This is a genomic window from Streptomyces sp. NBC_01314 (assembly GCF_041435215.1).
Lineage (GTDB): Bacteria > Actinomycetota > Actinomycetes > Streptomycetales > Streptomycetaceae > Streptomyces.
Genome location: NZ_CP108394.1, coordinates 7,815,008 through 7,930,350, shown reverse-complemented (window position 1 = coordinate 7,930,350; position 115,343 = coordinate 7,815,008). Strand labels below are relative to the sequence as shown.

98 protein-coding genes (1 of these 98 cut by a window edge) are annotated in these 115,343 nt (G+C 70.9%); 64 read left to right on the top strand and 34 right to left on the bottom strand.

The features are described 5' to 3' along the window. On the top strand, nt 1-237 hold the 3' end of the coding sequence (locus OG622_RS34915; protein WP_371580618.1) for a serine/threonine-protein kinase. It extends 1,623 nt beyond the left edge of the window; the window shows 237 of its 1,860 coding nt (coding positions 1,624-1,860); its start codon lies off the left edge, out of view; the stop codon is at nt 235-237. A 7-nt stretch (nt 238-244) separates the two neighbouring features. Here OG622_RS34915 and OG622_RS34910 read toward each other — a convergent pair whose 3' ends face one another. Next, nucleotides 245-907, bottom strand: a complete 663-nt coding sequence (locus OG622_RS34910) for a pirin family protein (RefSeq protein ID WP_371580617.1) — start codon at nt 905-907, stop codon at nt 245-247. Between the two features lie 136 nt (nt 908-1,043). Between OG622_RS34910 and fasR the strand changes: the two genes are divergently transcribed. From fasR to fabF, 5 genes are all read left to right on the top strand, one after another. Beyond that, nucleotides 1,044-2,246, top strand: a complete 1,203-nt coding sequence (fasR, locus tag OG622_RS34905; protein WP_371580616.1) for a fatty acid biosynthesis transcriptional regulator FasR — start codon at nt 1,044-1,046, stop codon at nt 2,244-2,246. Nucleotides 2,247-2,335: 89 nt separating this feature from the next. Beyond that, complete coding sequence (locus OG622_RS34900; RefSeq protein WP_371580615.1) at nt 2,336-3,250, top strand: ACP S-malonyltransferase; 915 nt, start codon at nt 2,336-2,338, stop codon at nt 3,248-3,250. A 13-nt stretch (nt 3,251-3,263) separates the two neighbouring features. After that, nucleotides 3,264-4,295: a ketoacyl-ACP synthase III gene (locus OG622_RS34895; protein WP_371580614.1), complete on the top strand. Its 1,032-nt coding sequence runs from the start codon at nt 3,264-3,266 to the stop codon at nt 4,293-4,295. A 112-nt stretch (nt 4,296-4,407) separates the two neighbouring features. After that, complete coding sequence (locus OG622_RS34890) at nt 4,408-4,656, top strand: acyl carrier protein (RefSeq protein ID WP_371580613.1); 249 nt, start codon at nt 4,408-4,410, stop codon at nt 4,654-4,656. A gap of 96 nt (nt 4,657-4,752) precedes the next feature. Further along, entirely contained in the window at nt 4,753-6,024 is a 1,272-nt protein-coding gene (gene fabF / locus OG622_RS34885) for a beta-ketoacyl-ACP synthase II (protein WP_371580612.1), read from the top strand. 96 nt (nt 6,025-6,120) lie between these two features. On the opposite strand, the gene OG622_RS34880 is transcribed toward fabF, so the two are convergent. Then, nucleotides 6,121-6,615, bottom strand: a complete 495-nt coding sequence (locus tag OG622_RS34880; protein WP_371580611.1) for a DUF3145 domain-containing protein — start codon at nt 6,613-6,615, stop codon at nt 6,121-6,123. A 404-nt stretch (nt 6,616-7,019) separates the two neighbouring features. Here OG622_RS34880 and OG622_RS34875 point away from each other — a divergent pair, with 404 nt between their 5' ends. Beyond that, nucleotides 7,020-7,919 carry an SGNH/GDSL hydrolase family protein gene (locus OG622_RS34875; protein ID WP_371580610.1) on the top strand — a complete coding sequence of 300 codons (900 nt, stop codon included), beginning with the start codon at nt 7,020-7,022 and terminating at the stop codon, nt 7,917-7,919. A gap of 33 nt (nt 7,920-7,952) precedes the next feature. After that, complete coding sequence (locus OG622_RS34870) at nt 7,953-8,942, top strand: aldose epimerase family protein (protein WP_371580609.1); 990 nt, start codon at nt 7,953-7,955, stop codon at nt 8,940-8,942. A 140-nt stretch (nt 8,943-9,082) separates the two neighbouring features. On the opposite strand, the gene OG622_RS34865 is transcribed toward OG622_RS34870, so the two are convergent. Continuing rightward, a complete protein-coding gene (locus OG622_RS34865) occupies nt 9,083-11,545 on the bottom strand; it encodes a glycoside hydrolase family 3 protein (protein ID WP_371580608.1) in 2,463 nt (820 codons plus the stop codon). Nucleotides 11,546-11,676: 131 nt separating this feature from the next. Here OG622_RS34865 and OG622_RS34860 point away from each other — a divergent pair, with 131 nt between their 5' ends. Both OG622_RS34860 and OG622_RS34855 read left to right on the top strand, forming a co-directional pair. Then, the gene (locus OG622_RS34860; RefSeq protein ID WP_371580607.1) at nt 11,677-12,264 is read left to right on the top strand and encodes a TetR/AcrR family transcriptional regulator; all 588 of its coding nucleotides are present in this window, start codon (nt 11,677-11,679) and stop codon (nt 12,262-12,264) included. A 257-nt stretch (nt 12,265-12,521) separates the two neighbouring features. Beyond that, entirely contained in the window at nt 12,522-13,781 is a 1,260-nt protein-coding gene (locus tag OG622_RS34855) for a pyroglutamyl peptidase (protein WP_371584312.1), read from the top strand. A gap of 127 nt (nt 13,782-13,908) precedes the next feature. Here OG622_RS34855 and OG622_RS34850 read toward each other — a convergent pair whose 3' ends face one another. Continuing rightward, a complete protein-coding gene (locus OG622_RS34850) occupies nt 13,909-14,733 on the bottom strand; it encodes an EI24 domain-containing protein (RefSeq protein WP_371580606.1) in 825 nt (274 codons plus the stop codon). Between the two features lie 232 nt (nt 14,734-14,965). Between OG622_RS34850 and OG622_RS34845 the strand changes: the two genes are divergently transcribed. Then, entirely contained in the window at nt 14,966-16,597 is a 1,632-nt protein-coding gene (locus tag OG622_RS34845) for an IS200/IS605 family accessory protein TnpB-related protein (RefSeq protein WP_371580605.1), read from the top strand. 92 nt (nt 16,598-16,689) lie between these two features. Here the strand turns inward: OG622_RS34845 and OG622_RS34840 are convergent, their stop codons facing one another. Together OG622_RS34840 and OG622_RS34835 are read right to left on the bottom strand one after the other, a co-directional pair. Then, nucleotides 16,690-17,910 carry a GDSL-type esterase/lipase family protein gene (locus OG622_RS34840; RefSeq protein WP_371580604.1) on the bottom strand — a complete coding sequence of 407 codons (1,221 nt, stop codon included), beginning with the start codon at nt 17,908-17,910 and terminating at the stop codon, nt 16,690-16,692. 62 nt (nt 17,911-17,972) lie between these two features. Then, a complete protein-coding gene (locus OG622_RS34835) occupies nt 17,973-18,551 on the bottom strand; it encodes a TetR/AcrR family transcriptional regulator (protein ID WP_371580603.1) in 579 nt (192 codons plus the stop codon). Nucleotides 18,552-18,909: 358 nt separating this feature from the next. Here OG622_RS34835 and OG622_RS34830 point away from each other — a divergent pair, with 358 nt between their 5' ends. Both OG622_RS34830 and OG622_RS34825 read left to right on the top strand, forming a co-directional pair. Then, the gene (locus OG622_RS34830; protein WP_371580602.1) at nt 18,910-21,462 is read left to right on the top strand and encodes a M14 family zinc carboxypeptidase; all 2,553 of its coding nucleotides are present in this window, start codon (nt 18,910-18,912) and stop codon (nt 21,460-21,462) included. Nucleotides 21,463-21,507: 45 nt separating this feature from the next. Then, the gene (locus OG622_RS34825; RefSeq protein WP_371580601.1) at nt 21,508-22,701 is read left to right on the top strand and encodes a serine hydrolase domain-containing protein; all 1,194 of its coding nucleotides are present in this window, start codon (nt 21,508-21,510) and stop codon (nt 22,699-22,701) included. A 110-nt stretch (nt 22,702-22,811) separates the two neighbouring features. On the opposite strand, the gene OG622_RS34820 is transcribed toward OG622_RS34825, so the two are convergent. Beyond that, nucleotides 22,812-23,834, bottom strand: coding sequence for an NADP-dependent oxidoreductase (locus OG622_RS34820; RefSeq protein ID WP_371580600.1), 1,023 nt, complete (start codon nt 23,832-23,834; stop codon nt 22,812-22,814). A gap of 162 nt (nt 23,835-23,996) precedes the next feature. On the opposite strand from OG622_RS34820, the gene OG622_RS34815 reads away from it, so the two are divergent. Then, on the top strand, nt 23,997-24,434 hold the full coding sequence (locus OG622_RS34815; protein ID WP_371580599.1) for a MarR family winged helix-turn-helix transcriptional regulator: 438 nt from the start codon (nt 23,997-23,999) through the stop codon (nt 24,432-24,434). A gap of 12 nt (nt 24,435-24,446) precedes the next feature. On the opposite strand, the gene OG622_RS34810 is transcribed toward OG622_RS34815, so the two are convergent. The 4 genes from OG622_RS34810 to OG622_RS34795 are packed head-to-tail and all read right to left on the bottom strand — an operon-like array spanning nt 24,447 to nt 31,300. After that, on the bottom strand, nt 24,447-27,341 hold the full coding sequence (locus tag OG622_RS34810) for a TIR-like protein FxsC (protein ID WP_371580598.1): 2,895 nt from the start codon (nt 27,339-27,341) through the stop codon (nt 24,447-24,449). After that, nucleotides 27,334-28,269 carry an AAA family ATPase gene (locus OG622_RS34805; protein ID WP_371580597.1) on the bottom strand — a complete coding sequence of 312 codons (936 nt, stop codon included), beginning with the start codon at nt 28,267-28,269 and terminating at the stop codon, nt 27,334-27,336. The genes OG622_RS34810 and OG622_RS34805 overlap by 8 nt, the downstream gene beginning before the upstream one ends. Next, nucleotides 28,266-30,344: a hypothetical protein gene (locus tag OG622_RS34800; protein ID WP_371580596.1), complete on the bottom strand. Its 2,079-nt coding sequence runs from the start codon at nt 30,342-30,344 to the stop codon at nt 28,266-28,268. The genes OG622_RS34805 and OG622_RS34800 overlap by 4 nt, the downstream gene beginning before the upstream one ends. Then, entirely contained in the window at nt 30,341-31,300 is a 960-nt protein-coding gene (locus OG622_RS34795; protein ID WP_371580595.1) for an alpha/beta hydrolase, read from the bottom strand. Before OG622_RS34795 ends, OG622_RS34800 begins: the two co-directional genes overlap by 4 nt. Before the next feature lie 146 nt (nt 31,301-31,446). Here OG622_RS34795 and OG622_RS34790 point away from each other — a divergent pair, with 146 nt between their 5' ends. After that, nucleotides 31,447-32,298, top strand: a complete 852-nt coding sequence (locus OG622_RS34790; protein WP_371580594.1) for an alpha/beta fold hydrolase — start codon at nt 31,447-31,449, stop codon at nt 32,296-32,298. A gap of 73 nt (nt 32,299-32,371) precedes the next feature. Here OG622_RS34790 and yjfF read toward each other — a convergent pair whose 3' ends face one another. The 6 genes from yjfF to OG622_RS34760 form a co-directional block, all read right to left on the bottom strand. After that, on the bottom strand, nt 32,372-33,406 hold the full coding sequence (gene yjfF / locus OG622_RS34785) for a galactofuranose ABC transporter, permease protein YjfF (RefSeq protein WP_371580593.1): 1,035 nt from the start codon (nt 33,404-33,406) through the stop codon (nt 32,372-32,374). Next, on the bottom strand, nt 33,406-34,533 hold the full coding sequence (locus OG622_RS34780) for an ABC transporter permease (protein WP_371584311.1): 1,128 nt from the start codon (nt 34,531-34,533) through the stop codon (nt 33,406-33,408). Before OG622_RS34780 ends, yjfF begins: the two co-directional genes overlap by 1 nt. Nucleotides 34,534-34,544: 11 nt before the next feature. Beyond that, a complete protein-coding gene (locus tag OG622_RS34775; RefSeq protein WP_371580592.1) occupies nt 34,545-36,077 on the bottom strand; it encodes a sugar ABC transporter ATP-binding protein in 1,533 nt (510 codons plus the stop codon). A 246-nt stretch (nt 36,078-36,323) separates the two neighbouring features. Beyond that, nucleotides 36,324-37,334: an ABC transporter substrate-binding protein gene (locus tag OG622_RS34770; RefSeq protein ID WP_371580591.1), complete on the bottom strand. Its 1,011-nt coding sequence runs from the start codon at nt 37,332-37,334 to the stop codon at nt 36,324-36,326. A gap of 144 nt (nt 37,335-37,478) precedes the next feature. Continuing rightward, on the bottom strand, nt 37,479-38,525 hold the full coding sequence (locus tag OG622_RS34765; protein WP_371580590.1) for a LacI family DNA-binding transcriptional regulator: 1,047 nt from the start codon (nt 38,523-38,525) through the stop codon (nt 37,479-37,481). A 407-nt stretch (nt 38,526-38,932) separates the two neighbouring features. Then, on the bottom strand, nt 38,933-39,802 hold the full coding sequence (locus OG622_RS34760) for a hypothetical protein (protein ID WP_371580589.1): 870 nt from the start codon (nt 39,800-39,802) through the stop codon (nt 38,933-38,935). 257 nt (nt 39,803-40,059) lie between these two features. Between OG622_RS34760 and OG622_RS34755 the strand changes: the two genes are divergently transcribed. The 8 genes from OG622_RS34755 (at nt 40,060) to OG622_RS34720 (ending at nt 50,381) form a co-directional block, all read left to right on the top strand. Then, nucleotides 40,060-41,217 carry a mandelate racemase/muconate lactonizing enzyme family protein gene (locus OG622_RS34755; RefSeq protein ID WP_371580588.1) on the top strand — a complete coding sequence of 386 codons (1,158 nt, stop codon included), beginning with the start codon at nt 40,060-40,062 and terminating at the stop codon, nt 41,215-41,217. Then, nucleotides 41,214-42,245, top strand: a complete 1,032-nt coding sequence (locus OG622_RS34750; RefSeq protein ID WP_371580587.1) for a zinc-binding dehydrogenase — start codon at nt 41,214-41,216, stop codon at nt 42,243-42,245. The genes OG622_RS34755 and OG622_RS34750 overlap by 4 nt, the downstream gene beginning before the upstream one ends. A gap of 124 nt (nt 42,246-42,369) precedes the next feature. Continuing rightward, nucleotides 42,370-43,338: a hypothetical protein gene (locus tag OG622_RS34745; protein WP_371580586.1), complete on the top strand. Its 969-nt coding sequence runs from the start codon at nt 42,370-42,372 to the stop codon at nt 43,336-43,338. A gap of 108 nt (nt 43,339-43,446) precedes the next feature. Beyond that, nucleotides 43,447-44,559, top strand: a complete 1,113-nt coding sequence (chvE, locus tag OG622_RS34740; RefSeq protein WP_371580585.1) for a multiple monosaccharide ABC transporter substrate-binding protein — start codon at nt 43,447-43,449, stop codon at nt 44,557-44,559. Nucleotides 44,560-44,591: 32 nt separating this feature from the next. After that, complete coding sequence (gene mmsA, locus OG622_RS34735; RefSeq protein ID WP_371580584.1) at nt 44,592-46,142, top strand: multiple monosaccharide ABC transporter ATP-binding protein; 1,551 nt, start codon at nt 44,592-44,594, stop codon at nt 46,140-46,142. Beyond that, entirely contained in the window at nt 46,139-47,383 is a 1,245-nt protein-coding gene (gene mmsB / locus OG622_RS34730) for a multiple monosaccharide ABC transporter permease (RefSeq protein ID WP_371580583.1), read from the top strand. The genes mmsA and mmsB overlap by 4 nt, the downstream gene beginning before the upstream one ends. 43 nt (nt 47,384-47,426) lie before the next feature. Continuing rightward, complete coding sequence (locus OG622_RS34725) at nt 47,427-48,497, top strand: aldose epimerase family protein (protein ID WP_371580582.1); 1,071 nt, start codon at nt 47,427-47,429, stop codon at nt 48,495-48,497. Between the two features lie 198 nt (nt 48,498-48,695). Next, nucleotides 48,696-50,381: a histidinol-phosphate transaminase gene (locus OG622_RS34720; RefSeq protein ID WP_371580581.1), complete on the top strand. Its 1,686-nt coding sequence runs from the start codon at nt 48,696-48,698 to the stop codon at nt 50,379-50,381. Between the two features lie 158 nt (nt 50,382-50,539). On the opposite strand, the gene OG622_RS34715 is transcribed toward OG622_RS34720, so the two are convergent. From OG622_RS34715 to OG622_RS34705, 3 genes are all read right to left on the bottom strand, one after another. Then, complete coding sequence (locus OG622_RS34715; protein ID WP_371580580.1) at nt 50,540-50,911, bottom strand: STAS domain-containing protein; 372 nt, start codon at nt 50,909-50,911, stop codon at nt 50,540-50,542. Between the two features lie 249 nt (nt 50,912-51,160). Next, nucleotides 51,161-51,430 carry a hypothetical protein gene (locus OG622_RS34710; RefSeq protein ID WP_371580579.1) on the bottom strand — a complete coding sequence of 90 codons (270 nt, stop codon included), beginning with the start codon at nt 51,428-51,430 and terminating at the stop codon, nt 51,161-51,163. Between the two features lie 5 nt (nt 51,431-51,435). Continuing rightward, nucleotides 51,436-52,059: a DUF5994 family protein gene (locus tag OG622_RS34705; protein ID WP_371580578.1), complete on the bottom strand. Its 624-nt coding sequence runs from the start codon at nt 52,057-52,059 to the stop codon at nt 51,436-51,438. A 438-nt stretch (nt 52,060-52,497) separates the two neighbouring features. Here OG622_RS34705 and OG622_RS34700 point away from each other — a divergent pair, with 438 nt between their 5' ends. The 10 genes from OG622_RS34700 (at nt 52,498) to OG622_RS34655 (ending at nt 60,152) form a co-directional block, all read left to right on the top strand. Then, complete coding sequence (locus OG622_RS34700; protein WP_371580577.1) at nt 52,498-53,154, top strand: DUF5994 family protein; 657 nt, start codon at nt 52,498-52,500, stop codon at nt 53,152-53,154. Between the two features lie 47 nt (nt 53,155-53,201). After that, entirely contained in the window at nt 53,202-53,477 is a 276-nt protein-coding gene (locus tag OG622_RS34695; protein WP_371580576.1) for a hypothetical protein, read from the top strand. 86 nt (nt 53,478-53,563) lie between these two features. Beyond that, nucleotides 53,564-53,920 carry a PRC-barrel domain-containing protein gene (locus tag OG622_RS34690; RefSeq protein ID WP_371580575.1) on the top strand — a complete coding sequence of 119 codons (357 nt, stop codon included), beginning with the start codon at nt 53,564-53,566 and terminating at the stop codon, nt 53,918-53,920. 37 nt (nt 53,921-53,957) lie between these two features. Next, nucleotides 53,958-54,128 (top strand): hypothetical protein, encoded by a 171-nt coding sequence (locus tag OG622_RS34685; RefSeq protein ID WP_371580574.1) that lies wholly within the window; start codon nt 53,958-53,960, stop codon nt 54,126-54,128. A 229-nt stretch (nt 54,129-54,357) separates the two neighbouring features. Beyond that, the gene (locus OG622_RS34680) at nt 54,358-56,091 is read left to right on the top strand and encodes a SpoIIE family protein phosphatase (RefSeq protein ID WP_371580573.1); all 1,734 of its coding nucleotides are present in this window, start codon (nt 54,358-54,360) and stop codon (nt 56,089-56,091) included. 485 nt (nt 56,092-56,576) lie between these two features. Then, the gene (locus OG622_RS34675) at nt 56,577-57,812 is read left to right on the top strand and encodes an extracellular solute-binding protein (RefSeq protein WP_371584310.1); all 1,236 of its coding nucleotides are present in this window, start codon (nt 56,577-56,579) and stop codon (nt 57,810-57,812) included. Between the two features lie 105 nt (nt 57,813-57,917). Beyond that, the gene (locus OG622_RS34670) at nt 57,918-58,739 is read left to right on the top strand and encodes an intradiol ring-cleavage dioxygenase (RefSeq protein WP_371580572.1); all 822 of its coding nucleotides are present in this window, start codon (nt 57,918-57,920) and stop codon (nt 58,737-58,739) included. Nucleotides 58,740-59,079: 340 nt separating this feature from the next. Then, nucleotides 59,080-59,544 (top strand): ATP-binding protein, encoded by a 465-nt coding sequence (locus OG622_RS34665; RefSeq protein WP_371584309.1) that lies wholly within the window; start codon nt 59,080-59,082, stop codon nt 59,542-59,544. A gap of 41 nt (nt 59,545-59,585) precedes the next feature. Then, entirely contained in the window at nt 59,586-59,867 is a 282-nt protein-coding gene (locus OG622_RS34660) for a type II toxin-antitoxin system Phd/YefM family antitoxin (RefSeq protein WP_371580571.1), read from the top strand. Between the two features lie 3 nt (nt 59,868-59,870). Then, nucleotides 59,871-60,152, top strand: coding sequence for a type II toxin-antitoxin system RelE/ParE family toxin (locus OG622_RS34655; RefSeq protein ID WP_371580570.1), 282 nt, complete (start codon nt 59,871-59,873; stop codon nt 60,150-60,152). A gap of 130 nt (nt 60,153-60,282) precedes the next feature. On the opposite strand, the gene OG622_RS34650 is transcribed toward OG622_RS34655, so the two are convergent. Together OG622_RS34650 and OG622_RS34645 are read right to left on the bottom strand one after the other, a co-directional pair. Continuing rightward, on the bottom strand, nt 60,283-60,543 hold the full coding sequence (locus OG622_RS34650) for a hypothetical protein (protein ID WP_371580569.1): 261 nt from the start codon (nt 60,541-60,543) through the stop codon (nt 60,283-60,285). Then, the gene (locus OG622_RS34645) at nt 60,540-60,740 is read right to left on the bottom strand and encodes a hypothetical protein (RefSeq protein ID WP_371580568.1); all 201 of its coding nucleotides are present in this window, start codon (nt 60,738-60,740) and stop codon (nt 60,540-60,542) included. Before OG622_RS34645 ends, OG622_RS34650 begins: the two co-directional genes overlap by 4 nt. Nucleotides 60,741-61,398: 658 nt before the next feature. On the opposite strand from OG622_RS34645, the gene OG622_RS34640 reads away from it, so the two are divergent. From OG622_RS34640 to OG622_RS34630, 3 genes are all read left to right on the top strand, one after another. Further along, nucleotides 61,399-62,739: a hypothetical protein gene (locus OG622_RS34640; protein WP_371580567.1), complete on the top strand. Its 1,341-nt coding sequence runs from the start codon at nt 61,399-61,401 to the stop codon at nt 62,737-62,739. A gap of 22 nt (nt 62,740-62,761) precedes the next feature. Next, the gene (locus OG622_RS34635; protein ID WP_371580566.1) at nt 62,762-63,322 is read left to right on the top strand and encodes a GNAT family N-acetyltransferase; all 561 of its coding nucleotides are present in this window, start codon (nt 62,762-62,764) and stop codon (nt 63,320-63,322) included. Nucleotides 63,323-64,047: 725 nt separating this feature from the next. Continuing rightward, nucleotides 64,048-64,890 carry a phosphotransferase gene (locus OG622_RS34630; protein ID WP_371580565.1) on the top strand — a complete coding sequence of 281 codons (843 nt, stop codon included), beginning with the start codon at nt 64,048-64,050 and terminating at the stop codon, nt 64,888-64,890. Nucleotides 64,891-64,894: 4 nt separating this feature from the next. Here the strand turns inward: OG622_RS34630 and OG622_RS34625 are convergent, their stop codons facing one another. Together OG622_RS34625 and OG622_RS34620 are read right to left on the bottom strand one after the other, a co-directional pair. Further along, a complete protein-coding gene (locus OG622_RS34625; protein WP_371580564.1) occupies nt 64,895-65,353 on the bottom strand; it encodes an Rrf2 family transcriptional regulator in 459 nt (152 codons plus the stop codon). A gap of 87 nt (nt 65,354-65,440) precedes the next feature. Beyond that, the gene (locus tag OG622_RS34620; RefSeq protein ID WP_371580563.1) at nt 65,441-66,955 is read right to left on the bottom strand and encodes an alpha-N-arabinofuranosidase; all 1,515 of its coding nucleotides are present in this window, start codon (nt 66,953-66,955) and stop codon (nt 65,441-65,443) included. 155 nt (nt 66,956-67,110) lie between these two features. Here OG622_RS34620 and OG622_RS34615 point away from each other — a divergent pair, with 155 nt between their 5' ends. The 5 genes from OG622_RS34615 (at nt 67,111) to OG622_RS34595 (ending at nt 72,844) form a co-directional block, all read left to right on the top strand. Further along, nucleotides 67,111-68,319, top strand: a complete 1,209-nt coding sequence (locus tag OG622_RS34615) for an RNA-guided endonuclease InsQ/TnpB family protein (protein ID WP_371580562.1) — start codon at nt 67,111-67,113, stop codon at nt 68,317-68,319. A 308-nt stretch (nt 68,320-68,627) separates the two neighbouring features. Next, complete coding sequence (locus OG622_RS34610) at nt 68,628-69,245, top strand: transcriptional regulator (RefSeq protein WP_371580561.1); 618 nt, start codon at nt 68,628-68,630, stop codon at nt 69,243-69,245. Then, a complete protein-coding gene (locus tag OG622_RS34605; protein ID WP_371580560.1) occupies nt 69,242-69,973 on the top strand; it encodes a toxin-antitoxin system, toxin component in 732 nt (243 codons plus the stop codon). Before OG622_RS34610 ends, OG622_RS34605 begins: the two co-directional genes overlap by 4 nt. Continuing rightward, entirely contained in the window at nt 69,970-71,451 is a 1,482-nt protein-coding gene (locus tag OG622_RS34600; RefSeq protein ID WP_371580559.1) for an MAB_1171c family putative transporter, read from the top strand. Before OG622_RS34605 ends, OG622_RS34600 begins: the two co-directional genes overlap by 4 nt. Continuing rightward, nucleotides 71,444-72,844, top strand: a complete 1,401-nt coding sequence (locus tag OG622_RS34595) for an FAD-dependent oxidoreductase (protein ID WP_371580558.1) — start codon at nt 71,444-71,446, stop codon at nt 72,842-72,844. Before OG622_RS34600 ends, OG622_RS34595 begins: the two co-directional genes overlap by 8 nt. A 144-nt stretch (nt 72,845-72,988) precedes the next feature. Here the strand turns inward: OG622_RS34595 and OG622_RS34590 are convergent, their stop codons facing one another. Together OG622_RS34590 and OG622_RS34585 are read right to left on the bottom strand one after the other, a co-directional pair. Then, nucleotides 72,989-73,855 (bottom strand): SMP-30/gluconolactonase/LRE family protein, encoded by an 867-nt coding sequence (locus OG622_RS34590; RefSeq protein WP_371580557.1) that lies wholly within the window; start codon nt 73,853-73,855, stop codon nt 72,989-72,991. Beyond that, the gene (locus tag OG622_RS34585) at nt 73,852-74,625 is read right to left on the bottom strand and encodes an IclR family transcriptional regulator (protein WP_371580556.1); all 774 of its coding nucleotides are present in this window, start codon (nt 74,623-74,625) and stop codon (nt 73,852-73,854) included. Before OG622_RS34585 ends, OG622_RS34590 begins: the two co-directional genes overlap by 4 nt. A 182-nt stretch (nt 74,626-74,807) precedes the next feature. Between OG622_RS34585 and OG622_RS34580 the strand changes: the two genes are divergently transcribed. Further along, nucleotides 74,808-75,470 carry a hypothetical protein gene (locus tag OG622_RS34580; protein WP_371580555.1) on the top strand — a complete coding sequence of 221 codons (663 nt, stop codon included), beginning with the start codon at nt 74,808-74,810 and terminating at the stop codon, nt 75,468-75,470. 73 nt (nt 75,471-75,543) lie between these two features. Here the strand turns inward: OG622_RS34580 and OG622_RS34575 are convergent, their stop codons facing one another. Both OG622_RS34575 and OG622_RS34570 read right to left on the bottom strand, forming a co-directional pair. Then, entirely contained in the window at nt 75,544-76,785 is a 1,242-nt protein-coding gene (locus OG622_RS34575; RefSeq protein WP_371580554.1) for a helix-turn-helix domain-containing protein, read from the bottom strand. A gap of 3 nt (nt 76,786-76,788) precedes the next feature. After that, nucleotides 76,789-76,941 (bottom strand): hypothetical protein, encoded by a 153-nt coding sequence (locus tag OG622_RS34570; RefSeq protein WP_371580553.1) that lies wholly within the window; start codon nt 76,939-76,941, stop codon nt 76,789-76,791. A 211-nt stretch (nt 76,942-77,152) separates the two neighbouring features. On the opposite strand from OG622_RS34570, the gene OG622_RS34565 reads away from it, so the two are divergent. The 11 genes from OG622_RS34565 (at nt 77,153) to OG622_RS34515 (ending at nt 90,842) form a co-directional block, all read left to right on the top strand. Next, complete coding sequence (locus OG622_RS34565) at nt 77,153-78,130, top strand: DUF3068 domain-containing protein (protein WP_371580552.1); 978 nt, start codon at nt 77,153-77,155, stop codon at nt 78,128-78,130. Between the two features lie 258 nt (nt 78,131-78,388). Then, on the top strand, nt 78,389-79,540 hold the full coding sequence (locus OG622_RS34560; protein ID WP_371580551.1) for a glycosyltransferase family 4 protein: 1,152 nt from the start codon (nt 78,389-78,391) through the stop codon (nt 79,538-79,540). 167 nt (nt 79,541-79,707) lie between these two features. Then, nucleotides 79,708-80,388: a class I SAM-dependent methyltransferase gene (locus OG622_RS34555; protein ID WP_371580550.1), complete on the top strand. Its 681-nt coding sequence runs from the start codon at nt 79,708-79,710 to the stop codon at nt 80,386-80,388. Continuing rightward, on the top strand, nt 80,385-84,845 hold the full coding sequence (locus tag OG622_RS34550) for an alpha-(1->3)-arabinofuranosyltransferase (protein WP_371584308.1): 4,461 nt from the start codon (nt 80,385-80,387) through the stop codon (nt 84,843-84,845). Before OG622_RS34555 ends, OG622_RS34550 begins: the two co-directional genes overlap by 4 nt. Beyond that, nucleotides 84,842-86,359 carry a condensation protein gene (locus OG622_RS34545; RefSeq protein WP_371580548.1) on the top strand — a complete coding sequence of 506 codons (1,518 nt, stop codon included), beginning with the start codon at nt 84,842-84,844 and terminating at the stop codon, nt 86,357-86,359. Before OG622_RS34550 ends, OG622_RS34545 begins: the two co-directional genes overlap by 4 nt. Nucleotides 86,360-86,370: 11 nt before the next feature. Beyond that, entirely contained in the window at nt 86,371-87,126 is a 756-nt protein-coding gene (locus OG622_RS34540) for a methyltransferase domain-containing protein (RefSeq protein WP_371580547.1), read from the top strand. A gap of 3 nt (nt 87,127-87,129) precedes the next feature. Continuing rightward, the gene (locus tag OG622_RS34535) at nt 87,130-88,152 is read left to right on the top strand and encodes a hypothetical protein (protein ID WP_371580546.1); all 1,023 of its coding nucleotides are present in this window, start codon (nt 87,130-87,132) and stop codon (nt 88,150-88,152) included. Further along, a complete protein-coding gene (locus OG622_RS34530; RefSeq protein WP_371580545.1) occupies nt 88,058-88,321 on the top strand; it encodes a Trm112 family protein in 264 nt (87 codons plus the stop codon). Before OG622_RS34535 ends, OG622_RS34530 begins: the two co-directional genes overlap by 95 nt. Further along, nucleotides 88,318-89,166 carry an FkbM family methyltransferase gene (locus OG622_RS34525; protein WP_371580544.1) on the top strand — a complete coding sequence of 283 codons (849 nt, stop codon included), beginning with the start codon at nt 88,318-88,320 and terminating at the stop codon, nt 89,164-89,166. The genes OG622_RS34530 and OG622_RS34525 overlap by 4 nt, the downstream gene beginning before the upstream one ends. Beyond that, nucleotides 89,126-89,746: a hypothetical protein gene (locus tag OG622_RS34520; protein WP_371580543.1), complete on the top strand. Its 621-nt coding sequence runs from the start codon at nt 89,126-89,128 to the stop codon at nt 89,744-89,746. The genes OG622_RS34525 and OG622_RS34520 overlap by 41 nt, the downstream gene beginning before the upstream one ends. A 175-nt stretch (nt 89,747-89,921) precedes the next feature. Further along, nucleotides 89,922-90,842, top strand: a complete 921-nt coding sequence (locus OG622_RS34515) for an MEDS domain-containing protein (RefSeq protein ID WP_371580542.1) — start codon at nt 89,922-89,924, stop codon at nt 90,840-90,842. A 165-nt stretch (nt 90,843-91,007) separates the two neighbouring features. Here OG622_RS34515 and OG622_RS34510 read toward each other — a convergent pair whose 3' ends face one another. The 3 genes from OG622_RS34510 to OG622_RS34500 all read right to left on the bottom strand — a co-directional run bounded on the left by OG622_RS34510 (nt 91,008) and on the right by OG622_RS34500 (nt 95,373). Next, nucleotides 91,008-93,383 (bottom strand): LuxR C-terminal-related transcriptional regulator, encoded by a 2,376-nt coding sequence (locus tag OG622_RS34510; RefSeq protein WP_371580541.1) that lies wholly within the window; start codon nt 93,381-93,383, stop codon nt 91,008-91,010. A gap of 135 nt (nt 93,384-93,518) precedes the next feature. Next, on the bottom strand, nt 93,519-94,409 hold the full coding sequence (locus OG622_RS34505) for a RimK family alpha-L-glutamate ligase (RefSeq protein WP_371580540.1): 891 nt from the start codon (nt 94,407-94,409) through the stop codon (nt 93,519-93,521). A gap of 124 nt (nt 94,410-94,533) precedes the next feature. After that, entirely contained in the window at nt 94,534-95,373 is an 840-nt protein-coding gene (locus tag OG622_RS34500; RefSeq protein ID WP_371580539.1) for a DUF3152 domain-containing protein, read from the bottom strand. Between the two features lie 374 nt (nt 95,374-95,747). Between OG622_RS34500 and OG622_RS34495 the strand changes: the two genes are divergently transcribed. Continuing rightward, a complete protein-coding gene (locus tag OG622_RS34495; protein ID WP_371580538.1) occupies nt 95,748-96,812 on the top strand; it encodes a MerR family transcriptional regulator in 1,065 nt (354 codons plus the stop codon). Between the two features lie 57 nt (nt 96,813-96,869). Here the strand turns inward: OG622_RS34495 and OG622_RS34490 are convergent, their stop codons facing one another. Then, a complete protein-coding gene (locus OG622_RS34490; protein WP_371580537.1) occupies nt 96,870-97,580 on the bottom strand; it encodes a FadR/GntR family transcriptional regulator in 711 nt (236 codons plus the stop codon). A 254-nt stretch (nt 97,581-97,834) separates the two neighbouring features. On the opposite strand from OG622_RS34490, the gene OG622_RS34485 reads away from it, so the two are divergent. From OG622_RS34485 to OG622_RS34465, 5 genes are all read left to right on the top strand, one after another. Further along, complete coding sequence (locus OG622_RS34485; RefSeq protein ID WP_371580535.1) at nt 97,835-99,181, top strand: SLC13 family permease; 1,347 nt, start codon at nt 97,835-97,837, stop codon at nt 99,179-99,181. 52 nt (nt 99,182-99,233) lie between these two features. Next, a complete protein-coding gene (locus tag OG622_RS34480) occupies nt 99,234-100,697 on the top strand; it encodes an acyl-CoA synthetase (protein ID WP_371580534.1) in 1,464 nt (487 codons plus the stop codon). Then, entirely contained in the window at nt 100,690-102,384 is a 1,695-nt protein-coding gene (locus OG622_RS34475) for a carboxyl transferase domain-containing protein (protein WP_371580533.1), read from the top strand. Before OG622_RS34480 ends, OG622_RS34475 begins: the two co-directional genes overlap by 8 nt. Before the next feature lie 226 nt (nt 102,385-102,610). Further along, entirely contained in the window at nt 102,611-103,648 is a 1,038-nt protein-coding gene (locus OG622_RS34470; RefSeq protein ID WP_371584307.1) for a rod shape-determining protein, read from the top strand. Nucleotides 103,649-104,004: 356 nt separating this feature from the next. Then, entirely contained in the window at nt 104,005-104,496 is a 492-nt protein-coding gene (locus tag OG622_RS34465) for a hypothetical protein (RefSeq protein ID WP_371580532.1), read from the top strand. Between the two features lie 36 nt (nt 104,497-104,532). Here OG622_RS34465 and OG622_RS34460 read toward each other — a convergent pair whose 3' ends face one another. After that, a complete protein-coding gene (locus OG622_RS34460; RefSeq protein WP_371580531.1) occupies nt 104,533-105,447 on the bottom strand; it encodes a DUF4231 domain-containing protein in 915 nt (304 codons plus the stop codon). Between the two features lie 193 nt (nt 105,448-105,640). Between OG622_RS34460 and OG622_RS34455 the strand changes: the two genes are divergently transcribed. From OG622_RS34455 to fxsT, 5 genes are all read left to right on the top strand, one after another. Further along, entirely contained in the window at nt 105,641-105,856 is a 216-nt protein-coding gene (locus tag OG622_RS34455; protein WP_371580530.1) for a hypothetical protein, read from the top strand. A 97-nt stretch (nt 105,857-105,953) separates the two neighbouring features. Further along, nucleotides 105,954-108,107, top strand: a complete 2,154-nt coding sequence (fxsB, locus tag OG622_RS34450) for a radical SAM/SPASM protein FxsB, inactivated metallohydrolase extension form (protein WP_371580529.1) — start codon at nt 105,954-105,956, stop codon at nt 108,105-108,107. Beyond that, nucleotides 108,100-108,873: an AAC(3) family N-acetyltransferase gene (locus OG622_RS34445; RefSeq protein ID WP_371580528.1), complete on the top strand. Its 774-nt coding sequence runs from the start codon at nt 108,100-108,102 to the stop codon at nt 108,871-108,873. The genes fxsB and OG622_RS34445 overlap by 8 nt, the downstream gene beginning before the upstream one ends. Nucleotides 108,874-108,969: 96 nt before the next feature. Continuing rightward, nucleotides 108,970-110,301, top strand: coding sequence for a TIR-like protein FxsC (locus OG622_RS34440; protein ID WP_371580527.1), 1,332 nt, complete (start codon nt 108,970-108,972; stop codon nt 110,299-110,301). Next, nucleotides 110,298-114,248: an FxSxx-COOH system tetratricopeptide repeat protein gene (fxsT, locus tag OG622_RS34435; RefSeq protein WP_371580526.1), complete on the top strand. Its 3,951-nt coding sequence runs from the start codon at nt 110,298-110,300 to the stop codon at nt 114,246-114,248. Before OG622_RS34440 ends, fxsT begins: the two co-directional genes overlap by 4 nt. A gap of 162 nt (nt 114,249-114,410) precedes the next feature. On the opposite strand, the gene OG622_RS34430 is transcribed toward fxsT, so the two are convergent. Continuing rightward, on the bottom strand, nt 114,411-115,322 hold the full coding sequence (locus OG622_RS34430; protein WP_371580525.1) for an alpha/beta fold hydrolase: 912 nt from the start codon (nt 115,320-115,322) through the stop codon (nt 114,411-114,413). Nucleotides 115,323-115,343: the final 21 nt, after the last annotated feature.

Below are 115,343 nucleotides of genomic sequence, written 5' to 3'. Positions count from 1 at the left end.
CTGCTGAACAACTCCCAGAAGGGTTCCCTCGAAACCTGCCGGAACGAGACCCGGTACACGGACTCCGTCAAGCTCGGCCAGGTCGCCAAGGGCTCCCAGATGTGCGTGCGCACCAACTCCGGTCACATGGCGCTGGTGACCTTCCAGAGCGCGGCTCCGAGCGGCGACCCCAGTGACTACGTGTCCGTGGACATCACGGTGTGGCGCAACGCGGAGGAGCCGACCACCGGCAACTGACGGACGGTCACTCGCCGAGTTCCCAGACCAGCACCTCGGCCGGGGCGGAGACGGCGACCAGTTCCAGTCCCTTCTCCCCCTCGGCCCGCACGGAGTCCCCGGGCCCCAGCTCGTACGGCCCGAGCCGCACCGCGCCCCGTACGACGTGCGCGTACGCCCGTGCCGCGTCCGGCACCGCGGCCCGCTCCCCCGCCGTGCCCAGCCGCCGGACGTGCAGCATGGCGCCCGCCTCGGGGACGGCGTACGGGGTGGAGTCGGCGATGCCGTGGACGATCTCGTACGCGGGGTCGCCGCCCGGGGCCGACGGGGCCAGCCACATCTGCACGAAGGTGAGCGGCACGGAGCCGTCGTTGCGCTCGACGTGCCGTACCCCGCCCGCGGAGCTGAGCCGCTGGACGTCGCCGGGGCGGACGACCGTCTCGTGGCCGGTGCTGTCGCGGTGGGTCAGCTCGCCCTCGACGACCCAGGTGACGATCTCGGTGTGGCTGTGCCGATGCTCGTCGAAGCCGGCACCGGGCGCGAGCCGCTCCTCGTTGCAGGCGATCACCGCGCCGAAACGGAGATTGTCGGGGTCGTAGTGCGAGCCGAAGGAGAAGGCGTGCAGGGAGGCGATCCCGGCCTCCGGATCCCCACCGGGGTAGCGCGCACCGGCACGCCGCAGATCCATCACGCACCCACGTTATCCCCGGCCCGAGCGCTGGGCACCGGCCGGCAGCCCCTGGCAGACACACACCCCCGGCAGACGCGCACCCCCGGCCCACGCACCCACGGCGCAGGCGAGCGCGGCGATAGGGCAGTCTTGTCCCGTGCCCGAACCCGAAACCAGCAGGCCCGAATCCGTACCGCCCGTCCACCCGCACATCGCGACATTGAAGCGGCTGGAGAAGTCGTCCGGGAGTCTCGCCGCGCAGGCCATCGCGCGGATGGACGAGACGCTGTCCTGGTACCGGGCGATGCCGCCCGAGAACCGGTCGTGGATCGGGCTGGTCGCCCAGGCCGGTATCGCCGCGTTCACGGAGTGGTTCCGGCGTCCGGACGCCCCGCAGGCCATCTCGACGGATGTGTTCGGGACCGCGCCGCGTGAGCTGACCCGGGCGATCACGCTCCGGCAGACCGTGGAGATGGTGCGCACGACCATCGAGGTCATGGAGTCCGCCATCGACGAGGTGGCCGCCCCCGGCGACGAGGGCGTGCTGCGCGAGGCCCTGCTCGTCTACGCGCGCGAGATCGCCTTCGCCACCGCGCAGGTGTACGCGCAGGCCGCCGAGGCACGCGGCGCCTGGGACGCCCGCCTGGAGTCCCTGGTCGTGAACGCGGTGCTCAGCGGTGAGGCCGACGAGGGGGCGGTGAGCAGGGCCGCCGCGCTCGGCTGGAACTCGCCCGACCATGTCTGTGTGGTCCTCGGCACCGCCCCGGACGGCGACAGCGAGCTGACCGTGGAGGCCATCCGGCGCGCGGCCCGGCACGCCAAACTGCAGGTGCTCACCGGTGTGCTGGGCGACCGGCTGGTGGTGATCGCCGGCGGCGACAACGACCCGTTGCAGGTCGCGAAGTCGCTGATCGGGCCGTATGCGCCGGGCCCGGTGGTGGCGGGGCCGATCGTGCCCGACCTGCTGGCCGCGACCCGGTCCGCGCAGGCGGCGGCCGCGGGCCTCAAGGCCTGCACGGCGTGGCAGGACGCGCCCCGCCCCGTTCTGGCGGACGATCTGCTTCCGGAGCGCGCCATCGCGGGCGACCCCAGTGCGCGCGAGCAACTGGTGGAGGAGATCTACAGACCACTGGAGGAGGCCGGCTCCGCTCTCCTGGAGACCCTCAGCGTCTATCTCGAACAGGCCTCAAGTCTTGAGGGCGCGGCCCGGATGCTGTTCGTCCATCCCAACACCGTGCGCTACCGGCTCCGACGTGTGACTGACGTCACCGGCTGGTCGCCCTCCGATGTACGCTCGGCCTTCACCTTGCGGATCGCGCTGATCCTGGGGCGTCTGGTCGATGGGGATCACCAGCTCTAGGGTTTTGTCGAAGGGCTACAAAACCCCTACGTGTTCTTCGTCCCTGTCCCCACGGGCGGCTGGAGCCGTCCTCAAGAGAGAGTGTGAGAGTGCTCGTACTCGTCGCTCCCGGCCAGGGCGCCCAGACGCCCGGCTTCCTGACTCCCTGGCTCGACCTCCCCGGTGCCGCCGACCGCCTCGGCGCGTGGTCGGACGCCATCGGACTGGACCTCGCCCACTACGGCACCGAGGCCGACGCCGACGCGATCCGCGACACCGCCGTGGCCCAGCCGCTGCTCGTGGCGGCCGGACTGCTGTCCGCCGCCGCCCTGGGTGACGTAGTGCCCGGCGCGGTCGCCGGCCACAGCGTCGGCGAGTTCACCGCCGCCGCGTTCGCCGGTGTCCTCGACGACACGGCCGCGCTGGCCCTCGTACGCAAGCGGGGCCTGGCCATGGCCGAGGCCGCCGCGATCACCGGGACCGGCATGTCGGCGCTGCTCGGCGGCGACCCCGAGGTGACGATTCCGCACCTGGAGAAGCTGGGGCTGACCCCGGCCAACGTGAACGGCGCGGGTCAGATCGTCGCCGCCGGCACCCTGGAGCAGCTGGCCGCGCTGGAGGCCGACAAGCCCGAGGGCGTACGGCGCGTGGTCGCCCTCAAGGTCGCCGGTGCCTTCCACACGCACCACATGGCCCCCGCAGTCGACACCCTCGCCAAGGCCGCCGAGGAGCTGTCGCCCGGGGACCCCGAGGTCACCTATGTCTCGAACAAGGACGGGCAGGCCGTCGCCACCGGCGCCGAGGTGCTCTCCCGTCTCGTCGGTCAGGTCGCCAACCCGGTCCGCTGGGACCTGTGCATGGAGACCTTCAAGGAGCTGGGCGTGACCGCCCTCGTCGAGGTGTGCCCCGGCGGCACGCTCACCGGTCTCGCCAAGCGCGCGCTGCCGGGCGTGGCCACGGTCGCGCTCAAGACACCCGACGACCTCGACGCCGCTCGCGCGCTCATCGCCGAGCACCAGAATTAGGAGCCCTGGACCTATGCCGAAGATCAGGCCGAGCAAGGGCGCCCCGTACGCACGCATCCTCGGTGTGGGCGGTTACCGTCCGGTCCGGGTGGTGCCCAACGACGTGATCCTGGAGAGGATCGACTCGTCCGACGAGTGGATCCGCTCCCGCTCGGGCATCGAGACCCGGCACTGGGCGAACGACGAGGAGACCGTCGCCGCCATGTCCGTCGAGGCGTCCGGCAAGGCGATCGCCGACGCCGGGATCTCCGCCGAGCAGATCGGCGCCGTCGTCGTCTCGACCGTCTCGCACTTCAGCCAGACCCCGGCCGTCGCCACCGAGATCGCCGACAAGCTCGGCACGAACAAGGCCGCCGCCTTCGACATCTCGGCCGGCTGCGCGGGCTTCGGCTATGGCCTGACGCTCGCCAAGGGCATGGTCGTCGAGGGTTCGGCGGAGTACGTCCTCGTCATCGGCGTCGAGCGGCTGTCCGACCTGACCGACCTGGAGGACCGGGCCACGGCCTTCCTCTTCGGTGACGGCGCCGGCGCGGTCGTCGTCGGTCCCTCCCAGGAGCCGCACATCGGCCCGACGGTGTGGGGCTCCGAGGGCGACAAGTCCGGAACGATCAAGCAGACGGTCCCGTGGAACGAGTACCGGATCGGTGACCTGGAAAAGCTCCCGCTCGACCGCGAGGGCAACGTCAAGTTCCCTGCGATCACGCAGGAGGGCCAGGCGGTGTTCCGCTGGGCCGTGTTCGAGATGGCGAAGGTCGCCATGGAGGCGCTGGAGGCCTCCGGACTTTCGCCGGACGATCTGGACGTCTTCATTCCCCATCAGGCCAACGAGCGGATCATCGACTCGATGGTGAAGACACTCAAGCTGCCGGAGCATGTCACGGTCGCCCGTGACGTGCGCACCACCGGCAACACCTCGGCCGCCTCGATCCCGCTCGCGATGGAGCGGCTCCTGGCGACCGGTGAGGCGAAGAGCGGCGACACCGCGCTCGTCATCGGCTTCGGGGCGGGTCTCGTGTACGCCGCGACGGTCGTTACCCTCCCCTAGGCATCCCGCTGCCGGATCTTGTGGTCCGGCGCGGGAAATGCACAACCTGCCGCTGACGCGGCAGGCCGCCCCACCCTCTGAACACTCTGGAAACTACGAAGGAGCGCCTGACATGGCCGCCACCCAGGAAGAGATCGTCGCCGGTCTCGCCGACATCGTGAACGAGATCGCCGGCATCCCGGTCGAGGACGTCCAGCTGGACAAGTCCTTCACCGACGACCTGGACGTCGACTCCCTGTCCATGGTCGAGGTCGTCGTCGCCGCCGAAGAGCGCTTCGACGTCAAGATCCCGGACGACGACGTCAAGAACCTCAAGACGGTCGGCGACGCGACCGCCTACATCCTGAAGAACCAGGCCTGATCCGCGGATCGGGTTCGGACCGGTCCTGACCGGCCCGTTTGCCCCGCCACCCGGCGGTGGCGCCGCTGATCCTCGTAACCGTTGGAGAAAATTCCCGTGAGCTCGACCAATCGCACCGTGGTCGTCACCGGTATCGGCGCAACCACACCGCTGGGTGGCGACGCGACTTCCACCTGGGAGGGACTGATCGCCGGCAAGTCCGGTGTCCGTCCCCTGGAGCAGGAGTGGGCCGCCGACCAGGCGGTCCGTATCGCCGCGCAGATCGCCGTGGAGCCGTCCGAGGTCATTCCCAGGCCGCAGGCCCGCCGTCTGGACCGCTCGGCGCAGTTCGCGCTGATCGCGGCCAAGGAGGCATGGGCCGACGCCGGTTACACGGAGACCTCGGCCGACGAGGGCACCGTCGACGCGGACCGCGTCGGCGCGGTCATCGCCTCCGGTATCGGCGGTGTGACGACACTGCTCGACCAGTACGACGTGCTGAAGGAGAAGGGCGTACGCCGCGTCTCCCCGCACACCGTCCCCATGCTGATGCCCAACGGCCCGTCCGCCAACGTCGGTCTGTACGTCGGCGCGCGCGCCGGTGTGCACACCCCGGTCTCCGCCTGCGCGTCGGGCGCCGAGGCCATCGGCTACGCCATCGAGATGATCCGCACCGGCCGCGCCGACGTCGTGATCGCCGGTGGCACCGAGGCCGCCATCCACCCGCTGCCGATCGCCGCGTTCGGCAACATGATGGCGATGTCCAAGAACAACGAGGACCCGCAGGGCGCCTCCCGTCCGTACGACACCGGCCGTGACGGCTTCGTCCTCGGCGAGGGTGCCGGTGTCGTCGTCCTGGAGTCGGCCGAGCACGCGACGGCGCGGGGTGCCCGGGTCTACGCCGAGGCCGTGGGCCAGGGCATCTCCGCCGACGGCCACGACATCGTGCAGCCGGAGCCGGAGGGGCGGGGTATCGCGCAGGCCCTGAAGCACCTGATGGAGAACACCGACCTGGACCCGGCGGAGATCGTGCACGTCAACGCGCACGGGACGTCGACGCCGGCCGGTGACATCGCCGAACTGAAGGCGCTGCGGAAGGTGTTCGGTGACGACACCGACCACTTCGCGGTGTCCGCGACGAAGTCCATGACCGGGCATCTGCTCGGCGGTGCCGGTGGGGTGGAGACGGTGGCGACGGTGCTCGCGCTGTACCACCGGGTGGCTCCGCCGACGATCAATGTGAACAACCTCGACCCCGAGGCCGAGGCCAACGCCGACATCGTGCGGGGTGAGGCCCGCAAGCTGCCGGTGGAGGGCCGCATCGCCGCCCTCAACGACTCGTTCGGGTTCGGCGGGCACAACGTGGTGCTGGCGTTCAGGAGCGTTTGATCGCTGACGCGAGTGCGGCCCGGATCCCTTTCAGGGGTTCGGGCCGCAGCTGTTCGTACGTCGGGGCGGGCTTGTGGACGCTGGTCGCGCGGTCCTCTACACCACCTGGTGCAGCCAGCGGACCGGGGCGCCCTCTCCCGCGTGGCGGAACGGCTCCAACTCGTCGTCCCAGGGCTTGCCGAGGAGTTTGGCGATCTCGGCCTCCAGGTCGGTCTCGCCGCGCTGGGAGCGGGTCAGGGCGGCCCGGAGGCGGTCCTCGGGGATGAGGATGTCGCCGTGGATGCCGGTGACGGCGTGGAAGATGCCGAGGTCGGGGGTGCAGCTGTAGCGCTCGCCCTCGGCGGTGGCGCAGGGCTCGGCGGTGACCTCGAAGCGGAGGAGTTGCCAGCCGCGCAGCGCGGACGCGAGCTTGGAGGCGGTACCGGCCTCGCCCTGCCAGGAGAACTCGGAGCGCCAGGTGCCCGGGGCGGCCGGCTGCCGGATCCAGTCGAGGTTCACACGCGTCCCGAGAACACCCGCGACGGCCCACTCGACGTGCGGGCACAGCGCACGCGGCGCGGAGTGCACGTACAGGACTCCACGTGTCGTCACCGGGGGCCTCCACAGAGCAGGACAGTTTGCGATTCGACGGATCGGCAGTGGCGGAGCGGCCACGTGGCGAGGCTACCGTGCGGTGGGGCAAGGAGTGTGACGTACCGTCGGAGCCAACGCCAGGATGCGGCGCTGTTTCACCCGGCGGGACGCGTGCCGGACCCCCGGGCGGGGGTACGGGGTTGTCCCCGGGAAGACACAGCCACCTGAGGGGACGCCTGTGCGGGACGAAACAGTTGCGCCTTCCGCCGCACCGTTCTCATCACCGTCCTCGTGGCCCCTCTCATCGCCGCTCTCATCACCGTCCTCGTCGCCCTTCTCAGCTGGTCTCCTCGTGTCGGGAACTCTCGCGCGTTGTCATGGGTGGGAACTTGCACGTGTAGGACCGACGAGGGGACCAGGGAATGCGGAAGCGACGTCACCGTTCGAGGGCGGTGTTCGGCGCGGCCTTGGCGGCGGTCCTGCTGGCCGTGACCGGCTGTGACGCCACCGGTGGCGACTCCCCCGGCCCGAAGGGGACGGAGTCGAAGGCCAGTCCCTCCGCATCGCCCACCCCCGCCTGGGACAGCACCCCCGAGTCGCTGGCCGCCGTCGGCGACTCCATCACCCGCGGCTTCGACGCGTGCCAGGTGCTCTCCGACTGCCCCGAGGTGTCCTGGGCGACCGGCAGCGACGCCTCGGTCGACAGTCTCGCCGTACGGCTGCTGGGCACGGCCGGAGCTGCACAGCGGAGCTGGAACTACGCGGTGACCGGGGCCCGGATGGCCGACCTGCCGAGCCAGGTGGCCCGGGCGGTGTCCCGTAAGCCGGAACTGGTCACGGTGATGATCGGCGCGAACGACGCGTGCCGTGCGACCGCCGCCGACATGACCCCGCTCGCCGACTTCCGCGCCGACTTCGAGGACGCGATGACCTCCCTGCGGGACAGCCTGCCCAGGACGCAGGTGTTCGTGGCGAGCGTGCCGGACCTGAAGCGGCTGTGGTCCAAGGGCCGTACGAACCCGGTCGGCAAGCAGGTCTGGAAGCTGGGTATCTGCCCGTCCATGCTGGCCGACCCCGACCTCCTCACCACGGCGGCCGGCCAGCGGCGCGACGCCGTCCAGGACCGGGTGGAGGAGTACAACGACATCCTGCGCGAGGTGTGCGCCGAGGACCGCTACTGCCGGTACGACGGGGACGCCGTCTTCGACTACCGCTTCGGGCAGACCCAGCTCAGCCAGTGGGACTGGTTCCATCCGAGCGTGGACGGGCAGGCCCGGCTGGCGGAGATCGCGTACCGGATCATCAGCAGGAAGGGCGCGTGACCTGGGGTTCTGCCGTGGCCTAGGGTTTCGCTCATGAGTGAACTTTTCGGCACACTTTCCGACGGCACGCCCGTTCACCGCTGGACGCTGGAGCGGGGCGGCACCCGGGTGCGGATCCTGACGTACGGCGGGATCGTGCAGTCGGTGGAGGTTCCGGACCGTCATGGGCGGTCGGCGGACGTGGTGTTGGGGTTCGCCGACCTCGACGGGTACCTCCGCCACCAGGGGCCGTTCTTCGGGGCGCTCATCGGCCGGTACGCCAACCGGATCGCCGGGGGGCGGTTCACCCTCGACGGGCAGGCGTACGAGCTGGCGCGCAACAACCCGCCGAACTCGTTGCACGGTGGCCCGCTCGGCTTTGACAAGCGCGTGTGGGAGGCGGAGGGCGTCGAGGGCGCGCCCGGAGTACGGCTGTCGCGGGTGAGTCCGGACGGGGAAGAGGGCTTTCCGGGGCGGCTGGAGGTCTCCGTCACGTACACGCTGGAGGAGGACGGGAGTGCGCTGCGGATCGCGTACGAGGCGGTCACCGACGCGCCGACCGTCGTGAACCTCACCAACCACTCGTACTGGAATCTGGCGGGGGCCGGCACCGGGAGTGCGGGTGGGCACGAGCTGTGGATCGCCGCGTCGCGGGTCACGCCGGTGGACGCGGATCTGATTCCGACAGGTGAACCGGCGGAGGTGGAGGGGACCCGGTTCGACTTCCGGGTGGCTCGGAAGGTGGGGAGTGGGTACGACCACAACTTCGTGCTCGACAAGGGGGTCACGGGGAGCGCGGAGGTGGTGGCCGAGCTGTGGGAGGCGGGGTCGGGGCGGGTGTTGAGGGTGGCCACGACCGAGCCGGGGACGCAGCTCTATACGGCGGATCATCTGGAGGGCGCGTTCGGGCCCGGGGACGGGATCGCGTTGGAGACGCAGCACTTCCCTGATTCGCCGAACCGGCCGCGGTTTCCGAGTACGGAGCTGCGGCCGGGGGCGGTTTACCGGTCGGAGACGGTGTATGGGTTCGGGGTGCGTTCGTAGGTTCTTCGGGTGCGGGTGCGGGTGCGGGGGCGGGGGCGAGTGGGGGGCGGGTGCGTGCGGGGGCGTGGGGGCTGGTCGCGCCCACGCTGCGGAGCCGCACATCGACACGGCCCCCGCACCCCTGGCGGAGCCGCCGGTCGCTATGCCTCGATCGTCGCGGTAACGCGGCGGTCCTCGATCGAGCGGCCCGCCTCCACCTCGTACGAACCCTTCACGTATGCCCATGAGTTGGCCGTCTCGTCCCAGATCTCGAAGGCTCGGCGCGGGAGGTGGATGACCGCCTCCGCCGTCTCGCCGGGGGCCGCCGCCACCGTCGCGAAACCTGCCAGCCAGCGGGTCGGGCGGTTGTCGTCCGGGGTCGTGGGGGCCAGGTAGAGCTGGATGGTCTCTCGGCCTTCGCGTGTGCCCGTGTTGCGGACTCGTACCGTCGCCGTCGTGCCCGTCACCTCGATGGACTCGTACGTCCAGTCGGTGTAGCCCAGGCCGTGACCGAAGGGGTACGAGGGGGTCGCGGTGTGCTTGTCCCAGGCTCGGTAGCCGATGAAGACATCCTCGTCGTAGGGGAGTTCACCGGAGGTCGGGGCGACCCGGGTGACGGGGGCGTCCGGGAGGGAGCCCCAGGTGGTGGGGAGGCGGCCGCCGGGCTCGTGGGTGCCGGTGAGGACGTCGGCGAGGGCGGCGCCGCCCTCCTGGCCGGGGAACCAGGTGAGGAGGACAGCGGCGACGTCGTCGCGCCACGGGAGTTCCACCGGGGAGCCGGAGTTGATGACCACGACGGTGTCGGGGTTGGCGGCGGCCACCGCGCGGACCAGGTCGTCCTGGCGGCCGGGGAGGTCGAGATCCTTGCGGTCGAAGCCCTCGGACTCGACGCGGTCGGTGGTGGCGACCACGACGACGGCCGTGTCGGCGGCGCGGGCGGCCTCGACGGCCTCGGCGATCAGGTCGTCGGGGTCGGCCTGCGGGTCCTGGTGGCAGAGGGCGAAGGTGATGACCTTGAAGGGGGCGTCGGCTGGGAGCGCCACGACGTGGGTGAGGGAGATGTCGACGGGGGTGCCCGCCGTCAGTTCGACCTGGGCCTGGGGGACGGGTGCGCCGAAGAACGACACGAAGGGGTCGTCCGTGTCGGTGGTCTGGACGTCGTCGAAGTGGGTCGTGCCGTCGACGGTGAGGGTGAAGGCGCCCAGGCCCTTGATGCCGAAGGTGTGCGTGCCGGTCTCGCGCGGGGTGAAGGTGCCGGTCAGCTCGACGGTGTGCAGGGTGGCATGGGTGACGCCGTCGGGGAGGTCCGAACCCATCCACTGGATCTGGCCGTTGGGGGCGGAGCCGGTGCCGAGGACCGTGCCGGTGGTGTCGCGGCAGACGGCCCGGAGGGCGAATCCCTTGTCGGCGACGGCGAGTTCCTCGTTGGGGTCCGCGCCGACGGCGTACGTCAGCGCGCCCTCGGGGAGGGCGGTGGTGAGGCCATCGAGGGGGGAGACGACGCGGGAGGGGAAGACCGTGGCGGAGCCGCCGCCGAGGATGCGGGCGTCGCGGGCCGCGGCGCCGATGAGCGCGACCGTGGCGCCGGGTTTCAGGGGCAGCGTCGCCCTGCCGTCCCGTACCTCGTTGCGGACGAGGACGAAGGACCGGCGGGCGATCTCGCGGGCCAGGGCCTCACCGTCGACCGGGGCGGGGAGTTCGGTGACCACCGGGTCGGCGCCCTCCAGGATGCCGACGCGGGCGGCCAGACGCAGGACCCGGCGGACCGCCTCGTCGACCTCGGCCTCCTCGACCTCACCCGCGCGGACGGCGGTCGCCAGGGCCTCGCCGTAGACGGTGACCGGGCCGGGCATGGCCACGTCGAGGCCGCCGGTGAGGGCGCCGGCCGTGGAACGGGCGGCCATCCAGTCGGAGACGTTGTAGCCGTCGAAGCCCCACTCGCCGCGCAGGACCTCGTTCACGAGGTAGCGGTGCTCGGTCATCGTGGTGCCGTTGACCGTGTTGTAGGCGGTCATGATGCCCCAGGGGTGGGCGTTCGCCACGATCGCCTCGAAGGGTGCCAGGTACAGCTCGCGCAGGGCGCGTTCACCGACCAGGTTGTTCACCGTGAAGCGGTCGGTCTCGGCGTCGTTGGCCACGAAGTGCTTGACCGTGGTGCCGACTCCGCCGGACTGCACACCGGTCACATAGCCCGAACCGATCTCGCCCGTGAGGTACGGGTCCTCGCTGTACGCCTCGAAGTGGCGGCCGCCCAGCGGGGAGCGGTGCAGGTTGACCGTGGGGGCGAGGAGGACGTGGACGCCCTTGCGGCGGGCCTCCTGGGCCAGCAGCACGCCTGCCCGGCGGGCGAGTTCGGGGTCCCAGGTGGCGGCGAGGGCGGTCGGCGAGGGCAGCGCGACGGACGGGTCGTCGGCGGTCCAGCGCACCCCGCGTACACCGATGGGGCCGTCGGACATGACGAGGGAGTCCAGGCCGATCTCGGGGAGGGCGGGCAGGGTCCACATGTCCTGGCCGGAGAGGAGCCTCGCCTTGGCGTCGAGGTCCAGCCTGGCCAGGGCCTTGTCCACGGCCGCTTCGCGCGTCTCGTCGGCCGGGGTGGGGTGGGTACCCGGGTATGCCGCCATCGCGGTGCCTCCTCGTCGAGTCCGATCTGTCTCCCCATCGTGCATCCATTACCTGTAGATCGGTAGGTTTCGTTATCTTGACGTTATATTTCGCGCCGCTCGGTGGGGCAGGATGCCGATACGGTGACGGCATGAGCGGCATGAGCGGCACCAGCAGGACCCGGGGCGTCAGGGGTGCGGAGCGGCGCGCGGAGATCGTGCTGGCGGCCCTGGAAGTGATCGCCGAACGCGGTTACCGGGGCGCGAGCATGGCCGCGATCGCCGAACGCGTCGGGCTCACCCAGCAGGGGCTGCTGCACTACTTCCCCACCAAGGACGCGCTGCTCGTCGCCGTCCTGGAGGAACGGGACCGGTGGGACGCCGTGCCCGACAGCGCGCTGCGGCTCGACCTGCTGGGCTCCCTCGTCGAGTACAACGCCATGCGGCCCGGCATCGTCCAGACCTTCTCCGCCCTGCTCGGCGAGAGCGTCACCGAAGGGCATCCCGCGCGGGAGTTCTTCACGGAGCGGTACGGGCGGGTGCGGGGGGCCATGGCGGAGGTGCTGCGCACCGAGTACGGCGACCGGCTGCCGAGCGGACTCACGCCGGAGCGGGCGGCGCCGCTGCTGGTGGCCGTGATGGACGGCCTGCAGTACCAGTGGCTGCTGGACCCGGAGGCCGTGGACATGCCGGGGGCGTTCCGGGACTTCCTGGCGTTGCTGGGCGAGGACGTGGGCTGAGGCCGGCCGTTCGCGACGTGCGGCCGGACATCGCGCTTCCACCGGCTTGTACCGGTGGCGAACATGGCGTGCGCCCCTTCCGTCACGCGATACTGCCGCCGTCCGGAGCGACTCCCCCACGGCACGACAGCGACGGAAGGACCCGAACTCCCTTGATCTCCCTGCTGACTTCCCGCCCGCCGGCTTCCCGACCGGCTTCTCTACGCGGACGCGCACCCGCACCCGCACCCGCACGCGCACGCGCACGCGGAGCGACGATCGGACTGGCAGCCCTGCTGGCCGGTCTCTGCGCCCCCACCTCCGCCTCTGCCTCCGCATCTACTTCTGCCTCCGCCTCGCTCTCGGCCTCTTCGGCGGCGGCACTCACCGTCGAGGAACAGCGGCTCGACCGGGCGGTGCCTCAGGAGATCCTGCGGCGGTCCGAATTCGACAGCGTGGCCCCGGGGTTCGGGCGGGCGCTGGACGGGGCGCGGTCGTACGCGCAGGCCGAGCGGATCGTCGTACGGCAGGGTGCGCGGTTGTGGACGCGGGCCGTGGACCGGGCGCAGGGGCGGGGGTCGGCCGACGGTGATCTGAGCCGGGACGACGACCGGCCCTTGTACTGGGCACGGTTGGGGATGACGCGGGAAGTACGGGGATGGGAGCCGGAGTTCGAACTGTCCGATCGTCAGAGAGCCGTGTTGCTCGGCAAGTTGGAGCGGTCGTCGCGCGGGCAGGACTCTCTTCGCTATCCCCGGGGCGGCAAGGGCGTGAAGCGGATTCTCGTCACCGGGTTCGATCCGTTCACGCTGGACCGGGACGTGCGGATCTCCAACCCGTCCGGGGCCACGGCCCTCGCCCTCGACGGAACGGTGATCCGGACCGCCGACGGACCCGCGCGCATCGAGACGGCCGTCTTCCCCGTCCGCTGGCAGGACTTCGCCGACGGCACGGTCGAGCGCACCCTCCGTCGGCAGTTGCCGCGCGTGGACCTCTTCGCGACCGTCAGCCAGGGCCGGGTGGGCCGTTTCGACGTCGAGCGGACCAACGGGGCCTGGCGCGGCGGCTTCGCCGACAACGACAACATCGGCCGCACCGGGACCGTCCCGGTGACCGACCCCGCCACCCAGCCCCAGTGGACGACCACGACCCTGCCGTACGCGGACATCATCGCCGCGAACACCGGCCGCTTCCCGGTGTACGACAACACGAGCGTGACCGAGATCCCGGCGGGCGGCACGGCGGCGGTCGTACGGCCTGACGGACCGACGCCGGGATCGACCGCGCGGGCCGGAGGCGGCGGCGACTACCTCTCCAACGAGATCGCCTACCGGGCGACGCTCCTGCGCGACCGGCTGGGGCTGGGCGCCTCCCTGCCGGGCGGGCATGTGCACACGCCCGTCCTGCAGTTCGGCGCCGGCAACACGAACCCGGCGACCGGGACGGTCACCGATCCCGAGTTCGTACGCAACCGGCTGGACATCATCGCGCAGGTGCGGGCGATCGTGACCGTGGCGGTCAATGGCTCGACCGTGTGATCCATCGGGCCACGGACGGCATCCGTGCCGCCGCCGAGGACGCGAGAGCGGACGGCCCGGGGTACTGCACGTCTCTGAGGCAGGGGGCCGCCCCTGGGGCCGTGTCAGGCGTGCCAGTGCCCGGGGTTCAGGCGCCGACCTCGGGCTTGCGGAACATGGGGTTCGGGTGGCCGACGGGGGCGTGGTTCCGCTCGTCCTCGTCGGTCGTCTCCTCGCCGAGCAGGTCGCGGGCCATGAGGGTGGCGCCCGCGACCGCGCCCGGCATCAGGAAGACGGCGACGAACGGCACCAGGAAGGAGAGGGCCAGCGGGGTGCCGAAGCCCCAGATGAGCATCTTGCGGGAGCGCAGGAGGGCGAGGCGGTCGCGGAGTTCGACGCTGCGGCGCTGGAGGGCGACGGCGGTCAGTTCCTCGGTGAGGAAGAAGCCGGTCACGAAGAAGCCGACCACGGGGACGACGGTCTGGCCGATGAACGGGACGAAGCCGAGGCCGAAGAGCAGGACGGCCCACAGGAGCGCCCGCCCGACGACACGGAGGCTGTCCCGGCCGGAGATCCACAACTCCTGCCACAGCGGCAGGTCGGACTCCGGTGCGGAGCCGTCCGGTGAGACGTCCCGGTCGACCTTCTCCGAGAGGTTCTCGTAGAAGGGCTGGCCGATGAGGAGGGTCACGGCGGTGAAGGTGATGACCGCGAGGGCCAGGGCGAGCGCGAACAGGACGGCGGTGAGGAAGCCGCGGAAGAGGCCCGGCCAGGGGCTGGACCAGTCGTCCGCGAAGGGGGTGGCCCAGGTGACGAAGTCCGGGCCCCAGACGGCGAGTGCCACCAGGGCGCCGAGGTAGAGGACGAGTGTGATCAGGCCTGGGATCAGGCCGAAGCCGTACTGCTTCCCGTGCCGGGCCACCCAGCGTTGGCCCTGGACGAGGTACTGGAAACCCACCCCTAGATCGCGCATGAGACGAACTTTACTGAAGGGGGTTTGGAACTGCTGGCGTTGGAGTGCGTTCAAGAGCGTTCTGGTGGGCGGGAGTGAGTGTGGGTGGGCTGTGTCGTTTCGTGTACCTCGGCCGTGGGGTCGGTTCTCGGTGGTGAACTGACGTTCCTCCGTCGAATGCGTGACCTTCATGAGTGCTGCTCGTTTCCCAGGGCGACGGGGTCTTCGGGTGGCATCGGGCGGGGGTGACGGGGTGGGTGGGCTGAGGAGCATCGCGTCGCCGCTCGTCGCGTCCGGTCCGAGCGGTGTGGCTGTTCGGACCCGCCTGAAGCAGCTGACGCCCGGTGATGAGAAGGTGCTGCGTCTGGTGGGCGCGCATCTGGGGTCGCTGGCCTCGAAGGACCTCAGGACACGGTGCCGGGACGGCCTGTCGCATTCCGGTGAGACGTGGGCGGTGCGTAAGCGGGAGCTGACGCCGCTGTCGTCGTCACGGTGGGCGGGCAGCATCACCAAGGCCACGCACGACCAGTGGGCGCTGGCCCGGCGCTGCCAGCTCGCGCACATCCAGAACCTGGAAGCCGGTGTCCGCACCATCGAGGACCGGTTGTCCCTGCCGGTCGGGCAGAAGGGGACGAAGAAGGCGCCTGGGGGTTACCGGTCCCGGCGGGAGTGGCACGCGAAGTCGCGGCGGCTGCGGGTGCTTGAGGACCGGCTGACGGTCGCGCGGGCCGACCGTGAGGCCGGCATCGTGCACGTCGTGCGCGGTGGCAAGCGTCTGGCCCGTACCCGGCACCACCTGGAGGGGGCCCAGCTCACGGAGTCGCAGTGGCGGGGGCGGTGGGAGGCGGAGCGCTGGTTCTGCCAGGCGGACGGGGAGTCCGGCAAGCGCTACGGCAACGAGACCATCCGCATCAGCCCCGACGGCGAGGCGAGCATCAAACTCCCCGCGCCGCTGGCGCATTTGGCGAACGCCCCGCACGGCCGCTATGTCCTGGCGTGCCGGGTCGCGTTCGCGCACCGGGGCGGCGAGTGGGCCGACCGCGTCGCGGCCAACCGGGCCATCGCCTACCGCATCCACCTCGATACCGGCCGGGACCGCTGGTACCTGACCGCGTCCTGGCAGCTCACGCCCACCCCCGCCCTCCCGCTGGAGGCCGCGCTCGCCCATGGGGTGATCGGCGTCGACATGAACGCCGACCACCTTGCCGCCTGGCGCCTGGACACCCATGGCAACCCCACCGGCAGCCCGCGCCGCTTCTTCTACGACCTGACCGGCACCGCCGACCACCGCGACGCCCAGGTCCGCCACGCCCTCACCCGACTGCTGCACTGGGCCCGCGACTGTGGTGTGAAGGCGATCGCGGTGGAGGACCTGGACTTCGCCGCGGAGAAGACCCGAGAGAAACACGGCCGCCGCACACGCTTCCGCCGGCTCATCTCCGGCATGCCCACTGGCAAGCTCCGTGCCCGGCTGGCTTCGATGGCCGATCAGACGGGGATCTCGGTCATCGCCGTCGATCCGGCCTACACCAGCCGGTGGGGTGCCCAGCACTGGCAGAAACCCCTCACCACCACAACCCGCACAACCACTCGCCACGAGGCAGCTGCCGTGGCGATCGGAAGGCGCGCCCAGGGACACCCGATCCGGCGACGGACGGCACCGCCCCCACACGACCAGAGCGATCGTGCGGGGCATCGGACCGTCCAGGCCGGGCCAGGCGTCCTTGGGCGTGAGGGAACCCGCCCCCGCATTCCCGGACCACGGACACGATCCGTGCCGCCCGGACGCGGAGCGAACGCGGGCAACCAGAACGCCCAGCACCGTCCGGGGCGTTCGGCTGAGCATGATTTCTGGCAACAGGACTCACTCCCGCTCAGTCTTTAGGAACGGTCCGAGGTGGGTTGTCCGCATGCGGTTGTGTGGGGCTGGTCGGGCCCAGGCGAGCGGAGCCGCACATCGCAACAGCCCCGCGCCCCTTACGGGGTGAAGGCACCCTCTCCTTCAAAGGCCAGCTCCGCGAAACGCCTGCCGATCTGAAGGTGGGTCTCGGCGTCCGGGTGCAGGTCGTCCGGGAGCGGGAGGGTGGTGGCCTCGGACTCGCCGTAGAGGGCGAGGCCGTCGAGGTAGTGGAGGTTGGGGTCTTCGGGAGAGCGCTGGGCCACGATCGCCGAGAGTTCGTCGCGGATGACTCGGAGGGTCAGCTTGCCGGGGGTGGGGTCGTCCGGGTCGCCCATGGCTTTGAAGCGGAGGCGGCCCTCGGCGAGGCCGGTGAGGTCGGGGGCGCTGGGGCCGGGGGTGTCCTCGTGGATGGGGCAGAGGATCGGGGAGACGACGAGGAGCGGGGCGGTGGGGTGGCCGTCACGGATCGTGTCGAGGAAGCCGTGGACGGCGGAGGTGAAGGCGCGCAGCCGCATCACGTCGTGGTTCACGAGGTTGATGCCGATCTTGACGCTGATCAGGTCGGCGGGGGTGTCCCGCATGGCGCGGGCGGTGAAGAGGTCCAGGAGGGCGCTGCCGCCGAGGCCCAGGTTGATCAGCTCGACGCCGCCCAGGGACGCGGCGTGGGCGGGCCAGATCTCGGTGGGACCGGCGGCGTCGGAGCCGTGGCTGATCGAGCTGCCGTGGTGCAGCCAGACCCTGCGGCCCGGATCCGGGGCGGGCTCGACGGGGGCGTCGGTGCGCAGGGCGACGAGTTCGGTGGTCTCGTTGTGCGGGAGCCAGATCTCGATCGTCTTGAGGCCGGCGGGGAGGTCCGTGAAGGTCACGGTGCCGGGCGGGCCCGGGCGGTGCTCCGACGTTCCGTCGGTCATGTCGACGGTGATGGTGTTGCCGTCCGGCACGCTCGCCCTGGCGGTCAGCCGGCCGTCGACGAGGAGGTCGTACAGGCCGTCCGGGCGGGGCGGGGCGCCCACATAGGTCCGCTTGGTGCGCAGGGCGTCCAGTTCGACGGCGGTGGCGCGGGTGCGGAAGACCAGTCGTACGCCGGAGGGCTGCGACTCGACCACGGCCAGCTGCGGGTCGGCGCACTGGGCGCGGGCCCGGGCCGGCAGCCGGTGGGGCAGCACTCCGTGCTCGGTGCGCTCCAACTCCAGGGCGCCGCGCAGGAGGTCGGCGGTGAGGGGGATGGTGATCCAGTGGGGGACCGAAGGGTTTGTGGGGACCGAGGGGTTCGTGGGTACCGAGGAATTCGTGGGCATGGCTCAACCTGACGATCGGTGGGGTGGATTGTCCGGCGGTTGGTGGCGTGGGCGCCCGGCGGTCAACTGGGGGCAGAGGTCGGCCAGTTGCGCAGCAGGGCGTCGAGGGCGTCGAGGATGCGGTCCCAGCTCTGCTGCGAGTCGGGGGCGCTGTGGCTGAAGCCGCCCGCCGACTCCAGGCTGACGTAGCCGTGGAAGACGCTGCCGAGGAGCCGGACGGCGTGCGTCCGGTCCGGCTCGGTGAGGTCGTAGCCGCGCAGGATCGCCCTCGTCATCTGCGAGTGCCTGCCGCCCGCGCTCGCCGCGGCCACCTGGGGGTCCAGTCTCAGCTGGGCCGCCGCGTAGCGGCCGGGGTGGGCGCGGGCGTAGTCGCGGTACACGTTCCCCAGCGCCGCCAGCGCGTCCTTGCCGGCTCGTCCGGCGAGCGCGGCGGTGCCCCGGTCGGCCAGCTCCTCCAGGGCGAGCAGGGCGATCCGGGTCTTGAGGTCCTGGGAGTTCCGCATGTGCGAGTACAGGCTCGCGACCTTGACGTCGAAGCGTCGGGCGAGTTCCGAGACGGTGACCTCGTCGAAGCCGATCTCGTCGGCCAGCTCCGCTCCCGCCCGGGCGAGGCGGTCCGGGGTGAGCCCTGCACGCGCCATGGCCGTCCTTTCACTCGACTCACTCGACGAGATCGATTATGCGATTTCCTAAAGGTCTTAGGCAAGAAGCTTTAGCTTTTAGGTAACGCGGCCGCGCACCGGCGAAGCTCCTCCAGGGGGTACGCGGTCTGCCACCGACGGGTTCCGGCGCCGGATACAAGGTGATCGAGGGGACGAAGTGGGGGCGATCGAGGCGGTCGTGATGCCTGCGCCCTCTTGTTGCCCGGGAGTCGAACAGGTAGACCACCTGTGGTCGACCACCCGCAGTCAACTCAACTCCCGCAGTCAACTCCCCAGTCATCACCCGCAGTCGACACCCGCACCGGCACATCCGAGGAACCCCACTCCAGGAGGTAGCGTGCGTCCGCCGAGACCCGGCCCGAGATCCGCACTGTTCAGCGTCGCCGCCGTCACCGTCACCACGGGGTCGCTCCTGATCGCCCCGCACCCCGCGGGCGCCGCCGACCCGAAGCCGCCGGTCCGGGAGGGCTCGGCGCTCCCGCAGGGCGCCGCCCAGGCCCCCGCGAGCGCGGCCCGGCGGGCGCTCACCGCGCCGGTCGCCGACCTCGCCGACGCGGCAGATTCCGGTCGCGGTTACCCCCGCGAGCAGGTCCTCTCCCCCGACCCGGAGAACCCCGGCGACAAGTCCATCAAGCTCGGCCTCACCCCGTACCACGCCATCGCCCCGAAGCTGAACGCCCTCCAGGGCCTCGGCGAGCGGGTGAGTGTGGAGATCGCCGGGCGGTCGGCCGGCGGTCACCGGCTCTACCTCGTCACCGTGACCGCCCCGGAGACCGCGCGCCAGGCCCGCGATCAGGCCCGTATGCGTGAACTCATCGAGAGCGCACCCCAGTTGGCGGCCAAGGACCGGACCGTCAAGAAGTCGTACAAGACGCCCGTCTTCTTCAACAACAACATCCACGGCAACGAGTGGGAGGGCACGGACGCGTCCCTGAAGCTCATCGAGCGGCTGGCGACGGCGAGCGACACAGAGACGAAGGACCTCCTCGTCCACTCCCGGCTGTACTTCAACATCACCGCCAACCCGGACGGCCGGATCGCGGGAACCCGCACGAACGCGGGCGGCTTCGACATGAACCGGGACTTCGTCACCGCGTCGCAGCCCGAGGTTCGGGCGATGCGGCAGATCCAGATCGACAAACAGCCGGCCGTGATGCTCGACCTGCACGGATACGTCAACGGCACGCTCATCGAGCCGACCACTCCCCCGCACGGCGAGAACTACGAGTACGACCTCTTCCTCAAGAACACCTACGCCAACGCCCTCGGCATGGAGTCCGCCGTCAACGGCCTCGGCTACACGCCCGCGAAGGACGGTGTCGAGCCGGCCCAGATCCCGTTCCGCGACTCGGAGGAGGGCTGGGACGACTGGCCGCCCATCTTCACCCCGCAGTACGCGGCCTTCCACGGCACGGTCGCCGCCCACACTGTGGAGATCCCGCTCCAGGTGAACAACGCGGCGTACGAGTCGCTGCCGGTCGGCGAACTGCGCCGCCGCTCCGCCGTCAACGTGGACGTGGCGGGAGCGGCCCTGCGCGCGACCCTCGACTTCGTGCGGGAGGAGCGGGCCTCGCTCATCGCCGACCAGATCGAGGTCTTCCGGCGCGGTGCCACGGGCGCCGCCCAGGTCCCGGTCTCCGAGGAGACCGTCCCCGGGGTGCCCGGCATCGGTCCCGAGGACGTCTACACGGCCGAGTTCCCCCGCGCGTACGTCATCCCGGCGGGCAGCGCCCAGCGGTCCGCCACGGCCGCCGCGCGGCTCGTCGACCACCTGCTCGCCAACGACGTACGCGTGACGCGCGCGACCCACTCATTCCGGCTCGGTGGGCGGTCGTACGCGAAGGGCTCGTACGTCGTCGACATGCGCCAGCCCAAGCGTGGGCTTGCCAACGTGCTGCTCGCCGACGGGCGGGACATCAGCGACAAGGTCTCGGTGATGTACGACATCTCCGGTTGGAGCCTGGGGCGGCTCTGGGGCGCGAGTGTGGTGGGCGTCGAGAGCGGCCGTCCGTCGTCCGTCCCCACCCGCCCGGTGCGGGCGGCGGCCCGCGTCGGCTACGTCGCCCCGCGCGGCGACCTGCGCCTGCGCCTGGACTCCCCGCAGGAGATCGCCGCCCTCAACGCCCTGCTCACGGCAGGGGTCCCGGTACGGCAGGCGGCCGACGGCAGCGCGCTCGTGCCGTCGTCGGCGCGACGGAGGGCGGAGGCGCTCGCCCGGTCGTACGACGTGGCCTTCGACGCGACCAGGACCGTCAGGGGCGCGCCTCTGCACCGGGTCCGCGTGGCCGCGGCCGTCACGGCGGGCGAGTTGTTCGCGCTGCGTGAGATGAACTTCGACGTGGTGCCGGTGTCGACGGCCGTACTCAACGCGGGCTTCGACTGGTCGAAGGCCGATGTGCTGTTCGTGTCGTCCGGGCTGTCGTACGGCGGTCTGAACGCGTCCGCCCGTACGGCCCTCACGGGGTTCCTCACCGGCCATGGACTGGTCGGCCGGGGCGCGACCGGCGCGGTGCTCGCCACGGGCACCGGGCAGCTGAAGGCGACGGCGGTGGAGGGCAACGGGGACGCCAACGGCGTGGTGCGCGTGGTGAATTCGGGTGGCGCGGTGACCGGCGGCGCGCCTGATCACAGCTTCGTCTACGCGCCCGTATGGTTCACCGATCTCGGCGGCGGTGTCACCGTGGAGCAGTCGTACGGCACCGGGAACCCGCTGGTCTCCGGGCACTGGCGGCCGCTGGACGACGGCACCGGCGGACCGGCGGCGGCGGCGGGCCTGCCATCCGTGGTCAGCGGCCCGAACGCGGTCCTCTTCGGCACGGAACCTCTCTTCCGTGACCATCCGAAGGGGGAATTCCCGCAGGTCGCACGGGCGTTGCTGACGGTGTCCTGACCCAGCCGGCCACCCATCACGGTCGATCATCCAGACAGGAGTGCGATGACGCAGCAGGCAGAGGCGACCGGGGAGTCCGGGAAGGCCACCGTCCACGGCATGGTCGCCGACGGCTTCGAGGCGGTGCGCGAGGAGTTCGCCTTGTTCGTGGCAGGTGAACGGGGCGACTACGAGGGGCAGTTGACCGCGTATGTGCACGGGCGGCGGGTCGTCGACCTGTGGGCGGGGCCCGAGGAGGAGGAGACGGGCGCCGACACGCTGCACGGCGTGTTCTCCTCCACCAAGGGGGCCGCCCATCTCGTCGTCGCCCTCCTCGTCCAGGACGGCGTATTGGACCTGGACCGTGAAGTCGCCCACTACTGGCCGGAGTTCGCTGCGGAGGGCAAGGGCGCGCTGACCCTGCGGGAGCTGCTGGCGCACCGGGCGGGGCTCGTCGGCACCGACGCCGGGTTCACGCTGGAGGAGCTGGCGGACGACCGTGTCATCGCCGAACGCCTCGCTGTCCAGCGCCCGTTCTGGCGGCCGGGCGCCGCCTTCGGCTACCACGCGCTCGTCATCGGGGCGCTCACCGGAGAGGTCGTACGGCGGGCGACGGGCCGCACGCTCCAGGAGGTGTACGAGGAGCGGATCCGCGCCCCGTACGGGCTCGACTTCTTCCTGGGGCTGCCGGCCGAGCACGAGCCCCGCTTCCGGACCGTGCTGCCGATGACGCCCACGCCCGCGCAGCAGGCGGAGCTGGACGCCGTACCGCAGGGCCCGCACACGCTGGCGTCGATCGCGTTCAACTCCCAGGTGCCGGAACCGGGAGAGCTGACGGACTTCCCCAACGCCCGTGTCGTGCGGGCGAACGGGCAGTCGTCGGCGGGCGGTGTCGGCTCCGCGCGCGGGCTCGCCGGGATGTACGCGGCGGCCATCAGCACGGTGGACGGCCGGCCGCCGCTGCTGAAGCCCGACACCATCGGCGAGTTCGGCCAGATCCACTCCGCCGGCCACGACCTCGTGGCCCGTGCGTTCAGGGCGTTCGGCCTCGGCTTCCAGGCGACCGCCGAGAACCTGTACGCCTTCCTCGGCGCCGGCACGTTCGGCCACAGCGGCGCCGGCGGCTCGCAGGCCTTCGCCGATCCCCGCAGCGGCCTCGCCTATGGCTACACCCGGCGCCGCATGGCCTTCCCGGGCGGGGCGGCACCGGAGAACACGGGGCTGGTGCGGGCCGCGCACACGGCGGCGCTGGCGCTCTGAGGACGCACGCCCGGCCCTGTACACACGAACGGAGTCCGCACCCACGTCCAGGGGGTGCGGACTCCGGCGTGTGCGACGAACGTGAGCGGGCGTTCGTCACGGGGGTGGGCTCAGAGCTTGACGATCATCTTGCCCGTGTTGTCGCCGCGCAGGACGCCGAGGAAGGCCTCCAGGTTGTTGTCGATGCCCTCGACGACGGTCTCGCGGTACTTGAGCTCGCCGGAGGCGACCCAGGGGCCGACCTCCTGGACGAACTGGGACTGGAAGTCGTAGTGGTCGCCGACGAGGACGCCCTCGACGCGGAGGCGGTTCTGCAGGATCTTGACCATGTTGCGCGGGCCCAGGGTCGGCTCGGTCGAGTTGTACTGGGAGATCATTCCGCAGATCACGGCCCGGCCCCGCAGGTTGAGCGCGCCGATCGCGGCCTCCAGGTGCTCGCCGCCGACGTTGTCGAAGTAGACGTCGATGCCGTCGGGGGCGGCCTGCTTGAGCTGCTCCCAGACCGGGCCGTTCTTGTAGTTGAAGGCGGCGTCGAAGCCGTACTCCTCGACGAGGATCTTGACCTTGTCGTCGGAGCCGGCGGAGCCGATGACGCGCGAGGCGCCCTTGAGCTTGGCGATCTGGCCGACCTGGCTGCCGACGGCACCGGCGGCGCCGGAGACGAACACGGCGTCGCCCTCCTTGAAGGCGCCGACCCGCAGCAGACCCGCGTAGGCGGTGAGGCCGGTCATGCCGAGGACGCCGAGGTAGGTGGAGAGCGGCGCGGCGTCCGCGTCGACCTTCACGGCCTGCTTGGCGTCGAACGTGGCGTACTCGCGCCAGCCGCCGAAGTGCAGCACGTGGTCGCCGACGGCGATGCCCTCGGCCGCCGAGGCGACGACCTCGCCCACGGCACCGCCCTGCATGACCTTGCCCAGCTCGAACGGGGCGACGTACGACTTCGCGTCGCTCATGCGGCCGCGCATGTACGGGTCCACGGAGAGGAACTTGTTCCGTACGAGGACCTCACCCGCGCCGGGCTGCCGGATCTCCGCCTCGACCAGGGCGAAGTCCTCGTCCTTGGGCCAGCCGACGGGGCGGCTCAGCAGGTGCCATTCACGGCTGGTGGCGGGGAGGGCGGGGGTGTCGGACATGGGGGTGGGCCTTCCTGCGGGTGCGTGCTGCGAGCGGTGGTGCGGGGGACGGCTCTTGCGGTGCTGCTTGCACTGTTGCATACCGTGCGGTTACTTCAGTGTCTGAAACAACCATGCGCTTGAATATTTCATGTTGTCAAGTAAAGGGGTAGCCTCGGACCCATGCCCACGCAGAAGACGGCCCCCCGCATCGACCCGCTGACCATGGAGGTCGTCGAGCTCATCGGCACGGTGGTGGCCCGCTACCACGAGGAGTACGAGGACGCCGCCGCCGAGCACACGCTCACCGGCGCCCAGGCCCGCCTCCTCGGTCTCCTTTCCCTGCAACCGCTCCCCATGCGCCGCCTCGCCCAGAAACTCCGCTGCGAACCCTCGAACGTCACGGGGATCGTGGACCGCCTGGAGGCACGGGGTCTGGTGGAACGCCGCTCCGACCCGAACGACCGCCGCGTGAAGCTGGCGGCGGCCACGCCCGAAGGCCGCCGGGTGGCCGGCAGCCTCCGGAACTCGCTGGACTTCGCCCGGGAGCCACTGGCGGGGCTGAGCACCGCCGAACGGGAGGCGTTGCGGGATCTGCTGCTGCGGATGGTGGGGGCGTAGAAAGGCGGGCAGTCAGACCTCGTCCTCCAAGGACCCGGAGTCCGCTCTCTCCGGCATCAGCCTCGGCAACCGGGGGGACCGCGGCACGGCGACCGAAGCGTGCCTGAGGAACTGCTGGGTGGCGGTCGCCACGACGAGGGGCAGTACGTCGGTGAAGGCTTTCAAGGTGGGGACGCCGTCGGCAGCCGTGTGCAGGTCGGTATTTCGTCCCCGAGCCAAGAGGTTCGGCAGAACCCGTTCCAGTTCGGCCTTTCGCTTCAGACCCTCTTGCGCCTGGCACTGCGGGTCGAAGCGGCTCCAGGGGACCATCACACTGACCCAGGGGTGGGCGAGCCGGTCGAACGCCTGCAACCTGCGGCGCCGTTCGGAGTCCTGGACCGCCCACCGGTCCAGCAACAGGATCGTGGGACGGCTGGACCAGGCCATCTCGCCCGCGGATCGGGGGTCGTGCTCGCCGTGCTCCGCGAGGACGTCGATGGAAGGGTCCGTGTCGTCGAAGTCGGAAACGCTGACCCGGTAGTCCAGCGACCGGATCATTTCCTCGACGAGCCCGACCAGTGGGCGCGTGGACTCGCCGTGATAAGGGTTCCAGTGCCAGGCGTCCTCGCCGTACGGACGGATGTCCCGGTTCTCGGGGACGGAAGTCCGGGTGGGTGCCGCCACTATCAGGTGGATGCTGCGGGGCCCCTCGCCGCGCGGCTTGAACGCGCTGGGCGTCGACTCGTAGGCGCGGGGCTCTCCGGGGGGCAGCGGCGTCCTCTCTGCGGCCCACACGATCCGCCGGGCCAGGCCGTACACGACCTCCTCGTACTCGTCCCTGAGGCGGTTGAGCTTGATCAGCCCGTAGATGCCGCTGGTGAGATAGCGGTCCCCGAGCGAGGTGTCGATCTGGAAGTCCCGTGCGGACTCGGGAAGCTGGTCGAAGGGGACATGTACCCACAGGGCCGGGACGATGGCGGGCACGTCCCCCGCACCCGTGCTCCTCGCCAGCACGATGCGCTCGTTGAACGCGTACCATTCACGGCCCTGCATCTCGCCGGTGAAGTACCTCGGCGAGTACAACGGTACGAACACCCGGCACGCGGCGAGATTCTCGCTGACCTTGTCCGTCCAGCCGCCACCGGAACGCATCTCCCGGTCCATGAACCCCGCGCTCGCCCCGGCGGGCAGGTCCGTGAGGGCCATGATGTGGTCGCACAGGTCTTGGAAGAGCACCTGGACCCAGTGGTTCGGGTCGCCGCTGTTCAATCCGAGGGACGGTGTGCGGGCGTAACTGAGGAAGAAATAGGGCGGATTGTCCGCCGGAGCCGGTGCCTTCCTCAGTCGGGGCCGCAAGGTGCCCGGCCGCGGCACCCCCTCCGCCCCTCCCCCGGAGCCGGGCACGGCCGGACCGCCTATCGGCAGACCCAGCAGCTCCAGCGTGCGCCCCGACAGCTGCCCGAAGGCCTGCCCGGCCGCCGGAAGTTCGACGCGACCGCCGGAGCTCGACACCACTGCCGGCAACCGCCCGCCCCAGCTGTCCATGGAGGCCACATGGCGGCTCAACGCCCTGTTGATGCGCCAAACCTCGTGTTCCGCGAGTTCCCTCTGCAGCCGTCGCTGTATGACGTCCGGCGGACTCATCACTACGACGCCGTTGTCGTCGTGGCTGAGTGCGAAAAGCCCGCTGGTCAGCAACTCGGCGACATCGGCCACCGTGGCTTCGGGTACCAGTTCCTGGCGGATGAGATGGAGCAGGCGCGTGCTCAGCCGGTCGAACGTGGAGCACAGCACCGCCAGGCGCGCCGCCGGGGGCGAGGCCGTGCGGAGGAATCCCTCCGCGGCCACGCCCCCGGACCGCTGCCGAGGACGCCGTTCCATCCGTCCACCACTCGGTACGAGGACCGCGGCGGCACCTACGGGGGCCGCGCGCATCAACGTGCGTGACCAGTGGTTCAAGGAGTGCGGGGACAAGGAGAGAACAGGGACGGGCAGCCAGTCCCCCTCGTCGGCGTCATCGCTCTCGTGGGGCAGCAGCGGCGATGGGAAGAGCAGTCGGGAGTTGGGAGAGCCCGGTGCGGTGGCCGTGACTCTGGTCGAGGGCAGGTCGAGGCCTGTTCTGCGCCAGAGTTTCGCCGGCAGTGGATTGAGCAGGGCGACCGGGGCCAGCAGCGCCCAGTCGCGCAGCTGACGCCACACCGCCGTGTCCCGCCATCCCGGAGCCGCGCAGTCGGACACGACCACGATCAGTCGGCGCCCATCGGGAGACCTCAGCTGACGGGGGGCCGTCAACCTGCCCTGCTTGTCCCGGAGTTCGAACCCGTCGTCGCGGAAGTGGAGTTCGCGCAGGTGGAGGGTCCGGAAGGCGCCGAGCCGGTCCAGTACGGCGGTGAAGTCCATGACGGTCTCCCGCCACACCCCCATCGCCGGGGAGCGGTCCACCACCAGGACGAGGTCGAACCATCTCTCGGGCGCGGGGCTGAGCACCGGGATCAGTTCTCCGCTGCGGGCGTAGCTGTCCACGGTGGCGTCGACGTCCAGGACCGATCGGCGCCCCCGTGGCCATCGCCGCTTCCACGGGCGCAGCGCACGGGTCACCTCCAGAGCCCGTGGCAGACCGGGGGCATGGGCGGGTGCCACCGCGTCGCCCCGGATCGTCACCGGCGCTCCGGCGAGGTGTTCGTGCAGGTCGTGCAGGGGATCGGCGAGCTGTGGTTCGAGGTCTTCGGTCGCCGTCCCGGAGGTGGGCGTCGTCTCGGCGGGGCGGTCCCCCGCCGGCCCGCCGTCGGCTTCGCTGTCCACGTCCATCAGGGACGCCAGCCAGAGGGCCTCGGCCAGGGCCGTGCCGTCCAGCCCCGGCGCGGCGGCGCTGAGCGCCGCCACCACCCGGGCGAGAGGCTCCAACGCCGAGGAGCCCCGTTCAGGCACGGGACAACTCGCGCAGAACGAGCTCCATGATTTCCTGGTCGTCCTCTCCCTGCGAAACGCCGCCGCCGGTCAGCAGATGCACGGCGTTCAGGAGCTGGTCGATCGCCAGGCTCTCGCCCGCTGTCACCCGGCCGACGAACGTCTCGATGAGCGTGTCGACCGCCCGCGCCCCGTCGGAATCCACGCCGATCCGCAGGTGGGCCCCGACGATTGCGCGCAGCGCGTCGACGGTCGGCTTCGGCATGGTGAACCGGATACAGCGTCGGAGAAAGGCCGGTGGGAAGTCGCGCTCGCCGTTGCTCGTCATGACGATGAAGGGAAACTGGTCGCACTGCACCCGTCCGCGCGCCACCGGACTACGGGCGTCACCGCCCCATTCCCGTACGTCGACGATCTCCCTCGCGTACCGTGCGAGCTCGGGGACCTCGAACTCGCCGCGCTCCAGCACATCGAGCAGGTCGCTCGGCAGGTCCAGGTCACTCTTGTCGATCTCGTCGATCAGCAGGGCACGCGGGTGTTCGGCGGGCAGCAGCGCCGTCCCCAGTGGGCCCAGTTGCAGGAAGGGCGCGATGTCGTCGCCGCCGTCGCGGCCGGCGAGCCGCTGGGCGTGGATGCGGCCGAGGGCGTCGTAGCGGTAGAGCGCCTCCGTCAGAGTGCTCCGCGAAGTGATGTGCCAGCGCAACACGTCGCCGAGCTTGAGCTCCGCGGCGACCTGCTCGATCACGGTGGACTTGCCCGAGCCCGCGGCGCCGGTCACCAACAGCGGCCGACGCAGCAGCAACGCGGCGTTGACGGCCCGGACAAGGCCGGGCGGCGGTTGGAACTGCTGGTGCAGGGCCTGCCGGGGAAAGCTCCGCCACGGGGGCGGCTCACCGAGATCGACGTCGCGGGGCGTGCCGTCACCGACGTAGAAGGGCTGCCAGGTCATGCGGAGTTCTCCTCCTCCGTAGTGAACTGCTCGAACCGGTCGCAGAAGTCGAGCCACTCGATGTCGTGCCACACGGTTCGCCATCGGGCCAGTTGCTCCCGGCCGTCGGGGGTCGTCGGGGGGCGCTGTACCCAGCTGTGACGGTATGCCTCGCAGAACTCGGCGGGGAGCAGATGCCAGAACTTGTCCAGGGTGTCCCGGAAGCGCTCGGGCGCACCGTCGTCGGCACAGGGCCACAGCACGATCGGGGCATACGCCAGCAGTACCTCCATCACCTGCTCGAAGCGCGGCGGCCGGTGGGCCAGGGCGACGGCGCGGCGATAGGTGTTGTTGCGGAGCAGTCTCCTGAGCTCCTGTGCCTCTCCGGTCTCGGGCTCGCCGAGCCAGTCGACCGGCGCGGTTCCGGCGGCGCAGGCACTCATCGCCGCCAGTTTCACCCGGGCCCGGTCATTGATCCACCAGAGGTGGTCCGGCGGGCACAGCCGCTCGCTCCAGCGCAGTACGACGTCGTACGCGACACCCATCAGTTCCCCGAAGTCGGTCTCCTCGGGGCGCCAGCGCAGGAGGAGGGCGGCGGAGGCGGCGATCTCCACCCGCCGCAGCCGTACTCCGATCCCGCGTGCCCGTAGCGATGCCCAGCGCAGCACGGCGGCGAGCCGCTGCTCGATGCCGTCCTGGTCGGGCACGCAGTCGAACTCCTCGTGCGCGTGGACCTCTCCGCCGTCGAGCAGCCAGGCGTCGAGGCTCTCGGGCCACTCGTCGGCGACAGCCGCGTGCAGGCTGACGATCAGCCGCAGTCGCGTCGTGCTTCCGCGCTCACGCAGGGCCTCGAAGGCGTCGCTCAGTTCGACGCGGGAGCCCACCGCGTCCGCCCAGGAGACGAGTTCTCCGTCATCTTCGGCCAAGGCGTCCTCGGCGGCCAGCGTGGCGACGAAGGTCGCCAGAGGGGTGGTGCGTGTCTCGTGCAGACGTGGCGCTCGCAGGCGCAGCAACTCCACGGCGTCTCGCAGCAGTTCGCGTCCCCAGGTGTCCGGCAGCCGTTCGGCGGCCCGGCCGGCGGCCGACGACAGCGCGCGGCGCAGCCGCTCCGAGGTCAGCGGGCGGCCGGGCCATGAGGTGGTGAGCAGTTCGACCGTGCGCAGGCCGTCCAGGACACCGTCGACGACGCGCAGCGCCCAGGCCAGCTCGGCGGCGCTGCCCGACGAGCGGTCCGGCAGTACGGCGCGCAGCCGCTCCAGAGTCCCTGCGTCGGCCACCGGCGTCAGGAACAGGGAAGAGCATCCCAACGGAGCGAGCGCCAGGCTCAGTTCCTCGGAGGCGACGGGTCCGAGCAGGGGCCCGGAGTGGATCGGGTGGCGGGCGTTGCGCGCCAGCCAGGGCCGGTCGCCGAACTGTGCTCCGTCGTACTCCACCAGACGCGCGTCCTGACCCGGCACGGTGTCACGCACGGCCTGGAGCACCGCGGTGGGGTACAGGAACTCGCCCTCGCCGCCGAGGCCTCCCTTCAAGACCTCCGCGACGCCGCGCGAGAAGGCGAGGCGGTAGGCCGTCTGCGCGGCACCGACCCCCATGAGCAACGAGAGCCGGGTCGCGCCTTGTCGTACGCCGGCGTCCAGGGACTTCAGGTCGGGTGTGGCGCCGCCCGCGTGGCAGGTGTCGACCAGGGCGATCACACCGGGAAGTCCAGGTGTCTCCAGTGCCTGGGTCAGGAGCTCGCCGACATTGACGGCCGTGGCGATCTCGTCGGCACGGGAGTCGCCCGCCATGAGGTACAGCGTGGGGTTCTTGCCGGGGGTGATCCCGTGGCCGAGGAACGCGACGACCAGCACGGCCTGTGCCCGGGCCGCGTGCTTCGCCGCGCTTCGGACCGCCGCCTCGATGCGCGCCTGGCCGACGGAGTCGCCGTAGAGGAGCGATGGCGTGGCGGCGGGGCTGCGTGAGCACGCTCCTCTCCAGTGGCTGGTGAGGAGGTCGCGCAGTGACCGGGCCACGCCTTCGAGGTCGTCCAGCGGTCCCAGATTCGGGCACTGCGGGGCGATGACGAGGGCGTGACGAGGCGGAGTCGAAGCGGTCATGCGTGGGTGGCCGTCTCGATGGCCTCGACGACCGGGCCGGCCACGGCGGGCTGAGCGAGATACTTGACGGCGGGGTGCACCGACAAGCCGTCCGAGTCCACGCGTCTGCTGACAGGTCTCACGGCTCGGTCGTTGGGCCGTACGGCCTTCTCCAGCCGGGTCCCCGCCGTGACGAGATCGTCCCGGTCCCAGTAGTCCAGCCATCGCTCGACGGAGAGGGGCACCTGTAGGGGCTGCGGTCTCATGCGGGCGCCGACGACCGAGCGGAGCCCCATCGGTGAGCCGAGCGTGACAAGCAGCGGGACAGTGCCCCGGTGCGCGTGCAGCGTCTCGGTGGACACGACCGTGCCCAGCGAGTGCGCGATGACGATCGTGGGACCGACGGGGTCCAGGGCCCGCTCGACGGGGCGGCGTACGCGGACGTCGAGCGTCAGCCCTTCCTCGTCGGCCTCGCCACGGCGCAGATAGCGGGCCACCTGACGGAGGTGGCCGACCATCAACCCCGCGCTGGCCCATCCGCCGCAGGTACGCAACCCGGGCAGGCTCAGCAGTGTGTTGGCCGCGCTCAATACCTTGCGGGCCGCCGCTCCCGGCCCCTGCGCCGGTCCGTCCTGCGTGAGTTGGGCCCGCGCGTGGCGCAGGACCCGGCCCTCGTCGTTCGTGTGGGGTTCCTGCAGACGCTCGTCCAAGGCTTCGCGCAGCAGACTTCCGACGAGGACGGTTTCTTCGTCGTCCTCGTCGGGCACATCACCCTGCGCTTGTGGCGTCAGGCCGAACAGGTCACCGTAGTAGGCGAATCGCGCGTCGGCGGCCCAGCCCCGCACCAGGTCCAGAACGCGACGCGAATGACCTGCCGCCCGAGCCCCTTCGGCCAGGGCGCGCAGCCAGACATCACATTCGGCGTCGGGATCCCGTGGCCCCCCGACGCCATGCACGAACACCAGACGCGGCCTCATGCGCACCCCCGCGAATCACCCGACCAGGTAATGCCGGACAAACCATCTTACGTGCAACTTGCCAGCAGGCCACAGTACTTGTCCGACCGGCGGGAGCGTGGCGAATCGTGGTTGCTCCGTCGCGGTGGGACGGTGAAAGTCGGGCCATGCCCACCTTTCGCGCACCCGACGGCACCCTCCTCGCCCACCGCACGTTCGGGGACGGTCCGCCCCTGGTCTGTCTGCCCGGGGGGCCCATGCGGGCCTCCGCCTATCTCGGTGAGCTCGGAGGGCTGGCCGCGCATCGGCGGCTGGTGATGCCGGATCTGCGGGGCACCGGGGAGTCGGCGGTTCCGGAGGACACCGCCTCCTACCGGTGTGACCGGCTCGTCGGGGATGTGGAGGCGCTCCGGAAGGAGTTGGGGGCGGAGCGGGTCGATCTGCTCGCGCACTGTGCCGGGGCGAATGTCGCGGCGGCGTATGTGCGGGCGTATCCGGAGCGGGTCGGCAGGCTCGTGCTCGTCACGCCGAGCCCGATCGGTGTCGGTGTCCCGGTCAGCGGCGAGGACCGGCTCGCGGTCGCCCGGCTGCGGGAGGGCGAGCCGTGGTTCGGGGAGGCGTTCGCGGCGTTGCAGGAGGTCGCGGCGGGGCGGGGTACGGAACGGCACTGGGCGGCCGTCGCGCCCTTCCTGCACGGGCGTTGGGACGAAACCGCCCAGGCCCTCGACGCCGCCGACGCCGAGCAGCGCAACCCCGAGGCGGCGCGTGTCTTCGGGAGTGAGGGGGCCTTCGACCCGGAGGGTGCGCGGGCCGCGTTCCGGCGGTTCGGGGCGCCCGTGCTCGTGCTCGCCGGGGAGGTCGACCTCAACTCGCCGCCGAGCGCGATGGGCGAGTACGCCGCGCTGTTCCCGGGGGGCGCCGAGTTCGTCGTACAGCCGGGAGCCGGGCATCATCCGTGGCTGGACGACGGCGACCGGTTCGTGGAGACCGTCGCGAAGTTCCTGGACCGGGAGAACTGAGAGAGGGGACGCTCGCCGCAAGGGCGAGCGTCCCCTCCGCTCAGGTCCCACTCAGGTCCCGGTCACATCCCGGTCAGGTCTTCTTCCGTGCCGTCATCGCCCGCTGGATCAGGATGAACGCGCACAGCAGCACACCCGTGGCGATCTTCGTCCACCAGGAGCTGAGGGTGCCCTCGAACTGGATGAGGCTCTTGATGAGGCCGAGGACGAGAACGCCGAAGAGCGTGCCCAGTACGTAGCCGGAGCCGCCCGTCAGCAGCGTGCCGCCGATGACGACCGCGGCGATCGCGTCCAGTTCCATGCCGGTGGCGTGCAGGGGGTCGCCGGACTGGATGTAGAGGGTGAAGAGCAGGCCCGCCAGTGCCGAGCAGAAGCCGGACACGGTGTAGACGGCGATCTTGGTGCCGCCCTGCGGGAGGCCCATCAGCAGTGCGGACTGCTCGTTGCCGCCGATGGCGTACACGCGCCGGCCGAAGCGGCTGTAGTGGAGGATGTAGAACGCCGCGGCCAGGACCACCAGGGCGATGATCGCGCCGACGGAGAGGAAGCCCACGCCCAGTTGTGCCTGCGCCTGGGCCATGCTGCTCACCGTCGCGTCGCCGATGGCGATCGACTCCTTGCTGATGACCAGGCACAGGCCCCGGAACAGGAAGAGGCCGGCGAGGGTCACGATGAAGGGCTGGATCTCGAAGTTCTGGATCACATAGCCCATGAGGAAGCCGCCGAAGGCGCCCACGGCCAGGGCCATGGGGATGACCAGCAGGATCGGCACGCCCTGGCGTTCCACCAGCCAGGCCGTGAACATCGTGGTGAAGCCGATGACCGAGCCGACGGAGAGGTCGATGCCGCCGGAGAGGATCACGAAGGTCGCGCCGACGGCGGCCACCAGCAGGTAGCCGTTGTCGATGAAGAGGTTGAGGAAGACCTGCGGCTCGCCGAAACCGTAGTTCTGGTAGCGGCCCAGGCCCGTGATGTACATCGCCAGGAAGAGCGTGGCGGTCACCAGGACGGGCAGGCGCCGGTCGGCGAGGACCGCCGAGACCTTGGAGGCGGACATCGGTGCCGTACGGCTGTCCTGGGACGGCGGGGTCTTGGTGGTCGCGGTCATCACGACACCTCCATCTTCGGGGCCGCGTCGGCGGGCGTCGTGACGGTCTTCGCCGGGGCCGCGGGCGACGTGCCGCCGGTCGCGCCGGGCTTGGAACCGAACCGGGCGCCGAAGACCTTCGCGCGGAACTTCGGGGACTGGAGCAGGCAGACGACGATGACGACGGCGGCCTTGAAGACCAGGTTGGTCTGGGTGGGCACGCCGATCGTGTAGATCGTCGTCGTGAGGGTCTGGATGACCAGGGCGCCGACGACCGTGCCGCCGACGGAGAACCGGCCGCCCAGCAGCGAGGTGCCGCCGATCACCACGGCGAGGATCGCGTCCAGCTCGATCCACAGGCCGGCGTTGTTGCCGTCGGCGGCCGAGGTGTTGGAGCTGATCATCAGGCCCGCGATGCCCGCGCACAGGGCGCAGAACACGTACACCATGATCTTGATGCGCATCGACCGGATGCCCACCAGACGGCTGGCCTCCGCGTTGCCGCCGACCGACTCGACCAGCAGGCCGAGGGCCGTACGGCGGGTCAGTGCCACCGTGATGGCCACGACCGCGGCCACCACGAAGATCGAGAAGGGCAGCGTCAGCCAGTAGCCGCCGCCGATCAGCTTGTACGGCTCGCTGTTGATGGTGATGATCTGGCCGTCGGTGATCAGCTGGGCCACACCTCGGCCGGCGACCATGATGATGAGGGTCGCGATGATGGGCTGGATGCCCATCCTGGCCACCAGGAAGCCGTTCCACAGGCCGCAGACCACTGCCGCCACCAGTCCGATGCCCATGGCCAGGAAGACCCCGGCCAGCGCGTTCTGGTCGGCCTGGTCGCTGATGTACGAGCAGGTCAGGGCGCCGGTGATGGCGACGACCGCACCCACGGAGAGGTCGATGCCGCCGGTGGCGATGACCAGGGTCATGCCGACCGCCACCAGGATCAGGGGCGAGCCGAAGAGGACGATCGAGACGAGGCTGCCGTAGAGGTGGCCGTCCGTCATCCTGATCGAGAAGAAGTCGGGGGTGAAGGGGACGTTGACGAGCAGCAGGGCTACCAGGACCGCGACCGGCCAGAACAGATGGTGGTGCGTCAGCGCCCGCCAGCGGGATGCCGTGCCGGTCGTGGCCGTCGTCGCCACGGGTGGGGTGCTCACTGGTCTTCTCCGCTCGCGATGGTCTCCAGGATCCTGCTGGTGGTGATCTCCGGCCCGTTGGTGAGCCGCGCCACCAGCTTGCGGTCGCGCAGCACGCCGATGGTGTGGCTGAGGCGGAGGACCTCCTCCAGCTCGGCCGCGATGTAGAGCACGGACATGCCGTCCTCGGAGAGGGACACCACGAGCTTCTGGATCTCGGCCTTGGCGCCGACGTCGATACCCCGGGTGGGTTCGTCGAGGATCAGCAGCTTCGGCTGGGTGATCAGCCAGCGGGCGAGCAGCACCTTCTGCTGGTTGCCGCCGCTGAGCCGGCCGACGCGGGCCTCGGGGTTGGCGGGCCGGATGTCGAGGGCCTTGATGTACTTGGCGACGAGTTCGTCGCGCTGGGCGGCCGGGATGGGCCGGGTCCAGCCGCGGGACGCCTGGAGGGCCAGGATGATGTTCTCCCGGACCGTCAGTTCGGGGACCAGGCCCTCGGTCTTGCGGTTCTCCGAGCAGAACGCGACCCCGGCGCCGATGGCGTCGTTCGGGGCGCTCATCGAGACCTGCTTGCCGCCCACGGTGACCTTGCCGCTGTCGGGCTGGTCGGCGCCGAAGAGCAGCCGGGCGAGTTCGGTGCGGCCCGAGCCGAGCAGGCCGGCGAGGCCAACGACCTCGCCCTTCTTGATCTCCAGGTCGAAGGGGGCGATGCCGCCCGTGCGGCCGAGTCCCTCCGCGTGCAGCAGGGTCTCGCCGACGTCGGCGTGCAGCTGCTGCTCGTGGAGCTCCTCCAGCTGGTCCAGGTCCTTGCCGATCATCAGCTGGATCAGGCCGACCTGGTCGAGTTCGCTGACCAGGTGCTCGCCGACGAGGGTGCCGTTGCGCAGGACGGTCATGCGGTCGCAGATCTCGTAGATCTGGTCGAGGAAGTGGGAGACGAAGAGGATCGCGACCCCCTCGTCCTTCAACTGCCGCATCAGACGGAAGAGTTCGAGGACCTCGTCGCGGTCGAGGCTGGACGTCGGCTCGTCGAGGACGAGGACCTTGGTGCCCTTGCCCTCCTCGCCGCCGGTGCCCACCGACCGTACGATCGCGACCAGTTGCTGCACGGCCAGCGGGTACGAGGACAGCGGTGCCGTCACGTCGATGTCGAGGCCGAGCCGGTCGACCAGTTCCGCGGCCTCCTTGCGCAGCCGCTTCCACTGGATGCGGCCGAAGCGGGTCGGTTCGCGGCCGATGAAGATGTTCTCCGCCACCGACAGGTTGGGGCAGAGGTTGACCTCCTGGTAGACCGTGTTGATCCCGGCCTGCTGCGCCTGCAGCGGGCTGGCGAACCGCACGGACTCCCCGTCGAGGGTGATCGCGCCGCCGTCCAGGGAGTAGACCCCGGTCAGCACCTTGATCATGGTGGACTTGCCGGCGCCGTTCTCGCCCATCAGAGCGTGTATCTCGCCGGGGAAGAGCCGGAAGTCGACGCCCGACAGAGCCCTTACGCCCGGGAACTCTTTGACTATGCCCGTCATCTCCAGGACGGGCCGCGGCTCTGCCATAAGTCTCCTAGCGAGGACCACCGGCTTTGTCCGGTGGGGGAATTCACTTATCTGGGCTGTACTACGTTCGTCCCGCCCCACAAGGGGTCGGTTCGGGCTGGACCGCAACCTTCGGGTGGGAAGCCCTCACATGGGGCGGAGTCACGGCAGCGCTTCTCATGCGATCGAATCGCTGCGGGCCCGCAGGGGCCCGGCCGACCGAGATCTCGGCCGGCCGGAGGCTCCCTGACCGGTGGGCGTGGTGGGTCAGTACTTGCGGGTGGGGAGGGCGTCCTTGGCCTGGTCCTGCATGAAGTCGCTCTCCTTGGTCTTGATCCAGCGCTCGACCGTCTCGCCGTCCTTGACCTTCTGCACGACCTCCATCAGCTGGGGGCCGAGCAGCGGGTTGCACTCGACGATGGCGTTGATCTTGCCCTCGGACATGGCGATGAAGCCGTCCTTCACACCGTCGACCGTGACGATGAGGATGTCCTTGCCGGGCTTCTTGCCGGCCGCCTCGATGGCCTGGATGGCACCGATGCCCATGTCGTCGTTGTGCGCGAACAGCACGTCGATGTCCGGGTTGGACTGCAGGAAGGCCGCCATGACCTGCTTGCCGCCGGCGCGGGTGAACTCACCGGTCTGGCTGACGACGATCTTCCAGTCGTCCTTGTGATCCGCGTCCATGACCTCCTTGAAGCCCTTGGCGCGCTCGATCGCGGGGGCGGCACCGGTGGTGCCCTCCAGCTGCGCGATCTTCACGTTGCCCTTGTGGCCGGCCTTCTCCAGGACCTTCTCCAGGATCTTGGCGGCGCGGCGGCCCTCGTCCGTGAAGTCGGAGCCGACCAGGGTGACGAACAGGGACTCGTCGGAGGTCTCGACGGAACGGTCGGTCAGGACGACCGGGATCTTCTTGGCCTTGGCCTCCTTCAGCACCGCGTCCCAGCCGGTGACGACCACCGGCGAGAAGGCGATGACGTCCACGCCCTGGGTGATGTAGCTGCGGATGGCGGAGATCTGGTTCTCCTGCTTCTGCTGGGCGTCGGAGAACTTGAGCGTGTAGCCCGCCTCCTTGGCCGCCGACTTCACCGAGTCGGTGTTGGCGCTGCGCCAGCCGCTCTCCGAGCCGACCTGGGAGAAGCCGAGGGTGATCTTCTTGCTGCCGCCGCCGGAGGAGCCGGTACCGGTGGAGCTGTCGTCCTCCTTGGCGCAGGCCGTCAGACCGGCCGCGGCCGCCACGCCGACCGCCGTGGTGAGGAAGTTCCTTCTGCTGAGCATGTTCTTCTCCTTTGAAGAGCCGGTCCAAGGACGGACCGTTGGTACTCGTGGTGAACCGGCCGCACTGCGTCCAACCTGTCGATCATTGTTCGAAATGTCGGCCACGCTGATGGATGGAAAGGCTTTGGTTCGTTCGGTGCCGCGTCAGCCCGGAGGGGTGCCCGGTGGGGGCAGGTACGGGAAGGTGCTGGCGCGGACGACGAGTTGGGGCTCGATGGCGATCCGGGACGCCCCGGCAGGGGTCCGGCCCTCGATCAGGTCGAGCAGCAGGGCGATGCTCCGCTGCCCCACCGTGGCGAAGTCCTGCCGGACGGTGGTGAGCGGCGGGGCGAAGAACTCCGACTCCGGGATGTCGTCGAAGCCGGCCACCGCGACGTCCTGGGGCGTGCGTACGCCCGCCTCCCGCAGCGCGCGCAACACCCCCAGTGCCATCTGGTCGTTGGCGACGAAGACGGCGGTGAGGCCCCGGCCCACCCAGCCGGCCAGTTCCTGGCCGGCCCGGTAGCCCGACAGCGGGCTCCAGTCCCCGTGCAGCGGCTGCGGCGGTTCGACGCCCGCCTCTTCGAGGGTGGCCCGCCAGCCGACGGTCCGGTCCGCCGCCTCCTGCCAGTCCTCGGGTCCCGCGAGGTGCCAGACCTTGCGGTGCCCCGCGGCGAGCAGATGGCCGGTGGCCAGCCGCGCGCCCAGTTCCTGGTCCACGTTGACGCTGGGGATCTCCGAACCGGAGCCGGTGCCGACGGCCACCACCGGGAAGGGGTGGCGGAGTTCGGCCAGGGCCGCGACCGCCGAGCGCTGTGGGGCGAGGGCGATCACCCCCTCCACACCGCCGTCGCTGAGGCGGTCGACGGCCTCGGAGAGCGTCTCCACGGTCAGTTCGCGCAAACTGACCGTCGAGACGAGGTACCCCTCGGCCCGAGCCGCCTCCTCCAGCGCGAACAGCGTGCTGGCCGGCCCGTAGAGCGTGGTGTTGGAAGCGACCACGCCCAGCGTCTGGGTGCGCCGGGTCACCAGGGCCCGTGCGGAGGAGTTGCGACGGTAGCCCATCTCCTCGATCGCGCGCTGCACCCTGGCCCGGGTCTCGTTCTTCACGTTGGGGTGCTGCCCCAGGACGCGGGAGACGGTCTGGTGGGAGACACCGGCCTGGCGTGCCACGTCGGCCATGGTGGGCGGCCGGAGCTGCGAGTAAGTCACGGCCGTACCTCCTCGGCGGTCGACGGTGGACAGATTTTGTACTACGGGTAAGTCCTGTGGTGACGACGGGTCTTGTCCCACGGACGGGTCTTGTGCGGTGGGTGGACGGTTCCGCGCCGTCGGCTTCACGCCGGGATTCCGGAAAGCCCCAGGTCAGCCACTGGTAAGGCGAGTTGGGGCGCTGCTGGCACGGCGCTCGTACCTCCTCGGATGCCCTGGGGCGTCGACTGGTGAATGCGGAGGTCATTGTGAGCGCTAACAATTCATGGTGGTCAAGAGGGCTGCGTCAGGGAGGGCGTCACGGTTGGATAACGCGACCGTCGGCGCGAGTGGGGGACGGCCGTCCGGGGCACCGCGAAGCCCCCGGGCGCGGACCCCGGCCCGGGGGCTTCGACCTGCGGTTTTCGCTACGAGCACCACCACAGGAACTGCTTGCATGTCGCCGAGGGAGTGGGCTCCGGAGCGGGGTCGTCCGCGGTCGGTCCGGTGGTCGGGGTGTCGGCGTCGTCGGGGTCGGAGGTCGGGTCCTGCGCCGAAGGGGCGGGGTTCACCGTCGCGTCGGAGGCCGATCGGTCCCCGGGGCTGTGCGCGTCCTCGGCGTCGTCCCCGTCGGCCTCGGACTTCTCGGACTTCTCGGACTCCGAGGCCGACGGGGACGCCGATTTATCCGGCTTCTTCCCGTTCTTGTCGGCGCCGGCCGGGTCGTCCGAGCCGTCGTCGGCGCCCTTGGCGTCGTCCGCCGAAGCCGTTGGGGAGGCGTCGGACGCGTCGTCCACGATGGCCGCGCGCGGCTCCGTCGGCGGCGCCTCCATGCCGAGTTCGGCGAGGCTCAGCCCGCCCGCGGCGAGGAGCAGCCCGGCCCCGATCATCAGCACCCGGCGACGCCGGCGCCGGTGCGCGGCGGCCTTGCGGTCACGCCGCCCGGCCCGTGCGCCGTAACCCCGGCCGTGGGACCGGGAGCGGCGCCCGCCGACCTCCGGAGTGTCGCCCTCGGCCGGGTCCTCGAACGCGCCGTCGCCGTCGCCCACCGCCGTGTCGTCCCGCCCGGCCCGCGCGCCACGGCCACGTCTTCGGGACCGGGATCGGGCGCGGTGTCCGCCGCTCGGGCTCTCGGTCGCGGTGTCGTCCTCGAACGCGTCCTCGCGCTCGTCCACGGTCGTGCCGTCCCAGGCGGACAGCGCGTCCGGGTGGGTCCGGCACTCTTCGGCCGACGCGCCGCACCCCGAGCAGGAGAGGGCGCCATTGAGGTGCCGTTGGCACGGGTGGCAGTAGTCCATGACGCCGGAAGATTATGTTCCGCAGTGGTGACCTTCCCGGGCGGGCCCGTGAAAGTTGTGTAGGAACCTCGTGGACCGGCACTCCGGGCGGGGAGGTCCGGCTCATTTGCCCGCCGTCCCGGCCATCGGCCACCATCGACCCGACGCCGTTGTGCGTTCGACCCATTGACACTCCGACCGGGTCGTCCTTACTGTCGCGATCAGCATTTCGAACGAGCGACGAAATTTCGAACAGACCACAGAGGACAGGGAGTACCGTGCGCATCACGGGAATCAGCACGCACGTGGTCGGGACGCCGTGGCGAAACCTGACCTACGTCCAGGTGCACACCGACGAGGGACTCACCGGCGTCGGCGAGACCCGCATGCTCGGCCACACCGACGCGCTGCTCGGCTATCTGCACGAGGCACAGACCAATCACATTCTCGGCTCCGACCCGTTCGCTGTCGAGGATCTGGTCAAGCGCATGAAGTACGGCGATTACGGGCGGGCCGGCGAGATCGTGATGTCCGGCATCGCCGTCATCGAGATGGCCTGCTGGGACATCAAGGGCAAGGCCCTCGGCGTGCCGGTCTGGCAGCTGCTGGGCGGCAAGGTCACCGACAAGGTCAAGGCGTACGCCAACGGCTGGTACACCACCGAGCGCACGCCCGAGGCGTACCACAAGGCGGCGCAGGGGGTCATGGAGCGCGGTTACAAGGCGCTCAAGATCGACCCCTTCGGGACCGGCCACTTCGAGCTGGACCACGCGGAGAGCATGTACGCGGTCTCCCTGATCGAGGCCGTGCGCGACGCCATCGGGCCGGACTCCGAGCTGATGCTGGAGATGCACGGCCGCTTCTCCCCCGCCACCGCCGTCCGCCTCGCCAAGGACCTGGCGCCCTTCAAGCCCGCGTGGCTGGAGGAGCCGTGCCCGCCGGAGAACCTGAAGGCGCTGGAGAAGGTCGCCGCCAAGGTCGACATCCCGGTGGCCACGGGTGAGCGGATCCACGACCGGATCGAGTTCCGGGAGCTCTTCGAGAGCCAGGCCGTGGACATCATCCAGCCCGACGTCGGCCACATCGGCGGCATCTGGGAGACCCGCAAGCTGGCCGCCACCGCCGAGACCCACTACACGCTGGTCGCGCCGCACAACGTGGGCGGGCCGGTGCTGACCGCGGCGTCTCTCCAGGTCGGCTTCACCTCCCCGAACTTCAAGATCCTCGAGCACTTCAACGACTTCGCGGACGCGGAGATCAAGAAGATCGTCTCGGGGGCCCCGGAGGTCGTGGACGGTTACTTCCACCTGTCCGACAAGCCCGGCCTCGGTGTCGAGCTGGACGTGGACGCGGCGGCGGAGTTCCCGCAGCAGCAGGCCCGTTTCGACCTGTGGGCCGAGGGCTGGGAGCAGCGCAAGCCCAAGGGGACGGAGTGAGCGCCACGCCCGACGCGGCCACCGCCGTCGTCATCGAGGCGCCGGGCGAGCACCGGCTCGTCCCGCACGAGGCCCGGCAACCGGAGGCCGGCGAGGCCCTGGTGCGGGTCCACGCCTCCGGGATCTGCGGCAGCGACCGCGAGGTCTTCCAGGGCAACCGGCCGGAGGGGTATGTCCGATACCCCCTCACTCCGGGCCACGAGTGGTCCGGAACGGTGTCGGCGGTCGGTGACGGTGTTCCTTCAAGCCTTGTAGGCCGCAAGGTCGTGGGCGAGGGCTTCCGGAACTGCCAGGTGTGCGATCGCTGCCACGCGGGCGAGACCACGCTGTGCTCGGCGGGGTACGAGGAGACCGGGTTCACCCAGCCCGGCGCGATGGCCACGACCCTCACGCTGCCCGCCCGTCTGCTGCACGTTCTGCCGGACGACGCGGATCTGACGGCGGCGGCGCTGCTGGAGCCGGCCGCGTGCATCGCGGCCGCCGCGCTCAAGGCGAACGCCGTCCCCGGCGAGCGGGTCGCCGTGGTGGGCACGGGAACGCTCGGCATGTTCGCCGTTCAGTTCCTGAAGGCGGCTTCCCCGGCCGAGCTGCTCGTCGTGGGCACCCGGTCGGACCGGGCGGAGCTGTCGAAGCGGTTCGGCGCCTCGGAATTCCGTACCAAGGACGAAATGGATCCAGCGCTGTTGGGCGACTTCGACGTCGTCATCGAGACCGCCGGGTCCGCGGACGCGGCACGCACGGCCGCCGCCCTGCTGCGGCGCGGCGGACGGCTGGTGCTGACAGGCATTCCGGCGCCGGGCGCGGACGGGCTCGACCCGACCGATCTCGTCGTACGGCAGCTGGAGGTGCACACCGTGTTCGGCGCGGCGCCGGACGCCTGGGCGCACACCGTGCGGGTCTTCGGGGCCGGGCTGCTGGATCCGCTGCCGCTCGTCACGCACGAGCTGCCGCTGGAGGCGTTCTCGCAGGCCATCGAGCTGGTCGGGTCCGGTGACCCGGCAGTCGGAAAGGTCCTGCTGCGGCCATGACACACCCCTGAGCCGTACGCCGGTACGGGGTACCTGACGACTTCGTACCGGCGTACACCCAAGAGCTTTGTGCACCAAGAGCCGCGAACCTTGTCCGAAATATCGAACCTGTGAAGGACAGCTTGTGACCGACACCACCGCTCCGGCGCCGCGCCGACCCGGCGAGCATGTGCTTGCCGCGCTCGGCCTGGGCGCGCCCGCCCTCGATCCCTCCGACGCCTCCCCGCACTCCTTCCCCGGCGGCGGCCGCTGGCGCACCGAGGTGCCCTCCGTCGAGGGGCCCGAGGCGCTCGGCGTGGTCCTCAAGGAGGCCTCGCGCCTCGATGTGCCGATCCACCGGATCAGCCAGGGCAGCGGCGTGTGGATGCTCAGCGACGCCGAGATCACCGAGATGGTGGAGGCGACGGCCGAGCGCGACATCGAGCTCTGCCTGTTCACCGGCCCGCGCGGCACCTGGGACATCGGCGCCTCCACCCGGACCGACTCCAAGGGCGCCGGCCTCAGGGCCCGCGGTCACGACGCGGTCGCCGGGTGCGTCGAGGACGCCGTGCGCGCGACCGAGCTGGGCGTGAAGTGCCTGCTCGTCGCCGACGAGGGTGTGCTGTGGACGCTGCACCGGGCGCGGGTGGAGGGGATCATCCCGGCCGACACGACCTTCAAGGTGTCGGCGCTGATCGGGCCGGTCAACCCGACCGCGTACGCCGTGTACGAGAACCTCGGCGGCGACTCGATCAACGTGCCGAGCGACCTGACGCTCGATCACCTCACGGAGATCCGGCGGGTGTCCGGCGCCCCCATGGACATGTACATTGAGGCCCCCGACGACCTCGGCGGCTATGTGCGAATGTACGAGGTCGCCGAGCTGATCCGTCGTGGTGCGCCGCTCTATCTGAAGTTCGGCCTGTCGAAGGCCCCCGCGATCTACCCCTACGGGCACCACATGCGGGACGTCACGCTGTCCACGGCCAAGGAACGCGTACGGCGCGGCCGGCTGGCCCTGGACCTGCTCGCACGGCACGGAGCGGACGGCGACATGGCGCCGCTCGGCTCGCGGCTGCCGGGCGCGCTGAAGCGGTTCGGAACTCCCGCATAACGTTCCGGAAACCTCCCTTCACAGAACCCGACGCGGTCGCACAGACTCCGACACAAATCCTCGCCCGACCGGGTCCCCGGCCTCATAAACACATCAAGGAAGATGATCATGCGTACTCGCCGAGCCGCTCTCGCCTCCATAGCCACCGTCGCCTCCCTGGCCCTGTCCCTCTCGGCCTGCGGTCAGAGCGCCGAGGGCGGCAGCGAGCAGAAGTCCTCGGGTGACACCAAGGGCGCCACCATCGGCATCGCGATGCCGACCAAGTCCTCCGAGCGCTGGATCTCCGACGGCAACAACGTCGTCAAGGACCTGGAGTCCAAGGGCTACAAGACCAAGCTGGTCTACGGCGAGGACAAGCCCGAGCAGCAGGTCTCCCAGATCGAGAACCTGATCGCCCAGGGCGTCAAGGCGCTGATCGTCGCCGCGATCGACAACAAGTCGCTCGACAACGTGCTGCAGCAGGCCAAGGACGCGGACATCCCGGTCATCTCCTACGACCGCCTGATCCTCAACAGCCCGAACGTCGACTACTACGCCTCCTTCGACAACAGCAAGGTCGGCGAGCTCCAGGCCAACTACATCGTCGAGAAGCTCGGTCTGGCGGCGGGCAAGAAGGGCCCCTTCAACATCGAGCTGTTCGCCGGCTCCAACGACGACAACAACACCAAGTACTTCTTCAACGGCGCGATGAGCGTGCTCCAGCCGTACATCGACAAGAAGCAGCTCGTCGTCCAGTCCGGCCAGACCAAGATCAACCAGGTCACCACCCTGCGCTGGGACGGCGCCACCGCCCAGCGCCGCATGGACGACATCCTCACCAAGTCGTACAAGAGCGAGAAGGTCGACGCGGTCCTCTCCCCGTACGACGGCATCTCCATCGGCATCCTGTCGGCGCTGAAGTCGGACAGCTACGGCTCCAAGAGCAAGCCGCTTCCGGTCCTCACCGGCCAGGACGCCGAGCTGGCCTCGGTTAAGTCGATCATCGCGGGCGACCAGACGCAGACGGTCTACAAGGACCTGCGTGAGCTGGCCAAGGTCGCCTCGAACATGGTCGACGCGGTGCTGAACGACAAGAAGGTCGAGACGAACGACACCAAGACCTACGACAACGGGTCCAAGGTCGTCCCGGCGTACCTCCTGGAGCCGGTCAGCGTCGACAAGACCAACTACTCGGAGATCCTCGTCGACGGCGGTTACTACACGGCGGACCAGCTCAAGTAAGCGTCGGATCTCAAGGATTGGAAGGCAAGACCATGGCGGGACCCGTCCTGGAAATGCGCTCGATCGTCAAGACCTTTCCCGGTGTGAAAGCGCTGTCGGACGTCACTCTGACCGTCCGCCAGGGCGAGGTCCATGCCATCTGCGGTGAGAACGGCGCCGGGAAGTCCACCTTGATGAAGGTGCTCTCCGGCGTCCATCCGCACGGCACGTACGAGGGCGACATCCTCTTCGAGGGTGAGCTCTGCTCCTTCAAGGACATCCGGGCCAGCGAGCACCACGGCATCGTGATCATCCACCAGGAGCTGGCGCTGGTGCCGTACCTCTCGCTCGCGGAGAACATCTTCCTCGGCAACGAGCACGCCACACGCGGGCTGATCAACTGGAACACAACCCTGCGGCACGCCTCCGAGCTGCTGAAGCGGGTCGGTCTGAGTGATCACCCCGAGACCCGCGTCGCCGACATCGGCGTGGGCAAGCAGCAGCTCGTGGAGATCGCGAAGGCGCTGTCGAAGAAGGTGAAGCTGCTCATCCTGGATGAGCCGACCGCGGCCCTGAACGACGAGGACAGCGACAAACTCCTCGATCTCATCCTGGAGTTGAAGAAGCAGGGCATCACCTCGATCATCATCTCCCACAAGCTCAACGAGATCCGCAAGGTCGCGGACTCGGTGACGATCATTCGCGACGGGCAGTCCATCGAGACGCTCGACGTGAAGTCGGCGGAGACGACCGAGGACCGGATCATCAGCGGCATGGTCGGCCGCGACCTCGACCACCGCTTCCCCGAGCGCACCCCGCACGAGGCGGAGGTGGACGCGGAACCCGCCCTGGAGATCCGCAACTGGACCGTGCACCACCCGATCGACCAGCAGCGCAAGGTCGTCGACAACGTGTCGATCAACGTGCGGCGCGGGGAGATCGTCGGTATCGCGGGTCTGATGGGCGCCGGCCGCACCGAACTCGCGATGAGCGTCTTCGGGCGGACGTACGGCCGGTACGCGAACGGCACGGTCCTCAAGGACGGCAAGGAAATCCGTACGAAGAACGTCCCGGAGGCGGTCAAGCACGGGATCGCGTACGTCACCGAGGACCGCAAGCACTACGGCCTCAACCTCATCGACACCATCAACCGGAACATCTCGCTGAGCGCCCTGAACAAGGTCTCCAAGCGCGGTGTGGTCGACGAGCACGAGGAGCGCCGGGTCGCCGAGCGCTACCGCAAGTCCATGAACATCAAGGCCCCGACCGTCTTCGAGCCGGTGGGCAAGCTGTCCGGCGGCAACCAGCAGAAGGTCGTCCTCAGCAAGTGGATCTTCGCGGGTCCCGATGTGCTGATCCTGGACGAGCCGACGCGCGGCATCGACGTCGGCGCCAAGTACGAGATCTACACGGTCATCGACAAGCTCGCCGCTGAGGGGAAGGCGGTCGTCTTCATCTCCTCCGAGCTGCCGGAACTGCTCGGCATGTGCGACCGCATCTACACGATGGCCGCAGGACGACTGACAGGCGAGTTCCCGCGTGCCGAGGCCACGCAGGAATCGCTGATGCGTCAGATGACGAAGGACAAAGAGGTAACCCGATGAGCACGGATGTGACCGCCAAGAGCCCGGCCCCCGCGCCGCCCGGCAAGAGCGGGGGCGCGGTGGGCGGAGGTCTGCTCCAGCTGATGCTGGACGGCATGCGCCGCAACATGCGGCAGTACGGCATGCTGATCGCCCTCGGCGTGATCGTGGCGCTGTTCGCGGTGTGGACCGACGGCGACCTGCTGCTGCCGCGCAACGTCTCCAACCTGGTGCTGCAGAACAGCTACATCCTGATCCTCGCGATCGGCATGATGCTGGTCATCATCGCCGGCCACATCGACCTCTCGGTCGGCTCACTGACCGCGTTCGTCGGAGCCTTCGCGGCCGTACTGACCGTGCAGCACGACGTCTCCTGGCCCGTCGCCGTGGTGCTGTGCCTGATGGTGGGCGCGCTGGCAGGCGCGATCCAGGGCTTCTTCATCGCGTATCTCGGGATACCGTCGTTCATCGTCACCCTCTCCGGAATGCTGACCTTCCGCGGTGTCACGGAGATCCTGCTGCAGGGCCAGACCCTCGGCCCCTTCCCCGCGGGCCTGCAGAAGATCGGCAACGGCTTCCTTCCGGAGACCGGCCCGCAGACCAACTACCACAACCTCACCCTGCTCCTCGGCCTCGTCCTGATCACCTTCGTGGTGCTCCAGGAGGTCCGGGACCGCAAGCGTCAGCGGGAGTTCTCCCTCGACGTGGCGCCGCTCAACATCTTCCTGCTCAAGCTCGTCGCGATCGTCGCCGCGCTGCTCACCGTCACCATGCTGCTCGCCAGCTACAAGGGCGCGCCGATCATTCTGATCATCCTCGGTGTGCTGGTGGTCGGTTACGGCTACGTCATGCGGAACACGGTCTTCGGCCGTCACATCTACGCGATCGGCGGCAACCTGCCGGCCGCGAAGCTGTCCGGCGTGAAGGACAAGAAGGTCACCTTCTACGTCTTCCTGAACATGGGCGCCCTCGCGGCCCTGGCAGGTCTGGCGATCGCCGCCCGCCTCAACGCGGCCGGCCCGAAGGCGGGTCTCAACTACGAACTGGAGGCCATCGCCTCGGCGTTCATCGGCGGCGCGTCCATGAGCGGCGGCGTCGGCACCGTCCTCGGCGCGATCATCGGCGGTGTCGTCCTCGGTGTCCTCAACAACGGCATGAACCTCCTCAACGTCGGCTCCGACTGGCAGCAGGTCATCAAGGGCCTGGCCCTGCTGGCGGCCGTCGGGTTCGACGTGTGGAACAAGCGCAAGTCCGGTTCCTGATACGCCGGGAAGGGCCCCGCCGGAAGGCGGGGCCCTTCCCTTTTTGTGGGAGAAAGGCGGGACGTCACCCGTGAAGGAACTCTTCGGCAAGCTCGCCGACGGCACCGAGATCCACCGCTGGTCGCTGGAGAACGGCGGCACCCGTCTGAAGGTCCTGTCGTACGGCGGGATCGTTCAGTCCCTGGAGACCCCGGACCGGGACGGCCGGTACGCGAACATCTCCCTGGGCTTCGACACCGTCGAGGACTACGTCGCCGGGTCGCCCTACTTCGGCGCGCTGATCGGCCGGTACGGCAACCGGATCGATGCGGGCCGCTTCACCCTGGACGGCGAGACGTACGAACTCTCCGTCAACGACGGCGCGAACAGTCTGCACGGCGGGGCGAACGGCTTCGACACGGCCGTGTGGCACGTCGAGCCGTTCACGGACGGCCCGGACGTGGGTCTGCGGCTGTCCCGCACCAGCGCCGACGGCGAGATGGGCTACCCCGGCACGCTGGACGTGAAGGTCACCTACACCCTCACCGAGCGGGGCGAGTGGCGTATCGACTACGAGGCGGCCACGGACCGGGCCACCGTCGTCAACCTCACCAACCACGTCTACTGGAACCTCACGGGCGAGGGCAGCGGCTCCGTTCTGGACCACGAGCTGACGATCGCCGCCGCCCGCTACACCCCGGTCGACGCCGGCCTGATCCCCACCGGTGAGCCGGCCGGCGTCGAAGGCACCCCCTTCGACTTCCGAACGGGCAAGGCGGTCGGCGACGACCTCCGCGAGGCCGATCCACAGCTGCTCCACGCCAAGGGGTTCGACCACAACTGGGTCCTGGACAAGGGCGGTACGGCCGAGCCGGAGTGGGCCGCCACGCTCACCGACCCGGCGTCCGGCCGCACCCTGAGGATCTCGACGACCGAACCCGGGCTGCAGTTCTACTCCGGGAACTTCCTGGACGGCACGCTCGTAGGACCCTCCGGGAAGATCTACCGGCAAGGGGACGCGCTGTGCCTGGAGACCCAGCACTTCCCGGACTCGCCGAACAAGCCGTCGTACCCGTCGACGGTGCTGCGACCTGGACAGACGTACCGATCGACGACGGTCCACGCATTCGGATGACAGCCACCCGGCGGTGATCCCCGGCGCTGACCCCCGACGGTTCTTCACAAGTGGTCCACAGGTTCCCGACGAATTCTCGACGGTTGAACAGAGCCACCCCAGCCTCCGTATGTAGAGGCGGCCCGTGCTCCCCCGCACGGGCCGCCTTAGTCGTCGGACCCGGTCGTCCCCAACGGGTCCGCCCCCTACGGAGGTTCCATGGCCGACAACGTCACCTCGTTGTTCCGCAGCACTGCGGCGCACAGCCCTTCGATGGCTGCGCTGACACGTGAGGGCGGCGACGGGGTGGGTCCGGTGGACTTCTGTATCCCGTGCAATCCGTACTTCCCCACGCCCGCCATGTTCGACGACATGGCGAGCAGACTGCGCGACATCATCACGTACTACCCCAGCAGCGCCGACACGATCACGGCCGAGCTGTGCAACCTGCTCCAACTGCCGCCGCAGTGCGTGGCGATGGGCAACGGCTCGACCGAACTCATCACCTGGATCGACCATCTGCTGGTCCGTGAGTCCCTCGCCGTCCCCGTCCCCACCTTCGGCCGCTGGACCGACCAGCCGATGGAGACCGGCAAGCGCGTCGACATGTTCCCGCTCCAGGAGTCCAGCGGCTTCGCCCTGGACCTCGCGCAGTACGCCGAGTTCATCCGTGCCCGCGGCACCCGGGTCGCCGTCATCTGCAACCCCAACAACCCCGACGGCGGCTTCCTGCACCGGCACGCGCTGGTGCAGTTCATGGACGCGATGGCCCACCTGGACCTGATCATCATCGACGAGTCGTTCCTGGAGTTCGCCGACGCCGAGAACGAGCCGAGCACGGTCCAGGACGCGGTCATGCGGCCCAACGTGGTCGTGCTGCGCAGCCTCGGCAAGAACTTCGGTCTGCACGGCATCCGCTTCGGCTACATGGTCGCCAACCCCGCCCTCGCCGGCAAGATCCGCACGATGCTGCCGAAGTGGAACCTCAACTCCTTCGCCGAGTACGTGGTGTTCATGCTGAAGAACCATGGCGCCGAGTACATGGAGAGCCTGCACCAGGTCCGCCGGGACCGCCTGGACATGGCCCGCCAGCTCTCCGCCCTCCCCGGGCTGACGGTCTACCCGTCGCAGGGGAACTTCCTCTTCGTGCGCCTGCCCGTGGGCGCCGAGGGCACCGTGGTCCGTGACCGGCTCCTCACCGAGCACCGGATCCTGGTCCGCGAGTGCGGCAACAAGGTCGGCTCGTCCAGTCGCTTCCTGCGACTCGTGGTCCGTCCCCAGGTCGACGTCCGTCGCCTGGTGTCCGGCCTGGAGTCGGTTCTCTACGGGTCCAGGAGGGGAGCCGCCGTACCCGAGCTGAGCACCGGGACCAGCTACAGCTCGGGTACGGCGGCCGTGGACCGGCTGATGAGCGAGACCAACGGCACCGGGATGTACGACCTCGCCGGGCAGGCCATGAGCATGCCCGCCCCGGCAGCCGCGTCCTCCATGCAGTTCGCGTCTCCCGCGCCGGCGCCCATGCCCGCCGCCGCGTCCATGCAGTTCGCGTCCCCGGCCCAGGCGCCCGCGCCCGCCGCGCCCATGCAGTTCGCGTCCCCGCCCCAGGCGCCCGCGCCCGCCGCGCCCATGCAGTTCGTGTCCCCCGTTCCGGCCCCGATGCCGATGCCGATGCCGATGCCGGCCCCGATGCCCGCCGCACCGGCCGCCTCCATGCCGGTCCCCGGCCTCCAGCCCGTCTCCCAGACCGGCATGCCCGGCCTCGCGGCCGCCGCCCAGGGCCGCCGCACCATGGGCGCGGCGCAGGGCCTCACCGCCGCACAGGTACGCGGCCGTACCCAGCCGGAGCCCCTGGAGGAACCGCAGGGGTGGCCGACGGCGGGCGCGGTGTACAACCAGGTGGGGTAGGCCCCGGCCTCCCCCTGACGGACCCCATGAGGCGACGCCTCCAACAGGCCCTGTACGGGCGGCTGTTGGGGGCGTCGCCTTGTTGGGGGCGTCGCCCGTTCCATGGTCGGTGGGCTTTCCTCACCCCGCCCCGCTCCGGGCGGAGCGGGGCGGGGCGGTCACGGCGCGCCGCCCGCGACGGCCGGCACCCGGGGTGAGGGTGGTCGGACGGTGTGCCGTCCATGGAGGAGGAACCCACAGCCGGTCATCTCGATGACGCGGGCCATGGCCGAGGGCGGATGGTGCAGGCGGAGAGTCGTTCCCGCGTCGGCGCCGAGCCGGGATGCCGTGAGGAACGCGTTGAGCCCGCCGGCGTCGCAGAAGGTGACCGCCGTGAGATCGACGTCGATGGTACGGATGTCGTCGCGCAGGCATCCGGCCAGTGCGGCGTACACGAGCGGGGCGGTGGCCAGGTCGATCTCTCCGGAGAGGGTGATCAGCGCACGGGTGGTGCGGTCGTGCCGGTAGACGTTCAGTTGGGGAAGGACCATGGTTCCTCGGTTCGCGGTGTCCGTCGGAAGTTCCGCGTGGCGCAGGCGGGTTCGGCCTGTGCCGAACCCCCAGGTCCACCGGGGCTCGGGGCGTAGGGCACGGGGCGTAGGGCACGGGAAGACCCCGGCCTGGTAGGTGCAGTGCTGTGGCCGGGGTACAGGGCTGCGGACCGTACCGTCGCTTCGGTCGGTTCCGTTGGCCCTGCGAGTCCTACGGGTTCTGGCGGTACCGACGGTCCGGTCGGGGGCTCACTCCGTTCCCTCATGGGTGCGGCGCCGGAGGCGGAGCCGTCCGCGTCCGCCGTCGCGGTGGGAGCGGCGGCGGCCGGTGCCGGTCGCCGCCGCCCGGCCACGGGCCTTCCTCGAAGTCGACGGTGGCGGTCCCGCGACAGGCATCCCGGAGTCCCCGTAGTGGAAGGCGCCGATGCGGTCGCTGTGCTGTGAGTTGAGCTGGTGGATGAGGAGCGCACCGAAGGCGATCACGGCGATGATCACGACCACGGTCACGAATGTCTCCACGGTTCTCACCTTCCGATCGGCTGACGCGGCATCGCGGCGGTCATGGCAGTCACGGCGGTCATGGCGGTCATGGTCGGGATCCGCGGACGTACGGCCGGACCACCGGCCTCATGTCCTCCTTCGGAGTCCCAGACCGCCTCGACGGACCGGTCGGCCTCACGCACCGCCCGCAGACGCGCTGCCTCCTCCATCAACCGGCTCGCGGTCGACGTGCCCAGGGGGTCGCTCGCGGCGGCCATCAGCCAGGCGGCAGAGTCGGCGGGCGTCTGCGGCGGGACCACCAGGAGGTTCCAGCGGCCGGTGCGGTACGAGAGCAACAGCAGTTCGTGCGGGTCCTGTTCGGTCAGGAACCAGCCCACCTTCACCACGTGCCCGGCGACGGGCACCTTGCGCGGAGCGACCGGCCAGTGCAGGGGATTCACCGTGACCCGGGTGATCCGGCCCCACAACGGATCAAGTACTGCGGTCAAGGGGAGGAGTTCGGCCCCGAGATCGCGGGAGCGTGGCCACCATGCGCCGTCCAGCAGAGCCGGTGCGGGACCGACGGGAGCCAGCGACAGGCGGGGAGAGAGCGAGGAGGAACGGCCGGCTGCTTCGACCGTCGGCGGGTGGAAAATGGTCGCGGTCATGACGCGAACCCTGCCCCGGGCCGACACGACCGGCCCGGCGTATTCGATCGCCGAAAACGACACGAGCATGTAAGCCGGTGTGCGAAATATCCTCGGTACCTTCCACCGTACTCCTCGGGCAGACCCGGCGGACCGTCCGGTAGACAGGGGAACCGCCCCATGCGCCCCTATCTGACGCCGTTGCCCCAGGGCCCACGGCGCGGCTCACGGGCAAGGCGTACGAGCCCTGGGGAGAACGGCCGGTCCGTGGAGAACAGCCGTCGGCGGAAGTCCGGACGACGTCCGGGCACGTCCGGGAACGTTCGCCCGGCCCCTCCGGGGAGTAGCGTGAACCCACCAGGAGCACTTCACGACCGGCTTCGATGCCGGTGGGGTTCCCGGTGAGCGACGACGCCGGACGGCTGCCCCTGCGCAGGGATCCGGAGACAGGTTCGCGCGATGTCCGCGACCACCCCCCATCTCCCTCCACGGCCCGTTCCCTTCATCGCCCCGTCCGCGCGCCTCGCGCTGAAGTCCGAGAGCCCTTTCGCGGGGGCCACCGGATTGGACGGTGCCTGGTGGCCCCGTTCACGTGACCTGCCGGGCGAACTCTCCGCCCTGGCAGACGTGCTGGATCCGTTGTGGGGACGGATCACCCGTATCGCGGTCAATCCCCGCCACTGGCCGGCCCTCCCGTCCCGGATCGTCGTCAACGGCCATGTGGTGAAGGTCGGTTGGTTCACCTCGGCGCTGGATCCGCACGCGATCCTGCTGCTGTCCTACACCGCGGGCCGATGGAACCTCCTGGTGATCCCCCCCGGAGACCGGCGCCCGCTCGGCCGCCCGGCTGATGGCCGCCGCGAGTGCGGACACCGGCCCGCCGATGACCGCGACCGTGCTCATGACGGCGGAACGGGCCCGCACCGGGCGGGCCCGCATGACCCGCAGGTCCACTACCAGCAGGTCCCGACGCCCCGCACCCGGTGCGAGCACGAACGGAGCGGATCGACGATCACCGCCGTAGCCATGACGTGCGGCCGCCACCCCCTTGCCCTCCGTCCCCGACCTCCACCTGCTCGTGGGCAGGTACCGGGGGCCCGCCCCGGAGTAGAGTAAAGAGACCGAGAGCCGGTTCCGGGAGCGCGGCACGAGTGGCGGCGACCATGGCAACACTGCGGCAGCGGAAGAACCACCGCGAAGCGATCATGACGACCCTGTACGAGGGCATGGAAGGCAGTGGCCTCCCTGATGCCTCCGGGGCCACTTTGCGTGAGGCGCTGGAGATCCCCGAGCAGGATCTGGCCGCGGCCTGCACCTATCTGGTCGGCGAAGGGCTCGTCACGGTCCGCTGGGCCCACGGGGACGAAGCACCCGCGACGGTCATGCTGACGCATGAGGGGATACGGCTCATGGAGGCCGCGGAGGAGGACCGCGGCTGAACCCGCGAGGCCGCTTCGGTACGCGGCGGACGGGGCCGGGCCGTCGTGCGCACCACCCCGCGAAGCGCGCAGACAAGGAGCAGGGCATGATCCGTTCAGCCGACATCCGCGAGTGGCGCAACCATGACGTGGTCGACGAGAAACAGCGCACGATCGGCATGCTCGAAGCCGTCTACGTGGACACGGCCACCGACGAACCGGCCATGGCCACCGTCCGGACCGGACTGCCCACCCGCCACCGGCTGGTCTTCGTCCCCCTCGACGACGCGGTACTCGGACCGGACTACGTCAAGGTCGCCTACACCAAGGGACGGGTACGGAAAGCGCCGTCGATCGGGACGGACGACGTGCTGCCGGCCGAGCAGGAGGAGGAGATCTTCCAGCACTACGGCATGACGTACCGACCGGGAGCAGCCGGCGAACGTCAGCTCGCCCGCCGCTGACCGTGGTCACACGGCACGGAGGAGGTGGTACGGGGTGATGGCGCTCTTCCTTCTGCTGCTCCTTGTGGCCGTCGTCCTGGGAATCATCGGTGTGACGGCGGAGGGCCTGGGCTTTCTCCTGGCCGTCGGCATCGTGATCTTCGCCGCCGCCGTGATCTTCTTCGCGGTGCGGGTGTCCCGGCGCGCCAGGCGGCGTCCCGTCCGCTGACGGCGAAGCGGTGCGGTGTGCGGACACTCGGGAGGTGGGCGACCGGATCGACGTGTCGGCGGGATCGACGTGTCGGCCGTACGGGCGGCCACCCGCCGGGAGACGATCGGTCTCCGGCGTGACGGGCGGGTTCCCCGCGTGTATGTGGATCCTGTCGCGCCCGCGGTCCTCGGTGCGAGGCCGCCATGGACCCCGCCATGGACTGGAGGGCGGCGCGATGGAGGGTGCGGTGCCCGGTGCGGGAGACGAGGAACGGTCGCGGCCGGCCGCCGAGCCGGACTTCTGGCGGCAGGTCGTCGAGCAGCTGAGCACAGCCATGATGGTGCTCGATCCGGCCGCACGGATCCTCGCCGTCAACCCGGCCGCCGAGCGGCTGCTGGGCCGTACCGCAGGCGCGATGCGCGGGAAGGACGCACACGAGCTGCTGCACCGGGACGCGGGCGGTGGCACGCTCGTCCGGGAGCGGTGCCCGCTGCTCCGGGTGCTGGCCGAGAGGGCTGCCGCGCGCGGGGACGGCGACAGCTATCTGCGCGGTGACGGTCGCGTGGTCACGATCGCCTGGTCCGCTTCCCCTCTGACGGACGCCGGCTCCTTCAAGGGCATGGCCGTGCTGTTCACCGATGCCACGGGCGACCCCGGCACGCGCCGGGAACGAGCTGAACGGGCCGCCTATACGAGTGCGTTGGAGGACCTCACCGAGCGGCTGACGCTGGTCGCGGAGATCACCGACGTACTGGGCCAGACCCTGGAGACCGACGAAGCCCTCGCTCGGCTGGGCCGCCTGCTGGTTCCCCGCCTCGCCGACTGGTCCGCGGTGGACCTCCGGACCGGTTCCGGGCAGGTCCACCGGGTTGCGGTGACGGGTCCCGCGGGCCGGGACGCCGGACTGGAAGGCAGCCGCGAGCCTCTTCCCGAGGCCGGGGAGGCGGACGGCTCGCCTCTTGTCCAGGTACTGACCGGCGGTGACCCCGCGCTGTGGGACGAGCAGAACCGGGCGGAGACGGCCGTACCGCCCGGTTCTCCCCTGGCCACCCTCCACGGCGACTTCCTGCGGACGGTGGGCGCGACGTCCGCCATCACGGTGCCGCTGGGCTCCGGACGGCAGATCACCGGCGCCCTGACGGTGGTCCGCACCGACCCGGCGCACCCCTTCGACGCCGCCGACCTGGAGGTGGTGAGTGACATCGGCCACCGGGTCGGCCGGGTCATCGACAACGCACGGCGGTTCGGCCGTCAGCGCGCCGTCGCCGAGGCCATGCAGCGCAACCTGCTCGCCCCGCTGCCCCAGCCCGGCCGGCTGCGGCTGGCCGCCCGCTACCAGCCCGCGCCCGCCGGCTCCCAGGTCGGCGGCGACTGGTACGACGCGTTCGAGCTGAAGGACGGCACGCTCGCGCTGGTCATCGGCGACGTCGTCGGCCACGACCTGACCGCGGCGGCGGGAATGGCCCAACTGCACGGCATCCTGCGCTCGTTGGCCTGGGACCACATCGGGCCGCCCGGCAGCGTCGTCGACCGCCTCGACGACGCCATGCCCGCGATCACCACCGTCCCGATGGCCACCCTCGTCCTCGCCCGGGTGGAAGGCCACCCGCTCACGGGCCCATGGACACTGCGGTGGACCAGCGCCGGACATCCACCGCCGCTCCTCCTCACCCCCGGCGGACACGCGCAGTACCTCGAAGCCGGGCAGGGACTCCTCCTCGGCGCCCGCCTGGGCGACGAAACGAGCCGGCCGGACGCCACGCACCCCCTGCCGCCGGGTGCCACCCTGCTGCTCTACACCGACGGCCTGATCGAGATCCCCGGCAGCGACATCGAGACCGGCCTGGGCCGCCTGCGCCGCCACGCCCTGGCGCTCGCCCACGCGCCCCTGGACACGCTGTGCGACCAGCTACTCGCCCGTATGCCGCCCGGCAGCACCGACGACGTGGCCCTCCTCGCCCTGCGTCTGCCGGCGGAGTGACAGAGGGACGGGGTGTCGGCCCCCGGGACGCTGAACGTGCGGACGTCCACAGGACGCTGAACGTGCGGACGTACAGGGCACGCTGAACGTGCGGACGTACAGGGCACGCTGAACGTGCGGACGTACAGGCGCCTGTTCCGCATCGGACGCGAAAGGAGGACCTGGGTGGCCGTCGGCCCCCGGGGGGAGTGAACGACGGGGACGCAGATTCCGTACTTCCTGTCGTCGATGGGGCATCTCGGTCACTCCCGTCACTCCCGTCACTCCGTCGGAACCAAATAGCAACGCCCACGGCTCCGTACCGCACCGGTGTGCGCCATACGATCAAGCCCATCGCATACGCGTGCGAGCCGGGCTCGTGCTCCGTACTCACGTACTCCCGCACCTCTCCACTCCGTACTCGCGCACCTCAGGTTCGACTGGAAGCCGGAAGGGGACGGACCGTGCGTCATCAGGCCAGGACAAGCCGCAAGGCCCGGAGGATCATGGCGGCCACGGCCGCGCTGGGGCTCGCGGCCGGGCTGTCCGGCTGCGGCGGGGGCACGGACGCGAAGTCCGAAACGGTCTCCCTGACGGTCGTCGCGACCAACTACGGCGACAGCGTCCACAAGAACTCCGCGGGCTACTGGGACCGGGTCACCCTGGCGTTCGGCGCAGAGCATCCGGGCATCGACGTGGACGTCAAGGTCTACGACCCGGACGAGGTCGACGAGAAGGTCGCCGAGCTGGTCGAGCGGGGCGAGGCCCCCGACATCGTTCAGACGGACAGCTACTCCGAGTACGCCGCGCAGGACCTCCTCTACCGCGCGGACGACATACTGTCGGTCCCGGTCCAGGCCTCGTTCGTCCAGAGTCTCGCGAACGCCGGGGAGCTGGACCGGGCTCAGTACGGCCTGCCGTTCACCGCGAGCACCCGGCTGCTCTACTACAACAAGGACCTGTTCGAGCGAGCGGGCCTGAAGCCGCCGAAGACCTGGGACGAACTCGCCGCCGCGGCAAGTGTGTTGAAGGTGCAGGGGGTGAAGTACCCGATCGCCGTGCCGCTCGGCCCGGAGGAGGCGGAGGCCGAGACACTGATGTGGCTGCTGGCCGGCGACGGCGGCTACACCGACTCCACGAACAGATACGACCTCGCCTCCTCCTCCAATGTGGCGACGCTGACCTGGCTGAAGAAGAACCTGGTCGGCGAGGGTCTCACCGGACCGGTCGCGCCCGGCGAGCTGAACCGGGGCGAGGCCGTCGACGCCTTCCTCACCGGTGACGCGGCCATGGTCAACGGCCCGCTGTCGCTGGTCCGCCAGATCGAGGACTCCTCCGACTCCGTGCCCTACGGCGCCGTGCCACTGCCGAGCCGCGACGGCAAGGAGACCCCCACGATGGGCACCGCGGACTGGGTCATCGCCTTCAAGAACGACGACCACCGCGTCGCCATCGGACAGTTTCTCGACATCCTCTACTCCGACAAGTACGTGACCGAGCAGGCCGCCCAGTACGAACTGCTCCCCGTCACCACGTCCGCCGCCGACGCGATGCGCGCCGACAAGGCCCACCGGTCCCTGTGGAGCGGCCTCGACACCCTCCAGAACCTCCGCCTCTACCCCGTCGCCGAGACCAACTGGTCCGAGGTCGCCACCACGATCCGCAAGCGGATCGGCAAGGCGGTGACTCCGGAGGGGAACCCGCAGGAGGTACTGAAGTCGATCGCGGCAGCGGCCAAGTAGCCCGCGTCGACGGACAGTTCACCTGTCCGACATAAGACTTGACGGAGTGTCACTTTGCCGAACTGACAGCTGACCGACAGACAGCGTTTCTACGGTGCCGTGTTCATGACAGACACTTCAGTGCCCGCAGAGGCAACAGAGACGACTTCGGCGACCTCGGCGACCTCGGCGAATTCGGTCGGCCGCCGGACCGTACTGATCGCCACCGGTGCCACGGCCGCCACCCTGGCCGTCGGCGCCGCCGCCACACCTGAAGCCCCCACAACCGGGACGGCCGACACGGGGAACACCGCCCCCGTGGCCGCCGCGGCCGTCTGCACCCTCACGAAGGAGATGACCGAAGGCCCCTACTACCTCGACGGACAGCTCGTCCGCGCCGACATCCGCGAGAACAAGACCGGCTTCCCGCTGGTGCTCACCCTCACCGTCGTGGACGACGACACCTGCGCGCCGCTCGCGGGCGCCCTGGTGGAGATCTGGCACTGCGACGCGCTCGGCGAGTACTCCGGTTTCGTCGGCAACAACGGCCACAACGAGCCCGACAACGGTACGTTCCTGCGCGGCGCCGTACTGTCGAACTCCAGCGGCGTCGCGAAGATCACGACCGTCTACCCCGGCTGGTACCGGGGCCGGTGCATCCACATCCACCTCAAGGTGCACACCGACGTCACGCTCACCTCCGACGGCTCGTTCACGGGCGGCCAGGAGCTCCACACCGGCCAGCTCTTCTTCGACGAGACCATCACCACGCGTGTCGGCGCGCTCTCCCCCTACTCGGCCAACACGGTCCCCCGCACCACCCTCGCCCAGGACTCCATCTACGACGAGGGAGGCGCCGCCTCCGGCCTCCTCACCCTGACAGCCCTGGGCAGCTCACCAACGGCCGGGTACGCGGGGTCGCTGACGGTGGGGGTGGAGACGAGCTGAGGTAGGCCGTCCCGGCCCGTGCGCCCCGCGCGCTGCGTACGCGCGTACGACGGCACCGGCTCCCTCCCAGACCGTGCGGGAGGGGGTCGGCGCCGTGCCGTGAACCAGGGCAGCCCGACCTCGGCTGATCGGTGAACGCAAACCGATCAGCCCAGCTCGGGCGAAACCGATCACGACTCGGTCGAATTCATACGGTTCCGACCAGGCGTGCTGTCCTCTCGATCTCCTGGGTACTTATCGGGCGAGCGCGGCTAGCGTGGGCGAGGTGCGCCAGTTCACCTTTGACGCCCAGCACCCCGTGCTCGTACCCATCGAGACCCATCGAGAGGAGGCGGCCGTGATGCCGGGCGGGGAGACGGACAGCGGAGCAGGAACGATCGGCGGGCCTGGCGACGACACCCCCGGCCCCATCCCCGAAACGCTCCTGCTGAAACGCCACTTCACGGGCGAGAACCTTCACCAGGTACGCGCCCAGGTGGAGGACACGGCCGCCGCGGCGGGCCTCGGCGGGGTGCGCCTCGGCGAGTTCACCCTCGCGGTCAGCGAGATCGCCGCCAACGCGGTCGAACACGCCGGCGGCCACGGCCGGCTCGAACTCCGCCGCCTCCCCCACGAACTGGAGTGCCGCATCACCGACAACGGCCCCGGCTTCACCCCCACCATCCCCGAACTCCTCCCCGGCCTCACCGACACCTGCCCCGGCCGCGGCCTCTGGCTGGCCCACCTGGTCACGGACCGCCTGACAGTCACTACGGACCTGAGGGGGGCGGGGGCCGAGGTGACGTTGGCGATGTGGCTGGGGTGAGGGGCGGGAGGCCCTTCTTGTACATCTGCTACATTCATGACATGAGTGATCCGGTGATCGAATCCATGGCCGATGTCCGCAGCCACCTCGCCGACGTCATCGATCGCGCTCGTCGGGAGGAAACCCCGACGATCATCACGCGGCGCGGCAAGCAGGAAGCCGTCGTGATCGATATCCGGGAGTACCAGCGCCTCCGGGAGATCGCCGAGAACGCCGAAGAGGCGTGGCTCAATCAACTGGCCGACGAAGCCGAATCCGAGGGTACGCAGGGGTCGGTCTCGCTCGAAGAGATGGCCGCCTTGCTGCGCGCGCATCAGGGCTGACTCATGGGGTACGTCACGCGCTTCACGCCGCACGCTCAGCGGGACATGTTCAAGATTCCGCGCCCTGACGCCCTGCGCGTCCTGTACCGCCTCGCCGAACTCCAGAAGGCAATGGACGCGGGAGACACCGCATCGTTCGACATCAAGGTCCTCCAGGGGCACAGTGCCCGCTGGCGGCTCAGGGTCGGCGACTACCGCGTCGTCTACACCGTTGAGGACGGCCAGTTGATCGTGTGGGTCCTGGCCGTAGGCAACCGTCGCGACCTCTACCGCCAGGTTCCGTAGATCCCGCAGTGCAGATCGGTGCCGAGTGGCCACCGGAAGTCGCGGGATCGTACCGTCGCTCGTCCACCCCGGCAGGCCCGCCGAAGGCGCCTGCCGGGGATTCGGTCGAGAGACGTCCCGCGCCCAGGGGCTACGCGCGGCCCATGGTGTGTGCTGTGCCGGGTGAAGTCTGGACCGACTGTCGGCAGTCAGGCGCGGCTGAAGGTGGCGACTCTCCGTCGAGAGCGCGGCACAGGGCGGCGTGCAGGTGCTCCGCTTCGGCGAGGGTGAGAGTCAGTTCGGTGTCCGTGGCGTTGCCGTCGGTGAGGGACAGGCGGAGCGGTACGGCGAGGCGGTTGTCGTCGGTGCGACGTACGGGGCGGCCGGGTGGGCGCTCGATGGTCCAGTTCATGACGTCGCCCTCCCGATGCGCGCGAGGCGGTACGTGCCCCACAGCTGCCGCCCGTCCTCGCACCCGTCCTGGGCCTTGGGGCTGCCCTTGCAGCCGTCGGTGCACCTGCGGGCGTGCTCGAACCACAGGCGGTAGGCGCGCAGCATGGGGATTTCGGTGCGGGTTGCAGCGGGCCAGCCGTTCTGTACGGCGGTCATCGGCATGCCTCCTCTGCCAACCGAACCGCACCCCGGACACGTTGGCGTACCTCGGGCAGGAGGAGGTAGGCACCCACGAGGGTGGTGCTGATGTCATCGGCGGTGATGGCGGGCAGGTCTGGGCGAGGTCGTGAAGGCGAAGTTCTGCGACGACGCGCGCTCGCGAGGAAGGGAGCCCACATCTCTGGTGAGGGGCGGGGCACTCGTGCGCTCGGGGTGGATCTCGGGGTCGTACCGCAGGCGGCACGGCTGTATTCGGGTGGGCCGATGAGCATCACTCTCGCCCATGCAAGTGCTCGTGATACAAGGTGCATTGTCGGTCTCCTAGTCGGATCGGCCATGCCCCGGGACCGTGTCAGCGGTCGCCGGGGTCTTTGCTCGCCTGATGCGGGCAGGCCTGTGCCGCACCTACGCGTGTCCGTTCGGGCACGATCTGTAGCAGCCCTCCGAGTGTGATCCGTCGGCCCCTTGCGCCTCCACCCCTGCATCGACACCGGAATCCCATCGGCCGGAAGCGATGGACGGCGTCATTCCATCGCTTATCCATCGGAACTTTGGCGGTTGCGATAACCGCCGCCTGCGCAGGGCAGTTTGAAGACACGACCGCTCTACCGACGTGTGGCAGTGACGCAGCACGGAGCCGTGCAGGAGGGACGCCATGAGCACGTTGTTCCGCTATCTGGTCGATCAACGGGAATGGAAGGATCCCAGGGCGTTTCTCCCTCGCTTCCGAGAGGTCGCACAGCGGCTGTCGGAGACCGACCAGGATCCGGATCTGGCGACCTGTACCCCGGCAGCCAGCACTTACGAGGCCTGGTACTACAACCAACGGAAGCCGAACCGCGATGCGAGGCGTGTCCTCGTGGCCCTGTTCGCATGTAGTTTCGAACGGCTTTGGGGCCCTGCCGGAAACACTCTGTCCGCCGCCGCTGATGAGGCGTCACGTACGGAAGACCGCACCACATCGGACGCGGAACTGCGAGACATGAGAAAGGGCGCTGAAATGGCAGCACGGCGTGCACGGGATTTTGCCATGGGAGCAGAGCGAGGGCAGTTGGGCGAGGAGACCATGGGCTTCTTGCAGGATGAAGTACGCAGCATTGCCGAGCGCTACCCGCGCATGCCGCTCACGGACGTGTTCGATGACCTCGTGTCCGCTCAGGACGAGGTGTTCCGCCACATCGAAGGCGGCCGGTCGAGGCCGTCGCAATTGCGGCAACTGCACATCATGGCCACGTTGCTGTCCTGGTTCATGGCCAAGGCCAGTCACGACATGGGAGATCCGGCGACCGCGATGACGCAGGCCCGCGCGGCCGGCGTGTGCGCACAGCAGGCCGAGCACCAAGGGCTGATCGCGCTGACCGACGGGTTGAAGTCCCTCATCACGTACTGGTCGGGCAACGCGGACGACGCCCTGCACTACGCGCGGAAGGGGGCCGCTGAGCACCCCGACCTGCGCGGTACGACGAGCGTATGGCTCGCCAGTCTGGAGGCACGGGCGGCGGCGCTGCTGGGGGACGCGGAATCAGTGCTCGCAGCGAGCGAACGTGCCGAGCGGCTGCGGGAGCGCACTGTGCCGGACGACATCGACGGCCTGGGCGGCCTGCTGACTTTCCGCCCGGAGAAGCAGCTCTACTACGTTGTGGAATCGCACGTCCTGCTCGGCCATGGCGACGCGCGTACCGCGAACCAGGCGGAGCAGACCGTAGAAATCTTCAGCAACCCGGAGGCACCGCACTGGGCGTTCGGAGACCAGGCGGGCGCGCACTGCAATCTCACTCTGACCCGACTCCACGCCAACGACCTGGACGGGGCGGCGGCCGCCATCCGTCCCGTGCTCGACCTACCTCCCCGCCAGCGCAACAGGGGCATTGTCGTCTCCGCGCAGCGAGTTCAGGTGGCGCTGAGCCGGGAGTCCGTCCGTACCGCCGTCGTCGCCCGCGATCTGCGTGAGGAGATCGCCCTGTATCCGCCGAGCAGGCCGGCCCTGCTGCGCTGACGGTCCCAGTAGAGTCCGGGGCATGCATCCGGTCCATCGTGTGAGCAAGCGTCTGGACATACGCGAGCTGCGGCCTGACGACGCTGACGCCGTGTTCGCGATCTACGGCAGCGAGCAGGCTACCGAGCATCTGTCCTTCGAACCGCGCACGCGCGACCAGGTACGCCAGATCGTGGGACGTTCCATCGAGGCGGCCAACGCCCCGGACCGTACCGAGTACGTGCTCGCCGTGGTCGAGCACGACATGGACACGCTCGTCGGCTTCGGCCGTTTGGCCTTGGACCCGCACCAACCCGGCGGAGCGACCATGGGCTTCGCCCTGCGCCCAGCCTCCTGGGGGCGCGGCTACGGAGTCGAGACTGTACGGCTGTTGCTCGGTCTCGGCTTCGAAGAGCTGAGCCTGCACCGGGTCTGGGGCGCTCGCTCCCCCGCCAACGAAGCCTCCGCGAGGACGATGGCGCGGGCCGGGATGGTCGAGGAAGGCCGGATTCGCGAGCACATTCGCAAGGGCGGAGTATGGCGCGACTCCATCGTCCACGCCATGCTTGATCATGAGTGGGCGGCTCGAAGCCAGAGTGGCTGATTGAGAGCGGTCACCAACTCGTCGACCTGGGCGGCTCACTCCGCCTACCGGCACAGCGCGGACCGGCTTCGTGCAATGGGCGGCACGCTCGGCTTGTACGAGCCCACCGTCCCAAAGCCGGCGGGAGGCGCGGACCACTTCCGTTGGAGGAGGCCCTAACCCTCACAGAACCCCCGGCCAGGTCGTCGTTCCCCTGCCCAGCGGACGTGAGCCCGCAGCCTCGCGTGTCACTACGACTTGGTCGCGCGTGTCCCGACTAGTCCCGAAACCAAGTCAGCGGCCCGGACCTGTTGGAGCAGACGCTTCCGCGTTTCGTCCGCGGACCACAGCCGGTGGCGTTCATGGACGGGCTTCCGCCTTCCACGGACTGAAGCGGTCGGGGAGGTCACGCCGCCGCACGCAGGCCCGCATCCGCTGCGGGATCCCGTCGATCACCTGCCCGTGATCCCGCCACGGCCGCAACGGCCGTTGCCGACCGGCAGAAGCGGCCGCAGCCCTTCCCGCTCCACAGTCGTCAGATCGCCTTGCCCCAGGCCAGATCGATGACCTGGACACCGGCTGGTCACGTGATCGGCCGGGAAATCCGAGGCCGGTCCAGGTCCTTCCCTGCGATGCTGCTTGTCGGCGGGTTCGGGGGCGGGCGTCCCATGATGGGCGCGAAGACGTCGGGGGCGTCGCTGTTGTCCCCGGACGTCCATGAGTACTCAACGATGAGGGAGGACGGCATGGAGCCATGGGATCTCCGCCGCGCGATTGAGGCGGGACGGGCGACCGCTTCGGAGCTGGGTCTTCAGGTCGACGATGTGGTCGTCATCCACGACTCGGACCGCGTCGCGCTGCGCCTGGTCCCCTGCGATGTTCTGGCTCGGGTCGCGCCTGCGGGGCATCTGGCTGATTCCGAGTTCGAAGTAGAGGTCGCTCGCCGTCTCTCCGGCGTCGACGCTCCGGTGGCCGAGCTGGAGTCCCGCGTCGACCCCCGAGTCCATGTGCGTGATGCCTTCGCCATCTCGTTCTGGGCCTACTACGAACCTGTGGGATCGGAGATCGCGCCGGCCGACTACGCAGACGTGTTCCTGCGGCATCATGCCGCCCTGCGCCGGATCGATCTGGACGCACCGCATTTCACCGACCGAGTCGCCGCGGCACTCAGAGAGGTGAACGACCGGGAGAAGACCCCGGAACTGCCCGATTCCGAGCGGGAACTCCTCAGCGGCACACTCGGTGGACTGAGCGCCGCGATCAGCGTCGAGAGAGACGGCGACCAGCTGTTGCACGGCGAGCCTCATCCGGGCAACCTCCTCAACACGAGGAAAGGGCTGCTTTTCGTAGACCTCGCCACGTGCTGCCGCGGGCCGATCGAATTCGACCTCGCCCACGCGCCCGAGGACGTGGGAAAGCACTATCCGGGGGCTGACCAGGACCTGATCCACCGGTGCCGCGCCCTGAACTGGGCCATGTTCTCGGCTTGGCGCTGGCGCCGGGACGACCACATGCCTGACCGGGCCCACTGGAGAGTGGAGGGACTCGACCAGGTTCGCGCCGCACTCGCTCGCTGCGGACTGGGCTGAATCCTCACGGGTTCTCCCAGGCCGTAGGCTCCGCCGCCAGGTTCTTCACCGGCTCGGGGAGGGTGCCGGCCGCGATGTCGGCCACCGTGACGCCCTCCAGGATGCGGCGCACATTGGCCCGCAGCGCGATCCACAACGGCAGCAGCGGCTCGGCCGAGCCGGTGTAGGTCAGGCCGGTCGGCCGTTCCCCCCGTACCGACACGATGGGGCCGTCGACGGCGCGGATCACATCCGCGACCGTGATCGAGTCGGCGTCCCGGGCCAGCTGATAGCCGCCGCTGCCGCCCCGCCGACTCGTGACCAGCCCAGCACGCCTCAGGTCCCCGAGGATGCCCTCCAGGAACTTGTGCGGGATCTCCTGCACGGTGGCGATGGCTTCCGCCTTCACCGGACCGCTGTCCTGCCGTACGGCGACTTCCAGTACCGCGCGTACGGCGTAATCCGCCCGTGCCGAGATCCTCATGTCCCACATTGTCGACCACGCGGACGTCCCAGCGGACATCCCGGAAGACCCGGGCCCCCGAGGGGCGCGGGACTGGGTCCCGGGCTCTCAGCCGAGCCGGATCACATTCCACGACAGCGGCTCAAGAACCGCGCTCAGCACACCACCCTGCAGCACCGCACCCTCCACGACCCGCGGAGCGACCCGCTCGGGCTCCGTCAGCGTGTTCCGCGCGTCCGGGTCCGCGTCGGCCAGCACGCTGTGCTCGACGATCCGGGTCAAGTCCAGGCCGTTCAGGGCGACTTCCAGCGGCAACGCATCCGTGCGGCCCCGGTTGACCGCGAACACGGTCACCGAACCGTCCTCGGCCCGCACCGCCGTCGCGTGCAGCAGATCCGCCTCGCCGTACTTCTTCGTCTCGTACGTCGGCGAGTCCACCCGTACGTCGAGCACCTCGCCCCGTCCGTACTTCGCGGCCTGGGCGAACGGGAAGAACGTCGTCTGCCGCCAGGCCGGGCCGCCGGGCTCGGTCATGATCGGGGCGATGACGTTGACGAGCTGGGCGAGGCAGGCGACGGTGACGCGGTCGGCGTGCCGGAGCAGGGCGATGAGGAGGGAGCCGAAGACGACGGCGTCCATGACGCTGTAGTTGTCCTCCAGGAGGCGCGGGGCCTCCGCCCAGTCCCGCGCGCCGGAGTTCTCGATCGCGTGCCACTCCGAGATGTACCAGACGTTCCACTCGTCGAAGGAGAGGTTGATCTTCTTCTTGGACTTGAGCTTCGCGCCCACGTGGTCGGCGGTGGCGACCACGTTCTCGATGAAGGACTCCATGTCGACGGCGGAGGCGAGGAAGGAGTCGACGTCTCCGTCCTCGGGCTGGTAGTAGGCGTGCAGGGAGATGTAGTCGACGAGGTCGTACGTCTCCGCCAGGACCGTCGCCTCCCATTCGGCGAAGGTCGGCATGGACTGGCTGGAGGAACCACAGGCGACGAGTTCGACGCCGGGGTCGATCTGGCGCATCGCGCGGGCGGTCTCGGCGGCGACACGGCCGTACTCGGTCGCCGTCTTGTGGCCGGTCTGCCAGGGCCCGTCCATCTCGTTGCCCAGGCACCAGAGGTTGATGCCGAAGGGGTCCTTGTCGCCGTGGGCGGCACGGAGGTCGGAGAGGGCGGTACCGGCGGGGTGGTTGGCGTACTCCTGGAGTTCGAGGGCCTCGGCGACTCCGCGGGTGCCGAGGTTGAGGGCCATCATGGGCTCGGCCTGGGGACCGACCTTCTTCAGGAACGCGATGTACTCGGAGAGGCCGAAACGGTTGGTCTCGGTGGAGCGCCAGGCGAGGTCGAGGCGGCGGGGGCGGTCCTCGGCGGGGCCGACGGAGTCCTCCCACTTGTAGCCGGAGACGAAGTTGCCGCCGGGGTAGCGGATCGTGGTGACGCCCAACTCCCGCACCAGGTCCAGTACGTCGGTGCGCAGGCCCGCCTCGTCGGCCGCGGGGTGGTCCGGCTCGTAGATTCCGGTGTAGACGCAGCGACCGAGGTGCTCGACGAAGGAACCGAAGAGTCGGGGGTTGACCTCTCCGACCTTGAAAGCGGGGTCGAGGGTGAAGCGGGCGGTGCGGGTCATCGAGAACCTCCGAGGAAATCCCGGCCTTCAGGCCGGGGAGGAATCGGACTTCTGCGGAGCAGGGCAGGGGTAGAGGAGTCGCCGTCAGGGCGATTCGCCGTCCGCTGTCGACGACCCGTCAGGAAGTCACAAGCTGATGTGATAGTTTGTGAGCCATGGTCACTCACGTGAAGCGGTCGTTCAAGTACCGCTTCTATCCCGACGATGCGCAGGCGGCGGAGCTGTCGCGGACGTTCGGGTGTGTGCGCAAGGTCTACAACCTGGCCCTGGACGCCCGGACCATCGCGTGGTTCCAGCGCCGGGAGCGGGTCAACTACAACGCGACCTCGGCGATGCTCACCGCGTGGAAGAAGACCGAGGAACTGGCCTACCTCTGCGAGGTGTCGTCGGTGCCGTTGCAGCAGTGCCTGCGGCATCTGCAGGGCGCGTTCACCCACTTCTTCGAGGGCCGGGCGAAGTACCCGCGGTTCAAGTCGCGCAAGAAGTCCCGCCGTTCGGCGGAGTACACCAGCTCGGCGTTCCGTTACCGCGACGGTGCCCTGACGCTCGCCAAGATGCGCGAGCCGCTCGCCATCGTGTGGTCGCGTCCGCTGCCCGAGGGGGCGCAGCCGTCCGCGGTGACCGTGTCCCAGGACGCGGCCGGGCGCTGGTTCGTGTCCCTGCTCTGCGACGACACGATCCCCCCGGCACCGGCCACCACGACGGCGGTCGGGATCGACGCGGGCATCACCTCCCTGGTGACCCTGTCGACCGGGGAGAAGGTCACCAACCCGAGGCATGAGCGCCGTGACCGGGCCCGGCTGGCGAAGGCGCAGCGGGAGCTGTCCCGCAAGGTCAAGGGCTCCGCGAACCGGGCCAAGGCCCGGGTGAAAGTCGCCAAGGTCCATGCCCGGATCACCGACCGGCGCCGGGACCATCTGCACAAGCTGACCACTCGTCTCGTCCGTGAGAACCAAACGGTCGTGATCGAGGACCTGAGTGTCCGCAACATGGTCAGGAACCACAAGCTGGCGCGTGCGATCTCGGACGCGGCCTGGCATGAGCTGCACTCCATGCTGGAGTACAAGTGTGCCTGGTACGGGCGCGACCTGGTCGTGATCGACCGCTGGTTCCCCAGCTCGAAGCTGTGCGGGTCCTGCGGTACGGTCCGGGCGAAGCTGGCGCTGAACGTCCGTGAGTGGACGTGCGGCTGCGGCACGGTGCATGACCGCGACGTGAACGCGGCGAAGAACATTCTCGCGGCCGGGCTGGCCGTGTCTGCCTGTGGAGACGGTGTAAGACCTCAACGGGAGTCCTCCCGGACGGGGCGGTCGTCGATGAAGCAGGAACCCCAGCGGGCGACCGCTGGACTCCCATGCCTTTAGGCGGGGGAGGAAGTCAATGGGGCGGCCCCTTCGCTGTTCGGCGTTCGGCGTTCGGTATTACGGATGGTGATCGTTGAGCCGAACGGGACGCTATGGTCGAAGACGGGGCGAGTCAATGGGGTCGTGCTCCAGGTGGCGTGCGCCTGTTCGTCTGTCAGGGCGCCGATCGGGCGGGTGCGGCCTCTCTGCGGCTTGTCGCGCGGTTCCCCGCGCCCCTGAAGGGGTGCGTGCACAACTATCGTTCGTCAAAATTCAACGATCGTTGGATTCTCGTGGTGCCGGCACCCGGGGGCACGTAGGGTCGGCGCGTGCCTGCCCTCCCCGACGCCCTTGCCGAGACCCTGACCCGACTCGACGCCCGTATCGCGGAGACCGGTGCGGACCGGGGTCTGCTTCTTGACGTACAGACGCTGGCGGACCGTACGGCCCTCGGCGGGGACGAGGTGCGCGCCCTGCTCGACGGCGGCGAGCCGGTGGCCGACCGGGTCGACGACCGGGTGCGTGGGCGGGTGCGGGCGCTGCATGAGGCGTATGCCGCGCGGAGCGGGAAGCGGGCCGGTGAGGTCTGCAGGGAGGTCGCGGAGCGGCTCTCGATCAGTCCCGAGTGGGCCCGGCAGCTGTTGCTCGGCAAGAAGATGCCGAACGTGCCCGACCTGACCGAGCTCGCGGAGTTCTTCGGCATCGAGGAGGGCGTCCGGTACTTCACCGACCCGGCCAGGACCGTCCTCAACCGGGAACTCGGTCGCGTACTGGCGGGACTTGAGGGTGACGCGGACGACGACGGGCCACTGGTCGAGTTCGCCACCCGGCACGGGGTCGTCACGCTCGCGCTGCGCGGCCACCGGCTGACCCCCCGCAAGCAGGAGGCTCTCGCCGTCATGCTCGAAGGGCTGCTCGGCGTCGACGACGAGGAGGCCCGGCGATGAGCCGTGGCGAGGGCACGGGGCTGCGCGGGGCCGTCGGCCGGGTCCGGGCCGCGTTGTTGCCGTCGCGCTCCGCCGCCGAGATGCGGAAGCTGACCGCCGGGCTCAGCAAGGCGGTCAGGGGGAGGCTCGACGCACCCGTCGACGTACGGGAGTTGGGTGCGGCGCTGTGTGCGGAGATGAGTGCGCGGCGGGGCGGGCGGCCGGTGAAGCTGCGGTTCGAGCGGTTTCCGGACGGGATAGGGGTGACCGGACTGTGGATGGAGTTCCCCGACTTCGACCTGGTGATCGTCGAGGAGCGGGCTGAGACCGTGCAGCAACTGGTCATTCTGGGGCATGAGTTGTGGCACATGCACGCCGGGCACTGTCATCACCATCTGCCGGACTCGGACGCCGCCGCGCTCGCGCGGTCCGGGGGGACGGGCGAGCGGGGTGAACAGGGCGAGTCGGGTGCGTCGGGTGCGTCGGGTGAGCAGCGTACGGCCGCTCTGTCGCCGCTCTCCCCCGAGCTGTCCGCCGCGCTCGGGCAGGGCGGCACGCCCATCGCGGCGCGCAACGGCTCGCACGAGTCCGACGAGCAGGAGGCCGAGGACTTCGGCCACCGGCTCGCGACCGCCTTCCGTTCCTGGGTGGACACCGGGCAGGGCGGGCCGGCCGATCCGGCGGATCCGGCCGACCCCGTCGGGCAGGCCATCCAGGCGTCCCTGGGCTATCGCAGGCACAGAAGGTGAGGGGGACGGCCGTGCTCGCGACGACGACCGGGGCCCTCAGTCCCGCCGACTTCTTCGGTGAGCTGTACATCTCGTTCTGGATCCCCACGGCCGTCCTGACCGCCGCCCTGGTGATCAAGCTGCCCAGCATCGTGAAGCTGTGGCGGGACTCGCTGCTGCGGGCGGTCGGCGGGCTGCTGCTGCTCGCCTGCTGCGTCTTCGTGTTCGCGGTGCCGTCGGTCATCGCGTGGACCAACCGGGTCACGGGCGTGCCGAACGTCGCCGCGCCCTGGGTGTACTCCCTCATCACCGCGTTCTGCGCGTCCTGTCTGCTGCTGATCGTCGCCTGGCGCAACGGCCCGGCCGACCGGTCACGGGCGACCCGCCGTCTCATGCGGTGGGTCGTCGGCGTGTACACGGGGGTGATCGTCGGCCTGTGGGCGCTGTTCGCGCTGGCGGACGTCCCCCGCGAGCGGCTGCGCGACCTGGACACGTACTACGCCACCACGCCCTTCATGCGCGAGGAGATCCTGCTCTACCTCGCCGCGCACACGGCGGCCTGTCTGATCACCTACGGGCTGATCCGCAACTGGGTCCGCGCGGACGGCCTCGACCGCTGGCTGCGCGGCGGCCTGAAGGCGCTGGCCCTGGGCTGCGCGCTCAACCTGGTGTTCGACGCCTCGAAGCTCACGGCGGTCGTCGCCCGCTGGACGGGGCACGACCTGGACTGGCTGAGCACGCATGTGGCGCCGCCGGTCGTCGCCCTGGCGGCCATCTGTATCGCGGTGGGCTTCATCCTGCCGCACGGCGGCCAGTATCTGCAGGACCGCTGGCGCGTACGGGCCGGCCACCGGCGGCTGCGGCCCCTGTATCTGCTGACCCGGACCGTCGACGGCTCCCGCGTCCCCTTCGCGCTGCGCGCCACGCCGGAGCTGCGCCTCACCCGCCGGGAGACGTTCATCCGGGACGCCCTGCTCCGGCTGACCCGTCACCTCGACGAGGACCTGCGGCGCCGGGCGTACGACGCCGCCCTGGACCTCGGTCACGAGCCCGGCCGCGCGAAGGCTCTCGCCGCCGCCGTGACCGTCCAGGACGCGGTGGCCACGCGGAGGCGGTCGCCCGACAGCGGGACGACGGCCACGCTCGCGTCCGGCCCGCTCGTCTTTCCGGGGCTCGCGACGGATCCGGGTGACCTGTCGGGGATGGGTGGCCTGTCGGGGATGGGTGGCCTGTCGGGGGTGGGGAACGTCGCGGGCGTGGGGGACCTCGCGGGCCTGGGGGACCTCGCGGGCGGGCCCGATCGTGCGGCCTTCCCCGAGTTCGCGGTCTCGTCCGACTTCACCGACCTGCTCCAGGACATCGAGGCGGTGTCGCTGGCGCTTCGCGAGCCCGACGAGATCGAGGCGGTGCGTGCGCTCGCCGCCGCCTCCAGCACATCCGGCACATCCAGCACATCCAGCACAGAGAGCACAGAGAGCAGTGTTCCCGTTCATGAGTGAACGCCCCGCGGCCGTCCGGTCCGCCGTCGTGCTCGGTGGTTCCCTCGCCGGCATGCTCGCGGCCCGTGCCCTGGCCGGGTTCGTGGACGAGGTCACGGTCGTCGAGCGGGACGCGCTGCCCGAGCGGCCCGGTCCGCGCCGGGGCCTGCCGCAGGCGCGCCATGCCCACATGCTGTGGTCGGGCGGCGCCCAGGCGCTGGAGGAGCTGGTGCCGGGCACCACCGAACGGCTGCTGGCGGCAGGGGTGCACCGGCAGGCGGTGACCACGGACATGGTGGTCCTTTCGCCGCGGGGCTGGTACCGGCGCTGGCCCGTGTCCCACCACAACCTCTTGGCCGGCCGGGATCTGTTGGACGCGACCGTCCGTACGGCAGTCCTGGCCGAGGACCGAGTCGGGCTGCTGGAGCGCACCGAGGTACTCGGGCTGGTCGGCACCGGGGCCTCCGTGACCGGGGTGCGGGTCCGTCACGACCACGGCACCGAACGCACCCTCGACGCCGGTCTTGTCGTCGACGCCACCGGCCGGTCCTCCCGCGCGTCCCACTGGCTCGCGGCACTCGGGCTGCCCGAGCCGAAGAAGCGGGAGGTCGACTCCGGTCTCGCGTACGCCAGCCGGGTCTACCGCGCGCCCGAAGGGGCCCGGCAGGGTTTCCCGGTCGTCACCGTGCAGGCCGACGCGCGGCAGCCGGGGCCGGGCCGGTCGGCCTTCCTGGTACCCATCGAGGACGGCCGGTGGATCGTCACCCTGTCCGGGACGCGGGGCGGCGAGCCCTCCCCCGGCAACGACGACTTCGTACGGTACGCCCGGCGCGAGCTGCGGCATCCGATCATCGGCGAACTGATCGCCGGGGCCGAGCCGTTGGGCGATGTGGCGTTCACGCGGTCCACCGCCAACCGGCGTTGGTTCTACGAGCGGATGTCCCGCTGGCCGGAGAACTTCGCGGTCGTCGGGGACGCGCTCGCCGTGTACAACCCGGTGTACGGGCACGGGATGGCGGTCGCCGCCCAAAGCGCCCTCGCACTGAGGGATGTGATGCGACGTCAGGGGTGGGGCGCGCCCGGTCTGGCGCGGCGGATCCAGAAGGCGGTGGCCCGTCCGGTGGGGGTGGCCTGGGATCTCGCCACAGGGCAGGACGTGTTCTACGAGGGTGCGACGGAGGCCGGGCCCACGTTGCGGGACCGGCTGGTCGCCGCGTACGTGGGCCGGCTCCTCCTCACCGCCACCGGCAACGGCCGCGTCGCCCGCCGCCTGACCGACGTGACCTCCCTGGAGCGCGGCCCCGAGGTCCTTCTCACGCCGGGCGTCCTGCTGGCGGCAGCCGCCGGGCCCCTCAGGCCGAGGCTGGAGGAGGCGCCGCTGACGGCCGAGGAACGCGGGGTCGCCGGCCTCTGACCACCGTCGCGCGACGCGCGGGCGGAGGTGAGCGGCGGGTCCAGGACCCGGCACCCGGCACCCGGCACCCGGCACCCGGCACCCGCAACGGCCGTGGTCGCCCGCCGTTGCGGTGGACGACCACGTGGGCGCTGGGCTTCGGGGTCAGCCCGCGAATGCCGGCTGGGGCAGGCCCTTGCCCGCGTCCGGTACCACCAGTAGTGAGCCCGACAGCGGGTGTGGGGTCTCTGTTCCCGTGCGGGCTGTCGTGATGTAGAGGTCGGTGAGGTCGGGGCCGCCGAAGGTGCAGGCGGTGGGGCGGGGGGTGGGGAGGGTGATGACGCGGTCCAGGGCGCCGGCCGGGGTGTAGCGGCGGACGGCGCCGCCCTCCCAGAGGGCGACCCAGACGCACCCCTCGGCGTCGACGGTGAGGCCGTCGGGGAAGCCCGCGCCGTCCTCGATGGTCACGAAGGGGCGCCGGTCGACCGGCAGGCGGCCGTCCGCCGTGTCCGCGTAGTCGAAGACGTCGACGCGGCGGGTCGGCGAGTCGATGTAGTACATCAGCCGTCCGTCCGGGCTCCAGCCGGTGCCGTTGCTGACGGCGACGTCGTCGAGGACCGTCCGCGCCAGGCCGTCGGCGGTGAAGCGGGACAGGGTGCCGCCGCCCGGGGCCTCGTCGTAGCGCATGGTGCCGGCGAAGAGGGAGCCGTCGGGGGCGACCGCGGCGTCGTTGGCGCGGCGGCCGGGGACCGGCTCGTGGTGCAGCCACCTAAAGCCGCCGTCGGGGTCGGTCAGGCCGACGCCGTCCCGGAGGTTCAGGACGAGGCCGCCGCCGGCGCGGGGCTTGACCGCGCCGACGTGGTGCTCGGTGACGAGGACCGTGCGGCGGCCGGAGGCCGGGTCATACGTGTAAACGCGCGACCCGAGAATGTCGATCCAGATCAGGCGTTGGGCGTCGGCGTCCCAGGTGGGGCCCTCACCGAGGGCCGCGTACTCCCGTACCGCGATCTCGTAAGCCGTGTACGCGCTCATGCCACGCTCCGGTGGCCGAGGCGCTCGGACAGTTCCGCGGCGCCCTTGGCGGCGAGCTGCTCCAGCTCGATCCGGCGCTCGTCGCTCCAGCGGATCATGGGGACGGAGATGGAGATCGCGGCGACGACCCGGCCGGTGCGGTCGCGGACCGGCGCGGCGACGCAGGAGACGTCCGGGTTGGACTCGCGGTTCTCCACGGCGAGACCCCGCTCACGGATCCGGGCCAGGGCCTCGCGCAGGGCGGCCGGGTCGGTGATGCTGTTGGGAGTCATGCCGACCAGGTCGGCGTCGTTCGGGATCCGGGCGGACAGCTCGGCGTCGGGAAGGGAGGCGAGGAGCATCTTGCCGACGGAGGTGCAGTGCGCCGGGAGGCGGCGGCCCGCGGCGGAGACCATGCGCACGGCGTGCGTGGAGTCGACCTTGGCGATGTAGATGACGTCCGTGTACTCCAGGATCGCCACGTGCACCGTCTCGTCGCAGGTCTCGGCGACGGTCCTGGCCACCTGCTGGCCCTCGGCGGCGAGGTCCAGCTGCTCGGCGTAGCGGCTGCCGAGCTGGTACGGGCGGACTCCGAGGCGGTAGCGTCCCGGCTGTCCCTGGACCTGGACGATGTATCCCCGGGCGGCGAGCGTGGTGACCAGCTCGTGCACGGTGGTGCGGGGCAACTGGAGTCTGCGCACTATGTCGGGGGCGGAGAGCGTGCCGTCCCCGTCCAGGAAGAGCTCCATTATGTCGAGCGCCCGGGTCACGGCAGGTACTAGGCGTCCCACGGTCGGCCCCCTCCCTCTGTTTGTCTGCTTGCGGTGAGTGTTCGAAATTTCAACTGTCGATCGGCATAACGAACACAGGCTAGTCATAGTGCCCTTGACCGGGCAATGGTCGGGGCCACTCCGGGTTTCCTGTGACCGGTGGGCGGGCACTGCCCTCCACGTGGTGCGGGAGACGGGGGCACATGGTGACGGACGCCGGCAGAGTGGCGAAATTCGGGCTCGGAGGCCTGGTCGGCCTGGCGCTCGGGGCGGGCCTGGTGGGCGGGGCCTGGCTGATCGCGGGGGACGCCGACCAGTCGGTGCCCTCGGGGACGGCGGGGGCGCGGGCCGTCCCGGGCGCGGACCTCTCGGCCCCGGAGAAGCTCGGCGGGTTCCTCCACCAGGACCAGGCCGTCCTGGATCTCGGCAAGGGCGCGGACGGGCAGGAGACGGCGGACCGGAACCGCGCCTGGGACAGCGAGAGCGGGGAGCGGCTGTCCGAGGCGTACGGGGGTGCGGCGGCCGTCGTCCAGACCTACTCCGACTCCTCCCTGGAGTCCTTCTTCCAGCTGGCGGCCGTCCGCGGGCCCACCCCGCGGCCGTACGTCCCGTACGAGGACGCGAAGGTGCTGGGCCTGGAGCGGCCCACCAACGAACTGGTCACCTTCGGGAAGGTGGACTGCGTCGTCCACAACCTGCCGACCAACGCCGGCGACGAGCCGGACTCCGACAGCGTGTCCACGGTGTCCTGCCAACGCGGCGACGCGGACCTGACCGTGCTGGTCCGCAACTCCACCGGCGACGTCGCCCATGAGCCGAGCCAGGTGGCCCGGCTGGTCGACGAGGCCTGGGGCGAACTGACCTGAGCACCCTCACCACCGGGCACCCCGGTCCTGTCCCCCGGCTCTGACCACCGGGTACCCCGAACCGCGCTCCGGCTCACCGCCGGGGGCGCGGGTCTCCCAGCTCCCCCCGCAGCCGTTGGGCCCTCAGTACCAGTTCCAGTTCGAAGCGGCGGTCGGGGTTGTCGATCTCGTCGCCCCAGAGTTCGCGGATCTGGCGGAGGCGGTACCGGACGGTTTGCGGGTGCACACCGAGGCGAGTGGCGATCTCGGGGGCGCCGCCGCGGGTCTCCAGCCAGGCGAGGAGCGTCTCGGCGAGGCGGCGGCCGTGGGTGGGGCCGCAGTGGGCCAGGGGGGCGAGGCAGCGCAGGGCGAGGTCGTCGATCAGTTCCTCGGGCTGGAGGAGGACCAGGGCCTCGGTGTGCTCGGTGCAGTGCAGGACCTCTCCGCCGGGGAGCAGCCGGCGTTCCATGAGGCGTACGGCGGCCTCGGCCCAGTGCAGCGACTTCGCCGCGTCGGCCAGCGGCACCGGTGGGCCGATCGCGCCGGACCAGCCGGTCAGGGCACGGTGGAGGAGTTCGGGCCGGCCGGCGGCGTCCGGTTCGGGGATGACCATGCGGGGCTGCTCGTACTCCATGTCCAGCAGGACGCCCTGGCCGACGGCGGGTGCCATGGCCTCGCGGGCGGGGCGTAACAGGACCGCGACCGCGACCTTCTCCGGGAGCGCCCAGCCGATCCGGGCCGCGCGTTCCGTGAGCGCGTCCGCCGGGTCGCCCCTGTGGTGCTCGGCGAGGAGGAGTTCCATCAGCCGGCGTTGCAGTCGCAGCCGTTCGCCCGCCTGCCGGGCCGCCGCCTCCGCGTAGCCGCGCACCGACTGGTCCACCAAGCCGTCCAGGTACTCGTATCCGGCGTCGACGAGCTCGTACATCGCGGGCGGCGGGATCTCCACGCGCTGGCCGATCTCCGCGAAACGGCGCCAGGCGAGGCGTACACCGAGACGGTAGATCGCCTGCAGCGAATCCAGGCTGCGGCCGTTCAGGCCCTCGCCGCGGCCGAACTCCTGGAAGACCCCGGGAGGGACACGGGGGCGGCCCTCGGCGGTCCCCAGGTGCTGGACGAAGACCTCGATCGCGCGGCGGATGCCGACGAGGGCCATCGGCTCGCCGGAGTCGTCGAGGACCACGGGCAGCTGCGGGTACTCGCGTCGGATCTCGCGCAGGATCTCCTCGGCGAGGGCGGGGGCCTCGGCCATGGCGATCGCGGCGAACTCGCGCACCTGCAGTCGCGGCACGTCGTGCCAGGCGGAGCGGACCGTGACGGTTCCCGGGCCTCCGGTCACCCCTCAGCGCTCCTGACCGGCGTTCTCGTACGTGATGAGTGGGGTGTTCGGCTGTTCCGGGGTCGCGTCGAGCAGCGCGACGATGCCGAGCGCGGCCCCTACGGCGAGAGCGGCGGCGGCCGCCATGGTCAGCGCGGCGGCGAGCAGTCTGGACATCGCAGGGGCAGCCTCTCGGTCGACAGGTCGTCCCCACCCAGGGCACCCCGCGTGCTCAGTGTCATCAATGCATTGACACTGCGTCAAGACTCCGCCTACGGTTCCCGGCCCATACGCAGCACCCATCCGCACGCGCACATTCCCCCCTGGACGTCGCCCCTGTCGCACGTCTACCCGAGTCGCACCTCCCAACGCCCCCTGGAGTGCCCGGATGCGCCGTACCGCCTCACCGATCTCCCTGGTCCTGCTGGGCCTCGGCACGTTTCTGCTGGCCCTCGCGCCCCTGCTCGCGTGGTACGTGCAGCCACGGGCCGCCGTGAATCCGATCGACATCGACACGACCGCCGTCTACACCGGCACGGGCAGCGTCTTCGACGTGGAGCAGGTGAAGACCGTGCCGGGCCAGGAGATCACCGTGACCCAGCGGGTGCGCGGCGATGTGGCCGAAAGTGAGCGCAGCGGGGCCGCCGTGTGGGACGTGATCACCTCGGTCGACACCGAGAAGTCCCTGCCGGCGGCCGACCCGCACGGCGCGCTGGACTTCGCCCCGCACCGCTGGGTGACCGACCGCAGGACCAACCGGCCCGTGCACTGCTGCGACGAGAAGCCGTACATCGAGGGCGAGGCCTACCTGAAGTTCCCCTTCGACGTGCAGGAACGCTCCTACCGCTGGTGGGACAACACGCTCGGCGCGACGGTGACGCTCCAGTACGAGGGCCGGAAGAAGATCCGGGGCTATGAGGGGCTGCGCTTCACGGGGAAGGTTCCGGCCACGAAGACCGGCACCCGGATGGTCCCCGGCGCCCTCGTCGACGAGCCGAACCGGCCGCAGGTGCTCGCCGAGGAGTGGTACGCCAACCACGGTCTCGAACTGGTCGTCGACCAGAGCACGGGCCGCGTGCTGTACGCGCAGACCGGGCCGCGCCGGACGCTGCGGGCGCCGGGCGGGACCGAGGACGCGGCGGTGCTCCTCGACAGCCGGAAGCTCGCGTTCACCCCGGCGACGCAGAAGTTCGCGGTCGACCAGGCCGAGAAGGACAGCGGACTGCTGCGACTGGTGGGGCGGACGGTGCCTGTCGGTACCGCTGTGCTCGGTTTCGTCCTCGCCGCCGTGGGTGCCGTTCTGGTCGTACGTGGCAGGCGGCGCCCCGATTCGCCCGAGTCGTCCCAGCAGGAGATCACGATGTGACAGGGCGTCAGTTCAATAAACCCCGGAAATTGTCACGTCGGTGAGTAGCAGCTTCGAACCGCTGGGCGAAAACTGTCCACCCCACCTGAGCACAGCCCACCCACACCTCGCATACAAACAACTCCCCATACCTCCCAGCACCTCCGAGGAACGAGAGACCCGCACGACCCATCCGGACCCCCTCCCGCCGGAACATCCTCCGCAGTGAACGTCCTTCTCCCCGCTGAGTTCCGCACCCCGAGACGAGTTGGAGCACCCATGCCCCAGCACGTGCCGTTTTCGCTGGTCGAGGTGTTTCCGCGCCTGGACCAGCACCGGTCGGCAGACCCCCCACAGCCACGCCGGATCGTCTTTCTCGCCCGCCGTGACCTCGGTAATCCGGCGGCGGGGGGCTCCGAGCTCCTCGTCGACCGGCTCGCCGACGGCCTGACCCGGCTGGGCCACCAGGTCACGCTGCTGTGCGGCGGCCCGGCGGCCTACCGCGACTACCGGGTCGTGTCGGCCGGCGGCGACCTGAGCCACCATCTGCGCGCCAAGTCGACCTTCGCCCGTCAGGTCGGCGACTGCGACCTCCTCGTCGAGGTGTGCAACGGCATGCCCTACCTCGCGCCGCTCTGGCACCACGGTCCGACGATGTGTCTGGTCAACCATGTGCACACGGATGTGTGGCAGCTGCGGTTCGGCGGTCCCCTGGCGCCGGCCGCGCGGCTCGGCCGAAGACTCGAACACTGGTCGTTGACAGTCGCGCAGCGCCGGAACCTGCTGGTCGCCGTGTCCCCGTCCACGGCCACCGCGCTCCGCTCGATCGGTGTGGAGCGGGAACGGATACGGGTCGTGCACAACGGGGTCGAGGAGCCCGGACCGCGTACCGAGCGGTCCCCCGAGCCGCTCTTCCTGGCCGTGGGGCGGCTGGTCGAGTACAAGCGCATCGACCTGCTGCTGCGGCTGTGGGAACGGGTGCGGCCGGTGACGGGCGGGCGGCTCGTGATCGTCGGTGACGGGCCCGAGCGGTCGCGGCTGGAAGCGATGGCCGGGCCCGGGGTCGAGTTCGCCGGGCATGTGTCCGAGGAGGAGAAGCACCGGCTGCTGTGTGCGGCCTGGCTGCTGCTGCATCCGTCCGCCGTCGAGGGGTGGGGGCTCGTCGTCACCGAGGCCGCGGTGCGGGAGACGCCCTCGGTCGCCTTCGATGTGCCGGGGCTGCGGGATTCCGTCGTGGACGGGGAGACCGGGGTGCTCGCCCGGGGGGAGTCGTCGTTCGCCGCGGCCTGGTGTGCGCTGGCGTTGTCGACCGATCGGCGGGTGCTGATGGGGAAGGCGGCGCGGGAGCGCTCCGCGCATTATCGGTGGGATCGCACTGTGCGGCAGTTTCGTGCGGCGGCTTCCGAGGCCGTGCGGGGATTTGGCCGGTGAGCGCCAAACGGGGTGCCACGAGGGAACGTTGGTGGCTGTCGGTTCATCGTGGCCTGTCGCGCCCACGCGGCGGAGCCCCCCATGTCACAGCCCCGCGCCCCTTGAGTGGACCGGTGGCTTTGAAGGATCCCTCTTTTCGACGGTCGGTCGCCCTCTTCCGAGCCTTCATGCGGGAGCAGGACGATCCCGAGTACTGCTATGCGCTGCTCGCTCGCGATGCCGTCGATCAGGTCGAGGCGTACGGCGGGGGGCCCGTCGACGGGCTGACCGTCGTCGATGTCGGGGGCGGGAGCGGGTACTTCACCGAGGAGTTCCGGCGGCGGGGTGCGCAGGCGTATCTCTTCGAGCCGGACATGCGGGAGTTGGGGTCGAAGCCGCCGGAGGGGGCTGTCGTCGCCGACGGGTATCTGCTTCCGCTGGCCGACGGCATCGCGGACATCACCTTCACCTCCAACGTGCTGGAGCATGTCGCCGATCCGCCGACCTTCATCAGTGAGCTCGTGCGGGTCACACGGCCCGGCGGGCTGATCTATGTGTCGTTCACGAACTGGCTGTCCCCCTGGGGCGGGCACGAGTGGGCGCCCTGGCACTACCTGGGAGCCGAACGGGCGCGCGCCCGCTATCGGCGCCGTACCGGGAAGGACGCCAAGCACACGCTCGGCGAGAACCTCTTCGCCGTGCACATCGGACGCACTTTGCGGCAGGTGCGCGGCCGGGACGACGTGACCGTCGTGTCGGCCCGCTCCCGCTACTGGCCGTTTCTCGCGGAGACCGTCGTGAAGGCGCCGGGACTGCGTGAGTTCGCCACCTGGAACCTTCTCCTCATCCTCCGGCGGTGTCCACCATGACGAGCACGGTCCAGGCTCCACCTCCCGCTCCGGTACGGCCGGCGGGCACGACCGAGGGACCCCCCGAGGGCCCTCGGTCGCGGCGCTGGCTGCTGGGATTCTGGGCCGTGGTGTTCGTGCTGCTGATCGCCGCACAGCCGGGGCGGCAGACCTTCGACACCAAGCTCGGAGTCACCACCGACCCCTGGCAGTTCGTCTCCGACCTCGGTCAGCTGTGGCACGACCGGGGCGGGTTCGGCGGCATCCAGGACCAGTACGTCGGTTACCTGTGGCCGATGCTGCCGTACTACGGGCTGACCGATCTGGTCGGACTGCCGGTGTGGCTCGCGGAGCGGCTGTGGCTGTCGCTGATCGTGTCGGTGGCCTTCTGGGGTGCGCTGCGGCTGGCGGAGCGGCTGGGCGTCGGGGGTTCCGCGATGGGGGTCCCCCCGGTCGAGCGAAGCCGAGACTGGGGGAGGCTGCTGGCCGCCGGCGCCTATGCGCTGTGGCCCGTGTTCACCACCGTCGTCGGGTCGACCTCGGCCGCCGCGCTGCCGGGGGCGTTCCTGCCGTGGGTGCTGCTGCCGTTGACGAACGAGCGGTACAGCGCGCGCGTGGCGGCCCTGCGGTCGGCGCTCTTCATCCCGTTCATGGGCGGGGTCAACGCGTCCGCGACCCTGGCCTCGCTGCTGCCCGTCGGGCTGTATCTGCTGACCCGGACGCCGGGGCCGCGGCAGCGGAGGCTGATCGCCTGGTGGGTGCCGGGGGTGATCCTGGCGACCGCGTGGTGGGTGGTCCCGCTGCTCCTGCTCGGCTTCTACGGGGAGAACTTCCTTCCGTACGTGGAGAGTTCGCAGACCACGACGGCCACGATGTCCGCCACCGAGGTGCTGCGGGGCGCCGGGAACTGGGTGGCGTATCTGAACTTCGGTGAGCCCTGGCTGCCGGCCGGGTGGTCCGTCGCCGCGTCCGTCGTCGTGATCCTGTCGTCGGCGCTGGCGGCGGGGCTGGGTCTGGCCGGGCTCGCGCGGCGGGACATGCCCGAGCGGCGGTGGCTGGTGCTGACCGTGCTGGTGGTCGCGCTGATCACGCTCGCCGGGTACGGCGGTGTGTTCGGGGCGCCCTTCCACGGGGTGGTCCAGGACTGGCTGAACGGGGGCCTCGTGCCCTTCCGGAACATCTACAAGTTCCAGACGGGGCTGGCGCTCGCGCTCGTCCTCGGGCTCGCGCATCTGGTGGGGGTGGCCGCGCAGGCGCGCGGGGCCCGGCAGGTGCGGGGGCGGCGGTTCGCCCCGCTGATCGCGGCCGTCCTCGTCGTCCCGGGGCTGCTGTGGCCGTACCTCAACGGGTCGGTGCTGCAGCCCGGTTCGTTCCAGGAGCTGCCCAAGTACTGGCAGGCGACGGCGAACTGGCTGGAGAAGTACTCGCCGGACTCCCGCGCGCTGGTCGTGCCGGCCACCGCGCACGGCATCTACACCTGGGGCACCACCGTCGACCAGCCCCTCGACGTCCTCGCCGACTCCCGCTGGGCGCAGCGCGACTACGTCCCCTTCGGCACCGCCGGCAACCGGCGCGCGATGGACGCCGTCGAGCAGGCGCTGCTGACGGGCGGCGAAGTCCCGGGCCTGGGCGACTACTTGAGCCGGGCCGGCCTGTACTACGTCGTCGTACGCAACGACCTGGACCCCGACCAGGTCGGCGCGGTGCCGACGGCGACCGTGAAGCGCACCCTGGAACAGTCCGGGTACGAGCGGGTGACGGGGCTCGGGCCGGTGATGACCGGCGGGCGGATCGCCGAGGGCACCCCGCTCCAGATCGAGGGGCTGTTCGCGCGGCAGCGGGCCGTGGAGATCTACCGCCCGGCCGAGGACGTGCCGCGCCCCGGGCAGGCCGGGCTGAAGGCGATCGCGGACACCGCTGTCGTCTCCGGCGGACCCGAGTCGCTGCTGCCGCTGTCCGCCGACCCCGAACTGCGCGACCGGGCCACCGTGCTGACCGGTGACAACCACCCGGGCCTCGGCACCCCGGCCGTGCAGGTGGTCGGCGACGGGCTGCGCCGCGCGGACACCCGGTTCGGCCTGGTCAACGCCAACACGTCGTACACGTACACGGCGAACGAGCGGAACCCGAGCGGGAGTGTGCAGGATCCCGGCAAGAAGCCGAAACAGATCCTGCCGGTGTCGGGCCTGGACCACCAGACGGTGGCCGAGCTGCGCGGCGCCACGTCCGTGACCGCCTCGACCAGCGGGAACTGGCTGTTCCATCTGCCTCAGTACGATCCGGTGAACGCCTTCGACGGCGACCGGGGCACCGCCTGGGCGGAGGGCGCGGCCGGGTCGGCGAACGGGCAGTGGCTGCGGATCGACTTCGACGGCAGTCAGGACATCCCGGCGACGTTCGAGGTCACACCGCTGCCGCAGGACGGGGTGCGGTCGGCGCCGACGCGGGTCAAGGTGGAGACCGAGCGGGGCTCACGCTCCACGAACCTCCAGGCCGACGGCTCGACGCAGACGGTGAACGCCCGTCCCGGCGAGTCGGGTTGGCTGAAGATCACCATCCTCGACTCGGCGGAGCGGCACACCGGGCTCGTCGGCGCCGGCTTCTCCGAGATCGACCTCCCCGGCGTCAAGGTCACCCGGATGCTGCGGCTGCCGACGGACGCGAAGGAGTCCGACGCCTCAGCCGAGGTGATCTCGCTCCAGCGGGCCGCCGACCCGACCGGCCTCTCCCCGACGGGCACGGAACCGGGGCTGCACCGCACCTTCGGCACCGCCACGGCGGGGACGTACACGGTGAAGGCGACGGCCGTCCCCGTGCCGGGTGACGAACTCGACAAGCTGCTGTACGAGGTGGCCCCCGACCAGCAGACCCGGATGACGGCGACCGCCGAATCCACGGCCTCCCTCGGGGCCGGGCTCTCGCCGCGCAACCTGACCGACGGCGACCTGACCACGGCGTGGATCGCGGGCGACGACCCGACCATCCATCTCAGCTGGAAGGACAAGTGGCCGGTCGGCTCGCTCGTCCTGGCCCCGGCGGGCGGCCTGTCGGCCCGGCCGACGCAGGTCGAGATCAGCTCCCCGGACGGTGCCGCCATCGCCGGTGTCGACGAGAACGGCTGGGTCCGCTTCGACCCGATCAACACCGACCAGCTCGACATCACCATCACCGAGACGGCCCCGATGACCGTCCACAACCCCGTCGCCGACGAGGACCTGCAACTCCCGGTCGGCCTCACGGAGGCGTACGTCCCGGCCCTCGACCAGTACCGCACCCCGCAGCCCACCCCGACCCGGGAGTTCGAGCTCCCGTGCGGCGAGGGCCCGGTGGTCGAGGTCGACGGGACGCTGTACGAGACGAGCGCCAAGGGGACGGTACGAGACCTGGTCGAGCGCCGGTCGATCGATCTGACGCTCTGCCAGAACGGCGCGGTCGGCGGTGAGTTGGAGCTCGGCGCGGCCGGCCGGCACACCTTCGAGTCCGAGGACTCGGGCGCCCTGGCCGTCACCACCGTGACCCTCACCCGGGGCTCGATCGCCGAACCCGCCGCCAACGGCCGCGATCTGGGCATACGGGACTGGCTCGGCGACCGCCGCGCGGTCACCGTCGGCGACGGCGCGGCCTCCTACCTGACGACGTACGAGAACTTCAACGACGGCTGGAAGGCCACGCTGGGCGGCCGAGAGCTGACCCCCGTGCGGCTCGACGGCTGGCAGCAGGGCTGGCGCATCCCCGGTGGCGCGGGCGGCACGGTCAAGCTGTCGTACGAGCCGTCCGTGACGTACGAGGCCGGGCTGATCGGTGCCGGTGTGGGCCTCGTGGCCCTGATCGGGCTGGCCCTCTGGCGCCGCCAGGAGCCCAACCCCGACGCGCCACAGCCGACCCCGCCGGGCCCCGGTCTCTGGCTCGGCACGGTCGCCCTCACCCTCGTCGGCATCGTCATCGCGGGCTTCTTCGCCCTCCTGGTCCCGCTCCTGGCTCTCCTCGCCCGGAAACGGCACACCCTGCTCGTACCGATCGCCCTCCTCGCCCTGGCCGGCGCCGGTGTCGCCGCCGCCTTCGGAGCGGGTGAACCGGTCGCGGCGGAGGAGGGCGCGTTCGGTCATGTGGCCCAGCTGCTCGCGCTGATCGGGCTGTTCGCGGCGCTGGTGAGTGTGGGCGCGGACGCCGTGACCTCGCCGGAACGGCCCGGCTCCACAAGGGAGTTCGAGGTACCGCCGGGGGCGCAGGCACCGACGGAGCCGCTGCCGCAGCGGCGGCGGGTGAACAAGAGGCTGAACGGCGGGCCGGGCGGGTCCGGAGGCGGTGGTGGGTCCGTCGCGAGTCCGACGATCTCGGCGCGCGGGCCGGGCTCCCCGCAAGGGGACCCGGACACCCCGACCCGGCGGATCCCGTTCACCAAGCCGAAGTTCGGGGCGGTACCGCCTCCCGCCGACCACGACGACAGCGACGGTACGGGTAAGGGGGAGCCGGCATGACGGCACTGGACCACCCCGCACGGGACGAAGCCGCCCACGGGCCCGTCCGCATCCCCTTCCCGGTGGTCGACGAAATCTCCCGGCACTGCCTCCAGGAGAAGGAACCCGAAACCGTCCACATCGAGGTCCACCTGCCCGGCCGCCTGGACCCCGGCCGTCTCCACACCGCTTTCACCGCCGCCCTCCGCGCCCACCCCCGCATCCTCATGCGGGAGGCGCCGGGGCGGTGGTACAGCCGCCGCTACGAGTGGGAGCTGACCAAGGAGCCGGAGGTGGAGGTGGTGGCCTTCCTCCCGGCGGGCCCGCACGCCCTGCGGGACGCACGGACGAGAGCCCTGATGGAGGCGCCCCCGCTGACACTGTCCCCGCCGATCCGCCTGGAGGTGGTGGAGGGGGCGGGGCCGGCGGTGGGCAGCGAGGCCAGCGACGCAGTCGGCATAGCTGCGGGCAGTCGTGCCGCCGGAGCGACGGGGGTCCCCCCGCGCGAGCGAAGTCGAGAGTGGGGGAGGGTGGGCGCAGCGGCACCTCGAACCGCCGAGCAGCGGAAACACCCCCCGGCCGACCCCACCCCCACCCCTGGGCGCCCCAAAGGCACCGGCACCGGCACCGTCCTCTTCCTCACCATCAACCACACCGCACTGGACGGCCCGGCCTGCCTCCGCATCCTGGCCACCGCCGCGCAACTGTACGGCGGCGAGGACAACGCCCCCACCGCCCCGCCCGTCCGCCCCACCCCCGCCCAGGACGACCCGACCCCGGCCGAGACGGACGCCCCCTCCAACTGGGCCCGCCCCGCCCGCGTCGCCCCCGGCACCCCCGAACCCTCCCCCGGCAACGGCCTGCTCGTCACCGAACTCCCCGTCCCCCGCCGCCCGAAGTCCGCCCCCTACACCGTGAACGACCAGCTCATGGTCACCACGGCCCTGATGCTCGCCCACTGGAACCGGGAACACGGCGCACACCCCCGCCCCCTGCGCATCACCATGCCCGTGGACGACCGCCCGAGGGACACGGACATGCCGATAGGCAACGGCACCCGACTGGTGGAAGTCGCCTTCTCTCCACACGAGTTGAACCCGGCGCACACCCCCCTTGCCACCCTTCTCCGCCGCACGGCGGAACGCACCCGCGCCCTGAAATCCCTCCAGCGCCCCCAACTGGGCCACGGGGCCTCCCTGTTGACGGCCCCGGTGGTGCCCGTCTCCTGGCGCGCGGCCCTCACCCGGGGCCTGCGCAGAGCCGCGGGCCCCTGGACGTCGACCACCCTGCTCAGCAACATCGGCCGCATCCCGTACGCGCTGGACTTCGGTGCGGAAGCCGGCCGCGCCCACGCCGTGTGGTTCTCGGCCCCCGCCCGCATGCCGCGCGGCCTCACCGTCACGACCGCCTCCACGGCGGGCCGCCTGCACCTGGCCCTGCGCTGGTCCCGCGCCCTGCTCAGCCACGGCGACGGCGCCCACCTCCGCGACCTCTTCGAGCACTATCTCCACGCGACGGCGGAGGACACCGAGTAATGCCGCGAGCCATGCCGACCACCTCGCCCACGGAATCCCCGACACCCGCCCCGGCCAAGGGACTTCGGGACTTCTACGAGGACCCGTCCGTCCCCGTCGCCTCCGGCACCCCCCGCAGCCTCGCCCAGGCCCGCATGCTGGCCGAAGCGCTGGGCCCGGCCGCCCGGGGAAGCCGCACGATCCTCGACATCGGCTGCGGCGACGGCACGGCGGCGGCCACCGCCGCGCCCCTCCTGACCGGCCACCGCATCATCGGCGTCGACTGGTCCCAGGACGCCCTCCGACGCGCCCGTACCCGCATCCCGTACGCGATCCGCGGTGAACTGGCCGACGGCGGGCTGCCGTTGCGGTCCGAGTCCGCCGACGCCGTTCTGTTCAGCGAGGTCATCGAGCACCTGGTCGACCCGGACGCAGCCCTCGACGAGATCCGCCGCGTGCTGCGCCCCGGCGGCCATCTGATGCTGTCGACCCCCAATCTGGCCGCCTGGTACAACCGCGCCCTGCTGCTCGCGGGCGTCCAGCCCGTGTTCTCGGAGGTCAGCCTGCGCGGCATCCACGGCCGCCCGGGCAGGGAGGTCGTGGGCCATCTGCGGCTCTACACCGCCCGCGCGCTGCGGGAGTTCGTGTCCGCGTCCGGCTTCGAGGTCGTACGGCTGCGCGGGGCGCCCTTCCACGGCGTACCGCGCCCGCTGCGTCCGCTGGACCGCCTGGCCTGCGCGGCCCCGTCGGCCGCGTCGATCCTGCTGCTGCACGCACGGAGGACGTAGCCGATGTGGTGGGGAGTGGCCGCGGCCCTGTTGGCGAACGCGCTGTACAGCACCGGATTCGTCCTGGAGAAACGCGCGCTCACCGCCATGCCGCAGGTGACGGTCCGGGAACCGGTGAAGCTGCTGCGACAGGTCGTCGGCAGCCCCCTGTGGATCGCGGGCTCGCTGTCGCTGGCCGCCGGGTTCGCCGCTCAGCTGGCCGTGTACCGGACGCTGCCGATCGCCGCCGCCCAGGGCATCTTCGTATCGGGACTGGTCCTGCTGGTCCTGCTCTCGGCGCGGCTGCTCGGCGAGGAGACCACGGGCCGGGAGCGGTACGCCCTCGGGGCCATCCTCGCCGCGCTGCTGATGGTGGTGCTGTCGCTGGACGAGGGCTCCGACACGGTCAGCCGCGGGGCACCGTACGCCCTGGTCCTCACGATCTGCCTGCCCGCGCTGGCGGCGGGCGTGGGGCTGTACCGGTCCGCCGAGCGGCGCGCCCGGCACCGGCACCGGCTGCCGACCACGGGCGTCGAGTACGGCGTGGCGGTGGGCCTGCTGTACGGCGTCAGCTCGCTCGCGATCAAGGGCGTGTCGAGCCGTCTGACCACCGGCGGGCTCGGGGACGCGGTGGTCGGCCTGCTGCGCTCCCCGTACCCGTATCTCCTGCTCTTCACCGGCGCGTTCGGTCTGGTGATGTCGCAGGCGGCGCTGCAGCGCTGCCGGGCCTCGCTGATCGTGCCGGTCTGCACGACGGTGACCTGTCTGTTCACGGCGGTGCTCGGCACGCTGTCGTTCGGCGAGTCGCTGCCCGGCGATCCACTGCGTCTGACGCTGCGCCTGTCCGGCACGGTGCTGGCGGTCGCCGTACTGCTGAGCATGCCCAAGCACGACAGTCCAGCGCCGCCATCGCCACCCCAACCCCCGGCACCGGCCAAGGAGTTGCCTCTCCATGAACCCCGACGACCCGTTGCTCCAGATCCTGGCGTGCCCGCTGGACAAGGGGCCCCTGCACCTGGTGGTCCACGAGGAGGGAAAGCGACCTGACACCACCACCGCCGCCGCCCAGGCGTCCGAGTCGCTCTACAACCCCCGGCTGCACCGCCGTTACCCGATCGTCGACGGCATTCCGCAGTTGCTGCCGTCGTCGGGCGAGCAGGTGACGGAGGACGAGCACGAGAAGCTTTCCGCACTCCTCAAGAGGATGAGCTCATGACCACGCTCGCCGCCCGGCTCGCGCCGCTCCTCCCGGACCGGCTGGTGGCCGCGGCCGCCCGGCTCGTCTACCCGCGCTTCGAACCGGAGCTGGCCCGCCTCGACGAGCTGTGCCCGCCGGAGTGCGGTACGGCCGTGGACGTCGGCGGCTGGTACGGCCCCTGGACGCGCCGGCTGGCGGGACGGGCGGGGCGCGTGGTGACCGTCGAGCCGGTGCCCCGGCTGGCCCGACTGCTCAGCTCGACGGCTCCCTCCAACGTCCGCGTCGTCCAGGCCGCGGCCTCCGACCGCCCGGGCACGGCCCGCCTCTGGCTTCCGCCCGGCGACGACGGCGGACGCGGGGTGTCGTCCCTGGTCCGCCGGGACATCCACGCCCGCGCGCTGGACGTCAGCTGCGTCTCCCTCGACGGCCTGGGCCTGACGGACGTCGGGTTCATCAAGATCGACGTCGACGGCAACGAACTGGCCGTCCTGCACGGCGCGTCCGGCCTCCTCGCCCGCGACCGCCCGGCCCTCTTCGTCGAACTGGAGGCCCGTATCCAGCCGATCACCCCGGTCGTCGACCTCCTCGCCGGCCTGGGCTACGCCGGCTGGGTCCTGCCCGCCGGGACCTGGCTCCCCCTCGTTCCGGCCACCCTGGAGGCCCACCAGAGGCGCACCTCGCACAGGGCGTCGCAGGGGCTGCTCCGGCGTGTCCTGCCGTTCGCCGGCCGGTACGTCAACTCGGTGCTGTTCCTGCCGGACGGGCGCCGCCCGGGTGAGCGTGCCGGTGGCCGCCGAACCGCCTCGGGCGCCGTACGCCACGATGGACCCCATGTCCTCCGCGAAGCGCCCCGGCCCCGATAGGCCCTCCGGTCCTTTCACCCCTCTGGACTTCCAGTGCGTGCTGCTGCGTCGTATGGCCGACCACAATCCGGAGCTCGTCGAGGACGCCCGCCGTGCGCTGGGCGTCTCCCTCGCGGACATGCGCGAGGCGAACCGGCGGTGGCAGGCGATGGTGCGCTCGCCCCGGACACGGGGGTCGGCGTCCCGGTACCGGTCGGTCCTGGGCGCGCCGGAGTCGGTCACGGTGCAGAAGATCGGCGCCCTGGACTGTGAGGCCTGGCTGTGGCCGGTGCCGTTGTGGGCCGGCCTCCGCTTCGAGGTGCTGCTCGCGCCGAACGGGGCGGTGTGGAACGAGTGGCTCGTGCGGGCGCCGGGGGCCGCGGCGCCTGAGCTGCGCGCGCTCGAAGACCTGACGCCGTGGTCCTGCACGGTGGACGAGGTGGCACGGGCCTTCGCGCCGGCACGGCCCCTGGAGGGGACGGCGCCCACCCGGTGGGGGCTGCGGTTCGTCGCGCCCGACGGGCAAGGGATGCGGCGGGAGTGTGTCGCGGAGTTCACGTGGGGGCTGTTGCAGCGGATCGGCTCAGCCCCACGCCCCTGAAAGCAACCGGGTCGCACCTCTTCAGGTCTTCAGGTCACATACTCTTTCGATCAGCTTCTTCCCCAACCGCTCAGCTTGGCCTCCCAAGCAGACGATTGAGGATCATCCGGCCGTGGGGAGCACCGCTGGGCCTACTGTCCGTGCAGAGTCCTGATCTCACGGAAAGGCAACCCCCATGACGACCCAGCACCGCGCGGAGCGAACCGTGCCCGTCGAGCGGCTGCGGCTGGGGGATCACGCCTGTATGGGTCCGGGGGACATCGAGGGAGCCGGGGAGTCGCCGTGGAAGGTGTTCACCGCGTACACCCGGACGAGTCTGGCGCGCGGGGAGAAGGTCCTGCTGGTCATGGACCCCGACGACCTGAGCGACAACGAGGTGGTCGCCCTGCTGGACCGGGGCAGCGGGCAGGTTGTGGCGGCGCGGGCCGCCGGTCAGCTGTCGCTCAAGCGCAACACGGAGGTCTACGCCCCCGACAGCCGCTTCCAGGAGCAGCGCACGATCGACACGTACGCCGCCGAGGTCGACCGCGCCCGCGACGAGGGCTGGGCGGGGCTGCGGGTCGCCGCCGACATGAGCTGGGCACCCCGGATGAACCTCGGCCACGACCGGCTGCTCGACTACGAGGCGTCCGTGGCACCGCTGTTCGCGGACCCGCTGTTCACCGCGATCTGCTGGTACGACCGCCGGCACTTCGACGACGACCTCACGGCCCGCGTCGACGAGGTCCACCCGCTGCGGGTCATGGAACGCCTCGACTCCCTGGAGGTCACCGAGACCCCCGACGGCGGGCGGATCGCCGGCACCGCCGAGCTGAGCACGCGCACCGCGTTCGTCGAGGCCCTGCGCGACGCGCTGGAACGCCGTGACGACACCGGCCCCAGCCACTTCGTCCTCGACCTCCGTGACCTGTGCTTCATGGAGGCCCACTGCGCCTGGCAGCTGATCAGCCTCGCCGCGTCGCTCCCGCCCGGCAGCGAGGTCACCGTGCGCTGCGGCGAACTGCTGGGCCTGGTCCTGAAGCAGCTGGGCGCGGACGAGGTGCCCCAGCTGCTCCTCAGCGTGGAGGGAGACGGGGACGAGGGAGACGCCGGGTGAGCGGGGGTCCGGTACTGCGGATGGATGTCGACGGCACCGAACTCCCCTGGTGCGCTCGCTGGTCGAGGAGGTGGTGGCCCGACCGGCCCGACCGTGCGGCGGATCGGCCCGAAGGGCATGGGCCGCGTCTCGCCGGGTCCCTCTCCGTACCCCTGCCGACCCCCGTCACAGCCCCGCCCGCGTGCTGAACCAGGCCGCCACCTGACTGCGGTTGTGGAAGCCCAGCTTCACGAGGATGCGTTCGACATGGCCTTCGGCGGTGCGGCGGGCGATGACCAGATGGTCGGCGATCTGCTTGTTGGTACGGCCCTGGGCGACGAGGGCGGCGACCTGGAGTTCACGCCGGGTGAGCGGGACCGGGTCGGAAACGGGACCGGCGCCCGGCGCCGGGGCGGCTCCGCCGGGGCCCCCGGCCGGGGCGGCACCCTCGCACACGGTCGAGGCGTCCCCCGTACGTACGGCCGGGGCGGCCCCCTCCCGCGGCTCACCCAGCGCGTACGCCACCGCCTGCTCCACCGTCAGACGGCCGCCCCGGCGGCGGGCCAGGGCATAGGCGTGGTCACCGAGGGTGCTCCGGGCGCGGTCTTCGGCGGCCCGGGGGCGGCCGGGCCGGAGGGCGTCCATGGGTTTGCCGCCGATGTCGTGCCAGATGCGGTCGGCGGCACCGCGCAGGACACCGGCCCGCTCGGCGGCGCCCGCCAGGGCCTCGGCGGCGGCGAGCAGGTCGAGGGTGCGGGCGAGGCTCTGGTGCTGGCGCACGGTGTACGGCAGCCGCAGACAGGCGCGGGCATGCTCGGCGGCACGGTCGTACTGCCCGGCCGACCAGTGCGCGAGGGCGAGGGTGCGCAGCGCCCAGGAGCGGGCCCACTGTTCGCCGTGCGCCTCGCAGAGGGCGACGGCCTCGGCGCACAGCGGGATCGCCTCCGCCGCGCGGCCCCGACTGACGAGGGTGCAGGCCAGTTCGACGCGGGTGAGGACGACGAAGGCGGTGGAGGCGCGGGCCCGGACCGGGGCGAGAGCGCCGGCCGGCACGGGTGGCGGCGCGGGCACCGGGAGTTCCTCGTCGGCGGCGGCAGCGGTCCGCACCGGGGCGAGGCCGGCCAGGACGGCGGCGGAGCGGCTGTGGACCAGCGAGGTCAGGGCGCCCGCCCACAGGGCGCGGGTCAGCGCCTCGTCCGGCCGGGCCCCGGCCCGCAGGGCGCCGTCCATCCAGTGCCGGCCCTCGCCCCAGATGCCGCCCGCGACCCAGTGGAACCACAGGCCGGCGGCGAGCCGCAGCCCGTGCTGGGCCTCGCCGGGGGTGGTGAGGCAGAAGTCGAGGGCGGCCCGGAAGTTGTCCTGGTCGATCCGCAGCCGTTCGGTGATCTCCGCCTGGTCGGGGCCGAACCAGGCCTGCTCGTACTCGGCGCCGAGGCGCGCGAAGTGGTCCCGGTGGCGCCGCCGGGTGTCGGTCGCCTCGCCCAGGTCGTGCAGCTTCTCCAGCCCGTAGTCACGCAGGGAGACCAGGAGGCGGTAGCGGACCTGCCCGGCGTGCTCCTCCCGGACGAGCACCGACTTGTCGACGAGCCCGGCGACGGCGTCCAGGACGGCGCACGGGACGATCCCCTCCCGGGAGCCGGCGTCCGCCCCGGCGCAGACCGCTTCGGCGGCGGCCAGGTCGAAGCCGCCGACGAACACCGACAGCCACGCCCACACCAACTGCTCCTGCGGGGTGCACAGTTCGTGGCTCCAGTCGACGGCGGAGCGCAGGGTGCGGTGGCGGGGCGCGGAGGTCGGGCTGCCGCAGGTGAGGAGCTGGTAGCGGTCGTCGAGGCGTTCGACGAGCTGGTCCACGCCGAGGGCGCGCACCCGGACCGCCGCCAGCTCGATGGCCAGCGGCAGTCCGTCGAGGCGCCGGCAGAGGCGGGCCACGGCCTGCTGGTTCGCCTCGCCGACGGTGAAGCCGGGGACCACGGCCGCCGCCCGGTCGGCGAACAGCCGCAGTGCGGGGAAGGACTCGACCGCCGAAGGGGTCAGCTCTTCCTGCGCGGGCGCGGGCAACGGCGGCACCTCGAAGAGCTGTTCCCCGGCGAGACCGAGCCGGTGCCTGCTGGTGGCGAGGATCCGTACGCCCTCGGTGGCCGCCAGCACGGTTCCCGCGAGGACCGCGCAACTGCGCAGCAGATGCTCGCAGTTGTCGAGCACGATGAGTAGGCGCCGCTCGCGCAGATGGTCGACGAGGATCTCCAGCGGGGGCCGTACGGTCTCGTTGCGGACACCGAGCGCGTCGTTCACCGCGTGCGGGACGAACGCCTCGTCGCTCAGCGCGGCCAGCGGTACGAGCCACACTCCGTCCGGGAAGGCCCGTGCGACCTGTCCCGCCACATGCCCGGCGAGCCGGGTCTTGCCCACCCCGCCGGGCCCTGTCAGCGTCAGCAGTCTGCCCGCCGACAACAACCGTCTGACATCGGCCGCCTCGTCCCGTCGCCCCACGAAGCTCGTCAGCTCCGCCGGGAAACCGGAAGTGCGCCGCGACTCCGATCCGCCCACGACCCTGGTCACGCCCTCAGTTGTGCTGCCCGTACGCGCAGTTGTAACCCCGAAGGGTAGGCAGCGGGCACGGGCGGGACGCGCGCTTCGTGGATTTCCCGCCTCTTCGGGTGAGAGGGCTTGTGGGGCCGGGGCGGGTGCCGGGAGTCAGCCGGTGGTAGCCGCCGCCAGGATCGCTTCGACCACGTGGGGCAGCGAGTCCGGGTGCAGCCACAGGAAGAGGTTGGGCTCGACGAGTTCCAGTTCCATCACGCACGGCCGCCCGTCCTCCCCGGTGACGAGGTCGACGCGCGCGTACAACAGCTCGGGATTCCCCGGTACGGCGGCCAACGCCCGCTCGGCGACGGCGAGTTCGGCCTCGGTCGGGGTCCAGGGCTCCAGGTCCGGGTGGGCGATCTTGTCGGCGTCGTACGCGGTGCCGGGCGCGAGCACCGCCCCCTTGCGGCTGGCGTGCAGCAGTCGGCCTCCGAAGAACTGCAGGGCCCGCTCCCCGTCGGTGTCGATGCTCGTCACGAAGGGCTGCACCATCGCGGTGAGCCCCTCGGCGTGCATCCGCTCGACGTGCCGTACGGCGGTCTCCCGCTGGTCGGGGGTGTACCGCGCGGCGAACCGGGCGCCCGCGCCGGAGGTGGGCTTCACGACGTACTCGTGCGCCTCCGGAAGCCGCACGGTCGCGCCCGGCGCGAGATAGGCCGTCGGCACGACGGGTACCCCGGCGTCGGCGAGGTCACCGATGTACCGCTTGTCGGTGTTCCAGCGAACGACCCCGGCCGGGTTGGCGAGCCGGGTGGCCTCGCCGGTCCTCTCCGCCCAGGCCACGAACTCCGCCGCGCGCCAGCTGTAGTCCCAGGTGGACCGGATGACGACGAGGTCGTAGCCGGCCCAGTCGGCCGCCGGGTCGTCCCAGCGCACGGCCGCCGCGTCGGCCCCTGCCTCCCCCAGCGCCCGCACCAGCACCGGCAGATCCCGGTCATGGCTGGTCTCCGGCCCGGGGTCGTAGGTGGCGACGGCTATGCGGGGGGCGGCTGTGCGGGCCACGGGGACTCCATCCTCGTACGTCTGCGGCGGCCCTCCGGGCAGGTGTCCGGAAGGGGTCTCCGGCGCAGGCTAACAACTCCGGGGACCGACGAGGCAAAGGGTTCCTCCGCGACGGCGCTCCCGCTCACGGCACGGCAGGCCCCGTGATGAGGCGGCCCTTACTGTCGTACGGCCAGACATTGGGGACGCAGCCGTTCATGCCCTTGATCTGCTGCATCATCGCCGGGGCGGGCTTGCCCTCGCCGGAGCAGCCGACGTGGCCGAGGCCGAGGAAGTGGCCGACCTCGTGGTTGATGATCAAGGCACGGTAGGCCTTGACGTCCTTGGCGTAGACGGGGGTCGCCAGTTCCCAGCGTTCGAGGTTGACCATGACGTCGGCGCCGACGTTGCAGTTGAACTCGCCGCCGGTGTCCAGCCCGCCCGCACCGCAGACGTCGTCGACGGTGCCGGGGGTCGCGACCTTGACGACGAAGTCGAAGGTGCCGCCGGAGACCCGCTGGAAGGCCCGGTCGCCGCCGGCCGTCCAGCCGCGCGGGTCGGCGAAGACGCCTTCCACCTCGTCGGCGACGTCGGCGGTGGACAGCGACAGCCCCTTCTCGACCTCGACCCGGTAGCGCAGGGGTGTGCCCTTCCCCACCTTGCCGCTGCCGCCGGAGGCCGTGGTGAACGTGCCCGGCCCGGTCCTGGGGATGGTCACCGGGGAGCCGCTGGGGGACGGCGACGCCGACCTGCCCGGTGCCGAACCGGACGGGGAGGAGGGACTACGGGGACCATCGGCGCCGGCACTGGAACTCGTGCTCGGGCGGGGGCTCGCGCTCGGGCTGGGGCCGGGTGAGCGCCGGGATCGTTCGGGCGAGGGCTCGGCGGAGGCGGACACGCCGGCGCCCGCCTCTCCGGCTAACTCCTCCGTGCCGCCGGGCATCCAGCCCATGGTCGCGAATCCGGCGACACCGAGCGCCGTCACGACCCCGAGCCCGCCCCACAACGGCCCCCGGCCCCGCCTCGCGGACCCCTTCCTCCGGCGCCCCGAGCCCTTACCTCTCCCTCCGGCCGTCCCCGTGGCCGAGCCCTGCGCGGTGACACGCGGCGAGCCGCTGCGGCGGCGGGTACGAGTGCCGGAAGGTGTTGCCTTGTGCGCGCTCATGTTCCTTCAGAGTGTGATCGGTATGTGATCGGATGTGGCCGAGTCGGTCACGAAAAGATAACGGATGATCGGCAGGGCTCCGCACCACGGCTCACCACCACCGCTTGACCTTCACCTTCGAGGAAGCCCCAGCATCGATCGCGGAACGAGGAACGGCCAGGAACGACGGAAGCCAGGGGAAGCCAGAGGGAGTCATGGAGATGCTGACGATCGGGACCTTCGCGAAGGCATGCCGACTGTCACCGAAGGCGCTGCGGCTCTACGACGAGCTGGAGCTGCTCCGGCCCGCCCGCGTCGACCCCGACACCGGTTACCGCTACTACTCCACTGAACAGCTGGAACAGGCCCGGCTGGTGGCCTGGCTGCGCCGGCTCGGCATGCCGCTGGCCCGTATCCGCACGGTGTGCGCGCTGGAACCGGGCCCGGCGGCCCGGGAGATCCGGGCGTACTGGGCCGGGGTCGAGGCCGAGACGGCGACCCGACGGGACCTGGCGGCCTTCCTCGTGGACCACCTCACCCACCCGTCCGAGGAGGACATCACGATGCTGGAACTCCGTTACGCCGCCGTCTCCGACACCGGCCTGGTCCGCGCCACCAACCAGGACACCGCCTACGCCGGCTCCCGCGTCCTCGCCGTCGCCGACGGCTTCGGCCCGGCCGGAGCCCCCGCGAGCACGGCCGCCGTGGAGGCGCTCAGGACCCTGGACCGCGACACCCTCCCTGCGGGCAGCGTGCTGAACCTGCTGGAGGACGCGGTGCGGGGCGCGACCGCCGCCGTACGGGAGGTCGCGGGGACCGGGGACGACGGGACGACCCTGACCGCGATGCTCTGGACCGGCTCGCAGCTCGCCCTCGTCCACATCGGCGACTCCCGCGCGTATCTGCTGCGCGACGGCGAACTCTTCCGGATCACCCACGACCACACCGTCGTCCAGTCGATGATCGACGAGGGCCGCCTGACCCCCGAAGAGGCGGCCACCCACCCCCAACCCGCGCTGCTCCTCAAGGCGTTGACCAACAACGAGACCATCTCCACCCTCGACCTGCGCCTCCACGACGCCCACCCCGGCGACCGCTACCTCCTCTGCTCCGACGGCCTGTCGACGGTCGTCCCCGACCCGGCGATCCGGCGGGTCCTGACCTCCGTCCCGGACCCGGAGGCCGCCGTGCGCGCACTCGTCACCGAGGCGAACGAGGCGGGCGGCCCGGACAACGTGAGCTGCGTGGTGGCGGACGTGGTGCGGAAGGAGGCCGCGTAGCGACAGGAACCGGCTCGGAGGAGCGTCGACGGCGGTGAGCCGTCCGCGGGGCGGCGCTCAGGAGGCCGAGTCCCCCGGATCCCAGTCCAGCAGGCGGACCTTCGCGACCGTGCGTACGTGGCGGCGCATCGCGGTGGCCGCCTGCTTGGGCTGCTCGGCGGCGATGGCGTCGAGGATCGCCCGGTGCTGGGCGAGGGAACGGTCGGGCCGCCCCGGCTGGCGCAGCGACTCGGTGCGGCTCTCGGCGATCTGGGCGGCGATGGAGCGCATGAACTCGGCGAGCAGACTGCTGTGCGCGGCCGCCGTGACCGCCGCGTGGAACAGACGGTCGCCCTCGACGCCGTGCCCGTCCCGCTCGATCTCCCCGGCCATGTGCGCGAGCGCGTCCCGCATCGCGGCCAGGTCGTCCTCCGTACGGCGCTCGGCGGCCAGTTCGGCGAGCTTCGTCTCCAACGCCTCGCGGGCCTCCAGCACATCGGGCAGCCGCCGGCGCCGTTCGACCATCTCGTCGACGGGCTCGACGTCGAGGCTGTCCCGGACGAGATACGTGCCCCCGCCGTGCCGCGCCTCCACCAGGCCCTGGACCTCCAGCACCACGATGGCCTGCTTGACCGAGGCCCGGCTCACCCCCAGCCGCTGGGCCAGGTCCCGCTCGGGCGGCAGCCGGTCCCCCGCCCGCAGACCGCCCTCGACGACGTACTGACGCAGCCGGTCGAGGACCTGCTCGTAGAGCCGCTGCTTGGCCATGGGGCGCAGGGCGTCGCTCACGGTTCCCCCTATCGTCCGGCGTCGCTCGGGCGTCGCTCGTCGGGAGCGTAACACCGGCGGACACCAGTGGCCCGATGGCCAAGTGGCTGAACCAATTTTCGCGCGCCCTCTTGACGGCACCGCCGTACGCGCCCACGCTGACCAACCGTAAGTGGCTCAGCCACTCGGCCACTCGGCCCGAGTTCTCCGCCCCTCCCCAGCCCTTCCCCTCAGCCCTCCCCCAGCCGTTCCGGGACCCAACGACGGGAGCCCGTATGTCCCCCGAACTCATCTCGATCCTCGTGCTCGCCGTGGTGTTCGTCATCGCCACGACCCGCTCCGTGAACATGGGCGCGCTCGCCTTCGCCGCCGCCTTCGGAGTGGGCGAACTCGTCGCCGACCTCGACGCGGACGGCATCTTCGCCGGCTTCCCCGGTGACCTGTTCGTCGTCCTGGTCGGCGTCACCTACCTCTTCGCGATCGCTCGCTCGAACGGCACCACCGACTGGCTCGTCCACGCCTCGATCCGGCTGGTGCGGGGGCGGGTGGCGCTGATCCCCTGGGTGATGTTCTTCATCACCGGTGCGCTCACGGCGATCGGCGCGGTCAGTCCGGCCGCGGTCGCGATCGTCGCCCCCATCGCCCTCAGCTTCGCCTCGCGGTACGGCATCAGCCCCCTCCTGATGGGGGCGATGGTCGTCCACGGCGCCCAGGGCGGCGGTTTCTCCCCGATCAGCATCTACGGCACGATCGTCAACGGCATCGTGGAACGCGAGAACCTCCCGGGCAACGAGATAGCCCTCTTCCTGACGTCCCTGATCGCCAACCTCGTGATCGCGGGCGTGGTGTTCGTCCTGTTCGGGGGGCTGAAGCTGTGGAAGCAACCCGCTGACACGGTCGCGGGCACTCGTGCCGCCGGGGCAGCGCAGGGGGGCGCAGCGGCGCCTCGCACCGCCGAGCAGCGGACCCCACCCCCGGCCGACCCCGCCCCCGGTACCGCGTCCACCCCCAGCACGGAAACCGCCCTCACCCCCGCCCGCATAGCCACCCTCACCTCCCTCGCCGCCCTGGTCGTCGCGGTCCTCGCCTTCGACCTGGACGCGGGCCTCACCGCGGTGACCCTCGCCGCGGTCCTCAGCGCCGTCTGGCCGGACGACAGCCGCAAGGCGGTGGGCCAGATCGCCTGGTCCACCGTCCTCCTCATCTGCGGCGTCCTCACCTATGTGGGCGTGCTCGACGAGATGGGCACCATCACCTGGGCCGGCGAGGGCGTCAGCAACATCGGCATCCCCCTCCTCGCCGCCGTCCTGCTCTGCTACATCGGCGCGATCGTGTCGGCCTTCGCCTCGTCCGTGGGCATCATGGGCGCCCTGATCCCCCTGGCCGTACCGTTCCTGGCACAGGGCGAGATCGGCGCGGTCGGCATGGTCGCGGCACTCGCCGTGTCCGCGACGGTCGTGGACGTGAGCCCCTTCTCCACGAACGGCGCGCTGGTCCTGGCCGCCGCACCCGACGTCGACCGCGAGCGTTTCTTCCGCCAGCTGATGATCTACGGGGGGATCGTGGTGGCGGTGGTACCCGCGGTGGTCTGGCTGGTGCTGGTCGTACCGGGATTCGGGTAGCCCCAAGGGCAGCAGCGGTACATCGGACGGCGACAACCAAGGAGTACGACACGTGTCCCCTCTCTTCCCGGCCCTCACCGGCGACGTCCAGGCCCCCGACCGGCCTGCCCTCCGGTTCGGCGACCGGTCCCTGACGTACGCGGAACTCGCGGCCGTCACCGACGCCCTGGCGGACCGCATCAGAGGCGGCGGCCGGGTCGCCGTCTGGGCGACCCCCACGCTGGAGACCGCTGTCGCCGTGGTCGCGGCACTGCGGGCCGGCGTACCCGCCGTACCCCTGAACCCGAAGTCCGGGGAGAAGGAACTCGGGCACATCCTCTCCGACAGCGCACCGTCACTCGTGCTCGCCTCCCCCACCGATGAACTACCCGCCCCCGTACGGGAGTTGGTACGCGTCGATGTCGACGTGCACGACACCGGAAGCGGACCCGCCCCCGACGAGCGGAAGGCCGCCGAGGAGGACGCCGCCCTTGTCGTCTACACCTCCGGCACCACCGGCCCGCCCAAGGGCGCCGTCATCCCCCGCCGGGCCATCGCGACCACCCTGGACGCGCTGGCCGACGCCTGGCAGTGGACCGCCGACGACGTACTGGTCCACGCCCTCCCCCTCTTCCACGTACACGGACTGATCCTGGGCATCCTGGGCCCGCTGCGGCGCGGCGGCTCCGTCCGCCACCTGGGGAGGTTCGACACGGCCGCGGTCGCCCGGGAGCTGTCGGCCGGCGCGACGATGCTGTTCGGCGTCCCGACGATGTACCACCGCATCGCGGAGACGCTGCCCACCGACCCGGACCTCGCGAAGGCACTCGGCCGCGCCCGCCTCCTCGTCTCCGGCTCGGCCGCGCTGCCGGTGCACGACCACGAACGGATCGCGGCGGCCACCGGACGGCGGGTGATCGAGCGGTACGGCATGACGGAGACCCTCATGAACACCAGCGTCCGCGCCGACGGCGAACCCCGCGCCGGCGCGGTCGGACTCCCGCTGCCGGGCGTGGAGTTGAGGCTGGTCGAGGACGACGGCACCCCCCTCACCGCGTACGACGGAGAGTCGGTCGGCGAGATCCAGGTACGCGGCCCGAACCTCTTCACCGAGTACCTCAACCGCCCCGACGCGACCGCCGCCGCGTTCACCTCCGACGGCTGGTTCCGCACCGGCGACATGGCCGTCCGCGACCCCGACGGCTATGTACGCATCGTCGGCCGCAAGGCCACCGACCTCATCAAGAGCGGCGGCTACAAGATCGGCGCGGGTGAGATCGAGAACGCGCTCCTGGAACACCCGGGGGTACGCGAAGCCGCGGTCACCGGCGAACCGGACCCCGACCTCGGCGAACGCGTCGTCGCCTGGATCGTCCCGACGGACCCCGGGTCCCCGCCTCCGGCCGCCGAGTTGGCGACCCACGTCGCCACCCACCTGTCCCCCCACAAGCGTCCCCGAACCGTCCACTACCTCTCCTCCCTCCCCCGCAACGACATGGGCAAGATCATGAAGCGAGCGCTGAAGACGGATGAGTGACCGGCGCTGTTCGGCCCGCGAGGCCATCGCCTTCCTGACGGACGACTTCACGGAACTCCCCACGCCCCGAAGGGACTACGCCCCCGACGGCCCCCTCGCCTGGCACGGCTACGACACCTCACGCGCCCGCGCCGCCGAGCGCACCGGGGAGGAGGAGTCGGTGGTGTGGGGCCGGGCGGTGATCAGTGACCGGACGGCGACGGAGGCCGAGACGAGCTACCCCGATACGGAAGCCGAGGCGACCGGCCCCGATACGGAGGCCGAGACGACCGGCCCCGGTACAGCGGCCGGGGTGACGCCATCGGTGACGTCCGCCGAGACGCAGCGGCGCGGCGAGGCAGACGCGCCGCCGAGTCTCCCCACCTCCACGGCGGCCGTACTGATCTCCTTCGAGTTCGGCTTCCTCGGCGGCTCGCTCGGCGAACGCACCGGCGACCGTCTGGAGGCGGCGTACACGTACGCCCGTGAGCACCGTCTGCCGGTCGTCTCCCTGGTCGCGACCGGCGGCAGCCGTATGCAGGAAGGCATGCGCGCCCTCGTCCAACTCCAGCGCGTGGCACGCGAGTCGGCGCTGACCAGGGAGGCCGGGCTGCCCCAGATCGCGGTCCTCCGCGACCCCACGACGGGCGGCGGCTGGGCCACTCTCGGCGCCGGCGCCGACATCGTCCTCGCGCTCCCCGACGCCCAGGTCGGCTTCGCCGGCTCCCGAGTCCGCCCACCCGACGCGGACCCGACGGCGTACACGGCCGAGTCCCAGGTGGCGTCGGGCTCGGCGGACGCGGTCGTCCACCCCAACGACCTCCGCGGAACACTCGCCCTCTGGCTGACCCTCCTGACCACCTCCTCCACGGCCCCGGCACCTCCACCCCACGCCCTCCCGCCGCACCGCGCCCCTGACGGGGGCCGCAGGCCCTCAAGGGGCGCGGGCGCGGGGCTGTACCAATCCGCGGCTCCGCCGCAGGCCGCGACCAGCCACAACGCACCCTCGGCCGCCGACGAGCCGCTCCCCCCGCCCCCTGCGGCGCCCCTCCTCCCCACCACCGGCTGGGAAGCCGTACAACGCGCCCGCTCTCCCCAACGCCCCCGCGCCAACGCCTACTTGGACGCCTACTTCACCCGCCGGGCCCCCCTGCGAGGGGACCGCGCCGGCGGCACCGACCCCGGCATGCTGTGCGGCTTCGGCGAACACGAGGGCCGGACCGTCGCCTACGCGGCCCAGTGCGGCACCCCGACCCGCCCGGCGGGCTACCGCACCGCCGCCCGCCTGATCCGCCTCGCCGACCGCCTCGGCATCCCCGTACTGACCCTCGTCGACACCCCGGGCGCCGCGAACGACGCCGAGGCGGAACGGCAGGGCGCGGGCCCGGCCATCGCCGACCTCTTCACCACCGTCACCACCGCCCGCACCCCCCTCACCACCCTCCTCATCGGCGAGGGCGGCTCCGGCGGTGCCCTCGCCCTCGCCGCCCCCGACAACACCTGGGCCACCCCGGACAGCTACTTCTCGGTGATCGCCCCGGAGCTTGCCGCCGCGATCCTCAAACGCCCCCCGGAGCTGACACGGGCAACGGCGGACGAGCTCCGGGTGCGACCACAGGATCTGGTGGAGCTGGGGGTCGTGCGGGGGGTCGTGGGGGCGCTAGCACGGCGGGCCGCCGAACCCGCGGCGACGCGCCGACCCGACTGACGGCCGCCCTCGGTCCACCCCCGGCGATCCCGCCCGATCCCGCCTGTTCCGGCCGCTCCCGCCTGACCTCCCGTCACAGAACCACCCGTCCGGCCGCACCCCCACCCGGCCCACTCCAACGGGCACCCCGTTCCCGCCCCCCGCACGATGCAGGAGGAACCAGGGAACCGCCGACCGGCGGCGGTCCGCAAGGTCCGTGCCCTCGGGAGGATCAGCAATGACCGCGATGACCGCCAGTCTGGAGCAGCTGCGCCGCTGCCACTTCGGAGTCGACCTCGGAGCCGCTCGGACCCGGGTGTATGTGAAGGGCGCGGGCCTGGTGGTGGACCAGCCGAGCGTGGCCGCCGTGAACACCCGGACGGGCGCGCTGATCGCGGTCGGGGAGTTCGCGGAGAAGATGATGGGCCGCACGCCCGACTACATCAGGGTCGTACGGCCCGTCTCCAGCGGCACGGTTGTCGACATCGAGATGGCCCAGCGCATGCTGCGCCAACTGCTGGGCGACAGGGTCCGCCGCACGCTGCGCCGCAAGCCCAGCCTGCGCGCCGCCGCGTGCACCCCGCACGGCGCCGACCCGCTCGCCCAACGCGCCACGATCGAGACCCTCGTGGGCCTCGGCGCCCGTCGCGTGGAACTGGTCGACACGCTCATCGCGGCGGCCGTCGGCTGCGGACTGCCCGTCGAGCAGCCCGAGGCCACGATGATCATGGTCTGTGGGGCAGGGGCCACCGAGCTCGCGGTCCTCTCCCTCGGCTCGGTGGTCAGCGCCGTACGCATCCCCGTGGGCGGCGAGGCCATCGACCACGCGATCGTGCAGCACCTGCGCCTGCGGCACGAACTGACGCTGCCCAGCCAGTCCGTACGACCGCTCCAGCTCGCCCTCTCCGGCAACGGCCTCACCCCGCACGGCCCCGCCTCCACCGAGATCCACGGCCTCGACGTGGCGACCGGGCTGGCCCGCTCCGTCCAGGTGGACACCGCGGCCGTACGCGACGCCATCCAGACTCCGCTGACCGCCGTGGTCGACGGCATCGGCAAGGTGCTGCGCGACTGCCCGCCCGACCTGGTGGCCGACCTCGCCGACCGCGGCATCATGATGGTCGGCGGCAGCGCCCTCCTCCCCGGCTTCGACCAGATGCTCCGCCACGCCACCGGAATGCCGGTCCACATCGCCGAACGCCCCGACGTCTGCGCCGCCCTCGGCATCGGCGCCATGCTGGAGGGCCGCATCGCACCCATCAGCCTGGACCCGGTGGGCGACTGACCGACGGCCCGTACAGCCGCCTCGCGGACCCCCTACGAACATCTCTCCGAACGTCTCTCCGAACGTATCTCTCAACACCCCTCCGGCACCCCCTCCGGCACCCCCTCCGGCACCCCCTCCGGCAACTCGCCGGGTATCCCTCGGGCACCCCTCCGAGCCTTCCCGCGCATCCCCCCGCATTCCCACGAGCGGCAGCATCCGGAGCACGTGGGGGCGGCCGGCACCACGGCGGTCACCCGGCAGTCGCCCCCGTGAGCCCGCGACGCCCCACCGAACGCCCGTACGTGTCGTTCTCGCCGAAGTCCCCCGACGCTAGGGTTACTTGGAGGAACGCGGCCACGGAGGTGAGCGCACGGATGCCAGGGCCCGTGACCCGGATCGGTATCACCGGACACCGGGAGATCCCGGAAGCCGCCTTCTCCGCCGTCCGCTCGGGCATCCGGGCGGAGTTACGGGACCGCCCCACCACCACCCGGGCCCTCAGCAGCCTCGCCGCCGGCGCCGACCAGTTGTTCGCGGAGATCGCCCTCGAAAGCGGTATGCGGCTGACCGCCGTGATCCCCGGCATGGACTACGAGGCCCACCTCGGTGGCGACGAGGTCCGGGCCACCTACCGCCGGCTCCTCAAGTGCTGCGTCGAACGCGTGGAACTGCCGCGCGAACGCACCCACGAGGAGGCGTACTACGCGGCCGGCCGCTACATCGTCGACCACGCCGACCACATGATCGCCGTCTGGGACGGCGCCCCGTCCCGCGGCCTCGGCGGCACGGCCGACATCGTCGACTACGCCCGCCTCACGGGCGTCCCGGTGACGGTGCTGTGGAGCCCGGGCGTACGCCGCGCCTGAACCCCGCACCCCGCGCCTCACCCTCCGCCCGTCCCCTCAGGACCCGAACCGCACCAGCCAGTCCGTGTGCTGCGGCGAGACCAGCCGCTCCGCCTCCGCGACCGCGTCGGCCCACCCGTCCTCCCTGACAGTCGTGCTCATGGCGACGCGCAGGGTCTCCAGGTCCTGTTCGACCAGCTTGTGCGCGTACGTCAACGGCCGGTGCCTCCGGACCTCCTGCCAGGCCACGCCCGCCGCGGCCGCGGCACTCAGCACTCCGGTCGGGTCCCAGCGGCCCTCGATCAACCCGCCGGCCCTGAGCACGGCGGCGAGCAGCGCCAGCAGCGTCAGAAAGGTCGTCATGCCCGACCAGCGCACGGACGCGCGGTGCGCGTGCCCGGCCTTGTTGCCGTACCAGGCGAGTTGCTCCATGACCCGGTCGCGGAGATAGATGTCGCGCCGCGAGGCGAGCGGCTTGGCACGCACCGTGCGCATCATCGGCGTGATCTGCCCGAGCCCGAGTTCGGCGACGCTCTCCCGCGGGTCCTCCCAGCCCACCTTCCGCAGTTCGCTGAGCCGTTCCTCCAGCCGCTCGGCGAACCGCGCCTCGGGATTGACGAGCCGGGAAGGAAACGGCCCGCCGTGGACCATGAACTGCCAGGCCAACGACTTGATCACCTCGGCGGCCGCCCTGTGCGCCTGCCACTGAGCCCGCGCGCGGCGCCGGGACACGTAGATGCCGATCCCGACCGTCAGGGCGTACAGCACGGCCGCGACGGCCGACGGCACCCGACTCCCGACCCGTTCGGCCAGTGAGGCGGTCGCCGTGGCGAGCAGCAGCACGACCAACTGGGTTCGGACGACCCGAAAGGACTCACCCTGACGGACCAGCGCCCTCTCATCGCACACACGGAACAACGGGGACAGATCTCGATCACTCACCGTGGTGCTGGGGCCGGGCGTCGCAGCCATGCACACCTCGTACGGATGCCGGAGTCAACGGAACGGTCATGCTCTCGTCAATCTTGAATCCGCGCCAGATCGCCACCTCGCCCTATGCGCAGCGAACCCATGTCGGCGCATGATAGAAACGCGCAAGTATGCGCTCTGTCGTCCACCCTCATCTCCGAGCTTCGACCAAAAGGATCTCGTCGGCAAGGGACCGATGGCAGCGTCCCTTTTCTCGAACTGGAGCGACGAGATGAACCTTTCCTTCCCGAAGACGACGCGTGGATCGGACACCACCCGTTCGGCCCACCAGAGGCTCGCCCCGCTCGCGACCGTCGCCGCACACGCGCCCCGCACCCAGCGCTCCACCGCGCGGGTGACGGACGCGCGTGGTGCGCACCTCGCCAAGCCGGGGTTCACCTCCAGCATCTGACGTAGGCCAACCGGGGCTCGAACCTCCTTGTGGATCAAGGAAGTTGGGCCCCGTCGCCATGTCCGCCCCGAGTGGCGCCAGGGCTTACACTGCCGAAGTGAGGGACCCAGCGATCCAGCAACTGGTGCTCAAGATCCACAGTCGGTGCGATCTGGCGTGCGACCACTGTTACGTGTATGAGGCAGCCGACCAGACCTGGCGGTCGCGGCCGACGGTGATCTCCGAGGAAACACTCGACCAGGTCTCCCGGCGTCTCACCGAGTACGTACTGGCGAGAAATCTGGAATCCATCACCGTCATTCTGCACGGCGGTGAACCCCTGCTCGTGGGCCCCGTCCGGCTGAGACGAATCTGCGCGGAACTCACCCGCGCTCTCACTCCGGTCACCACACTGGATCTGCGTATTCACACCAACGGTGTGCGGCTGAACAGAGATCATCTGCGGGTCTTCGACGAATTCCGGGTAAAGGTCGGCATCTCCCTCGACGGAGACCGGGTCGCCAATGACCGCCACCGGCTCGACCGCCGGGGCCGCAGTAGCTACGACCGGGTGCTGAAGGCCGTCGAACTCCTCCGCCTCCCGGAGCACCGGCATCTGTACCAGGGCCTGCTGTGCACGGTGGACGTGGCCAACGACCCGGTCGCGGTCCACGACGCGCTGACCTCCCTGGACCCGCCCCGCATCGACTATCTGCTCCCGCACTCCACCTGGGACAGCCCTCCCCCCGGCCATGGACCCGGCGCACCGGCGACGCCGTACGCCGACTGGCTGCTGAAGGTCTTCGACCGCTGGGAGGAACAGGGACGGCCCATGCCGGTCAGGACGTTCGACTCGGTGCTCAGCACCCTGCGCGGCGGCCCCAGCCTCACCGAGGCGCTCGGGCTGGCCCCGTCCGATCTGGCGGTCATCGAGACCGACGGCACCTTCGAACAGGCCGACTCGCTCAAGACGGCTTACGAAGGCGCCCCGGCCACCGGCTACGACGTCTTCCGGCACGGTTTCGCGGAGTTCGCCGAGCACCCCGGCGTCCGCGCCCGCCAGCTGGGCATCGCGGGGGTCAGCGAGACCTGCCGCAGGTGCCCGGTCGTGGAGTCCTGCGGCGGTGGCCTCTACGCCCACCGGTACAGCGGCGAGAAAGGCTTCGACAACCCTTCGGTGTTCTGCTCGGACCTGCGGGGCATGGTGGAGGGGATCGCCGAGCGGATCACCGAGCGCGCACTGCACCCAGCGGTCACCGAGGCCGACGAACTGCCGCTGGCCCAGCTGAAGCTGAACCGGGACCTGCTGATCCGGGCGAACGCCGCGCTGGCGGGCCGGCCCGACTGGGACGCGGCCTGGCAGGTGGTGGTCCGGCTGGACTCCGACGCCGCCAGCGCCGCGCACCTCAACACGGTCCTCGCCCATCCGTATCTGCGTTCCGTGCTGCGCCGCTCCCTGGACGGTCCCGTCGGCCTCCCCCAGCTGATGGCGGCGGCCACGGCGGCCGCCGTCCTGGCGGAGACGGAGGCCACGCTCACCTGGCGGCAGCCTGGCCGGGACCTCCACCTCCCGACCCTCGGCACCCTGCGGCTCTCGGCACCCGGCCGGGTCGAGTGCGCGGTCACGGCGCACGGCCTCCAGGTGACCGGCGCGGGTGACGACGGTGGCGAACTCGACGTCGAGTGGCGGCCGTTGACGACCATGCAACTCACCGACGGGCCGCCGCTGCTCGTCGACGACGCCGATCCGGACCGCGACTGCTTCGGGTCGCCGGTCGCGGACCCGCTGCCCCCGAGCGACCTGGCCCTCTTCGGCAAGCGGCTGCGCGCGGCCCACGAGGCGCTGGACGCCCAGGAGCCCGGCTGGCGCAAGGGTGCCCACGCGCTCCTCGCCACCACGGTCACCCCTCTCGCCCCGGGCGCCGGACTGCGGCTCGGCACACACGCGTTCGGCGCGCTCGGGGTGGCCGTCGACTTCGAGGCCGACGCGTTCGTCCGGGAACTGCCGCTCCTGGGACGCGGATCCCGGCTCGCCGCCCTGCGGGAGGTCACCGACCTGAACGTGCCGGGCAGCGCCGCCGGACGGCTGCTCGACGAGGCGAGCGCGTGCGTGGGAAGAGCCGCCGCTTTCCCGCACGACGCCGCCGAGTCGCTGCGGCGGGCGCGCGCCGCCCTGGACACGCTCGCCGGCGCGGCGGGACACGAACTCACCGAGAACGGAGTCCACTTGGCCGACGAGCTGCGGGCGGAGCTGGTGGTGCCGCATGAGTGAGGCCACCGAACTCCCCGAGATACTGGGCCGGTTGGGCGTCCGGCCGGGCGGCGTCCTCATGGTGCACTCCTCACTGCGCGGCACCGGACGGAGCCCGACCGAGGTACGCAACGCCCTCCTCGACGCGCTCGGCCCCGACGGCACCCTGGTCGTGCCCGCCTTCACGCCGGAGAACTCCGACACCTCCCCCGCGCACCACAGCCGTACCGAGGGGATGACCGAGCGGGAGAAGGCCGAGTTCCGTGCGTCGATGCTCCCCTTCGAGCCGAACGCCACGCCCTGCCCGGCCATGGGTGCGCTCGCCGAGTGCGTACGGACCACGCCCGGCGCGGTCCGCAGCGCCCATCCACAGACCTCGTTCGCCGCGCTCGGGCGCCGGGCCGAGGAGTTGCTCGCCGACCACGACCCGTACTGCCACCTCGGCGAGCGGTCCCCGATGGCCGCGCTGTACGCGGCCGACGCCCAGGTCCTGCTGCTGCGGGTCGGCTTCGAGGTGTGCACCGCGTTCCATCTCGCCGAGTACCGGATGACCCCGCCGCCGCCGACACGGACGTACCGCTGCGTGGTGAGGGACAAGGGGAACTGGATCGAGTACGAGGATCTCTCCCTCCACGACGGGGACTTCGGCGCGATCGGGGCTCTTCTACCTCATGGTTTGTGCACGAAAAGGGAGTTCGCGGGAAAACCGACGTTTCTGTTCGGGATGCGCGATGCTGTCGACGCCGGGCGGCATCTGATGTCCGGATATCGCGGTGAAATGACGTGAAACGAGCCATGTGCCCGGGGAGTTGATCGGGCACATTGTTGGTTCCGGCTGGATGGGGCCTGGCGGGGGCACGAGGGCATCGAAAGGCGGGGGTGCGTGAATACACCTGCACGGGGACGGTCTCCGGACAACCGTCCGTACTTTTTCCTCAGTTACGCGCACACACCTCCCTCGGGACCCGACAGCGGCGACCCCGACCACTGGGTGCACACGCTCTACAAGGATCTGTGCGCGGACGTCCTGGCCCTCACCGCTCATCCGCGGGGGACGCCCGCGGGATTCCTGGACCGGGAGATGCGGTCCGGGGAGGGCTGGCCGGACCGGCTCAGCGAGAATCTGGCGCACTGCCGGGTGTTCGTCCCGCTGTACTCCCCCAGGTATTTCTCCAGCGACAACTGCGGGCGCGAGTGGTTCACCTTCGACGAGCGCATCCGCGAGGCACGCAACGCCGGCCACGGTGACATCCCGGCCATAGTCCCGGCGCTGTGGACGGCCATGGACCTCGAAGGACTCCCCGAATCCGTACGCCAGATCCAGGTCGAACGCAGCAAGTTCAGCGAGCGCTACACGTCCTACGGCATCTACGGGCTGATCAAACTCCAGCGACTGCGGGACGAGTACGAGGAAATCGTGTTCGGCCTCGCCCAGCGGATCGTGCAGGTCGCCGAGAACACCCCGCTGCCGTCGAGCCGGCCCCGGCCGTACGAGTCCACGCACAGCGCGTTCCGGCCGCACGGCGAGGGGCCGCGCCGCATCCACCTCACCGTGGTGGCGCCCAGCCGGAGCTCCGTGCCGGAGGGCCGGGACGCCCTTCCCTACGGCGAGGACGCCACTGAGTGGAACCCGTACCACGGCGAGTCCAGGCGCCCGCTGTCCGCGCTGGCCGAGGAGCTGATCCGGTCCCTCGACTACCGCATCACCGTGTCGGACTTCGACGTCCCGGACTCCGGAGCCGACGGTCTCACCGCGGGCGGGTCCGAGCCCGACGGGAGCGGGCAGCCGCCCGAGCCGCACCCCGGCATCCTGCTGCTCGACCGCTGGGCCCTGCTCGACCGGGACCGGCGGCACCGGCTCAAGACGTTCGACTCGGCCGCCCACCCCTGGGTCGGCGCGATCGTCCCCTGGAACCGCTTCGACCTTCAGTGCCGCGGTGAACAGGGCGAACGGCTGAAGGAGGAACTGGAGGACACCCTGCCGCTGATCCTGGAGCGGGGGCGCCGCGCCAAGTGCTGGGCCGCGGTCAACGGCGTACCCACCCTGAAGCAGTTCACCGAGATACTGCCGGTCGTCGTGGCCCAGGCAACCCGGCAGTTCCTCAGGCACGCGAAGGCGCACCCGCCGCCGGGCCCGACCACACCCCGGCCGCGGCTCAGTCTCGCCGATCCGACCGACCCCGATGCGGATTCCGACCACGGAGGACAAGCATGACGGCCCGTCAGGACGGACGCATCGTCACCTTCTATTCGTACAAGGGCGGTACGGGCCGCACGATGGCCCTGGCCAACGCGGCGTGGATCCTGGCCGCCAACGGCAAGCGGGTCCTGGCCGTCGACTGGGACCTGGAGGCCCCGGGCCTCGACCGGTTCTTCCAGCCCTTCCTGGACCTGAGCGTCCTCGCGTCCACCACCGGCGTCATCGACATGATCACCGAGTACTGCTGGGCCGCGACCACCGGCGGCCCGCGCACCGGCCCCTGGCACCGGGACTACGCCCGCGTCGAACAGCACGCCGTGTCCCTCAGCCCCGAACGGCTCGGGCTGTCCTTCCCCGAGGGCGGCTCGCTCGACTTCCTCTCCGCCGGCCGGCGCAACCGGGAGTACTCGGCGACCGTGTCGTCGTTCGAATGGGACAACTTCTACGAGCGGCTGGGCGGCGGCCAGTTCCTGGACGCGCTGCGCGAGGACATGAAGGCGTCGTACGACTACATCCTCATCGACAGCCGTACGGGCCTGTCGGACAGCGCGGACATCTGCACCATCCAGATGCCCGACGTCCTCGTCGACTGCTTCACGCTCAGCGGCCAGTCACTGGACGGGGCGGCGGCGGTCGCCCGCAGCGTCGAGGGGGGCCAGCACAAGCGGCGGATCAGGGTGCTGCCGGTACTGATGCGCATCGACGAGGGCGAGAAGCGGAAGGTCGACGCGGGGCGGGCACTGGCCCGGCTGCGGTTCGAGGGCCTGCCCAGAGCCCTCGACGGCGACGAGCTGAGCGCCGAACAGCAGGACGCCTACTGGGGCGCGATGGAAATACCGTATGTCCCGTTCTACGCCTACGAGGAGACGCTCGCGACGGTCGGGGACAAGAGCAATATCGCGAACTCCCTGCTGTCCGCCTTCGAACGGCTGACGAAGGTGATCACCGACGGCGAGATCACCGCACTGCCGCCGGTGCCCGAACCGGTGCGGCAGCGCTGTCTGGAGGCGTTCACCCGGCGCCAGCCGATGACGGACATCATGGTGGTGTACGCGGCGGAGAACCGGATGTGGGCGGACTGGGTGGAGGCCGTCCTCAGACTGACCGGCTGCAATGTCACGCTGCACGACGTGTCCGCCGGACCGCCGGAGCATCTGGACACGGCTACGCGCGCCCTCCTGCTGTTGTCCCACGCCTTCCAGAAGTCCCGGCACGCCCAGACGATCTGGCGCTCCCTCACCGACACCACGCTGGGCATGCAGCGCGCCACCATGGTTCCGCTGCGCGTCGACGAGGCCCGGTTCCCCGACGCCTACGTCGACCAGGAGCCGGTGGACCTGTACCGGCTCGACGCGTCCCAGTGCGTCGGCGCCCTGCTCAGCGCGCTGAAGCTGCCGGAGCGGCCCGACGACCTCGGCTCGGTGGAGCCCCGCTTCCCGGGCGGCGCCCCCACGGTGTGGAACGCGCCGCAGCGCAACATGACGTTCACCGGTCGCAGTCAGATCCTCGACCAGCTGCGCGACCAGCTGCGCGGCGGGGTGTCGGCCGTGGGGAGCCAGCCCAAGACCCTGTTCGGCCTCGGCGGGGTCGGCAAGACACAGGTCGCCCTCGAGTACGTGCACCGGTTCATGGCCGACTACGACCTGGTCTGGTGGATCTCCGCCGAACACGGCGACGGCGTCACCTCCGCCCTCGCCGAACTGGGCGCCCGGATCGGCGCGCCCGGCGGCGCCGACATGACGCTGGTCAGCCAGGAGACCGTACGGATGCTCGCCGACGGGGTGCCGACCAAGCGCTGGATCCTGGTCTTCGACAACGCCGACAACCCCGAGGAACTCACCCGGTTCTTCCCGCAGGGCAGCGGCGGGCACCTCCTGGTCACCTCCCGCAACCAGACCTGGGAGCAGCGGGGCGCCTCCTTGCCCGTAGACGTCTTCCCCCGGCACGACAGCGTCGAGCATCTCTCGCGGCGCGCGCCGGGGCTGAGCGCCGAGGAGGCCGACCGGGTGGCGGAGGCGGTCGGCGATCTGCCGCTGGCCGTGGAGCAGGCAGCGGCCTGGCTCGCCGAGACCGCCACCCCCATCGAGGAGTATCTGCGGCAGCTGAACAAGCAGACCACCGGTGTGCTGGACCTCAACCAGGCCGTGGACTACCCCGAGACGGTGGCGGCGACCTGGAACATCTCCATCGCCCGGTTGAAGGAACGCTCCCCCGCCTCGGTCCGGCTGCTCCAGCTGTGCGCCTTCATGGCGCCCGAGCCGATCTCCTCGCACCTGCTGTACAGCCGGGAGATGCTCGACGAACTGAAGAAGGTCGACCCCAGCCTCCAGGAGAGCCTGATGCTGGGCCGGGTCATCCGGGAGATCGGCCGGTTCGCCCTCGCCAAGGTCGACCAGGCCAGCACCAGCATCCAGGTCCACCGGCTGGTGCAGGCGGTGATCCGCTCCCGGATGGGCGACGAGGAGCAGAAGCAGGCCCGGCACATCGTCCACACCATGCTCGCCGGCGCCCGCCCGCCCGGCGACGAACCCATCGACGACGCCGAGACCTGGCCCCGCTTCGCCATCATCTGGCCGCATCTGAACGCCTCCGACCTGCGCAACTGCCATGAGGCCGAGCCCCGCCGCCTGTTCATCGACCGCGTCCGCTATCTGTGGAAGCGGGGCGACTTCCCCGGCGCCCGCAGACTCGCCGAGGAACTGGCGACGCACTGGCGCGGCACGCTCGGCGAGGACGACATGCAGTACATGTATCTGCGCGGCCAGCTCGCCAACGTGCTGCGCTCGCAGGGGCGTTTCGTGGAGGCGCGCTCGATCGACGCCGATGTGCTCGCCCAGCAGCTGAGGGTCCTCGGCCCCACGCATCCGCACACGTACGTCACCACCTCCAGCCTCGCCAGTGACCTCGCGGCGCTCGGCGAGTACACGAAGGCGGTGGAACTGGCCCGTGAGGCCCACCAGGGGTTCAGCCAGATCTTCCACGAGTCGCACGGGCGGACGCTCAATGCCGCGAACAACCTGGCGCTCGCGCTGCGCATGGTCGGCCACTACAACGAGGCCCGCGACGTCGACCAGGACACCTACGCCCGCCGCCGCGAGGTCCTCGGCCCCGACCATCCCTACACCCTGATCTCGGCCCAGGGCCTCGGCCGCGACCTGCGCGAGGTCGGCCGCTACACCGACTCGGTGGCGGTCCTGTCGGAGGCGTACGAGATCCACAAGCGGATCCTCGGCAAGGACTTCCCCGGCACGCTCAGCTGCGCCAAATCGCTCGCCGTGTCGCTGCGGCGGGCGGGCCAGTTCGTGGACGCGCACCGGCTGACGCGGGCGACGCTCACCCAGTACCGGACGCAGTACACCAGGGACAAGTACCCGGACCCGATCCCGGACTCCCTCGCGTGCGAGCTGAACCTGGCGGCCGATCTGTACGCCGCCGACGAGCCCGACCGGGCGCGGGAGGCCGTCAGAAGTGTGCTGGAGCACTACGCCAAGGTCCCGGGCAAGGAGCACCCCTACACCCAGGCCGCGCTCAACAACCTCGGCATCTATCTGTGGGCCTGCGGGGACGCCGAGGAAGCCGAGGGGGTGTTCGAGCAGGTGACGGAGCGAATGGCGGCGACCCTGGGCGACGAGCACCCCCACACCCTGTTCGCCCGCGCGAACCAGGCCAACGTACTGGCGGAGCAGGGCCGTCCGGAGGAGGCCTGGGCCCTGGAGGAACCGGCCCGCAACGTCCTCAGGTCCGTCCTCGGCCCCCAGCACCCCGAAACGCTCGCCGTCGTCAGCAACTCGGCGTTGACGCTGCGCTCGCTCGGGCGGGAGGAGGAGGCCCAGCGGCTGCGTGAGGCGACGCTCTCCGATCTGCGCCGGCTGAGTCGGCAGTTGGGGGAGGGGAACGGGATCACGCGGCTGGTGGGGCAGCGGCGGCGGGTGTATCGCGACTTGGAGCCGTTGGCTGTGTGAAGGGCGCGGCAGGGGGTGGGGGGTTGGGGTGCGTTGGCGAGTGCGGGTGCGTGGGGGCTGGTCGCGCAGTTCCCCGCGCCCCTTAAAAGCCCCGGGCGCGACCCATGCTGTTAAGGGGCGCGGGGAACTGCGCGACCAGCCCCCACGCACCCGCACCCGAAATCAAGCCGGTGACGCCACGGTCGGCTCGGTCGTGGTGAGCAGCCAGCTCAACACGTCCGGCAGCGCCCGAATCGCCGCGAAGTGCGCAGCCGCCGGCTCGCAGACCGCGATCGCGCGGGGAATGCGCGCGGCGAGCCAGGAGGAGTGCGCGGACGGGGTGAACACGTCCTTGCCCGCATGCCACAGCAGCACCGGCACCTTGATCTCCGCAGGGTCGAACCCCCAGGGGCCGGTGAGCGCGAGCGCGTCGTCGATCCAGCCGTACGGGGAGGTCCGCAGCGCCTCGTGGTAGTTGCGCAGCAGCATGGACCGGATACCGTCGTCCGAGACGATCATCCGGTCCTCGTCCGTGAGATCGCCGCGCAGTTCGTCGAGCAGCCGGGCGGGGTCGGACCGGATGGCGGCCGAGCGCGGGATCAGCTTGGCGACGAACCCCCGGGGATCGGTGAGCACCGAACGGAACTCACGGACGTTGTGAGGCGCCATCCCCGCGAACCAGTCGAGCCCCTCCGCGTCCTGCGGCGCGAGCGTCACCAGCGCGGCCGCCCGGGTCACCCGGTGGGGCAGCAGCGCGGCACAGGCCAGCGCGTGCGGGGCCCCGCCGGACCGGCCCACCACCGCGAAACGGTCCAGCCCCAGCGCGTCCGCGACGACTTCGATGTCCTCCACCACGTCCACGACCCGCCGCCCCGGCCGGCGGTCCGACCCCCCGTAACCGGGACGGTCGTAACTGATCAGCCGCGCACCGCGGTGGTAGAGGAAGATGGACCGCGGTCTGGGTCCCACCCTGCTGCCAGGCATCCCGTGCAACAGGAACACCGGCCGTCCGTCCGGATCCCCCGCGCACTCGACCCGCAACCGCCGCCCGTCGGCCGTCCGGACATGGTCCGGCGTCCGCACGAGGTCATGCACAGCGTTCCCCCTCCCTCGGTC

Coding starts and splice junctions, on each gene's coding strand:
- OG622_RS34825 (WP_371580601.1), top strand. CDS start 21,508: ATGACGCAGCAGGCAGAGGCGACCGGGGAGTCCGGGAAGGCCACCGTC.
- OG622_RS34545 (WP_371580548.1), top strand. CDS start 84,842: ATGACGGCACTGGACCACCCCGCACGGGACGAAGCCGCCCACGGGCCC.
- OG622_RS34690 (WP_371580575.1), top strand. CDS start 53,564: ATGATCCGTTCAGCCGACATCCGCGAGTGGCGCAACCATGACGTGGTC.
- OG622_RS34580 (WP_371580555.1), top strand. CDS start 74,808: ATGGTGACGGACGCCGGCAGAGTGGCGAAATTCGGGCTCGGAGGCCTG.
- OG622_RS34485 (WP_371580535.1), top strand. CDS start 97,835: ATGTCCCCCGAACTCATCTCGATCCTCGTGCTCGCCGTGGTGTTCGTC.
- OG622_RS34715 (WP_371580580.1), bottom strand. CDS start 50,911: ATGGTCCTTCCCCAACTGAACGTCTACCGGCACGACCGCACCACCCGT.
- OG622_RS34535 (WP_371580546.1), top strand. CDS start 87,130: ATGTGGTGGGGAGTGGCCGCGGCCCTGTTGGCGAACGCGCTGTACAGC.
- OG622_RS34865 (WP_371580608.1), bottom strand. CDS start 11,545: ATGGCGGCATACCCGGGTACCCACCCCACCCCGGCCGACGAGACGCGC.
- OG622_RS34660 (WP_371580571.1), top strand. CDS start 59,586: ATGAGTGATCCGGTGATCGAATCCATGGCCGATGTCCGCAGCCACCTC.
- OG622_RS34850 (WP_371580606.1), bottom strand. CDS start 14,733: ATGCGCGATCTAGGGGTGGGTTTCCAGTACCTCGTCCAGGGCCAACGC.
- OG622_RS34590 (WP_371580557.1), bottom strand. CDS start 73,855: ATGAGCGCGTACACGGCTTACGAGATCGCGGTACGGGAGTACGCGGCC.
- OG622_RS34630 (WP_371580565.1), top strand. CDS start 64,048: ATGGAGCCATGGGATCTCCGCCGCGCGATTGAGGCGGGACGGGCGACC.
- OG622_RS34540 (WP_371580547.1), top strand. CDS start 86,371: ATGCCGACCACCTCGCCCACGGAATCCCCGACACCCGCCCCGGCCAAG.
- OG622_RS34695 (WP_371580576.1), top strand. CDS start 53,202: ATGGCAACACTGCGGCAGCGGAAGAACCACCGCGAAGCGATCATGACG.
- OG622_RS34555 (WP_371580550.1), top strand. CDS start 79,708: ATGCGGGAGCAGGACGATCCCGAGTACTGCTATGCGCTGCTCGCTCGC.
- OG622_RS34820 (WP_371580600.1), bottom strand. CDS start 23,834: ATGTCCGACACCCCCGCCCTCCCCGCCACCAGCCGTGAATGGCACCTG.
- OG622_RS34795 (WP_371580595.1), bottom strand. CDS start 31,300: ATGAGGCCGCGTCTGGTGTTCGTGCATGGCGTCGGGGGGCCACGGGAT.
- OG622_RS34645 (WP_371580568.1), bottom strand. CDS start 60,740: ATGACCGCCGTACAGAACGGCTGGCCCGCTGCAACCCGCACCGAAATC.
- OG622_RS34635 (WP_371580566.1), top strand. CDS start 62,762: ATGCATCCGGTCCATCGTGTGAGCAAGCGTCTGGACATACGCGAGCTG.
- OG622_RS34520 (WP_371580543.1), top strand. CDS start 89,126: ATGGACCCCATGTCCTCCGCGAAGCGCCCCGGCCCCGATAGGCCCTCC.
- OG622_RS34835 (WP_371580603.1), bottom strand. CDS start 18,551: ATGGCGCGTGCAGGGCTCACCCCGGACCGCCTCGCCCGGGCGGGAGCG.
- OG622_RS34470 (WP_371584307.1), top strand. CDS start 102,611: ATGACCGCCAGTCTGGAGCAGCTGCGCCGCTGCCACTTCGGAGTCGAC.
- OG622_RS34870 (WP_371580609.1), top strand. CDS start 7,953: ATGAGTGAACTTTTCGGCACACTTTCCGACGGCACGCCCGTTCACCGC.
- OG622_RS34495 (WP_371580538.1), top strand. CDS start 95,748: ATGGAGATGCTGACGATCGGGACCTTCGCGAAGGCATGCCGACTGTCA.
- mmsB (WP_371580583.1), top strand. CDS start 46,139: ATGAGCACGGATGTGACCGCCAAGAGCCCGGCCCCCGCGCCGCCCGGC.
- yjfF (WP_371580593.1), bottom strand. CDS start 33,406: ATGACCGCGACCACCAAGACCCCGCCGTCCCAGGACAGCCGTACGGCA.
- OG622_RS34625 (WP_371580564.1), bottom strand. CDS start 65,353: ATGAGGATCTCGGCACGGGCGGATTACGCCGTACGCGCGGTACTGGAA.
- OG622_RS34550 (WP_371584308.1), top strand. CDS start 80,385: ATGACGAGCACGGTCCAGGCTCCACCTCCCGCTCCGGTACGGCCGGCG.
- OG622_RS34705 (WP_371580578.1), bottom strand. CDS start 52,059: ATGACCGCGACCATTTTCCACCCGCCGACGGTCGAAGCAGCCGGCCGT.
- OG622_RS34775 (WP_371580592.1), bottom strand. CDS start 36,077: ATGGCAGAGCCGCGGCCCGTCCTGGAGATGACGGGCATAGTCAAAGAG.
- OG622_RS34465 (WP_371580532.1), top strand. CDS start 104,005: ATGCCAGGGCCCGTGACCCGGATCGGTATCACCGGACACCGGGAGATC.
- OG622_RS34605 (WP_371580560.1), top strand. CDS start 69,242: ATGAGCCGTGGCGAGGGCACGGGGCTGCGCGGGGCCGTCGGCCGGGTC.
- OG622_RS34640 (WP_371580567.1), top strand. CDS start 61,399: ATGAGCACGTTGTTCCGCTATCTGGTCGATCAACGGGAATGGAAGGAT.
- OG622_RS34890 (WP_371580613.1), top strand. CDS start 4,408: ATGGCCGCCACCCAGGAAGAGATCGTCGCCGGTCTCGCCGACATCGTG.
- OG622_RS34800 (WP_371580596.1), bottom strand. CDS start 30,344: ATGACCGCTTCGACTCCGCCTCGTCACGCCCTCGTCATCGCCCCGCAG.
- OG622_RS34815 (WP_371580599.1), top strand. CDS start 23,997: ATGCCCACGCAGAAGACGGCCCCCCGCATCGACCCGCTGACCATGGAG.
- OG622_RS34770 (WP_371580591.1), bottom strand. CDS start 37,334: ATGCTCAGCAGAAGGAACTTCCTCACCACGGCGGTCGGCGTGGCGGCC.
- OG622_RS34455 (WP_371580530.1), top strand. CDS start 105,641: ATGGCAGCGTCCCTTTTCTCGAACTGGAGCGACGAGATGAACCTTTCC.
- OG622_RS34805 (WP_371580597.1), bottom strand. CDS start 28,269: ATGACCTGGCAGCCCTTCTACGTCGGTGACGGCACGCCCCGCGACGTC.
- OG622_RS34650 (WP_371580569.1), bottom strand. CDS start 60,543: ATGAACTGGACCATCGAGCGCCCACCCGGCCGCCCCGTACGTCGCACC.
- OG622_RS34615 (WP_371580562.1), top strand. CDS start 67,111: ATGGTCACTCACGTGAAGCGGTCGTTCAAGTACCGCTTCTATCCCGAC.
- OG622_RS34530 (WP_371580545.1), top strand. CDS start 88,058: ATGAACCCCGACGACCCGTTGCTCCAGATCCTGGCGTGCCCGCTGGAC.
- OG622_RS34675 (WP_371584310.1), top strand. CDS start 56,577: ATGGCGGCCACGGCCGCGCTGGGGCTCGCGGCCGGGCTGTCCGGCTGC.
- OG622_RS34460 (WP_371580531.1), bottom strand. CDS start 105,447: ATGGCTGCGACGCCCGGCCCCAGCACCACGGTGAGTGATCGAGATCTG.
- mmsA (WP_371580584.1), top strand. CDS start 44,592: ATGGCGGGACCCGTCCTGGAAATGCGCTCGATCGTCAAGACCTTTCCC.
- OG622_RS34655 (WP_371580570.1), top strand. CDS start 59,871: ATGGGGTACGTCACGCGCTTCACGCCGCACGCTCAGCGGGACATGTTC.
- OG622_RS34670 (WP_371580572.1), top strand. CDS start 57,918: ATGACAGACACTTCAGTGCCCGCAGAGGCAACAGAGACGACTTCGGCG.
- OG622_RS34565 (WP_371580552.1), top strand. CDS start 77,153: ATGCGCCGTACCGCCTCACCGATCTCCCTGGTCCTGCTGGGCCTCGGC.
- OG622_RS34515 (WP_371580542.1), top strand. CDS start 89,922: ATGACGACCCAGCACCGCGCGGAGCGAACCGTGCCCGTCGAGCGGCTG.
- OG622_RS34475 (WP_371580533.1), top strand. CDS start 100,690: ATGAGTGACCGGCGCTGTTCGGCCCGCGAGGCCATCGCCTTCCTGACG.
- OG622_RS34840 (WP_371580604.1), bottom strand. CDS start 17,910: ATGCCCACGAATTCCTCGGTACCCACGAACCCCTCGGTCCCCACAAAC.
- OG622_RS34525 (WP_371580544.1), top strand. CDS start 88,318: ATGACCACGCTCGCCGCCCGGCTCGCGCCGCTCCTCCCGGACCGGCTG.
- OG622_RS34760 (WP_371580589.1), bottom strand. CDS start 39,802: ATGGACTACTGCCACCCGTGCCAACGGCACCTCAATGGCGCCCTCTCC.
- OG622_RS34895 (WP_371580614.1), top strand. CDS start 3,264: ATGCCGAAGATCAGGCCGAGCAAGGGCGCCCCGTACGCACGCATCCTC.
- OG622_RS34665 (WP_371584309.1), top strand. CDS start 59,080: ATGCCGGGCGGGGAGACGGACAGCGGAGCAGGAACGATCGGCGGGCCT.
- OG622_RS34595 (WP_371580558.1), top strand. CDS start 71,444: ATGAGTGAACGCCCCGCGGCCGTCCGGTCCGCCGTCGTGCTCGGTGGT.
- OG622_RS34875 (WP_371580610.1), top strand. CDS start 7,020: ATGCGGAAGCGACGTCACCGTTCGAGGGCGGTGTTCGGCGCGGCCTTG.
- OG622_RS34620 (WP_371580563.1), bottom strand. CDS start 66,955: ATGACCCGCACCGCCCGCTTCACCCTCGACCCCGCTTTCAAGGTCGGA.
- chvE (WP_371580585.1), top strand. CDS start 43,447: ATGCGTACTCGCCGAGCCGCTCTCGCCTCCATAGCCACCGTCGCCTCC.
- OG622_RS34860 (WP_371580607.1), top strand. CDS start 11,677: ATGAGCGGCATGAGCGGCACCAGCAGGACCCGGGGCGTCAGGGGTGCG.
- OG622_RS34720 (WP_371580581.1), top strand. CDS start 48,696: ATGGCCGACAACGTCACCTCGTTGTTCCGCAGCACTGCGGCGCACAGC.
- OG622_RS34700 (WP_371580577.1), top strand. CDS start 52,498: ATGTCCGCGACCACCCCCCATCTCCCTCCACGGCCCGTTCCCTTCATC.
- OG622_RS34570 (WP_371580553.1), bottom strand. CDS start 76,941: ATGTCCAGACTGCTCGCCGCCGCGCTGACCATGGCGGCCGCCGCCGCT.
- OG622_RS34560 (WP_371580551.1), top strand. CDS start 78,389: ATGCCCCAGCACGTGCCGTTTTCGCTGGTCGAGGTGTTTCCGCGCCTG.
- OG622_RS34790 (WP_371580594.1), top strand. CDS start 31,447: ATGCCCACCTTTCGCGCACCCGACGGCACCCTCCTCGCCCACCGCACG.
- OG622_RS34445 (WP_371580528.1), top strand. CDS start 108,100: ATGAGTGAGGCCACCGAACTCCCCGAGATACTGGGCCGGTTGGGCGTC.
- OG622_RS34685 (WP_371580574.1), top strand. CDS start 53,958: ATGGCGCTCTTCCTTCTGCTGCTCCTTGTGGCCGTCGTCCTGGGAATC.
- fxsT (WP_371580526.1), top strand. CDS start 110,298: ATGACGGCCCGTCAGGACGGACGCATCGTCACCTTCTATTCGTACAAG.